We start from the raw sequence: 114,783 nt of genomic DNA, 5'->3' as shown, positions 1-114,783 counted from the left end.
ATGGCCAACGGAAAGTTCCAGGGCGTCACGAAGACGCACGGTCCGACCGGCTTCGGCACGGTGAGGATGCGATATCCACCAGCGGGAGCGGTGTTGTAGCGCCCCTCGACGCGCACCGCCTCCTCGGCGAACCAACGGAAGAACTCGGCGCCGTAGGCCACCTCTCCCCGAGCCTCGGCGAGCGGCTTGCCCATCTCGAGCGTTATCAGCCGGGCGACCTCCTCGGATCGCTCGGTCAGTGCCCGGTACGTCGCGGTCAACAATTCTGACCGTTTTCGCGGCGGGGTCGCCGCCCACTCCGTCATCGCCTCGCCGGCCGCGTCCAGAGCGATGAGCCCGTCGACGACGTCGGCGTCCGCCACCTCGGCGATGGTCTTGCCTGTGGCCGGATCCTCGACGACGAAGGTGGCTCCGCCGGCGGCGTCGCGCCAGGCGTCGCCGATCCGGAGCCGCCGGTGCTCGGGGGCCAGGACGTTCATCGGGTCACTCATTGCGTCGCCTCCTGTGATGTTCCTGGTGCTATCCGGCGTGACTACCGCCCGGCCTCGGACAGCGCCAGCCCGGTGCCCGCGTCGAACAGGTGCGCGCGGTCCAGGTCGACCGTGACGAGCAGCCGCTCGCCCGGCGTACCGGTGACGGTGGCTCGTGCCTTGACCTTGAGGATCTCCGTCCCCACTCGGACGTCGACCACCGTCCGGTCACCGAGCGGCTCAAGGCCGTAGAGCTCACCTGACAACGACGCGTCCCCCCGCTGCTCGACGGACAGGTCCTCCGCGCGCAGGCCCAGCAGCAGCGGACGACCGTCCTCGGCCGTGGTCCAGCGGGGCCGCGGCAGCGTCCAGCCTTCCGCCCCGACCAGACGATCTCCCTCGGCGTGGCAGGGGAGCAGGCTGATCGGCGGGCTCCCCACGAATCCCGCGACCCACTGATTGGCCGGACGCTCGTACACCTCGGTCGGCGTTCCGACCTGTTGCACCTTCCCCTCCTTGAGTACCGCGACCTGGTCGGCCATGGACAGGGCCTCGACCTGGTCGTTGGTCACGTAGACGAAGGTCGCTCCGAGGCTCCGGTGGATGCGGGCGAGCTCGGTGCGCATCTCGACGCGGAGCTTGAGATCGAGGTTCGTCAGCGGCTCGTCCATGAGAAACGCGCGAGGGCGGCGTACCAGCGCCCGGGCCAGGGCGACGCGCTGCATCTCGCCGCCCGACAACTGCGCCGGACGGCGCCGCAGCAGACGTTCGATGTGCAGCAGGCCCGAGATCCGCTCGACGGCGGTGGCGATCTCGCTCGCCGAACAGCGGCGTGCCCGCAGCGGGGAAGCGATGTTCTCGTACGCCGTGTGTCGCGGGTAGAGGGCGTAGTTCTGGAAGACCATGGCCAGGTCGCGTGCGGCCGGGGTGTCACCGGTCGCGTCCCTCCCGTCCAGATGCACCGACCCGGCGTCCAGCTTCTCCAGGCCGGCGATCGCTCGCAGGGTCGTCGTCTTGCCTGCCCCGGAGGGGCCGAGCACGACGAAGAACGATCCGTCGGGCACGTCCAGCGTCACCCCGTCCAGGGCCTGGACCTTGCCGAAGGACTTGCGCAGCCCGTGCACTGCCACGGTTCCCATCAGGCCACCAGCTCTTCCGTGCTCACGTCGTAGACCGCCGGGGTCCCGCCGATGTGCCGCAGCCCGACCGGCGCGTCAGCGGCGAAACGGACAGTCGGTGGCATCCGAACCCGTACGTCGTGCCGGCCGCCGTGGTCGACCACGTAGATGATCTCGTCGCCGAGCCACTCCGCCGAGACCAAGCGGGCCGGAACCGAACGTTTCGCCCCTGGTTCTGTGACTTCCAGCGCCTCCGGCCGGACGCCCGCGACCAGGCGACGGTCGCGCGGCAGGCCTGGCGGTGGCGTGAAGACCAGTCCGTCCTTGCTGCGCAGCTTCCCGTCGGCCACCTCCACCTCGATCAGGTTCATCGGCGGGGAGCCGATGAACGCGGCGCAGAAGAGACTCGCCGGACGGTCGTAGACCTCCAGCGGCGTGCCGATCTGCTCGACGCGGCCCTTGTTGAGAATGGCGATTCTGTGACCGAGCGACATGGCCTCGACCTGGTCGTGGGTGACGTAGACCATCGTCGTCCCCAGCTCCCCCTGCAGGTGCTTGATCTCCGTGCGCATGTCCGCTCTCAGCTCCGCGTCCAGATTGGTGAGAGGTTCGTCCATGAGGAATGCGCGCGGCCGTCGCACCAGGGCGCGGGCAAGCGCGACGCGCTGCTGCTCCCCGCCGGACAGCCGGCGCGGCCGCCGGTCCAGGAGCGGGCCGAGCCGCATCAGCCGGGCGGCCTCGTCGACCCGTTCGCGTACCTCCGCCTTGGGCAGTCCCTCGGCCCGCAGGGGAAACGCCAGGTTGTCGCGGGTTCTCAGATGCGGGTAGAGAGCGTAGAACTGGAACACCATGGCGATGTCGCGCTCGGCGGGCGGCAGGTCGTTGACCAGCGTGTCGCCGATGCGGATGTCGCCCGTCGTCTGCCTCTCCAGGCCGGCTATGGCCCGCAGCGTGGTCGTCTTGCCGCAGCCCGAAGGACCGAGCATCACGAACAGCTCGCCGTCGCGGATGGACAGGTCCACGTGATCGACCGCGACCGTCCCGTCCGGGTAGCGCTTGTGCAGGGCTGTCACCTCGATGCCCGCCATCAGCGTCGCACCGCCCCGAGCGTCACACCGGCGACGAGGTGCTTGCGCACCAGGTAGGCGAAGACGAGCACCGGCAGGGCGAACACCACGGAGGCGGCGGCCACCAGACCCCAGTCCACGGTGGTTCCGCCGATGAGGCCGGCGATGGCGGGTGGGGCCGTCCGCACGCTGTCGCTGGAGGTGAGGAAGATGGCGAACACGAACTCGTTCCACGAGAAGATGAGGGCGAAGACCGCCGTCGCGGCGATGCCGGGCAGGAGCAGGGGAAGGGTGAATCGCCAGAACGCCTGCAATCGGGTGTAGCCGTCGAGCATGGCGGCATCCTCGTACTCCGCGGGCACCTCGTCGACGAACCCCTTCATCATCCAGATCGTGAACGGGACGTTGAACGCGGCGTAGATGAGGATCAGGCCGAGCTTGGTGTCGATGAGCCCGACTTGGCGGTACATGAGGAAGATCGGGATCACGACCACCACGGGCGGCATGAAGCGGGTGGACAGGATGAAGAACAGCTGGTCCTTCTTGGCCTTCACGGCGAAGCGTGAGTAGGCCCAGGCCGCCGGGACCCCCAGCACGGTGGCCAGCGCCGTGGAGGCCCCGGCGACCACGACGGAGTTGAGGAACGCGACGGACAAGGTCGAGCGACCGCCGCCGGAGGCGACGAACACGTCCTTGAAATGGTCCAGGGTGACCTGGAAGTCGAAGAACTTGGCCGGGATGGCGTAGACGTCCCGGTTCTCCTTGATGGACGTCTCGATCATCCACAGCACCGGGAAGAGCATCACGACGGCCAGCACGGTCAGCAGCGCGACCTCCAGCACGGAGCGGCCCCGGCCGCCGAAGCGGCGCGCGAGGGGCGTGCGATCCCGGGCAGGACGCGTGGACACGGCCTCGTCGACGGAGACTGCCATCAGTCCTCCTTGAGCTTGTTCAAGTAGCGCAGGTAGAGCTGCGTGAGGACGATGACGACGAGGACCATCAGGATCCCGTACGCCGAGGCGGTTCCGGTGTTGAAGCCCAGGAACGCGACCTTGTAGACGTGGAACGACAACGTCTCGGTGGAGACCCCCGGACCTCCGCTGGTGAGGATGTAGACGAGGTCGAACAGCCGGAAGGCCTCGATGGCCCTGAACAGCACGGCGATGAGGAGCAGCGGCCACACCAGCGGAAGAGTGATGGTGCGGAACCGGAACCACTCGGACGCCCGATCGATCGAGGCGGCCTCGTACAAGTACTTGGGAACCGCGGTGAGGCCCGCGAGTGCGATGAGCATGATGAACGGCGTCCACTGCCAGGTGTCGACCAGGATCAGGGAGATCAGTGCCGTTCGCTGCCCGGTGAGCCACTCCACCTGCCCCAGGCCGAGCGAGCCGAGCATGCTGTTGATCACGCCGAACTGGGCGTCGAGCATGAATCGCCAGAACAGCCCGACCACGACCGGCGACAGCATCATCGGAACCAGGAACAGCGTGGTCAGCAGTCCCCGCCCGTGCGTGCGCCGTGAGATCAGGTAGGCGATGGCGAAACCGAGCACGGTCTGCAGGGTGACCGCGCCGACCACGTAGATCAACGTCGTCAAGGCCCTCAGGTGGACCTGCTCCGAAGCCAGGATGGCGGTGTAGTTGCCGAACCCGACGAAATCGGCCGGCCCCCCGCGGGTGGCCGAGTAGTCGGTGAAAGACAGGTACAACGCCCACAGCAACGGGAACACCGACATGGCGAGCAACAGCAGCAGCGCGGGCGAGGTGAAAGCCACAGCGAGCCCGCGGTCGCTCAGGCGGCGGGACCGGCCCGGTGCAGGCGGCGTCGCGGACGCCACCTGCCCGGGCTGGTCGCTCGTCAGGGGGGCGGAGTCACTCACAGTCCGCCGCCGCCCTTGCTGTCACTGGAGTCGAGCACGCTCTGCTGCTCCTTGGCGATGTCGTCGAGCGCCTCCTTCGGCGTCTTCGCACCGTTGAGAGCCGCGTTCACGTTGGTGTTCTCGATGTCGACGAGGCGCGCGTACTCGGGCACATTCCACATGTCCCGCATCCGTGGCACCGAGTCGGTGTACACCTGGTTGAACGGCGCGGCGTTGAGGAACTCGGGTGACTCCAGGGCGTCCGTACGCGATGGCACGCCACCGGCCGCGGCCCACTTCTTCTGGATGTCAGCCTGCTCGAACCACTTCATGAAGTTCAGGGCCTCCGCCTGGTTCGCCTCGGGGGAATAGGCCGACACGTGCATCCCCATGCCGCCGAGAGGCACCAGGTTCGTCTTCTGACTCGGCAGGGCGGCGAAACCCAGCTTGTCGAGAATCTCCTCCCGCGTGGTGCCGAGCGTCGACTGCTTCGGGTCGAGCAGGCCGCCGCTCGCGGCGATCCAGTTGAACGCGATGCATGCCTTGCCCTGGGCGACCGCCGCGTTCACCTCGTCGATGAACCAGTTGCCGGAGCCCTTGGCGGTCAGCGGCTTCATCTTGTTGACCAGGACGTCCATCGCCTCCTGGCCCGCGGCGTCGTTGAGGACTCCGTCGATCTTGCGCGTCTTGGGGTTCCAGAGGTTGCCGCCGTAAACGCCGTTGACCGTGTTGTAGGTGACGGCCGCGGCGTCGGAGCCGTTGGCCTGGTGGAAAGCCAGCCCGCTGACGCCGGGGTTGTCCGCCTGGCACTTCCCGGCGACTGAGATCATCTCGTCCCAGGTCTGCGGTGGCTTGTCGCCGATCAGGTCCTTACGGTAGATCATCGTCCAGGTGTCGCCGAGCAGCGGCAGTCCGTACAGGCTGGCGTTCTCGTCGCGCTTCCCGGTCTCCGCCTGGGGGAACTGGCCGTAGGCCGCCAGGAGGTACGGGTTGTAGGCCTCGACGTCGATGTTCTGCCGGACGAAGTCGGTGATGTCCAGGATGTTGCCGTTCGTCACGGCCTCGCCGATGTGTTGCGAGTCCAGGATCGGGATGTCGAAGTCGGTCTTGTGCGCGGCGAACTGGGTGAACATCGCGTCGTGCCAGTTCGCGTTCGGCACGGTCTTGACCTTGACGGTCACGTTCGGCCGCTCCTTGGCGTACTCCGCGTTCGCGAAGTCTTCCAGCGCGTGGGCGGGGGGCCAGTCGAACCAGATGAAGCTGAGGGTCAGCGGATCCTTGGTGAGCTCCGGGATGGTCGCCGGCGCCTTGGGGGCGCTGTCGTTCTGGCCGCCGCCGCAAGCCGCCACGGTCGTGGCCAGTAACATGGCCGCCGTCGCAAGCCCCACCTTTCGGCCGGGAACGGACAGTCGTCCTCTTCGCTTGGGATACCGCATCTTCTTGCCTGCTTTCTGGGCGGGGACTTCGGGAGCCTTGCTGCGTGCTTCGCCGACCGGTTGCTGGGTTGTTCAGGCGTGTCACCGGCTGTCGCAGGGGCTGACCCGCAGGCCGGCGTCACGCGTACGCCGCGACGTGATGGGACTTCGAGCAGGCGAGAAGTCCTTCGGCCCTTGTGCGGCCCGGCGGCGAACCGAGCAGGACGTCGAGCATGCTCATGGAAGCTCCAACTGATCGAAGCGGAGCGATGGCGGACGGTTCCCCGATGAGTGACGGATGGCTGACATCCGTCACCTTTCCTATACGATCCGGTGGGGAGCGTCAACATCCCGCAGTATGGCGACCGATGTCAACATGGTCCCGAAGACGCAAGAAAGGACCTCACGTCACGATGGACGACGAAGCGGTGATCGCTGGGCGCCATGAGGCCATGCCGGGCGGAACGCCGCCGGGAAGATCTCGCGGCCGGCTTGCCGACGAGGTGTACGACGCGCTGCTCGGACAGATGATGTCGCTACGGATAGAGCCCGACTCCCGCGTCACGATCGACGTCCTGGCACGGGAGCTGGGGGTCTCACAGACGCCGATCCGAGACGCTCTGAACCGCATGGAGGCAGAGGGCCTGGTCGTGCGTGTGCCCCATGCCGGCTATCGCATTCCTCCCCAGATCACCCGTCACCGATTCGAGGACATGCTGGAGGTCCGCCTGCTCCTCGAGCCGGCAGCGGCGCGCAGATCCGCCGAACGCGCGTCCCCGCAGCAGGTGGCCGACATGCGACGCATGCTTGAGGACATGGCGGAGCTGGAGGGGGGCAAGGGCCCCATGGCCTACGGCGCCTTCGGGCTGCGCGACGCCGCTCTTCACGATCTCGTCGCCTCGAGCGCGGAGAACCAGGTCATCCGCGAAACGCTCGCTCGCCTGCACACGCACGTGCACCTGTTCCGGCTTCACCGCGACGCCCAGGTCACTCACTTGGCCATGGCCGAGCATGAAGAAGTCGTGGCCGCGATCGCCGCGCGTGACCCCGACGCCGCCGCCTACGCCATGCGTCGGCACATCCTGCGGTCCGGCGAGCGGTTCCAGCGACTGTTCGACGAGGCGGAGGCCGCGGAAGGAATGGCGGAAGAGGCTTGACGGGCGGGCTGCGCCGGGGAATGCTAACTCAAATCCGATCGGATCGGATCCACCTCACCCGCCCCGGATGCGAGGAGAAGCAGGTGCCCAGAGCGCTGCTGCTGACCGGCGACGCCGCCGAGGAGCTCGACACCATGTATCCCTACTATCGTGTGCAGGAGGGCGGCTGGGACGTTGATGTCTCGTCACGGACGATGCGTGACGTTCAGCTGGTCATCCACGAGTTCGACCCCAACTCCGACGCCTACGTGGAGAAGAACGGCCGGAAGTTGCCGGTCGACGTGCCCTGGGCCGAGGTCGACGTCGAGCGCTATGACGCCCTCATCATCCCTGGGGGACGCGCCCCCGAGTGGATCCGGGTCGACGCCGACGTCAGGCGCATCACCGAGCACTTCTTCGCGCGCAACCTCCCGATCGCGCTGGTGTGCCACGGCGCGCAGGTGCCGGCCGTGTACGGGCTGCTGAAGGGTCGCAAGACGGCGTGCTTCCCTCCCATCACCGGTGACATGGAGAACGCGGGCGCGACGGTCATCGACGCTCCCGACGTCGTGGACGGCAACCTCGTCTCCTGCCGGGGGTGGCCCGACATGCCGCAATTCGGCAGGGCGATGATGGAGGTCTTCTCGAAGTCCCTCAACTCCGCATCGGCATGAGCGCGCCTGGCCTGTCCCGGTGACGGCACCGCGGACCGTCACCGTCGACGGCTCCCCCATCCACGTCCTGGAGAGCGGCACCGGGCCCGCGGTGCTGATGCTGCACGGCTCCGGACCCGGTACGACCGGATCCGGAGCCTGGGCGTCAACGGCACAGGCACTGGGCACGTCCTGGCGCCTGGTGGCTCCTGACCAGGCAGGGTTCGGCCACACACCGATCCCGGCGGGCTCCAGGGGCGGGCTCCGGCTGTGGACGGAGCAGGCCGCGGGCCTGATGGATGCTCTCGGTGTCGAGCACTACGCCGTGGTGGGCCACTCCATGGGCGGTGCCGTGGCGCTGTCGTTGGCCGCCGCGCGTCCCCAGCAGGTCACCCATGTCGTGGCGGTCTCGACGATGGGCGCCCCCGGGGCGCCGCTGTCCGCCGAGCTCGACGCGATCTGGGCCGCCCCCGCCGGCCCGCCCGGGGCACGGGACATGTTGAGTCGCCTCGTCCTCGACCAAGCGCTCGTGACCGAGTCGGCCGTCGCTGCCCGTGCGGCCGCGATGCGAGCGGGGGCGGCCGCATTCGCGTCGTTGTTCCCTCCCCCCAGGGCACGCTGGGCCGACGACCTCGCCCTCTCGGAGCGAACGCTGGCAGGGATCCGCGCGCCCGTGCTGCTCGTCCACGGCGCCGAGGACCGAGTCACCCCGCTCGGGACGGCAGCCCTGCCCCTGCTCGAACACCTGGCCGATGTCCGTCTGCACGTGCTCGGCCGGTGCGGGCACGTGCCGGCGCTCGAACACCCGCACGACTTCAGGCAACTCCTGTCGTGCTTCCTCGGCCGGGAACAAGGTCCCTGATTGCTGCGACAGGTCCGCAGCCCGTACTCAGGTGCCGTTGTCGCTGTCGAGCACCTCCGTCACGCGGGCGCGAACGCCGGCCGGCAACGGTCCGCCCCGCAAGGGGTAGAGCACATCGCCTGCCCGCCACCGCCGCATCCGAAGCCGTGGCGAAGGTCCCGCGGATGACCCGTCCCGGCGTCACGAAGGAGATCCGCGGGCCCGTGGAACCCCGCCCACCCGGCGCGACAGCCGGGCAGCCACGCTGACCACAGCAGGGCAATCGACCTCCGGCCGAAGACCTCAGCCGACCAACTCAAGGTCGAGAAAGAACGAGGCTAGGCGATCCGCAGAGCGACCGAGGCTGCGTACTCCCGTCTGATTGGTCTGGTCTGAGTCAGATCGTCTTTCGGCTGCCGACACGCGTCACTCCTTGACATCGCCCGAGCTTCCTATTGAAGGGATGGAAAATCACCAACGATCGGGGTGATCAGCCATCCCATTCGCGATGAACCGCTCGGCGCTGTCCGACACGGTCCAGGCGGACCTCGCAGGATGGGGTAGGCCAGGACGCGGTCGCGGAAGTCGTCGAAGCGGGCGTCGTCCCGCCATACGGGCAGCCGGAACAGGCCGGCCAGCGGGACGATCGCCGCTGCGGACAAGCAGCCCCACACGATGCGCACCGGAATCTCCTCGGGGACTGTCTATCGCACCGATGGCAGGGCCGTCACCGGGCGCGGCACCAGAGGTGCCGCGCCCAGACGGTCAGCCGGCGGCTACGGCGGTCAGTTCGTCCAGGACCAGGGTGCCGGTGTAGCGGGCGTCAGGGTTGATCTCGTTGAAGAAGATGCGGCGCAGGCTCACCGGGTAAGCCATGGTGTCCGGCAGGTCGTAGGTGATCTGCTGCCACCCGGGTTCGGTGATGAAGGCGGGTTCGATCGTGTGCAGGGTGCCGTTGCGGTCGACGACCTCCAGGCGGGTCCGCTGGTCGTGGCCTTCGGACTTCACCCACAGCTTGAACGCCGTCGGCCGGCCGGCCACCGGGAGGAGGTTGGCGGACGGCCAGATGCCGACGCCGCGCGTCGCGGTGCTCTGGGTGAAGTCGTAGTCCAGCTTCAGCCCGTTCCCGACGTGACCGTCAGGGGTGGAGGAGGCGGTACCGGTGGCGCGCAGGCTCCAGAAGTTCCAGTTCGAGGTGTCATCGAAGGTGTCCACGACGTCCTGGGACGTCCCGACGCCGACGACCAGCTCGGTCCGCACGCCGCCTGCGGACACCGTGACGACGTGCTCGCCCTCGGCGGCCCGCGCGGTGACGGTGAACGCGCCGGTGCCGGTCGCGGTCACGTCCAGCGCCGCCTTGTCGTAGGTGAGGTGGACGTCGGCGGGGTCGATGGGGGCCGCGTACCCGGCGGAGTCCGAGCCGTTGACCTCGAAGGTTCCCTGGGCGCCCTTGTTCAGCAGGTTGATGCGGCGGGTGTCGGTCTCCAGGCGGGCCAACCGGCCCAGCACGGTGAGGCCGATGTCTCCAGCGGCCTTGCCGTGCTCGGCCGTCACGGTCGTCTCACCGGACGACAGCGCGCGGAAGACGCCGTCGCGGTCAACCCGGCCGATCCGGCTCTTCTTGACCCGCCACTGCGGCTTGATCTTGCGCGGCACGCCGGCGGGACCGTACGTCTCGTCGTACGCGGCCGCCGTCAGCCGGCGGGTCAGTCCGGGGAAGACCCGCTCGGTACGCCACGACGCGGCGGCCTCAGGCCCGGGGAACCGGTCGCGTTCCGTCGCCGTGCTCACCCAGAAGCCCTTGGCCTTGCCGCTGCCCTTGGGCAGGAACATGGCCAGCCCGGTCGGCACGGGACGGGTGCCCGCCGCGTCGGACGGCCGGTTGACGAGGTCGGCCTGCTTCTGACCGGGTTCGCGCACGACGAGCGTCGTCGAGCCGCCGCCGTCGAGGTTGAGCGCGCTGTGGGCGCCCAGATCGACCATCATCTCGGCCAGCTCGTTCAGCCCGATGCCGCGGGAGAACTCGGGCTGCCGGCCGTCCACTGCGACCAGCCACATCTTGGTCCCGTCGGCGGAGAATCCGACGGCGGTCCTGGGCTCCGGCGTGTTGTTCTCGGGCGGAAGCTCGAGCGGCTCGCCGTCCGCGACGATGAGCTGACGTCCGCTCACGGCCGCCTTGACCTTCATGTCGCCGGGAGCCCGTAGGGCATAGTCCACGGAGACCGGGTCGCCGACCCGCAGCGAGGACAGCGCGTCGGCACCGGCCTCGCGTCCCACCAGCACGAACGCGCCTTCGGCGATCGCGCCCTCGCGGGGAACGTCCACCACCTCGGCCACGACGCCGTCGCGCACGACCACCTCGATGGTCCGCGCGACGCCCCTGACCGGATGGCAGCGGCAGTACGTGCCCCAGACCGGGGTGAACATCCCGATCTGGTCCTTGAGCAGCTCGGCCTTATTGAGCGCGTCCAGCGGGACGGTCCTGCCGGGCAGCTTGACGGTGCCCTCGAAGACGATCTCGCCGATGGCGCCGACCTGGTCCTCGGAGAACATCACCGCGGTCTGGTTCGTCTGGGTCGCCTTGGTGTTGGGCAGCGGCGACTGCAGCAGCTCGCCGTCCTGGACGGCCACGCCCCAAGGCGCGCCGGAGGCGGCGATGTCGAAGTAGTCGGCGTTCGTCGCCGCGATGGCGCCCGCTTCGCGCGCCATGTCGAGCAGCGGCCGCCGCGCGGCGACCTGGCCGGGGAACAGCCGCCCGATCTGCACGCCGGCCTTGAGGTCGGCGGACATCTGGTACGTCTGCAGCCAGCCGGGCTCCCCGGTGGCGCCGTCGGGCCCGTACAGCTCGACCGTGCTCAGCTCGACGCCAGGAGCGACCGGCCGGGTCTCGCGGTAGGTCTCGGTGCGGCCGTCGAGGACGCCCACGACGGCGGGCGCGGCGGCGGGCGACGGCGTCCCCGCGTACACCGGCCCGGTCAGGACCAGGGCGAGAGCCGCCGATAACAGGGCAGAGGGGACTTTCCATCGCATCAAACCGTGACGGGACATGACCATCCTCCTCAAACAGCGATACCGGTCGCGCGCCGGAGCATGTACGCGGTCACCGGCGCGAACTCGGCGGGCGTGAAGTTGTCCTCGATCGGCAGGACGTGCTCGTGCCGTCCCCTGGCGCGCGCCAGGAACAGGGCGATGTCGTTGGCGTCGGCGATCGACAGCGTGTGCAGGCCGGCCGCGATCGCCGCGCCCGCCATGCCGTGGTCGGCGATGACGAGATCGATCCGCACACCGCCGGCGGCCACCGCGGCGATCACGGCCTCCATGTGGTCGGGCCGGTGGGTGTGCAGGATCGCCTCGTCGTGGAAGGCGCACGCGACCCCGCCGAAGAACCGGATCCCCGTCTCGCCGGCGGCGTGGGCCCCGACGGCGCGGTCGAGCCGGTGGTCGTCGAGGACGCGGACGATCTGGTTGCCCGCGTTCCGTAGCGCGCGCGCCAGGTCGGCGTAGTGGTCGAGCAGCCCGGTCGGGTGCCCGGTCGCCAGCAGCACCGTGCCGCCGCCGTCCCGCAGGAAGGGGGCGAGGGCGTCGGCGTGCGCCCTGATGCCGGCCAGCGTGTGCTCGGGCGCGATGTACCCGAGCTCGGGGTCGCCGTCCGTGATGCGGTCGCCGATGCCGGCTTCGACGGCGGTCACGACCTCGTCGATGGACGCGGTACCCCAGTCCTCCAGGCCGAAGGTGTTGTCGGGGTCTCCTTTGAGCATCTTGTGCGCGTACGCCAGTGACTGCCGGCGGACGGTCCTGATGCCGCCGGACAGGCTCCGCTCGACGAGCAGGTCGCGCAGGTCCGCAGCTTCGTGTGCGATGCCCATGCGGTCAGCTCGCCGCGACCGCTACGACGGGCCGGGCGGCGGCTGCCGGTGGGCGCCACGCGCCCTCGACCCTGGGGAACGCCCGCGCCGCTCCCTCACCGATGCTCAGCCGGACGTTCGCCCCCGGCGACCAGCCGCTCTGGGCGGAGTGCACGAGCACCACCGAGCCGCCGGCCTCGACGTAGGTGCGGACGACCGGGCCGAGGAACTGCACGTCGCGGACGACGCCGCGCAGCACCCCCGCACCGGGTGCGTCCTCCTCACTGAGCGACACGTCCTCAGGGCGTACGGACACATCGACGGGCGAGCCGGGCGAGACGGAGGACGACGTGCTCGCGGGCGTCGCGCGGAGCACCGCTCCGGCGACGTTCACCTCCCACGACTCGTCCGACCCGCCGGCGTACTCCCCCGCCAGCCAGTTCGTGATGCCGACGAAGTCGGCGACGTACCCGTTGGACGGGGCCAGGTAGATCTCGTGCCCGCTGCCGAGCTGTTCGAGCGAGCCGTCCTTCATGACGGCGATCCGGTCGCCCAGGGCCAGCGCCTCCTCCTGGTCGTGGGTGACGTAGACGATCGTCGTCCCGGTGTCGCGCTGGATCTCGCGCAGTTGGGTGCGCAGCTGGATGCGGGTCTTCGCGTCGAGGTTGGACAGCGGCTCGTCCATGAGCAGCACCGACGGCCGGATCGCCAGCGACCGGGCGACGGCGACGCGCTGCTGCTGCCCGCCCGAGAGCTCGTTCGGCCGCCGGCCGCCGAGTCCCGTGAGGCCGACCAGGTCGAGCGCCTCCTCGGTACGGCGGGCCCGCTCGTCCTTGGCCAGTTTCTGCGCCTTCAGCCCGAACTCGATGTTCTCCGCGACGGTGAGGTGCGGGAAGATCGCGTAGTCCTGGAACACCATGGACGTCGGCCGCGCGTCGGGGCCGTACCCTGACACGTCCACGCCGTCGATGAGCACGCTCCCGCTGTCCGGCTGGATGAACCCGGCGATCATCCGCAACGTGGTGCTCTTGCCGCACCCGCTGGAGCCGAGGAGGCAGAGGAACTCGCCGCGGCCGACGACGAGGTCGAGGTCGCGTACGGCCGGCACCCCGTCGAACGACTTGCACAACGACTTCAGTTCGATCATGGAATCTCCATCAGCAGGTGTCACAGGTCGTAGAGCCGCAGCCGGGAGCCGAGGGCGAGCTTCGCGACGGCGAGCCCGGCGAAGCTGACCACCATCAGGCCGGCCGCGACGCCGGTCGCGGCGCCCCACTGACCGAACTCGGCGAGGTTGACGATGGTGGGCGCGCCCAGGCCGATGCCCGGCGAGGTCAGGAAGATCACGGCACTCAGCGTGTTGATCGCGTGGAGGAACCCGAACACGAGCGACGTGGTGAACGCGCCGCCCAGCAGGGGGAACATGATCTGGACGATGACCCGGGCGCGCGAGGCGCCGAGGTCGGTGGCGGCCTCGTCGATCGACGGGCTGATCTGGTTGATGGTGGTCACCGCGGTGCGGTAGCCGACCGGGATGGCCCGCACGACCATGACCAGCACCAGGATCAGCGCGGTGCCGGTCAGGGCGATCGGCGGCTCGTTGAACGTGAGCAGCCACGAGATCCCGATCATCGTCCCGGGGATCGCCGACGGCAGCACCGCGAGCCCGTCCATCACGCCCCGGCCGAAGACCCGCGTGCGGTGCACGACGTACGCGGCGACCAGCGTGCTGATCGTCGTGATGATCGCCGCCGTGGCGGAGAACAGCGCGGAGTTGCGGATGTCGTCACCGCGCAGGAGTGCCGTCTGCCAGTGGTCCAGCGTGAGGCTCCAGTCCGCGCCCCACGCCCGGGTGAACGAGCCGACCAGGATGCTCCCGTAGATGAGGATCATCAGGACGCTGACCAGGCCGAGGACGGTGAGGAGCCCGCGCCGCACCGCCGCGGGCAGCGGCGCGGCCGGCAGGCTCCCGGTCTTGCCCGACACGGTGACCGCGGAGCGCCGCGCGAGGACGCGGCGCTGGATCAGGAAGAGGATCAGCGTCGGTACGAACAGCAGCACGCACAGCACCGCCGCCATCCCGAAGTCCTGCCGGCCCACCGCCTGCACGTACGCCTCGACCGAGAGCACCTGGTACCCGGCACCGATGAGGACGGGGTTGCCGAAGTCGGTGATGACGAACATGCCGACGAGCAGCAGCGCGTTCAGGATCGCGGGGAACGCCAGCGGCAGCGTGACCCGGCGGAAGGTCTGGAACCACGTCCAGCCGAGATCCCGGCTGGCCCACTCCAGGGTGGAGCCGATGTTCTTCAGCGTCGGCAGCAGGGTCAGCGTGGCCATGGGGAAGAAGGCAAGCGTCTGGACGAGCCAGAGCCCGCCGAGGCCGAGGAGGCTGATGTCCAGGCCGAGCAGCTCGTGCGTGACCAGACCGCGCCGCCCGAACAGCAGCAGCACCGCCAGGCCGACGACGAACGGCGGCGAGATCAGCGGGAGCAGGGCCATCACCCGCAGCACGGCCCGGCCCCTGATGTCGGGCCGGCTGAGGGCGTAGGCGAACAGGAAGCCGACCACGGTGGCGCTCAGCGTCGAGGCCACGCCGATGACGACGGTGTTCTTCGCGGCCGTCGCCACGCGCGGCTCGGCGAGCCTGCTCCAGGCCTCGCCGTCGGGCTCGAACAGCATGGCGACCGTCGGCACGAGGACGAGCAGGAGGAGCAGGCCGGCGACGTAGGCGACGAGCGTGCCCACCGTGATCCGATCGGCCAGCAGGCGTCTGCGGCTGTGCCGCTGCCAGTCCGGCCGGGACCCGGGGGCCCGCTCGGTCCGCTCTTCCGGTACGACGGTCTGCTGGGTCGTCGAGGGCACCGGCATCAGACCCCGTACCGCTTGGCGAACTCCTTGGACACCGCGTCGCGCATCTCGCCCGCGCGCACCGGGTCGTAGTCCACCAGGTCGAGCTCGGCGAGACCCTGCGCGCCGTCGGGCAGGTCCACGTCGCTCCGCACGGGGTAGGAGTGGACGAGGTCGACGATCATCTGGGACGCCTTCTCACCCTGGAGCCACTGGACGAACTTCTCGCCGCCCTGAGGGTTCGGCGACCCCTGGACGAGCGCGTTGCCGGAGATGACGACGCCGGTCGGCTTGGGGTAGACGAGCTCGATGGGGAACCCGGCCCCGCGCACGTTGAGCAGGTCATGAGCGAAGGAGACGCCGGCGGCGTACTCGCCGGTGGCGACCAGCTGCGACGGCGCTCCCCCGCTGTCGGTGTACTGGCCGATCAGCTTGTGGAACTCGTCGAGGAACTTCCACGCACCCGCCTCGTCGCCGTTGCGGAAGATCTGCGTCGCCACGAACGTGTACCCGGTGCCGGACAGCGTCGGGTTCGGCATGACGAGCTGGCCCTTCAGGTCGGGGCGCAGCAGCTCGTCCCACGTCGTCGGGAGCGGGGCGCCGCCGGTCTCCTCCTTCCACCGGTCGGCGTTGACGCCGACGGTCATCAGGATGAGTTCGTTGGCGTGCCAGTAGCCCTCGGGGTCGACGAACCGCTTGTCGATGCCCTCGACCGTGGGCTTGAACGACCGGATCAGCTTCTCCTTGGCGAGCGGTCCGGCGTCCCCGCTGGCCAGGCCGATCACGTCGGCCGCGGGGCGGCCGGCCTCGGCCTTCAGCCGCGCCAGGAGCTCGCCGGCGCTCTGCCGCAGCACCTCGACCTCGATGCCCGACTCGGCCTTGAACGCCTCGGCCAGCCGCCGGGCGGGTTCCTCGGGCATCGGCGTGTACCAGGTCACCGTGCCGCCGGACGCGGATGCGGCGTCGTCGCCGCCGTCGGATCCGCAGGCCGACCCGAGCATGAGGAGTGTGAGAGAGAGCGCGCCTGCGGCGACTCGTAACAGGGACTTGTGCATGAGTGACCGCCTTCGGATCGATGCGCCCGCAGGAAGGGACGCAAGGTCACGATGCACAAAATGGTGTTATCGGTGACGCGAGATGTCAATATCTCTTGTAGACCAATTGACGGGTCGTCATCCCAAAGACGTCGCCTTGTGGGTCACTCCGCGAGGGTGTCCGAGGTCCTCCTCCAGGGTCGACGTGAGGTCCAGCTCCGATGTGATCATGTAGCGGTCGCCGCGGAACAACGTCTGGGTGAACTCGATCGGAACGCCGTCGGACGTGCGGGTCGCGGTCCTGAAGAGGAACGCGGGAGAGTACGGCGGCGCGTCCAGCACGGCCGACTCCTCCTGGCTGAGCACCGTCGGCTCGATGGTCTGCGTGCCCGCCGCCACCTTCAGGCCGTAGCGGTCGGAGAGCAACTGGTAGAGGGACTTCTCCTCCAGCTCCTCGGCGGGCAGGCCGGGCACCAGCGCGTCGGGGAGCGTCGTGGTGGCGAGCGCGATCGGGTCGCCGTCGGCCAGCCGCAGCCGGCGAATCGTCACGATCATGTCGGACGGCGCGATCTGCAGCCGCCAGCTCATGCGGACGCCGGCGTCGGAGCGCTCCACGCCGACGACGCGGGTGGAGGGCGTGATGCCGCGCCGGCGCAGCCCCATCGAGAACGACGACGCCGTCGGCGACTGGGTGATCGTGGGCCGCGCGACGTAGGTGCCGCTGCCCTGCTTGCGGATGAGATGACCGTCCCTGACCAGGTCGTCGACGGCGCGCCGCACCGTGAGCCGGGAGACGCCGCAGTCCTCTTCAAGCACTCGCTCGGGCGGGATCGGATCTCCCACGTTGAGGTCTTCGAGCAGGCTCATGATCCGCTCGCGGACCATGTTGTGCTTGCGCCCGCGACGAGCGTCCGCGTCGCTCACGTCCACCCCCTCCAACCCCTTCAAGGCGACACCCGCACTTCTCCCGCATGTTACGCCACAGCCATGGATTGGTATTGACGACTTGTATACCAACTCTTACAGTCACCGAAGAATCATGACCTTCCGGTGAACCAGGGCGGGGCGCGACGACGCCACCGCCACTCCTCCGTCCCACGGCTGGCCGCGACCGTCAGGCCGGGTCCGATCATCGTCGCATCAGGGCCGACGCATGACCACCCTGCCCAGACCCGCGCCTTCCCCCGACCGGCCTCAACCCTGAACAGCATCGTTCCGACAAGGGAGCACCGATGGGCAACCACATGGTCAATCGACGTCATCTCTTCGGGCTCGCGGGCGCCGGCGGCGCCGCCCTCGCGGTCCCCGGCCTGTTAGCGACGCCGGCGCACGCCGCCGCCCCGCAGCCGCCCGCCGCGTGGCCCACCGAGTTCGTCGAGGTGACGCCCAGCGTCGAGGGCGACATCGCCTGGTACGACGTCTCGCACTGGGGCGTCGAGGGCAAGGGCTGGTCCGACACGGCGGCCTACTACGACCGGCTCCCGGCCAAGGCCGAAGGCGTCGTGACCCCCGAGGTCTGGGTGCGCAGCCGCAACTCCTCGGGGCTTCTGACCCGGTTCGTCACCGACTCGACCATCTTCCGGGCCCGCTACCGGCTCAGCCTTGCCACCGTCGCGATGTACCACATGCCGGCCATCGGCCACAGCGGCGTGGACCTGTACGCGCGCACCCCCGCAGGACAAGACGCCTGGCTCGCCAACACGCACCCGGCGGCGCAGAACGTCGACCAGCAGATGGGCATCGCGGTCGACCCAGGAGAGCGCCTCTACACCGCCTACCTGCCGCTGTACAACAGCCCGCAGCGGCTGGAGATCGGCGTCCAGGCCGGCGCCAAGTTCCTCGGGGCCGCACCGCGCACCACCCCGCCCGCCGTCTTCTACGGCAGCTCGATCATGCAGGGCGGCGTGGCGTCCAGGCCCGGCATGTCCATCACCGCGCTCCTGGGCCGCCGCTTCGACGTCCCCACCGTCAACCTGGGCTTCTCCGGCAACGCGCGGATGGAGCCCGAGATCGCCGAGCTGCTCACCGAGCTCGACGCGTCCGTCTACGTGGTCGACAGCTCCCCCAACATGAACCCGCAGCAGATCGCGGAACGCGCCGAACCCTTCGTCCGCATCCTGCGCGCGGCCCGCCCTGACACGCCCATCGTGCTCGTCGAGGACCGCCGGTACGGGGACGGCCAGTTCGTCGAGTTCCGCCGCACCCGCAACGCCCAGAACGCGGCCGCCCTGCGCACGGCCTACACGAACCTGCGCCGCTCCGGCGTCAGAGGTCTCTCCTACCTCTCGGCCGACAAGCTCCCCGGACCTGAGGAGCTGGTGGACGGCTCGCACCCGAGCGACCTCGGCATGGCGACGTACGCCGACGCGTACGAGAAGGTCCTGCGCCCGATCCTGAAGAGACGAGGCGACTGACCGCCGCTCTGCACTGCCCCGGGGCTCGCGGCACGTCCCGGGGCACGGCCCGGACTGGAGCACATGATGGACGTGATCATCGCAGGCGGCGGGCCCACCGGCCTGATGCATCGCTCGGACGGCCTGGACCAGTACCAGGTGTAGAGGTTCTCCGCCGACGTGTACTCCTCGTCCAGCATTCACGTCATCGAAAAGCTCTGGGCCAGTGCGTGGTGCCCGCACCGGCCAGCCGATCCCACGGCCGAGGACTGGGTCGCCGCCCACGCCTTGGCCCTCCTGGTTGCAGGCGGGAACGCCGAGGGCAATACCCGCTGCGGCGATGAGAGTGCCCCGATCGAGGGCGATGGTGCGGACGAGCCGCGAACAGGGGAACCGACCCGCATGCGGCACCGTCTCGTAACGCATCGCGGGGTTCGGTCAAGTACAAGGTGTAAGCACCGTTGGACGAAGGGAACCCAGCTCTTGCGGCTCGACCAGGAGGGACCGGCGGACCCGTTAGCTCGGACGCAGGGTTTCGAAGCCTTCTACCTGCGACATTTCGACGTGATGACACGGTTCGTCGCACGCCGGGTGGCCGACCCGCACACGGTGGCCGATCTGACGGCGGAGATATTCCTTGCGGCGTTGCACTCCCGGCACACCTACCGGCCAGGACAGGGCAGCGAGACCGGATGGCTGTACGGAGTGGCGCGTAACGTGCTGTCGGTCCAACGACGCCGCAGCGAGCGCGAGGCCCGTGCCGTCGAACGGGTCGTCGCGCGCCGGCTGCTGGACGGCGACGACATCGCCGACCTGACCGACCGCATCGACGCCGAAGAGCCCGCCCGGCGTGCCTTGTCGGCCATGGCCGACCTGCCAGAAGGGGAACGGGCGCTGCTCGAGCTCGTGGTCATCGACCAGCTGACAGTGGCAGAGGCGGCCCAGGCCCTGGGCATCAGGGTCGGCACGGCCAGAGTCCGGCTGCATCGCGCCCGGCGGACTCTACGGAAGGTACCCGGCGTAGCGGCGGCTCTCGTGACGGAAGGACTGTGATGACGGTGTCGTTCAGGGACAAGCTGCTCGCGGAACTGCGCGCGGAGGCCGCCACGGTCCCGTGGGAACCGCGGCCGGCGCGCCGACCCGCACGCCATCTGGTGGCTGCGGTGGGGTTGGCCGCAGCGGTGGCCGCAGCGGTGGCGATCGTCATACCGCTGATGTCGCAAACGCCGGCGTTCGCCGTGGTCAAGAACCCCGACGGTACGGTCACCGTGCGGATCAACGAGTTCGTCAGGCCCAAGGAGTTGGAGAAAAGGCTGAGGGAGGAGGGCGTGCGAGCGGTGATCGATTACGTCCCTTACGGACAGACCTGCCGAGAGCCGCGAGGGGAGATCGTGCCCCAGCCGGAAAGGATGCCGCTGAGACGAGCGGAGGACTCGATGGACTTCTGGATCGACCCGAAGGATTTCGGGCCGGACGAGACGCTCGTCGTCCAGATGCACTCCGCCAACGACGACCCGGCCAAGAGCAATGGAGGCAACGTCGGAGTCATCCGTGGACCGGTCGCACCGTGCGAGCTCGTTCCGGTCAGGTTCAGCGGCGTAGAACGAGAGTGACCCAGCCCAGGGCACCTGCCCTAGGCACCGGGTAGTGGCGGCCAGCGGGTGTCACACAGGGACTTGCTCTGTTACTAGCAGTAGTTGCCGGTCATGGCGCCATTGGTGGGCACGTTGATCCTGGCCGGACCCTCGACGGAGTCCGGGCCGGTGCATCCGAGCGCGAGCAGGGCGCTGCCCGCGACCAGCCGGGTGATGGGTGTCATGATGACCTCCTGAGGTGGCGGGCCGGCCATGACACGCTCGTTACCACCTACGGCGCCGTACCGCGGGCTCACCTGCGCGACAACGTGTTGCGCGTCGTCCTCAACCCCGCCATCCGGGACGCACTCGGCCTCCCTCCAGGAAACGTGGCCGGTTCCCGCACAGGCTACGGCGAGGTAGGTCAGGGTCGGCGGGCAGGGACAGGGCCGACCAGGACGGCCACCGCTACGAGCCGGCCCGGACCGTCGACGGTGGCTGTTCACCGGAAACCGTCGGACGCCGACGCTGCAGGAGCGGCGGCACACGCACAGCGACTCGCACCGTCCCTGGACCTCGGAGGGCTCAGCCTGCCAGCGAGCACCGCCGGAAAACCGTTTGATCTTGCCTTCGCGTTTCCGTACGTTCCTTACGGCCCGTCGTCGTGAGGACAGAGGACGCACCGCGTGACCCCGCCTGCTCTTTAACCTGACACTTTTCTTCGCTCACCTTCAAGCCGACCCTCCCGTCGGCTCTGCCGGGCTGCCCGTGCGCGCCCGGTCATACGGCGTTCGAGGCCGCGCGCAATCGGCCTTGTGTCAGGTCTAGAGAGATCATGTCTTCACAACCTCATACTGTGCTGCCCTGGATCGTTCGTCGGGTCAGGCTGCCTCTGCTGTCCTTGCGGTGCGTGGACTGCCGGTCGGAGTCGGCCACCACCGGCGAGGGCAGGTTCCGTGTCAACGCCAACCGCAAACTGCTGGACGTGTGGCTGCTGGTCCGCTGCGTGTCCTGCGACCGGACGAGCAAGCTCACCGTGCACGAGCGAATGCCGGTCAGGTCCTTCGATCCGGTCGAGCTCGAGGGCTACTACGCCAACGACCCGAAGCTGGTGGCGGCCAGGCTGCTGGATCCGCTGCTGGCCCGCCGCAACCGCTTCACCCTGGATTGGACAGGGGCCTGGCGGCTGGACACCCCGTCGGCGTGGCTCGACGGGCCGTGGCCGTTCCAAGCGCAGGTCGTGTTCGAGGACTCGGTGCCAGTGCGCCCGGACAACCTCATCGCGCAGGGGCTCGGCCTCAGCAGGAACGAGGTGCTGCGCAGGGTCAAGTGCGACCTTCCGCTGCGCCGTCCAACGACTGCCGGATTCACCTTCACGGTGATGGCCTGGGACTACCGGGAAGGCAGCCGCGGCGCGTGACCGGACCTTCCGGCTCGTCCCCGCCCACCGCTCATCGGATAAGTCCGTCGCGTACGGCTTGCGTTCACTCACCCGGATATCTCAGCACGGCCACGCCCACCAGGTGGGCATGCCGATACGGACGCACTTGGTTGTTGCGTCCGAGGTGGGGCGGTGAAACGTCGGGTCGAGGTGGCGACGAGGAGTCCGAGTGCGGCGTAGGCTGCGCCGAGCAGGCTGGCGGCCGGCCATCCCATGGCGCTGTAGGCCCAGGTGGTGGTGATCGCACCGAGCGCGGAGCCGAGGGAGTAGAAGGCCATGTAGGCGCCGATGACGCTGCTGCTCTGGTCGGGGCGGGCGGTGGTGAGCAGGTGCTGGCTGCTGACGTGAACGGCTTGCACGGCGAAGTCCAGGACGATGACGCCGACGATCAACAGCCACAGCGATGACCGAGCTTGACCGATCAGCAGCCATGAGGCTGCGAGCAGGACCAGCGACCAGCCGGTGACCGAGGGCGCCAGGCCCCGGTCGGCCCATCGGCCGGCCCGGGCCGCGCTCAGCGCCCCGGTGAGACCGGCGAGTCCGAACAATCCGATCTCGGTAGTGCCGAAGTGCCACGGCTCGTCGCCGAGCGGGAGCGCCAGTCCGCTCCACAGCGTGCCGAAGGAGGCGAACAGGAAGAACGCGACCAGTCCCCGGCTGAGGAAGAGCCGATCGCCGACGACCAGACGACCCAGCGATGACAGCAGCTGCCCGTACCGGGCTCGGGGGCGGCGGATGTCGGCCTCAAGGGTGAATCGGGCGGCGAGCGCGAGCATCGCGCAAAGCCCGGCGATGACGAGGTAGACCGTGCGCCAGTCGGTCAGCTCGCCCAGTGTGCCTGCGACCACCCGTACTCCGAGTATCCCGATGACCACGCCCGAGGTGACCGCTCCGATGTTGCGGCCGCGCTCGCCGGTCGGTGAGACGGTGGCGACGTAGGCCACCGTGATCTGGACGACCACGGCGAACAGTCCGGCCAGGGCCAGGCCCGCGATCGCGATGCCACCGCTGGGCGCGGCGGAGGCCACCCCCGCACCTGCTGCTGTGAGCAGCAGGTGCACCGTGATGAGTCTGCGGCGGTCGAACAGGTCACCGAGCGGGACCAGCAGCACCAGCCCTGCGAGATAGCCGATCTGGCCGGCGGCGACCAGCCACCCCAGTGCTCCTTCCCCCAGCCCGAGGTCCTCGCCCGCGGCCTCGAGGACCGGCTGGATGCCGTAGATGGTCGACACCGCCGCCGCGCACACCAGCGCGAGCACGGTCCGCTGCCTTCCGGCCAATCCTGACGGCACGTCACCCTCCAATAGGTTTCGAAATGCAACCTATCTAAGGTAAGGGCATAATGGTTGCAGATTGCAACTCATCACGGAGGAGTCAGTGGACGTCACGCTCGCCGCAGGAGGCGCTTGGACCGACCCGGCCTGCCCGGTCGCGCGGACCGTCGACCTGATAGGCGACCGGTGGAGCCTACTGATCATCCGCGACGCGATGGACGGGGCGACGACCTACACCGAGTTCCATCAGCGACTGGGGATCGCCCGCAACATCCTCGCCGACCGGCTCCGCAAACTCGTCGAGCACGGCATCCTCGACAAGAGCGCCGCCGCCTACGGCAGGCGGCACACATACCGGCTCACCGAAGCGGGGCAGGACCTCTTCACGGCCGTCGTCGCCCTGCGTCAATGGGGCGAGCGCCACGCCTTCGCCCCGGACGAGCCACACTCCGTTCTGGTCGACGACCGAGGGCGGGAGCTTCCCGAACTCCACCCGCTCGACCAAGACGGCGCGCCGCTCTCCGCCGAGGCGTCGCACGTCCGGAAAACCGCCTGAGCCCGGCCGCGCCAGAACCCGTCCCATCGGGCTCTGCAATCGATGTCCCTCCCAGGGCCGAGTCTGCGGCCGGCTCACTGCCTGCGGCTGCGAAGCGTCGTTCCGGGCCTGCTCAAGAACCGTCGCCTCGCGGCCGAAGACAGGTCCTCGAAGCCCTCACGATCCCAACGCCTTCCCGCTCAACCGCGACCGAGGACACGGCCATCACCGGCAGCGACGATCACTTGCCGGGAACGACTCGGTGGTTCCGCGCGTTCGGGCGCGTCGCAAGGGTGGTGATGAAGGTGGCGATCTCGACGGGGTTCTCTTCGGCCATGAAGTGACCGGACGCGGTCGGCTGGTAGGTCAGGTCCGGCGCCCAGGCCCGCCACAGTGATGCGGCGTCGAAGCCGAGCCGGGAGCCCCAGTCCTGAGAGATGACGCCGACCGGCATCGCGAGCTGCGCACCACGCTCACGGTCGGCTCGATCCATCTCGAGATCGATGCTCGCGGTGGCCCGGTAGTCGGCCACGATGGAGTCGACCGCGGCGACCGAGCTGTCGATGTAGTGGGCGCGCTCCTCATGGGTGAAAGTCGTGCCGCTGGGGTCCCAGGCGTCCAGGAAGGAGCCGAAGAACTCCGGGGCGACCGCACGGATCATCTTCTCGGGAAGCCCGACGGGCTGAGCCATCAGGTACAGGTGCCAGGCGACCTTGGCGTCGACTCCCTGGAGAACGGCCCAGGTGTCGAGGGTGGGCAGGACGTCGAGGATTCCCAGGTAGTCCACGACGGCGGGGTGGTCCAAGCCTGCGCGGACGGCGACCAGCGCGCCGCGGTCGTGCCCGACGAGCCCGAAGTGGTCCACGCCGAGGGCGGACGCGACCGTCACGATGTCCTGAGCCATCGTGCGCTTGGAGTACGTGGCGGGGTCACTCCCGTCCGGCTTGTCGCTGTCGCCGTATCCGCGCAGGTCAGGGACGATGACCCGGTGGTCGGCGGCGAGCCTCGCCGCGACGTGGCGCCACATGTAGTGGGTCTGCGGGAACCCGTGCAGGAGGACCACGGCCGGCCCGCTCCCGCCGACGGCGACGTTGAGGTTGACGCCGTCGGCGCCGGGGATGGTCCGGTAGTCGAAGCCGCTGATCGTCAGTCGGGTGGTCATGCGTTCTCCTTCGCGTCAGGCGCGGCGGTCTCATGGGCGGTGAGGGCTGGGCGGCCGGAGAAGATCCCGGCGGGCAGGGGGGCACGCCCGGACGATGCCTTCAGGGCTGGGATGACGACGGTGTCGACGAGTGCGGACAGGTACTCCTCGTCGACCGCGAGGCCGTTGACCCGTCGCAGCAGGAGGGCGGCACCGACCACCTCCTCGAAGGCGAAAGGGTCCGCGCCGTCGGGCAGCTCGCCGCGTGCGATCGCGGTGTCGATGACCCGTCGAGGCAACCGGGCTCCTGTTGGGCCGACGGCGTTCTCGATGGCCTCGCACAGGCCCGGGTCCTCCAGACCCGCCTGCAGAAGCAGCATCGCGGTCTGACTGTCCGCGGCGCGCATGGTCTGGTCCAGCCGCCGGCACAGGCTCAGCACGTCCCCGCGCAGGGTGCCCGTGTCGATCGGCTCACCGGCCTCGCGCTCTGCGGGCCCTGCCTTGACCGCGGCGATCACCATCTCCCGCTTGGACCCCCATCGTCGGTACAGGCTCGCCTTGGATGTCTGGCACCGCCGGGCGACCTCCTCGAAGGACACCCCCTGGTAACCGGACTCCCCCAGCACCTCCAGGACGACAGCGGTGATCCGCTGATCCAGAGCCGCGTCACGGGGACGGCCGCGCGCCGCCCCCTCACCGTTATCTCGATACGTCACGTACCGTATCGTAATACATGTACAGCGGATGACTGCGCGTTCGCTGATACCGAAGGCACGGACAGGCTTGTCAGGCCGTGGCGTGACCTTCGGCGAAGGCCGTGGCGAAGGCGTCGTCGCCGAGTGCGGATCGCGCCGTGGCCGTGATGCGGTCGACGTCCCCGTGCTCCTCGGGTGGCAGGGGTGCGCCCGCGGACCGGCGCAGGGCGGCGGCTTCGCCGAGGAGTCGTGCCGCTTCCGCATGGGCGCCCGTCAGGGCCGCCGTGCCGGCCAAGCCTTCGAGGGCGAGCGCGATCGCCCTGGGGTCGCCGGTGTCCTGTGCGACGGCGAGGGCCTCCCTGTGGAGTTCCTCCGCCGCGGCGGCGTCTCCTCTCTGCTCGGCGGTGAAGCCGAGCTCGGCCAGCCCGAGCGCGATGCCCGGCGCGTACCGCACCTCGCGTTCCCAGGCGAGGACGTCGCGCATGTGGGCCTCGGCGTCGTCGAGGCGGCCCGCTCGGCGGGCGGTAAGGGCCAGGCCGGTGCGGGCGAAGGTCTCGCCTGTGCGGTAACCGTGCTCGGCGGCGAGGGTCCTGGCTCGCTCGTGGCGCCGGTCGGACTCGGCGTGGTCGCCGGCCAGCAGGGCGATCCGGCCGAGCCCGGACTGGAGCAGCGAGACCTGCAGCCACAGCCCGAGTTCCTCGGCCAGCCGGAGTCCGGTGCGGCCGAGATCGGCGGACCTGCGATGGTCTCCCTTGATCTCCGCGAGCCTGCCGAGCAGGTCGATGGCCCTTACCTGCCCCCACCGGTCCCCCAGCTCTTCGAATATCGCCAGGCTCTCGTTCCCGGCTCGTTCGAGCGTGCCGAGGTCGCTGCGGACGAGTGCGTGGTTGGCCACGGTGGCCAGCGCCGCGGCGGTGCCCCAGCGGTCGCCGAGCCGCTGGAGCACGGGGAGCGCCCGGTTGACCAGGTCCTGGCTGAGTGCCAGGTCGCCGGCTCCGAGCAGCACGTCGCTGAGAAACCACTCCGCTCTGGCGCGTTCGCCGGGGTCGGCGATGGTCTCCGCGGGCGTACGGAAGTCCGTCGTACGCTCGCCCAGCAGATCCAGCCCGGTCTGCCAGGCCTCGGCCCGTGCTCTCGTCGCGGCGGGGGCCGCCCCCCGGATGGCCAGCGCCATCGTGAACGCGCGCCGTCCCTCGCCGATCCTCCCGCGCAGGAACCAGTACCAGGCCAGCGCGTTGACCAGGCGCAGGGCCAGACCGGCGTCCTGCCGCCGGACGGCCTCCTCCAGCGCCGCGCGCAGGTTGCCGTGTTCCGCGTCCAGGCGCCGAAGCCAGCGCCGCTGGTCAGGGCCATGCAGCCGCGGCTCCGCGCGCTCGGCCAGCTCGGTGTGGAAGATCAGGTGCCGGAGGCGGATCCGTTCGGTCTCACCGGCCTCCTCCAGACGGTCCAGCGCGTAGGCCGCGACCGATTCCAGCAGCCGGTAGCGGCTGCTGCCCGCTCCACCGACCCTGACCACCATCGAACGGTCGACGAGGCGGGCCAGCAGGTCGAGGACGTCCTCCGGCGCCACGTCGCCGCCGTCCGCGCAGATCTCCTCGGCCGCCTCCAGCGCGCAGCCCTCCGTGTGTACGGCGAGGCGCCGCAGGACAAGGCGTTCCGGCTCGGACAGCAGCTCCCAGCTCCAGTCGATCATCGCGCGCAGGGTCCGCTGCCGCGCCGGGGCGCCGCGGTGTCCGGAGGAGAGCAGCCGGAACCGGTCGTCGAGCCGTTCGGCCAGGTCGTGGACGTCCAGTGCGCGCAGGCGGGTGGCCGCCAGCTCCAGGGCCAGCGGGACGCCGTCCAGCCGGCGGCAGATCGCCGCGACCACCCGGGCGTTGGTGTGGTCGATCACGAACCCGGGAACGGCGGCCGCCGCGCGCGCCTCGAACAACCGGACGGCGCTGAACCTGCGGAGGGTCGCCACCCCGGTCTCGGCCGGGGAGAGGGGCGCCTCCAGCGGCGGGACCGGCCAGACGGACTCCCCGGCGAGCCCCAGGGGCTCCTGACTGGTGGCGAGGATCCGCACCTCCGGCGCGGCCCGCAGCAGCCGCTCGCTCAACGCGGCGACCTCGTCGATCACGTGCTCGCAGTTGTCCAGGACGAGCAGTGTCCGGCGGGTACGCAACGCGTCGGCGAGCCGTTCCGCCGGATCCGAGGGAGCGCCGGAACGCGGCATGCCGGGGGCGGTGTCGTCGCGGATGTCGAGCACGGCGATGACCTTCTCCACGAGCCGATCGGTCCCGGGCGCCCCGGCCGTCCTGTCGAGGCCGGCCAGTTCGACGAGCCACACGCCGTCAGGGTGATCCGCGGCGACGCCCGCGGCGGTCTCCAAAGCCATCCGCGTCTTGCCGACACCGCCCGGGCCGGTGAGCGTGACCAGCCTGGCCGACTTCAGCAGCGCCTGGACCTGGGCCATCGCCTCCTCACGCCCGACCAGCTCGCTGATCTGCGCGGGCAGGTTCGTCCGCGGCGCCGCCTCTGGCGCGGTGGCCAGGGCAGGGTCCTGCTCGAGGATCCGGCGGTGGAGTCCGGCGATCTCCGGCCCTGGGTCCAGGCCCAGTTCCTCACGCAGCCGCGTCAGCAGGTCGGCGTAGGTCTCCAGGGCGTCGCTCTGCCGGCCGGTGCCGTACAGGGCGCGCATGTACGCGGCGCGGAGGCGTTCGCGCAGCGGATGGCGTTCGACCAGGTCGCCCAGTTCGCCCGCCAGGGCGCCCAGCTCACCGATCTCCAGCCGCGCCTCCGCCCGTTCCTCCAGGGCGGTGAGCCGCTGCTCTTCCAGGAGCGCCATCGGCAACCGCGCGAACTCCTCGTCGGCGAAGTCGGCGTAGGCCGGCCCGCGCCACAGCTCCAGCGCCTCGGTCAGCAGGCCCGCCCGTGAACGCGGGCTGGGCGCCTCGCGCGCCCGCGCCAGCAGCCCGGTGAACCGCATCGCGTCGACGGCCTCCGCATCGATCCGAAGCCGGTACCCCACGGTCTCCTCGAAGGACACCAGGTTCCTGGCGCCCGGCTCGGCCTCGTCCAGGGCGCGGCGCAGCTGCGAGACCTTGACCTGGAGTGCCCCGGACGGATTGCGCGGCGGCGCGTCACCCCACAGGTCGTCGATCAGCCGGTCCACCGGCACCGGCCGCCCCTCATGCCCGAGGAGCACGGCCAGCAGCGCGCGGACCTTCGCCCCGCGCACCACCACCGGGGCGCCGTCCGCCGTCCATACCCCCAGCGGCCCGAGCACCCCGAATCGCATGTCGTCACACTATCTGGCGCTTTCCCCGGCCCCGCTTACCGCGGCCCGCCACCGGCGGGAAGCGCGCGGTAAGAGCCGGAAAAGCGCCGGTCGCCATGCTCGTCCCACCGAGCCGCACAGGAAGTTTCGAAGGGAGAGAGCGATGACCGCGACCGCACCGCTGAACGTCGCCATCATCACCGGCAGCATCCGGGACCGCCGGTTCGGTCCCACGGTGGCCGAATGGTTCGCCGGGGAGGCCGGGCGGCGCCCCGCCCTCCGTCTCGACCTCATCGACCTCGCCGATGTCGCCCTGCCCGCCGTACTCGCCGCTGACGACACGGGGCCTTCCGAGGCGCCAGAACCGGTACGGAAGCTCGGAGCACGGCTGGACCGGGCCGACGCGTTCGTGATCGTCACGCCGGAGTACAACCGCAGCTTCCCCGCCTCGCTCAAGACGGCCATCGACTGGTACGTCGACGAATGGCAGGCCAAACCGGTCGGCTTCGTCTCCTACGGCGGAGCCTCCGGAGGTCTGCGCGCCGTCGAGCACCTCAGGCAGGTCTTCGCCGAGCTCCACGCCGTCACCGTCCGCAACACGGTCAGCTTCCACTCCTGCCGGGACAAGTTCGACGACCGCGGCCGCCCGATCGACGAGGTCGGCTGCCGCGCGGCGGCGGAGAGCCTGATCGACCAGCTGACCTGGTGGGCCCGCACCCTGTGTGACGCCCGTGCGGAACGCCCCTACGTGGCGTGACAGACGCCTTGCCCCGAACCTTCTGAGGAGATCGCGATGCCATCGCCACAAGGAATGACCACCAGCGCCAGGTCGCGCTGGATCCTCGCTCTGCTGGCCTTCTCCAGCCTGATCACTTCGCTCGACTTCACCATCGTGTACGTGGCGCTGCCCGACATCGCCCGCGAGGTCGGGCTGTCCGGTCACGCCGTCCAATGGGTGGTCAGCGCCTACGCCATCTTCTTCGGCGGCTTCCTGCTGCTGGGCGGCCGCTCGTCCGACCTGCTCGGCCGCCGCCGCATGTTCGTCCTGGGCATGCTCCTGTTCGGCGGTGCCTCGCTCCTGGGTGGCCTGGCGACCTCACCCGCGACACTGATCGCGGCGCGGGCGCTCCAGGGAATCGGCGGCGCCTTCCTGTTCCCGGCCACGCTCTCGCTGGTCACCACCAGGTTCACCGAAGGCCGCGAGCGCGTACGCGCCCTGGCCGTGTGGGCCATGGCAGGCGCGGGCGGGCTGAGCCTGGGCGCCCTGCTCGGCGGTGTGCTGACCCACGCGTTCGGCTGGGAGGCGGTGTTCCTGGTGAACGTGCCGCTGGTCGTGGCGGGCACCGTGGGCGCGTTCGCCCTGCTCGACGTGGACGGCCCGCGCCAACGGGGGCGCGGCTTCGACATCCCGGGCGCCCTGACCGGAACGGCCGGGCTGACCCTGCTCGTCTTCGCCATCGCCCAGGGCCCGGAGATCGGCTGGAACACGACCTCCGTCCTCGCCTCCGCCGTCCTCGCCGTGGCGCTGCTGACCGCGTTCGTCGTCATCGAGGCCCGCACCAGGCACCCGCTGATGCCGCTGCGGCTGTTCGCCAACCCCAACCTCCGCGCCGGCCTGCTGGTGATCCTCACCTTCGGCATCACCATGCAGAACCTGGTCTACTTCCTCACCCTGTACGTCCAGGACGTGCTCGGCTATTCGGCACTGCAGGCAGGGCTGGTCTTCCTGGGCCTCTCCGTGGTGATCGGCATCGCCAACTTCGTCGCGGAACGACTGATCAACCGCATCGGCGCCCGCGCCACCTTGATCATCGCCCTGCTGCTCGGCTCCGCCGGCGGCGCGCTGATGGCCGCGGGCATGCGCGCCGACGGCTCGTACTGGACGATCCTCGCCGGCCTGGTCGTGTACGGCATGGGCATGGGAACGATCTACCCGACCATGTTCGGCGTCTCGGGCACCGGCGTGGCCGACAACGACCAGGGCGCCGCAGGGGGCATGGCCAACACCGCCCTCCAGGTCGGCACCGGCGTGGGCCTGGCCATCCTGGTCAGCGTCTCCGCCTCCGGGCTCACCGGGCTGACCGGCGAGGCGCTGCGCGCCGCCACCTCCGACGGCCTGCGCGACGCGGTCTACCTCGCGGCCGCACTCACCCTCGCAGGCATCCTCGCCGCCCTGACCATCGCCCGCCACACCACCCCATCACCGACCTTGGCCGAACCACCGAACGTACCCAACGCTTCGACACGAAAGGCGTCATCATGACGACGACCAGGAACCCGACCGCCGCGACCAGCCAGGTCACCGTACTGGGGCTCGGTGAGATGGGGTCGGCGATCGCCAGGACATTCGTCGGCCGCGGCTATCGCACGACGGTCTGGAACCGGACCTCGAGCAGGAGCACCCCGTTGGTGGAGAGCGGCGCCTCGGCCGCCGCCACGGCCACCGAGGCGGTGGCGGCGAGCCCGCTCGTCATCGTCTGCCTGCTCGACAACACGGCGGTCGAGGAGGTGCTGGCGTCCGTGGAGCCGGCGGTCGCGGGCAAGGTGCTGGTGAACGTGACCAGTGGCTCCGCAGGCCAGGCTCGGGCCAACGAGCGCTGGGCGCGTGAACACGGCGCGGAGTACATCGACGGCAAGATCATGGGGGATCCGCCATACGTGGGAACCCCCGACGTCATGTTTCCCTTCAGCGGTTCCCGTGGGGCCTTCGACGCTCACGAGCCGACGCTGCGGGAACTGGGCGCCATCGCCTACCACGGTGAGGACGCCGGTCTGGCAGCCGTGGAGTTCATGGCCCAGGTCGCGGTGGGCTACGAACTGCTCATCGGCTATCTGCACGTGCTCCGCCTGGTCCAGGCGGAAGGGGTCGACGTGGTGGAGTTCACCGAGCGCGTCGCCGGTTCTGTGGCCATGTACCCGTCGTTGCTGACCTCGATGGGCAAGGCCGTCCAGAGCGGCGAGTACGCACCGGATCTCGGTCCGCTCAACGTCCAGGCGGCGCTGATGGACGACCTGATCAACCACCGCGAATCCCTCGGCGTGGAAGCCGTCCGGATGAAGGAGGTCAAGGAACTGATGGACCGCAGGATCGCCGGCGGCCACGGCGACCAAGGCTTCTCCAGCCTGTTCGAGCTGCTGGGCCGGCCCAGCCGAGCCTAGACCGCGTACCCATCACACGTGGGCGTAGCTCTGGCGTGGCGGGTCTGTGGATCGCCAGACTCGCCGGGTTCGAGCTACGCCCAAGCACGATGCTGGACCCGGTTTGGTGGACACCTCCTCTGGGGATCCCTGGTTTCCGAATAAAGAAGTCTGCTGTGCGGAACAACCATCCACCAGAGTGTGACGGTCCGTCCGGGTGGGTGACGGCCGAGGTCACGGTCCAGACAGCGAGAAGGCCGGCCCCTGACCTGCTGCGATGTGGTGGGCGATACTGGCCCTCCCCTTTGGGGGACTGTGGAGAGACCGGCAGTCTCGGACACCCGCCGCGATGATCAGCGTGAAATGCTCACTGACCCGATCCGGCTTCAGCTCTGAGCCGTCTTCCCAGGTGAAGGCTTCTGCGAGCGAAGGACTGAGGTCAGGGTCGCGTGTCCGAGTGGAGGGCTCGGGCGCACAGGGTGAGCGTTTCCGCGAGTGTCGTGCGGTCCGGGTCGTCGATCTCGGCGAGCATGACGGCTTCGATGCTGTCGAGGGAGCGGTCGCATCGCCGGAGGGTGCTCAGGCCCTTCGGGGTGAGGCGGGTGCGCAGAGCGCGGCCGCCGTCGGGATGCGGGTCGCGGCGGATCAGGCCGCGTTGTTCGAGATCGCGGATGACCAGGTTCATCGCCTGCGGGGTGACGAAGGCGATGCGGGCCAGGTCGGCCGAGGACGGGGCGTCGCGCAGGCGCAGCTCGCTGAGCGCCATGTATCCGGTGGTCGTCATGCCGTGCCGGGCGAGCGCATCGTCCAGGCAGGCGCGGATGCGGCGTTCCAGCCGGAACACGAGGTAGCTCACACGGGGCGGCGGCGCGTCCGCGGGGACACCCGGATCGGTCACCAGGAGACGATATCGCGCCCCTGTCAGTACGGGCCCCGATGTAAGTTTCTCACCCCGTTATCAAGGTCCTTGATAGCAAGTTACTTGATAACCATGGGAAACGGCTCTGCGCCAGGTGAACCGGCGGGGACGCCCAGCGGGCGTGCATTGACGGTGGATCGTGGCCCTTCTATTTTCCAGCGAACCGACGTCATTACGCGGCGGACCGATCCGCGGCGCGCCGCGGACATGGAGAGGAGGAGCGCGAATGAGACGCTTGACCACGGTGCTGGCTGGTGCCTGCGCCGCGGCGCTCTTTGCCGTCATGACCGTGGTACTCGGATCGCCGGCCGTCGCCGCCGCCCTGGTGGAGGTGACCAGTTTCGGCAGCAACCCGGGCAACATGCGGATGCACGTCTATGTGCCGGACTCGCGCCCGGCCTCGCCGGCGATCGTGGTGGCGATGCACGGCTGCGGCGGGTCCGGTCCCGGCTTCTACCAGGGCAGCGAGTTCGCCTCGCTGGCGGATCGCCATGGCTTTATCGTCATCTACCCGACCGCCACCCAGTCGGCGGGGTTCGGCAACTGCTTCGACACCTGGTCGGACGCGGCCAAGCGGCGCGGCGGCGGCAGCGACCCGGTCTCGATCCTCTCGATGATCGACTATGTCGAGCGGACCCACCAGGGAGACCCGAACCGGGTCTACGCCACGGGAAGCTCGTCCGGCGGCATGATGACCCAGCACATGCTCGCCGTCTACCCGGACGTGTTCAAGGCAGGGGCCTCCTTCATGGGTGTGCCCTTCAACTGCTTCGCCGGCGCCTCCGACTACCCGCCGGGAAGCAGCAGGTGCACCGGCGGGAGCATGGACCGAACCCCCCAGCAGTGGGGTGACGCGGTCCGCCAGGCGTACCCGGGATATTCCGGCCCCCGCCCGCGCATGCAGCTGTGGCACGGCACCAGCGACACCCTCGTGCCCTACTCGCTGCTGCGGGAGTCGATCGAGCAGTGGACCAACGTGTTCGGGCTGAGCCAGACCCCGACCAGCACCGACACCCCTCAGGCGAACTGGACCCGCAGCCGGTACGCCGATCCGTCCGGCACCGTGCAGGTGGAGGCGTACAGCATCCAGGGCGCCGGGCACGCTCTACCGCAGAGCGGCATGGCCCGCTACGCCGTCGAGTTCTTCGGCTTGACCACCAGCCAGACCGACACCACGCCGCCGACCACGCCAGGCACCCCGGTCGCGTCCAACGTGACCGCCACCAGTGCAACGCTGACCTGGACCGCGTCCACCGACCAGGGCGGCTCCGGCCTGGCCGGCTACAACGTCTACCGGGAGCAGGGCGCCACCGACCCGCAGCTCGGCCAGTCCACCACCACGTCGATCACCCTGACCGGGCTGAGCGCCAACACCCAGTACCAGGTGTACGTACGGGCGCGCGACGGCGCGGGCAACCTGTCGGGCAACTCCGCGACGGTCACCTTCACCACGACCTCCACCGGAGACGACACCACTCCACCCACCGCCCCCGCCGGGCTCACCGCCTCGGGCACCACCGCAACCGGCACCAGCCTGACCTGGACGGCCTCCAGCGACGACACCGGTGTGACCGGCTATGAGATCCTGCGCGCTCCCGGCGCGACGGGCGGCACATTCACCCAGGCCGGCACCTCGGCCACGACCTCGTTCACCGACACGGGCCTGACCGCAGGCACCCCCTACCGCTACCAGGTCCGGGCGCGCGATGCCGCCGGCAACGTCTCACCGGTCTCCAACACCGTCCAGATCACCACTCAGGGAGGCACGACCGGTGCCTGCTCGGCCACCCCGACCGTGCAGTCCCAGTGGGGGAACGGGTATGTGATCCAGCCGCTGACCATCACCAACACCAGCACCTCGACGATCACCGGCTGGACGGTCACCTTCACCCTGCCGGCCGGGCACACCCTGACCGGCTCGTGGAACGGCACCGTCACCACCAGCGGCCAGACCGTCACGGTCAGAAGTGTCAGCCACAACGGCACGCTCGCGCCGGGAGCCGGCACCACCAGCTTCGGCTTCCAAGCGAGCAGGCCCAACGGCGACACCGCCCTGCCGTCCGGCTACACCTGCGCCTGACCGTCAGCGCGGTTCCCTGATCACGGCCCCGTCAGGTGGGACCGGGCCGTGATCAAGGGATCCGCGCCGGCGGCGGCGGAAGCACCGCACGACCTCTCGGAACGCGCCGAACCGGCCACATCAGGAGATCTCGACGTAGTCCAGTTCGGCCGCGAACGGTCCGTCGTCGTGCTGGAATCGCAGCGTGTTCCATTTGTGGTCCAGCTTCAGCTTGACCGGCGCGTCCGACCAGGACGTCCAGGTGGGACTACCCGGATAATGCAGGACGACCTTGTACGAGCCATTCACCGTCAGATACTGACGCGCGTTGCCATCGGCGGCGCTGTACCGCACGTTCACCGTATAGGTGTCGGCCCTGGGCGCGTACACCTTGATTTCGACCCAGCTGTCCGGGTGGTTCAAATAGCCCATAGAAGCTTTGTTCGACGCGCCGTCGATATTGTAAAGGCGCCTGGCGTTGTTGTAAGTGCCGTCCTCGGCCTCGTAACGGACCGGCCTCTCTGATACGACGGCCAGGACGATCAGGGTGGTCACCACGACGGCCGGCACGGCCGCGATCAGCAGGATCGTACGAGGTCGCGGGCCACGGGCGTGGGCGGGCTCCGGTGTCCCCGAGATGGACGCGTCGTCGGCGGCGGGCCGGCTTCGCAGTTGCGCGCGCAACCCCAGCATCGAGACGACCAGCCCGGCCGCGCCCGTGAACATCCCGATCACGCTGGCCCGTCGATTCAGCCCCTCCAGCACATCCCCTGGCAGACGGAACGGGTCGACAAGGAACCAGACCAGAAGCGAGACCACCAGCACCACGATCGCGGTGTTCCGCACCGCCCGCCATACCCACGTACCCGGCGCTCGCTTCTGCCCTCTCGCCGCATTCGACATGGCTCCAGGGTGGCACCTTGATCGCCTCAGACGAAGGCCGGTAGGGGAATTATGACGATCTCGGAATCTTCGTCGTTCGTGAGGCGTGTCCCGCCGTGCGCCGTCAGTATTGATCTGACTTTCGGTGGATTGGCGTGCAACGGATATACGCGAGGAAGGGAGGAGCCGATGCTGACCGAATCCCTGGTGGCGTTGGCCGCCAGCGGTGGGGCGGCTCTGGTGGGAGCCATGGCCACCGATGCCTGGCAGGCGACCCGCAGCGGTGTGGCCCGGCTGTTCAGCCGCCAGGGGCCCGAGCGTCAGGCGGCCGTCGAAGCTCAGCTCGACGGCAACGTCGTCCTGGTGGAGCGGGCAGGCGATCCCGGCCAGGCGCGGCAGAAGCTGGTGCCGGTCTGGGAGATGGCGCTGGCCCAGTTGCTGGAGGAGCACCCCGAGGTCGAGGCCGAGCTGCGAGAGCTCGTCGCGCGCGTACGTGAGGCTCTGCCCGACGCGCAGCGGGTGCAGCACCAGTACAACATCGCCCGCGACAACTCCCGGCAGTTCTCCGTGATGGACGGCGACATCAACTACTACGCCTCCCCCGCGCAGCCGGACCGCGGCGCCGACAGCCCCATGTGACCGGCATGGACGGCATGTTCGGCCAGCTGGGGCGTACCGTTCACCAGGAGGTACGGGTCGAGAGCGGCTTCGCCTACGGGGTGATCGGCGCGGATCTGCACGTCTTCGGCGACGGCAGACCTCTGTACCTGCTCAAGGAGACGAGCGGACGGGCGCAGCTGAGGGTCGCGCTGGACGCTCTCGGGCTCCCGGCCCAGCCGAGCCAGCTCCTCAACGCCCGCCACGCCGTGGTGGACTTCACCGGCCGCGACGGCGAAGTCGAGGAGCTGACCACGTGGCGCGACAGCGGTGACAGCCACGCGGTCCGCTGGCTGCACGCCCCCGGCGGCCAGGGCAAGACCCGCCTCGCCGCCCACCTCGCCGCGGCGGCGGCCGGCGACGGCTGGAAGGTGATCGTCGCCGAGCACGCGCCGGCCCAGGTGGTCAACGCCGAGGACCAGACCGGCCACGACCTGCGCCTCGGGACCGCCCGCGGGATCCTCATGCTGGTCGACTACGCCGACCGCTGGCCCCTGGCCCACCTGACGTGGCTGTTCAGCAACAAGATCCTCGACCAGGACGTACCGGTACGAGTGCTGCTCCTCGCCCGCAACGAGCACATCTGGCCCGCCCTGCGCCATGCCCTCACCCAGGCCGGCTGGCCACCCGGGGCCTGCGCCGCCCGGTCCTTGGGCCCCCTGCCGAGCACGAGGGACGCCCGCCGCGACATGTTCAGGGCCGCCCGCGACTGCTTCGCCCGCTGCTACGGGCTGACGCGGGCATCGGTGATCGGCGTGCCGGACTGGCTGGAACGTGAGGAGTTCGGCCTCACCCTGGCGGTGCACATGGCCGCGCTGGTCGCCGTCGACCGCCACGTCCGTGCCACGCCCCGGCCCGCGCCCGGTGAGAGCATGCTGGCACTGACCGCCTACCTGCTGGGGCGCGAGAGCCATCACTGGCACACGCTGCACGGCACCGCCGATCCCCTGACGGGCGCGCGCACCACGTTCGGCACCGACCCGATCCGGATGCGACGGGCCGTGTTCACCGCCGTGCTCACCGGTCCCCTGGGCTTCCGGGACGCCATGGCGGCGCTGGACGCCGTCGGCGTCGGCGGTGACACCGACCGGGTGCTCACCGACCACACCTTCTGCTACCCGCCCGCCGATCCCCGTACGGTGCTGGAGCCCCTCTACCCCGACCGGCTCGCCGAGGACTTCCTGGCCCTGTGCCTGCCCGGCCACGACCTGCCCGAGCACCAGCCGGAGGCGTGGGCGGCCACCGCCCCCGAGACGCTGCTCGCCTCACCGTCCGGCGACGGGACGCTGCCGCCGTACGCCGCGCGGACGATCACGTTCCTCACCGCGGCGTGCGAACGCTGGCCCCATCTGATCCCCACGCTGGAAACGCTGGAGCGTCTCCTCCCCGAGGACCCGGACGACGCGGCCGGCGACCTCGCCGTCGCGGCGGCCGACCTCACCGAGCGCCTCGCCGGGCACCGGCTGCCGACGCTCACCGATCCCGCCGCCCGCGCGGAGCTGTACGACGTCCTGGGCCGGTGGCTCTACCAGGCCCACCAGGAGGAGAAGGCGGCCGCCGCGCTGACCGAGGCCACCCGGCTGTACCGGCCGCTGGCCGCCGCCGATCCCCGGACGTTCGAGCCCAAACTCGCCGCGGCGGCGTTCTACCTCGCCATGGACCTGGCACTCGGGGGCGCCATACCTCAGCCGGACGACCTGGCGGCGGTGGCCTACTTCTCCGCCGGCGGTGACGCGCTGCGGCCCGGCATGGCCCGCCCGGACGAGGCGCTGGCGGCGTTCCGCGAGGCCGTCGAGATCTTCCGCCGGCTCGCCCGCGACGATCCCGCCGAACACCAGGAACGCCTGGCCGCCGTGATCTGTGTGGCCGCGCTCTGCGGACCGTACCTGGGAGCGCCGGAGGAGTCGCTGGCCCTCGCGCGCGAGGGCGTCGACCTCGTCCGCCGGCTGGCGCGCGACCAGGAGAACCTGGGCAAGGACTACTCGGACGACGTCGCGGCGGCGCTGATGGCCCTCGCGGGCAACCTGGTGGCCTCGGAGCCGGAGCAGGCCGCGGCGCTCGCCCACGAGGCCATGGAGATCCTGCGCCGGCTCGCCCGCGACAACCCCGCCGAGCCCGCCCACGAGGACAGCCTCTACGGAATGCTGGCCTTCCAGACCGCGGTGCTGCTGCGGCTGGGCCGCGCCGAACCGGCCGTCGCCGTGCTCGACGAGGCCGTACGGATCCGTCGCCGCCTCGACCGGCGGAAGGATTCGGACGGCCGCGACGCCTGGCAGGACACGTTCGCCGGGGCGCTCGGCCTGGTGTGGGTGCAAGGGACCGAGGACGACGTGGAGACCGGCCTGGAAACGGCCGCGCGGGTGCTCCGCCACCAGGCGCGGGCCAACCCCACCGCCGACGGGGTGGCGCTCTATCACACCTTCCTCTCGCTCGACCTCCTGCTGCGCCGGCTGGAACGATGGGACCTCGTCCTGGCCGGGCAGCGCGACGCCATCGACTTCCTCGGGCACTGGGACGACGCGACCGATCTCCTCGGCATGCTGGCCGCCCACGGCACCGTCCTCGCGATGCTGGGGCGATGGGACGAGACCCTGGACGTGATCGGCGCGATCGCCCGGGAACTCCTGCGGGAGGGCACCGCCGCCGAGCTGGAGTACGCCATTCACGGAGGGCTGACGGCGATGACCACGGGCAGCGTGGGCCAGTCGCCGGACGAGCAGCCCGCCGGCGCCTACGAGCGCGAGTCGCGGGACGAGAACGTCGCCATGCTGAACCAGATAGCGGCGGCCTACCGGCGGCGTTCCCACGGCGACGCCCAGGAGCGCGACCAAGGCCTGGCCGTCACGCTCAAGACGCTGGCCGAAGCACTGTGGATCAAGGACGAACCGTGGGAGTCCCTGGCCGCCGGCGACGAGGCCGTCCAGATCCGCCGCCGGCTGGCCCGCGGCGGTTCCGCCGAGCACCGAGGTCACCTCGCGCTCGCTCTGAAACGCCACGCCCACAGGCTGGGACGTGTCGGACGCCACGAAGAGGCTGCCGCCGCGGCGGGAGAGGCCGCCCACCTCTACGACCTCCTCGCCCGGGACGACCCCGGCTCGGACCGGCTCACCCTCGCCGCGACCCTGCACCTCCTGGCGTCCAACCTGCAGTGGTCCAGCCCGGCCGAGGCTCTGGAACCTGCGCGACGGGCCACCGGGATCCTGGAGCGGCTCGCCCGCGACGAACCCGCCACGCACGAACCCAACCTCGTGATCATGCTGGACACGCTCGCCGAGATCCTCGACCGCCTGGGCCGCGGAGAAGAGGCACGCACCACGGTCAGCCAGGCGGCCGGAATACGCGCACGTACCCGGACCTGAGACACGCGTCGATGGGATTCAGGCGCGTCGGAGGCGTTCGAGGCGGGGCAGCTCCCCGGGGCGCACGTGGGCGGTGCCGCACCCTCCCAGGATTCCCACCCGAGCCGGTGCGGCACCGTGCCTGCCGAAAGTCCGCGCCGCTTCCGGAAACGCCGTCACCACAGGTAGATCTCGTGGACCAGGCCGTCCGGCTCCTCCCGATAGGTGATCGGGGACCCGGTCTGCCTGGCCTGCGTGGCCAGCGTCAGCAGCGCCGTGAACGCCCCGTCGCCGCCGTTGTAGATCTTCTTCCAGACGCCCTGCACCAGGATCCAGGCGTTGCGGGTCTGGGCGATCGACCAGGTGGCGGTGACGGTGGCGCCGGAGATCCACCCACCGGCTCCGCCATTCTCCGCGACGGTCTCCTCGGGCGCTTCCGGGGAGACGGTCAGCGTCGGCCGCATCTCGCCATCGGGTAGCTGCGCGAACCGGGCGACCATCTCGTCACCGGCCGGCTTGGCGGAGCCCTGGCCATCGGCGGCCACCGGCCGGACGGACGGCGGGATCAGCACCGGCCGGGAAACGGTGATCTCGTCGTACTCCTTCGTCGTCATCTCTCCCCCTACCACGCGTAGATCTGCTGGACGGTTCCGCCGTCCTCGTACAGGCCGACGGGCGTGCCGAGCGCCTTGGAGGCCGCCAGTTCGAGCAGCATCGCCTCGCCGGTGGTCGCGTCGGCGCCGTCGAGCTTGAGCCAGCCGCGGACGCTGCCGTAGGCCCACACGTTGCCGTCGGCCTCGTTGCTCCACAGGCCCAGGATCCGCTGGTCGGGCAGCCAGCCGCGCAGTGTCACCCCGGAGACGGAGCAGGTCTGGTAGGTCTCGATACGGCACTGGCCGTAGGCGATCTTGAAGAAGCCCTGGTCGCCCCAGTGACGACCCCAGCTGTTCTTGGCGATCCAGCATCCGGCGGCATCGTCGTACCCGACCAGGCTGACGCAGTGACCGCCGGCGTACGCGCCGGTGACGTGCCGATAGACGCCGCCGCCGTAGCTGAAGAAGTCCTGGTAGACGTCCAGGCACGCGGAGACGGCGCCGTAGGCGGCGATGTGCTCCTTCATGGCCGCGGCGTCGCCGCTGATGTCCTGGAACCGCGCGACCTTCGCCATGCGGTTGGGCCAGTCGGCGTTCAGCCGGGAGCAGTCCTGGTCCCCGGCCACGTAGGGGAAGTAGTCGTCGAACGTGACCCCCGCGTCGCGGCAGTAGGGCAGGGCCTGCGCCGGCCACCAGCCCGCCGCGCAACTCGCTCCATCCTGGCCGCCGTGGCAGTAGAACAGGTGGGCCTCGGAGAGGTCCACTGTGAGGCCCGGCGTCCGGTTGGTGAAGCGGGCGACGTGCTCCATCGTCGAGATCACCGCGAAGGCGACGCACGACCCGCAGTCCCCCTGGTCCTTGACCGGTGTGGTGTAGTCGGCACCGCCGTGGTCGCGCAGGTCGAAGGCGGCCGGGGCCCCCACCGACTCCGCGCCGGCCGCGTGGGCCGCCGCGGTCCGCTCGTCGAGGTCGTCGTCGAGCTCGGCGACGCTCACGCCCGGGGTCGGCGGAACCCCGAGGCGCAGGACCCTGCTCTCTTCGGTGAGCCCCGTCATGGACGTGTACGCCATGCTCCATGGCTGCTCGGCCTGTTCCAGCTCCGTCTGGAGCCGGCCCAGGTCGAGCGGACTGTTCACTGGCATGTCCCCTCCTAGGTCACGTGGCTCCAAGCGTCGCCGTGCCGGACCCCTGGCGCCCCGGGGGACGGCCTAGGGGCTTCCCCAGTCCCGCCGAAGGCCGTGCGGGTGCGGCATGGCGATGCGCCAGGCGACGAACCCGGCCGCGGCGAGCCCGGCGAGGGCCAGAAGGCTACTGGTGAGGAACGGGTCGATGCCGTCCAAGGCGGGAGCGAACCCGATGCCGACGTACACGGTGACCCCGGTAGCACCGCCCAGCTGGTCGGCGGCTCGTTGGACGCCGGAGGCGATGCCGGCGTCGTCTTCGGTCACGCCGGTCACCGCCACGTACTGCAGTCCGACGATCCCGAAACCTATCCCGGCGGCGACGAGCATCATGGCCGGAATCATCGCCGGACCGGTGGCCCCGAGACGGGAGACCAGCGCGATGGCGGCCATGGCCAGCATGGTGCAGCCGATCCCGGCCAGGACGCAGACGCGGGCGCCCCACCGTCCGAACAGCCGGGGAATCAGCAGCGAGGCCGCGATCAGGGACACCGCCAAGGGCAGCATCGTCAGGCCGGCCTGGAGCGGGCCGGCGCCCAGCCGATCCTGCAGGTAGTAGGTGAACAGCAGGAACGAGGTGGACAGCGCCGCGCTCAGCAGAGCGGTGGCGAGGTTGGCGAGGACGCGCGGCCGGTTGCGGAAGAACCGCGGCGGCACGAGCGGTCTCCGTGCGCGGCGCTCGACCCTGACGAACAGCGCCCCGGCCACCACCGCGCCGGCCAGCGCCACCGGCGGCAGCCACGGCAGCGTGCCGTCCGCCCCTCCTGCCTCGACGACCCCGAAGGTGAACAGCAGCGGAGCCGCGACCAGCAGGAGCGCACCGGGGAGGTCCAGCGGAGCGCGCTCGGCAGCCCGTCCGCCCGGCACGAGGAGGACGACCGTGGCGAGCACGACCAGGATGAAGGGTACGGACACCAGGAAGATCCACCGCCAGCCGAGCAGCTCGGTGATGATCCCCGAGGCCACGAACCCGAGGACGAGGCCACAGCTCGCGACGGCCGCCCACACGCTCAGCGCCCGCGACCTGCGCGGTCCCTCGGGGAACATGAGCACGACCACCGCCATCGACGCCGGAAGCGCGATCGCTTCACCGGCGCCCTGCAGCAGCCGGGCTGTCACCAGCAGGGCGAAGGACGGCGCGAGCCCGGCCAGCACGGACGCGGCGCCGAAGAGCGTCGTGCCGAGCAGGAGGATGCGGCGCCTGCCGAGCACGTCGCCCAGCCGGCCGCCGAGCATCAGCAGCCCGCCGCCGGTGATGGTGTAGCCGACCACGACCCAGGTCAGCGCGTGATCGTCGACGCCGAAGTCGGCGCCGATCGAGGGCAGCGCGACATTGACCACGGTCATGTCAAGCGCGATGAAGAACTGCAGCGTGGCCATGCCGCACAGCACCAGCCACGCACGCACCGGGGACGATCCGTCCCGGAGCGAAAGGAGAATGCCTGAAAGCATCGAGTGCTCCGTTGCCCAGAGGAGGTTCCGGGCAGCACGAACGTGCCGCTCCGGTTGGACCACGAAGCGACAGGACGTTCAGCGGATGGTGAGAAGAACGCCCCGCCGCTAGCGGAGCGTCCTTGTCACCGCGGCACAGACGGCCGCGCACGAAGCGCCAGACATGTCACCGATGCTAGCGGAGCCGACGGCAGATTGATCACTCTGCCGGACCTGGCAGCCGCCCCGGCACCGCACCCTGTGTCCCGTCGGTCCCACGATGCCTTGATCGGGGATGGCGATCGAGCCCTCAGCGGAAGCGCCAGTAGCCGCTCGCCGGCTCTTCGCTGGTCGTGCACTTGGCCACGGACCTCACGGTGTTGGGGCGCCTCCACTGTCCGTACCGGGTCGTGTAGTTGCTGGAGCCGATCCTGTAGCACCTGACCACGGCCTGGAACTCCCCGTCCCCCTTGCCGCAGAACACTTCGTAGGTGAACGTCGTGTACGTGTCGGAACAGTTGGAGGGAGCCGCGTGTGCGGCCCCCGCCGACGCGACCACTGTGCCCGCCGCCAGCAATGCGCCGACCGCGGCCACCTGCAGCGTCTTCGTCACCTTTTTCATTGCACTCCTCACAGGGTCTTATCACCGTGACAGGACTCGGCTGGAACGCCGTTGATCTACGGCACAGCGTAGGCAGGAGGGGCTATCCATCCGCTTGTCGGCGGCTATTACCCGCTTGCGGCACCTCGGCAGTGTGCCTACGCTCGCCATCAGCGATCAGGGGGGCCGCAGGTGCTGTTCGGCATTCTTGGACCGGTTGAGATCATCACGGACAGCGGGCCGGTATCCGCCGCCCGGCCCAGGCACCGGGCTTTCCTGGCGTATCTGTTGCTGCACGCCAACCGGGTGGTGACGCCCGATCAGGTGATCGAGGCCATCTGGGGCGGCGCGGAGCCTGCGTCCGCGCGGACGCAGGTCCACGTGGCGATCTCGGGACTGCGCAAGGCGCTGCGTGAGCGCGGGCTGGACGACGTCATCGTCACCTGCCCCGGCGGCTACCGCCTGGAGCTGGCGTACGGTGCGCTGGACGCCGACGTCTTCGCCGGCCGCGTCAAGGCGGGCCGCAGGCTGCTCGAACGCGGCGCGCACGAGGAGGCGGCCCGCGAGTTGGACGCGGCCGCCGCGCTGTGGCGAGGGCAGGCGCTGGCGGACATCACCGCGGCGTACGCGGACGCGGCCCGCCACCGGCTGCATGAGCAGCGGCTGAGCGCTCTGGAGTCGCTCGCTGATGCCCGGCTGGCGCTCGGCGATCACGACGCGCTGATCCCCAAGCTGAGCGGCCTCGTCGAGGCACACCCGCTGCGCGAGCCGATGGTGTGCCGGCTGATGCTGGCGCAGTACCGTGCGGGGCTTCGCTCTCAGGCGCTGGAGACCGCCAGGCGGATGCGCGGTCTGCTCGCCGAGGAGGAAGGGCTCGACCCTGGAGAGGCGTTCGTCCGGCTTGAGCAGGCCATCCTCACCGCGGACCAATCCCTGAGCCTCGCTCCGGCGACCTGGGTGCGGCCCGCCCAGCTCCCCTATGACGTCCACCGCTTCACGGGAAGGGCCCGGGAGCTGGAGACGCTGACCGCGATGGCGTGCGCGGCCGACCCGCCTCCCGCGGTGCTGGTGGTCGGCACGGCCGGGGTGGGCAAGAGCGCGCTGGCTGTGCACTGGGCGCACGGACATCGCGACCGGTTTCCCGACGGGCAGCTCTACGTGAACCTGCGCGGCTTCGATCCCGGCCGTGATCCCTTGGAACCCCTTGAGGTGCTGCACAGGTTCCTGCGCTCTGTCGGAGTGGACGCGGTCCCCGACGAGGTGGACGAGGCGGCGGCGCTGCTGCGCTCGCGGCTCTCCCGGCAACGTGTGCTGATCCTGCTGGACAACGCCCGCGACGCCGAACAGATCCGGCCGCTGCTTCCCGGTTCGGCGAGCTGCGTCGTCCTGGTGACCAGCCGTAACCAGTTGCGCGGCCTGATCGCCAACGAAGGAGCGCGGCTGCTGCGGCTCGATCCGCTCACGGCGATCGAGGCGGACGAGCTGCTGCGCGGGGCCGTCACGAGCTCGACGGCCGACGACGAGCGGGCCATCCGCGAGCTGGCGCGGCGGTGCGCGTATCTGCCGCTGGCCCTGCGGCTGGCCGCGGCGCAGCTCATCTGCCGTCCTCGTCTGACGATCGTGGAGTACACCAGGCGCCTCTCGACCGATGACGCGCTGGAGGTGCTCGACATCCAGGGTGGCCTGAAGGGGCCGGTCGACTCCGCGTTCGAGCTGTCCTACCGCGCGCTCGGGGACGTCGCGCGGCGGTTGTTCCGGCTGTTGAGCCTGGCTCCCGGCCAGGACTTCGCGCCGGAGGCGGCCGCGGCGCTGCTCGGCGTCACCCTCGCCGGGGCACGGCGTCCCCTGGAGGAGCTGTCCACGGCGCACATGATCGATGAGCATCGGGCGGGCCGGTACACGATGCACGATCTGCTGCGCAGCTATGCCATCCGGATGCTGGCCAGTGACGAACCGGACGAAGGACGGGCCGAGGCGGCCCTGCGGCTGGTCGACTTCTACGCCGACGCGGTCTTCGCCGCCTATCCCCTGTTGCAGCCGCGCCGGCCTCCGGGCGAGCGTCAGCTGACACACCCGCCGGTGGAGCGGCTGCGGTTCGCCGATCGGGCCGAGGCCCTGGCCTGGCACGACGCGGAGCGCGAGAGCTTCGTGGGCGTCGTCGAGCTCGCCGCCCGGCACGGCCGCCATCACCGCGCCTGGCGGCTCACCTCCGACCTGCTGGCGTACTTCATCATCCGGCGACGCTGGCGGGAGTGGTCGGCGGCACTGCAGATCGGCCACGCGTCCGCGACGCGGTGCGGCGACCTGGAGGGCATGACGTACATGAGCAACTCGTCGGGCATCGTCTGCAAGCAGACCGGGCGCTACGCCGAGGCCGTCGAGCACTACCGGCGGGCGATCGACCTGGCGACCGCGGCGGGCAGTGACCGCATGGTCGGCTCGGCCCACGCCAACCTCGGCGGGCTGTACATCACCCAGGGCCGTCCCGAGGAAGGGATGCGGCATCTGCGGATCGCGCTGGCCGTACCCGAGTACGGACAGGTGCCGCAGTACGCCGCGGCGGGACACGTCAACCTGGGCTGTGCCCTCATCGAGATGGGCAGCCTGCCGGAGGCGGACGAGGCGCTGCGGCGGGCGCTCGGGTACGCGATCGCTTGCGATGACGTGCAACAGATCTGCTTCTCCCTGCACAACCTCACCGAGATCGCGTTACGCAGAGGAGACCGGGAGGCGGCCAGGCGGCACGCCGAGACCCAGTTGACCCACGCCGAGGAGCTCGGCGACCCGCTGCGCACGGCGGCGGCACTCGACCTGCTGGCCTCCACCGTGCTCCTGGAGGACCTGCCGGCCGCCCGGGCGCACTGGCGGGCGGCGCTGGCGATCTATCACGACCTCGGCCATCGTCAGAGCGCGGTGCTCAGCGAGTGGCTGGCCACGGTAGACGAGGATCTGGACGATCTCGCCCGCGCCAACGAGGAGTACCGCCGCCGTTGCCGCAGGCTCGTCTGAGCCGCGGAACGCCGAGCCCGGGTCGACCGCGCGGAGCCTCCGTCATCGGATGATCTTCGGGCCCGAGCCGGTGGAGGCGCGGACGATGAGTTCCGGCCGGAAGATCAGCTCCTGGTGGTGGGACGGCGCCCCGGCGACCAGCTCCAGGAGCGTGTCGACCGCGGCCGCGGCGATGACCTGTACCGGCTGGCGCACCGTGGTCAGCGGCGGGTCGGTGTAGGGGATGAGCACCGAGTCGTCGTATCCGACCACGGACACCGCGCCGGGGACGTCCAGCCCTCTGTCGCGGCACGCCCTGATGGCGCCGATCGCCATGAGGTCGCTCGCGCAGACGATCCCGGTGCAGCCGCGATCCAGGAGCTGGGCCGCCGCGGCCTGCCCGCCCTCCACGGAGAAGAGGGAGTGGGCGATCAGCGCGCCGGCGTCCTCGCCGGGGCACAGGTCGGCCATGGCCTGCCGGTAGCCGTCGATCTTCCTGATCACGGGGACGAACCTGGCCTGGCCCACGGCCAGCCCGATCCGCTCGTGTCCGAGGGCGTGCAGGTGCTGAACCGCGAGCCGGGCGGCGAGGCGGTCGTCGGTGGACAGGAACGGAGCTTCGACGTCCGCGGCGTACCCGTTCAGCAGGACCATCGGCACCTTCTGCGTCACCAGCCGGATGTAGCGGTCGGCGCGCGCGGTGGTGTCCGCGTGCAGCCCCGACACGAAGATCATGGCGCTGACCCCGCATTCGAGCAGCAGCTCGGTGAACTCGTCCTCGGGCGCGCCGCCGGGCAGCTGTGTGCACAGGACGGGCGTGTAGCCGTGCTGGGTGAGCGCCTTCTCGATCGCCTGGCCGAAGGCCGGAAAGATCGGGTTGTCCAGCTCGGGTGTCACCACGCCCACCAGGCCGCGGCTGCGTTGCCTGATGCGCGGTGGCCTCTCGTAACCGATGAGGTCGAGCGCGGTCAGCACGGAGTGCCGGGTCGGCTTCGAGACTCCCGGCCGGCCGTTCAGCACCCGGCTGACCGTCGCCTCGCTCACCCCCGCGAGCGCGGCGATGTCGGTCAGCCGGGGCATCCCGTTCGCGGGCATCCCTACCACAGGGGCCGCCCCCACCAGGCGGCCGAGTCGGGCGGGAGCGTACCGCCTGCCAGGGGCGCGCTGGCCAGCAGCAGGTCGCCCGAGACCGGCAGCTCCACCTTGTGGTCGTTGAGGTTGACCGCGCAGGTGAAGCCGTCGCCGCGGGTGAAGACGAGCGTCCCGTACGGCGAGTCGAGCCAGGTGAGCGCGCCGTCGCCGAGCTCGGGGCGTGCGCGGCGCAGCCGCAGCGCCTGCCGGTACAGCTCCAGCGTCGAGCCGGGGTCGTCCCGCTGCGCTTCCACGCTCAGCTCCGCCCACGTGCCGGGAATCGGGAGCCACGGGTCGTTCCAGCCGGTCTCGCGGGTCCAGGGAATGGGCACCCGGCAGCCGTCGCGGCCGCTGTCGGGGTCGCGCAGCCGCTGCGGGTCCCGCAGGACCTCTTCCGGCAGGTCGAGCACCTCGGGCAGGCCCAGCTCCTCGCCCTGGTAGACGTACGCGGAGCCGGGCAGGGCGAGCGTCAGCAGCGCGGCGGCGCGGGCCCTGGCCAGGCTGCCGTAGCGGGTGACGGGCCGCTTGACGTCATGGTTGGACAGCACCCAGGTGGACGGCGCGCCGACCGAGCCTGCCGTGGCCAGCGACTCGTCGATGACCTCGCGCAGCGCCCCGGCCTGCCACGGGGTGTTGAGGAAGTGGAAGTTGAACGCCTGGTGCAGCTCGTCCGACCGGACGTAGCGGGCCAGCCGTTCGGCCGTGGGCGCCCACGCCTCGGCCACGCCGATGCGCTCCCCCGGGTACGAGTCGAGGACGCGCCGCCACGACCGGTGGATCTCGTGCACGCCGTCCTGGTCGAAGTACGGCACCACGTCGGCGCCGATCATGCGGACCTGGCCGGTCCGGCCGACGTCGGGCAGCGCGGGCGCCTTGACCATGCCGTGCGCGACGTCCACCCGGAACCCGTCCACGCCCAGGTCGAGCCAGAAGCGCAGCACGCCGGCGAACTCGGCGTGCACCTCCGGGTGCTCCCAGTTCAGGTCGGGCTGCTCGGGGGCGAACAGGTGCAGATACCACTGGCCGTCGGCCACCCTGGTCCAGGCGGGACCGCCGAAGATGGATTCCCAGTCGTTCGGCGGCAGCTCGCCGTGTGCGCCGCGGCCGTCGCGGAAGATGTAGCGCTCCCGATCCGGACCGCCCTTGAGGGCACGGGCGAACCATGGGTGCCGGTCGGAGGTGTGGTTGGGCACCACGTCGACGATGACGCGCAGGCCGAGGGCATGCGCGTCGGCGATCATCGCCCGCGCGTCGGCGAGCGTGCCGAACAGCGGGTCCACGTCGCGGTAGTCGGCGACGTCGTAGCCGAAGTCGGCCATCGGCGAGGGGTAGAACGGCGTCAGCCAGACGGCGTCCACGCCCAGTTCCGCCAGGTAGGGCAGGCGACGGCGCACGCCCGGCAGGTCGCCGACGCCGTCGGCGTTCCCGTCGGCGAAGCTGCGCACGTAGACCTGGTAGATCACCGCGTCCCGCCACCAGCGGGTGGCGGTCACCGGCTGCGCGGCGCCCTCGGCGAGTTCGGTCATCTGTTTCCCCGATCAGTCAGAGTCGGAAGGCCGGTGCGACGAGGCCGGCTCACGACTTCGTCGCGCCGCTGGTCAGCCCGGCGACCAGATGGCGCTGGACGACGAGGAAGACCGCCGCGGCGGGCACCGCGATCAGCACGGCGGAGGCGGTGAGCAGTCCCCAGTCGGACCAGTGCTGGCCGACGAACTGCTGCAGGCCCACGGCGAGCGTGCGCTTCTCCTCCTGGGACATGAACACGGTGGCGTACGCGACCTCGCCCCATGCGGTCATGAAGCAGTAGAACGCGGTGACGGCCAGGCTGGGCCGGGCCAGCGGCAGCACCACCCGCCAGAACGCGCCGAAGGGCGTGAGCCCGTCGATCAGCCCGGCCTGGTCGATCTCGCGCGGGATGGAGTCGAAGTAGCTCTTCATCATCCAGGCGCAGAACGGCACCGCGATCGTCATGTAGGCGATGATCAGCCCGGGGATCTGGTTCAGCAGTCCGAGCGCGGCCATCAGGTTGTACAGCGGGACGATGAGGATGGCGACGGGGAACATCTGGGTGATCAGCAGCATCCACATGATCCCGCGCCGGCCGGGGAAGGCATGGCGGCTGAGCGCGTACCCGGTGGTCGAGGCGAGGAAGACGCCGAGGACGGTGGTGAGGCCCGCCGCCAGCACCGAGTTCACCAGCCACGTCAGGAACTCGGTCTCGCCGAGCACCCGCGCGTAGTTGGTCAGCGACGGCTGGTTGAAGATCTCCAGCTCGGCGGACAGCCATCCGTCGCGGGGCTTCAGCGACGTCAGCACCAGCCAGACGACGGGGAACAGCGAGACGGCACAGGCCGCGACGAGGGTCACGTGCAGCAGCACCGACGCGGCCGGGCTGCGCCTGGCGGCGCCCGGCGCGACCGGGCGGGTGTTCGCGGTCACCAGACCTCCCCTTGTCTGCGCAGCGCGCGGCGGTAAACGGTGGCGAGTACGACGAGCAGGGCCAGGATGATCACGCCCCAGGCCGCCGAGCCGGAGTAGTTGCGCACCCCGGTGAACGCCTCCCTGAAGGCGTAGGTGACGAGGATCTCCGTCTCGCTGCCGGGGCCGCCCCGCGTTATCAGGAAGATCACGGGGAACATGTTGAACGTCCAGATGGTGCCCAGCAGCACGACCGTCGCCGAGACCGACCGGAGCATGGGCAGCGTGATGTGACGGAAGCGCTGGAAGGGTGTCGCGCCGTCGACCGCGGCGGCCTCGTACAGCTCGGACGGGATCGACTGCAGACCGCCCAGCAAAGCCACCATCATGAACGGCACGCCGACCCAGACGTTGACCGCGATCACCGCGAGCTTGGCCGTGACCGGGTCGTCCAGCCAGCCGACCGCGCCGAGCCCGGCCGCCCTGAGCATCGCGTTGATCACGCCGAAGTCGCTGTTGAACAGGTAGCGCCAGATGAAGGCGGCCACGAACCCGGGGATCGCCCACGGCAGGATCAGCAGCACCCGGTAGAGCGAGCGGAACCGCAGCCGGCGATGCAGCAGCATGGCCAGGCCCAGGCCGATGCCGTAGTGCAGGACGACGCAGGACACCGTCCAGATCGCCGTCCAGGTGAGCTTCTCCCAGAACAGGCCGCTGGAGAGGATCCCGACGTAGTTGTCCAGGCCGACGAACTCGTAGGTGGCCGGGATGACGTTGACGCCGATCGTCCGGCCGACGTTGGCCTCCGTGGCGTCCGTCAGGGACAGGTAGACGCCGCGCAGCAGCGGCCAGCCGATCAGCACGGTGACGACGATCATCACCGGGGCGACCATCGCCCAGGCGTACCAGTGCCGGGACAGGGCCCGCCGCAGCGGGCCTTGGTCGCGGCCGGCCCGGCGGCGGCCGCGGTCGGCGCTGTCCCTGGTCGTGCTCCTCGCACGTCCAGTCGAAACGGCCACGGTCAGCTCCAGGCCTTCATGATCGTCTGGAACTTCTCCTCGGCCTTGGTCAGCGTCTCCTCGGGCGTGGCGCCGCCGACCAGTTCCTGGTAGCTCTCCAGCAGCGGCTGGAAGAGCTGGCCGCCTTCGGGGATCCACGGGCGCGGCACCGCGGTCTCCATGATCGGCTTGAAGATCGACACGTCGGTGTTGGCCTTCACCCTCGGGTCCTCGAAGCTGGAGGTGCGGGCGGGCAGCAGGCCCAGTTCGGCGGAGACGGTGGCGAGCGAGGAGGACGAGCTCATGAAGCGCAGGAACTCGTACGACGCCTCGATGTTCTTGGATCCGGCGTAGATCGCGAGGTTCCAGCCACCCGTGGGCGCGCCCGCCTTGGCGGAGCCTGCGGGCACCGGGGCGATGCCGAGGTTCTCCTTGTCCGCGAACTCCTTGCCCTGGTAGACCTCCGACAGCGACCAGGGGCCGTTGTAGATCATCGCGGTCTTGCCGTCCTTGAGCGCGGTCATCGCGTTGGCGTAGCTGTCCTGCAGCGCGGGCTTGGCCGCCGCACCCGAGGTGATGAGGTCCTGCAGGGTGGCCATGGCCTTGACGTTCTGCGGGGAGTTGACGACGACCTGCTTGTTCCGCACGTCGAGGAGGTCGCCGCCCTCGCCGTAGATGAAGGGCAGCAGGAAGTAACCGTCCACGTTGAGCGCCAGGCCGTTGGCGCCGGTCTTGGACTTGACGTCCAGGGCCGCCTGCTTGAGCTCGGGTACGGTCGCGGGCGGCTTGTCGTGGCCGGCCTCCTTCAGCAGCCGCTTGTTGTACAGCAGGGCGAGCGTGTCGGTCACCTGCGGGACCGCCCACGTCTTGCCGTTGTACTTGGTGCTGCTCAGCGGGCCGGGGAGGTAGTCGGCCTCGTCGTCGACGGCGCGGGTGCCGTCGAGCGGCTGGAGGTAGCCGAGTTCGGCGAACTGGGACGTCCAGGCGACCTCGGAGCGGATCACGTCGGGGGCGCCGGTGCCGGCCTGGGCCGCTGTCTGGAACTGGTTCTGCGCCTGGTCGGAGGGGACGTTGACGTACTTGATCTTGATTTTGGGGTACTTGGCCTCGAACTCCTTGATCAGCTTCTGGAATGTCGGGCCCTCGCTGTCCGGGCGGACGGTGTCCCACCACGTGACCTCGCCGCTGATCTGGCTCGGGTCGGCGGGGGCCGAGCCGGTCGGCGCGGCGGAGGATGTGCTGCCGCCGCCGCCGCACGCGCCGACCGCGAGCGCGAGCGCCGCGACCATCGTCACGGCCGAAAGGGCTTGCCGCATCTCTGTCTCCTCGTAGGAAGCCGAAGGGGGACACGCCGCGGGAGACCTCGCCCGCCGGGGTCCTCGGAAGTGAGGTGGACGTTACGCGCCTGCAAGCTCGATTGAAAGACATTGCAAAGAACGATCACTTTTTCGTTATCTTTGCAAGGAGGCAGCCAGCCGTCACTCTGGGTGACGACACCTGGACAGCAGGTCTCCTGATCCGAGCACCTGCCGGAGGAGGGTCTGCCGCGGGAGTCAGGAGGTGGGGACGACGGGCGTGCGGATGGGGGCCGTCGAGCGGCGGACGACCAGCTCGGGGCGGTGCAGCAGCTCGCCGCGGGGCGCGGGCACGCCGCCGATCTCGTCGAGCAGGCTGCTCACCGCGTTCAGCGCCATCTCGCGCACCGGCTGCCGGATCGTCGTGAGCGGCGGGTCGAGGTAGGCCGTCATCGGCGTGTCGTCGAAGCCGACCACCGACACTTCCTCCGGCACGCTCAGGCCCAGGTTGCGGGCGCCCCTGATCGCGCCGATGGCCATGATGTCGCTGCCGCAGCAGATGGCCGTGCAGCCGCGCTCGAGCAGTTGCTGGGCCGCGGACTGGCCGCCCTCCACGGTGTAGAGCGTGTTGACGACCAGGTCGGAGACGTCGGTGACGCCGGCGTAGTTGGCCATGGCACGGCGGTAGCCCTCCGTCTTACGCATGGTGGGCACGAAACGCTCCTGGCCGATCGCCAGGCCGATGCGCCGGTGACCGAGGGAGACCAGGTGGGCGACGGCCATGTCGAGCGCGGCGACGTCGTCGTTGGAGATGAAGTGAGCCTGGATGTCGGGGCGGTAGCCGTTGATCAGCACCATGGGCAGGCCCAGCTCGGTCAGATGCACGTAACGCGCGGCGTTGGAGCGGGAGTCGGCGTGCAGCCCGTTGACGAAGATGATGCCCGCGACACCGCGCTCCAGCAGCAGAGCGGTGTAGTCGTCCTCGGTGACGCCGCCCGGCGTCTGCGTGCACAGCACGGCGGTGTAGCCGGACAGCACCAGGGCGCTCTCGATGACCTGCGCGAACGCCGGAAAGATCGGATTGCTGAGCTCGGGGAGGATCAGGCCGATCAGGCCGGTGTGGATCTGCCGGAGCTTGGCCGGGCGCTCGTAGCCGAGCACGTCGAGCGCGGTGAGGACGGCTTGCCTGGTGCCGGGCGCCACGCCCGGCTTGTCGTTGAGCACCCGGCTCACGGTGGCCTCACTCACGCCCGCTTGGGCGGCGATGTCGGCGAGGCGCATGGTCATGGCAGCCAATTTACCGTTCTCCGTCTCCTCCCAGGACCGGGGCTGCGGGAGCTTCGGCCAGCAATGTGTTGCAAGCTCTTGCAGACACTTCGCCGTAGTGGTGGGTCACTCTTGAAAAGTCTGCAAACTATTGCAAGGTCCTTGGCCGCCGAGTAACTTCCAGGCAACACCGAGGAAACCCGAACGCGGAGGTTCTGATGGTGCCTCTCCCCCATGGGCGTGCCAGAGCACCGCCGGGCCCACCGGTCCGCCACAAAGCAGCCCTCAAAGCAAGACGGGCCGGGTGTTGGCCCACCCAGCCCGTTGACGGGAACCCCATCCTCACGTTTCTGGAGATCCCCGCATGAAACTCTACAAAGCAATCGTCGCCACCGCATTAGCGGCGGCGAGCAGCATCGCCGTGCCCGTACTGGGCCAAGCCCCCGCCCATGCCGCCTCCGGCGTCGGCGTCATCGCCAACCTGTGGAGCTGGAACTGGAACTCGGTGGCCAGGGAGTGCACGGAGGTGCTGGGCCCGGCCGGGTACGGCGCGGTGCAGGTCTCACCGCCGCACGACTCGATGACCAAGGGCGGCACGGTCTGGTGGGACATCTACCAGCCCGCCCGCTACGAGCTGACCAGCAAGTTCGGTGACGAGGCCGCGTTCAGGCGCATGGTCGCCGCCTGCAACGGCGCCGGCGTGAAGGTCCAGGTGGACGCGGTCATCAACCACATGACCGGCCAGGGCGCCACCAGCTACGGCGGCTACGGCTTCAGCAAGTACAACTACCCGGGGCTCTACTCCTCCCAGGACTTCCACCAGCCCACCTGCCAGATCAACCAGGGCGACTACCGCAACGACGCCTGGCGCGTCCAGAACTGCGAGCTGGTGAGCCTGTCGGATCTGAACACCGGGTCCGAGTACGTCCGAGGCAAGATCGCGGACTACCTGAACAAGCTGACCTCGCTCGGCGTGTCCGGCTTCCGCATCGACGCCGCCAAGCACATCCACCCCGGTGACCTGTCCGCGATCAAGTCCAGGCTCGTCGGATCGCCCTACATCCACCAGGAGGTCATCCAAGGCGACCAGGAGGCCGTCCAGCCGAGCCACTACACCGGCGTCGGCGACGTCGACGAGTTCGTGTACGGCCGCAAGCTGCGGGAACAGTTCACCGGCCAGATCAAGAACCTGCGGACCTTCGGCGAGAGCTGGGGTCTGTCGGTGCCCGGAGACAAGGCCGTGGTGTTCGTCGACAACCACGACACCGAGCGGGGCGGCTCCACGCTCACCTACAAGAACGGCGACACGTACAAGCTGGCCAACCTCTTCATGCTGGCCTGGCCGTTCGGCACTCCCCAGGTGTACGCCTCGTACACCTGGAACAACAGCGAGGCCGGGCCGCCCTCGGCCAACGGCGGCCACGCCACCGACGTCAACTGCTCCAACGGCCAGTGGACCTGTTTCAACCGGCAGGTCGCCGGCATGGTGGGCTTCCACAACGCCGTCAAGGGCACCGGCGTCGCCAACTGGACCGACAACGGGAACAACCTGATCGCCTTCAGCCGCGGCGACAAGGGCTGGGTCGCCATCAACAACGAGGGCGGTTCCATCACCCGGACCTTCACCACCGGCCTGCCCGCCGGGACGTATCCGAACGTGGCGGGCGGCGGCACGGTGACGGTCGACTCCGGCGGCAGGGCGACGGTCACCGTGCCCGGCAAGAGCGCGGTCGCCGTCCACACCGGCTCGGCCCCTCAGCCGGGTGAAAAGGAAGCCACCGTCTACTACAAGACGAGCTGGTCCACGGCCAACATCCACTACAGCGTCAACGGCACCTGGACCACCGCCCCAGGCGTACCCATGGAAACAGCCTGCGCGGGCTGGAAGAAGAAGACCATCAACCTCGCCAACGCCACCACCCTCAAGGCCGCGTTCAACAACGGCGCCGGAACCTGGGACAACAACAACGGCAACGACTACACCCTCGCCACCGGCACCTCCACCGTCAAGGACGGCGTCGTGACCCCCAACGCCGCCGACCCCTGCGGAAGCTGATTCCCCCGCCTGTTCCGCGAAGGGTGTGGCGGGGGCTCCAGACGAGGCTGCCCCCGCCACACCAGGGTCTGACCCGGTCAGAAGGCCGACGCGCCGACCGGCCGTCAGGTCACTCGACCATGATCTGATGGAGGGCCTTGGCCGCCCAGTAGGTGACCTCGCCGAGGTCCGGCGGCGTGTCCTCGAACGTGAACGTGCCGTCCTTCTGTGTCGTCACGCCGGCGATCGGCTCTTTCGTCCCGTGGACCAGGCGCCGGGTCACCGCGAGCGGCTTGAGCCCGAGCGCCTTGCCGTCGGTACGGGTGAGCCGCCCCTCGACGGTGACCGGCGAGCAGGACGTCGAGCCGGAGCGGGCGCGAGCCGACGGCGGCTGAACCGGCGGCATCTGTTCGGCCGGAAGTGAGCGTACTGTCACCTTTCGGATGCATGAAGTGATGACCCCGTCTTGGGATTCCTGTGACGGGAGCATCACTTTCTGTGCACTCTGGCGGAATGCAACTACTGGTGTGGTTCGCCATCGTCATGGCCGTCGTCTACCTGGGGTCCTGCTACTTCCACCCCTATATGAAGTGTCCGCGCTGCAATCGCTCAAAAGAGTCGCATTCGACCACTTTCAAGGGGGCTTTCGGTAAATGCCGGGCGTGCGGCGGGGCCGGGCATTCGGTGAGGTTCGGGGCGAAAATCCTCGGCCGGAAGTGACTGTTCCGGAGTCCGGCCAACATCGTCTCCAATCCGCGGCGGTGGCGGGCCTCGCCTGCCACCGTTCCGCCGCGGAGTCCGGGATCGCGGCTACCGGGGAGGGTCGGGCGCCAGGCTCCCGTCGGGGGCGATGTGATCGAAGATCTGGCGGATCAGGGTGACCACATGGGGGTCCTCCACCGCGTACAGCGTCCGGCGGCCGTCCCGGCGTGCGGTGATGAGGCCGGCCAGGCGGAGCTTGGCCAGGTGCTGGGAGACCGTGGCGATGCCGATGCCCACGTGCGTGGCCAGCGTGCTGACGTCGTAGGAGCCGTGGGTGATCAGCCACATCAGGTGCAGCCGGACCGGGCTGGCCATCAGGGCGAACGTCTCGGCCGCCGCCCTCAGCTGCGCGGGGGTCGGGTGCTCGGCGCCGGGTGAACCCGGTGTGGAGGTCGGCATGGCCTCTCCATTGTCCCGCGCCGACGGCCTGCCTCCACGTTTCGATACTTGCGCGATTTCCGAAACGTATGGAAGAGTGAAGCCGCTCCGAAGGGGAGTAGCCCGCGACGCCCGCACGTCGACACGCTGAGAACCTCGCGTTCTCCGGCGGCGGGGACCGGTCACCGGCCGGTGGGCGAGACCTTCGGCCACGCAGTCATGCCTGGCCGAGTCTCCCCGTGGGTCCCGGCCGGGTCGTCCACCGCCCGGGAAGGACTCCTCCACTTGGCTCCCACCAAGCCGCCCCCGCCGTCGAACTGCGGCACGGACAGCACCATGAAGACCTCGACGTCGCGGCTGCCGGCCGACGCCCGCTCCCCCAAGGCGAGCAGTTGGTGACCGACCCGGCCCTCCCCCTGGCGCGGGCACGGGCCTTCGCCGACGACCCCCTGAGAAACGGAGACGTCTTCGTGCTGTCCGACCTTCTGTCCTACGGCGTACGGATCCTGCCCGGACTGCTGCTGATCGGCGCGTGCTTCGCGCTGGCGCGCGCCGAGCGGGACCCGCTCCTGCGCATCATGACCCTCGTCCTCGGCTTCGTGCTGATCAGGGATGCGATGACACCGCTCGGGTTCTGGCGGCTCGGCGTCGCGGGAGGGGCGCCCTGGCTGCGCTTCACCGACGAGGCGGGCATCCTGCTGCTGTTCGCCGTGGGTACGGTGGTGCTGACCGCCGCCGTGCTGACCCTGGATGGCGAGCTGCGCTCGCTGGTGCGGTGGGGCCGGTTCACCCCGGCCGCGCTCGCGCTGGGGATCGGCGGCGGCGTCCTGGCCGCCGCTCCGGTGCTGCTGCTGTCCTTGGCGACACCGCCGGCGGATCGGGGCGGCGCGGTCGCGGTCACGCTGCTGCCGGTGCTGCTGCTGTTCAGCCTGGCGGGCAACCTCGCCGAGGAGGTGCTGTTCCGCGGGTTCCTGCAGGGCCGGCTGGAGCAGCACACCGACGGCGTCCGGGCGGCGCTGCTGTCGGCCCTGCTGTTCGCCGCCTGCCACGTCTTCCTGGCCTCGACCGTAACCGACGTCGGCTGGCCGCTGCTGGCCTTCACCCTGTACGAGGGGCTGATCTGCGCCTTCCTGCGGCTGCGGTCAGGCGTGACCGCAGCCGCCCTCGCCCACGGAACCGGGATCTTCCTGCTGGCCGGCGCGCTGGTCTGAGCCTCAGGGCGCGCAGTCGGGGACGGTGTCCCGCAAGCCCAGCCGGCCCTCGTAGATGGCCACCTTGTGGGTTATCAGCTTGAGTGACTCGTCGAGTTCGTGGAGCTGGGCGAGCACCCGTTCCCGATGTCCGCGCAGCACCTCCAGCCGTTCCGCCTCGTTGCCCTGGCCCGCTCTGACGAGCTCGGTGTAGCGCCGGATGTCGGTCAGGGGCATGCCGGAGGCCCGCAGCCGGACGCACACGCCCAGCCAGTCGACGTCACCCTCGTCGTAGACCCGGTGGCCCGCGGTTCCCCGCCGTACCGGCTGGGCCAGCAGCCCCTCTCGCTCGTAGAACCGGAGGGTGTGCACGCTGAGCCCGGTGCGTTCGGCGACCTGGCCGATGCTCAAACCCGACATGCGGCCAGTTTGACCTAGAGTCGGCTCTAGCTTCTACGGTTCCGACGTATGAGATATCGCATCCTCGGCGGCACCGGCATAGAGGTCAGCACCCACTGCCTCGGCACCATGATGTTCGGCTCGGCCGGCAACCCCGACCACGATGACAGCATCCGCATCATCCACGCCGCCCTCGACCAGGGGATCAACTTTATCGACACCGCCGACATGTACTCGGCGGGCGAGTCCGAGGAGATCGTGGGCAAGGCGCTGCAGGGCCGGCGGGACGACGTGGTGCTGTCGACCAAGGTGCACTTCCCGATGGGGGAAGGGCCCAACCGGAGCGGCAACTCGCGGCGCTGGATCATGCGCGCGGTCGAGGCGAGTCTCAAGCGGCTGCGCACCGACTGGATCGACCTGTACCAGATCCACCGCCCCGACCACCGGACCGACATCGAGGAGACCCTCTCCGCGCTGACCGATCTCGTACGGCAGGGCAAGATCCGCGCCTTCGGCAGCTCGGCCTTCCCGGCGCACGAGACGGTCGAGGCCTACCATGTGGCCCGGCAGCGCGGCCTGTACCGGTTCCGCACCGAGCAGCCGCCGTACAACATCCTGGCCCGCGGCATCGAGGGCGACGTCCTGCCCACGGCGCAGCGGCTCGGTATGGGCGTGCTCACCTACAGCCCGCTGGGCTGGGGGTTCCTGACCGGCCGTTACCGCAAGGGACAGGTCGACCTGTCGCAGGGCCGCGCGGCGCGCGCGCCGGAACGGTTCGACCCGTCCATCCCGGTCAACGCGGCCAAGCTGGAGGTCGTCGAGGAGCTGGTGAAACTGGCGGACGAGCTCGGCCGCACCCTGCCGGAGCTGGCCGTCGCCTTCGTCGTGTCACACCCGGCGGTCACCTCGGTCATCCTCGGCCCGCGCACGATGGAGCAACTGGAGGGCTTGCTGAAGGGCGCCTCGCTGGTGCTCGACGACACCGTGCTCGACCGGATCGACGAGCTCGTGCCGCCCGGCACCGACGTCTACCCTCCTGTCGCTCTCTGGAGTCCCGCGCCCCTGACCGACCCCGCGCTGCGCCGCCGTCCGCCCGGCGACCGCTCCGCGAGCTGACCCGGAAACGCGACGACGGCCCGGGCTGCCCCTGCGTCGTCTACAGCGGCGACGGTTTGTCGAGGAGGCCGTCGAAGGTGAGCGGGCGGTGCGGGTGCCGGCAGGGGTTGCCGTCGCTGAGCCAGACGGTCCGCTCGTCCAGGTCCATGATCACGGACGTGACGGTCGCCCACCGCTCGTCCGCGCCCGCTCGTACGTCCGGGTGGGAGCAGACGGAGTACGGATAGTCGGCGTGGTCGCTGAGGGCTTCGCGCAGCGAGCCGACGGTGGCCGGCCGGTCGGCCGCGGAGATGGCGGCCTGGACGCGCTGGAGGCGCACCAGGCTGTCGGCCATCGCGTAGAGGGAGACGTCGGTCACCTCCCGGAGCGGGGACAGGAAGTGGTTGGTGTGGACGAGGGCGCCGTCGGCCGGCAGCAGGGGATACACCTGACTGTGGTCGCCGGGGGCGGTCTCCAGGTTGATCGCGGTGCCGTCCCGGTGGGCCAGCAGGTAGTTGGCGGAGGAGGAACGCCAGTGGCGCTGGACCACGTTGGCCGCGTCGGTCAGCGTGTGGCAGTCGGCCAGCGCGCGCAGCACCACGTGGTACGGCAGGCCCGGCTCGCCGCGGTCGGCCGAGGTGACCAGCGCGTTGGTGGCGATGGCGAGCCCTGAGGAGTTCATGCTCGTCTTGGCCAGCAGCCCGGCCTCCACGACGGTGACGTAGTTGGGGGCGTCGTCCTGCTCCACCTCCAGGACGACCACCGTGTCGAAGCCGTGCACGAGCCAGTCCCAGTTCTGCCCGGCCAGGGTGTGGCGGCCGGCCGTACGGCTGGGCAGGAGCGCGAAGGAGCTGCACTCGCGGGCGTGCGCGGCCCGCAGCGACGCGGCCTGGCGGGCGGTGGCGGCCCACATCACCTCGGTGCGCGCGTTCATGGTGAGGACGTCGGCGAAGGAGAGCCGGGCGCCGTCGGCGATGCCGCGCATCTCCTCCACGTACGCGGGGAACACCGCCGCGATCGCGGCCTCCAGCGGCGCGGCGGCCGCGACCGCCTGCTCCCAGCTCAGGCCCGCCGCCCGCGCGAAGGCCGTCTCGTAGCCGGCTCTGCTGCGGTGGACGCGGTCGCGGGCGGCGTCTCCGTAGAGGCGGCCGCGCTCGTACGGGCCGCCGCTCACCCGGATGCGGGGGTATCGCGGTGTTTCGGGCATCTTGCGCTCCATGCTTCGGGCTCTGTCGGTGAGGTGGGTCAGGGCTTCGGGGGCGCGCCCGTCACCCAGCGGCCGGCGATCATCGTGGCGTTCGGCGTGGTCGCCGCGAGCTCGGCCGGGCGCAGGTCGCTCAGGTCCGTGGTGAAGTGGACCAGGTCGGCGTACTTGCCGGGGGTGATCGAACCGACGACCCCGTCCAGACCCAGGGCCTCGGCGGCGAGCAGCGTGTGCATCCGCAGCGCGTCGCCGAAGCCGAGCCGCTCGTCGGCGCCGATCACGGTGCCCGACTCCGTCTGCCGTCCCATGGCCGAGGCGATGGTCCGGATGGGCCGGTAGTTGGAGACGAAGGCGTCGCTGGACAGCACGGTCAGGATCTGCCGGTCCAGCTCCGAGCGCAGGGGCTGCAGCCGGTGCGTGCGGTCGCCGAGGGTGGCCAGCAGTTCGTCGCCGCTCTCGGTGAGGAAGTTCGGCTGGTTGACCGGGATGACGCCCAGGTCGGCGATGCGTCCGAGCTGTTCCGGGGTCGGCCCGCCGCAGTGCTCGACGCGGTGCCGGCCGGTGCCGCGGCCGGCCTCGATGGCCTGGAGGGCGTACTCGATGCCCAGGTCGCCCTGGGCGTGGATGCCGACCTGCCAGCCCCTGGCCATCGCGTCGGCCACCAGCTCGCGCAGTTGCCCGGGCTGCCAGAACAGCTGTCCCCGGGTCAGCGCGTCGTTCGAGTAGCCGCCGCTGAACAGGGCGGTGCCGCTGGTGAGCGCGCCGTCGGAGTAGAACTTCATGGCGCCGATGCGGAACCAGTCGTCGCCGATCCCGCTGGACAGCCCCGCCTCGCTCAGCGCCGGGAGGTTGCTCGACAACGGCATGGCCACGACGCGCACCCCGAGCCGGCCGGCGCGCCGCGCCCGCAGGTACGTGCTCATCTCGCGCCTGGTCACCTGCGGATCGCAGACGGTCGTGATGCCGGCCGCCTGGTAGGCGCGGACGCCCACTTCCAGCGCGTGGTCGAGGTCCTCCGGGGTGGCGTCGAAGTGGAAGTTGGGGCCGTGGCAGGCGATGTCGACGGCCCGGGGGAAGACGAGATCGAGGGCGGCGTCGACGCAGTAGCCGCGGGCGCGCCCCGTCTCGTCCCTGTCGAAGTAGCCTCCCGTGGGATCGGTCCCGGTCGCGCCGCCGGCCATCGCGAGGGCGACCGAGTTGACCACCGCGCTGTGCCCGGACTTGTGGAAGACGATCACGGGGTGGTTCGGGCTGACCGCGTCCAGGTCCGCGGCCGTGGGCAGGCGGCCCTCCGGATACTTGGCGACGTCCATGCCGGAGCCGCGCACCCACGTCCCGGCCGGCTGGGCGAGGGCCGCCTCCCCCACCGCGCGGGCCAGGTCCGCGATGGAACGGACCGCCGGGTAGCCGGCGTCCACCCCGGACATGGTCTCCCCGGTGGCGAGCAGGTGGTTGTGCGGGTCGACGAAGCCCGGGGTCAGGCAGCCGCCGCCCAGGTCGACGACCTCGTACGAGGCGCCGGGCAGCGCCGCGCGCACCGCCTCCAGCGTGCCGACCGCCGCGATGCGCGAGCCGCGGACGGCCACCGTGTCGGCGGTCCCTGCCGCCACCTCCGGCGACACCACCGAGGCGCCGGTCAGCAGCACCGTCTCGTCATCCATCAGGTCACCTCCTGGTCGAGCAGATGGGCGGCCAGTTCGCCCATCGTGGGGAGCCACACCTCGCCGAGCCCCTCCGCGGTCTCGATCAGCCGCGTCAGCAGCGCCACCCGGGACGGCCGGCCCACGAGCTGCGGGTGGAGCACCATGGTCGTCACGCCGCCGAGCGCGTGGATGGCCCGCAGCTCGTCGGTCCAGATGCGGGCGATCTGGTCGTTGGCGAGGAACTGCCGGTAGTTCGGCGGGCTGTTGGCGAACAGCAGATGGGGGCCGTCGTCGAGAGCCCAGTGCGTCGGTATCTCGGCGACCGGGCCGTGCTCGCCGCGCACGACGTACGGGCGGACGGCGTCCATGAAGTTGGACGAGAACGTGCAGCCGATCTCGGCGAGGACGTCGCGGGTGTGCTCGGTGACGTCGTACAGCGGCGCCCGGTAGCCGCGCACGGGCGTGCCGCTCACCTGCTCCAGCGTGTCCTTCACGGTACGCAGCAGCGCCGCCTCGGCCGGGCGGGAGCGGTCCGGCAGCGGGTTGTGGTCGGTGCCGTGCATGGCGATCTCGTGCCCCTCGGCGACGATCTTCCCGATCGCCCCCGGCGCGTCCGCCGCGACGTCGGAGGGCACGAAGAACGTGGTGCGGATCCCGTGCTCGGCGAGCAGCCCGAGCACGAGGTCGAGCCCCTGGCCGAGGTCGTAGTCGCCCGAGGACAGCACCGCCGGCCGGGCGGCGTTCCCCGGGTCCTTGGAGGTCCACATGGTGTGGGCGTCCAGGTCGAAGGTCAGGCACAGCGCGCTGCGCTGGCCGGGCGGGTACGCGGGCGAGCTCCGCTCGGTCATGACTCTCCAGAGAGGTACTGGCGTGCGGAATCGCACAGGATGTCCACGAGCGCTTCCAGCTCGGCGAGCCGGACGTGCTCGTCGTCGGTGCCCATCGTGGCCGGGTCGGGCCCGATCACGCAGGCGGGCACGCCCGCGTGGCGCCACAGCCGGGCGTCGGTGCAGCCGATCCCGGTGGAGGGGACGGGCCGGTGGCCGGTGCGCCGGGTGACGGCCTCGGTCACGGCGGTGACGATGTCCGCGTCCTCGCCGGTGGAGTTGGCCGGTCCCCGGCCGAGGACCTCGACCCGGCCGCCTGCCTCGCGCGCCAGCTCCTCGACGCGGCCGAGCAGGTCCTGCGGGTCGACCGTCTCGGGCACGCGCAGGTCGACGCTGAGCCGGCAGTCGGCCGGGCGCATGTTGACCGCCAGGCCGCCGCGGACGGTGCCCAGGTTGAGCGAGACCTCCCGGACGATGCGGGCGGCGCCGTCGCCCAGCAGCCGGTCCATCGCCTCGTCGCGGGCGGCCGGCGGCGGGTGCGCGGCCGCGAGCCCGCGGTTGACCTCGGCGACGAGGCCGGCCAGCCGCCGGGCGAATCCGGCGGCGCGCAGGATCGCGCCCTCCCCGGCGCCGGGGTACGCGGCGTGCATGCTCTGGCCGGGCACGTGAACCATGAGCCAGAGGTAGCCGCGTTCGGCCACCCGCACCAGGCCGAGAGACGACGGCTCGGTGCTGACCAGCGCGTCGCCGAGCAGGTCGGGCCGGCGCCTGAGCAGGCCGCGCGCGCCCAGCGGGCCGAAGGTCTCCTCGTCGCACACCAGGACCAGGGAGAGCCGTCCCGGCAGGTCGCCGGCGCTCCCCCGCAGCCGGCGGGCGGCCACGAGGAACGCCGCGACCCCGCCTTTCATGTCGACCGCTCCCCTGCCGTGCACCCGGTCGGCGACCCGCCGGGGGCGGGACGGCGGGCCGGAGGCGGGGAACGTGTCGAGGTGCCCGTTCCACACCAGGTGCCGGCCGTCCCGGCCGGTGGGCCCGAGCACGTCCACGACGATGTTGCGACGGCGCGCGGCCGGCCGGTCCAGCCGGTGCGGCAGGCCGGCGCGGTCGCAGTACGCGGTCACGACCCCGGCGACGTCGCGCACGTCGCCGGGCGGGTTCGGGCTGGGCGCGGCCAGCAGGTCGAGGACGAGCGTGCCGAGCTCGTCCCGGAGGGCCGCGCCCGCCGCCGTCGGCGGTGCGGTCATCGGGCCGCGCTGATGTCGACGCCCAGGTGGTCGAGCACGAAGTCCCGCCACGGCCTGCGGTACGGGGAAGCGTAGATCCGGGCCCGCATGGCGGCCGGGGGCGTGGCGTTGACGTTCTCGAACAGGGCGACGCGCATGGCGTTCGCGCCGCAGGTCAGGTCCCAGACGAAGTTGAACACCCGGTTCTTGGCCTCGGCGCTGACGCCCGTGCCGGGGAGGAACTCCGTGAGCATCTCCCCGACCGAGCCGTCGGCGAACTGCCGCTCCGAGAAGCGGCTGATCAGGCCCTGGCCGGAGATCTCCCGCAGCAGCTGCAGCATCCGCGGGTAGTTCTCGACGGAGTGCAGGCGCCCCGCGGTGACGTACCGCTCGGCCGGGACCAGGACGCCGTTGGCGTAGGCGGCGGTGTCCTCGGCGGCGAGCACGTGGGCGCGCAGCCCGGTGGCGTAGGCGCTGATCTCCGAGACGGCGTCGCGCACCTGCGGGATGTTCTCCGTGCCCAGCACCTCGACGATCGCCTGGGCGGCGCCCGCGAGGATCTCGGACTTGTAGGACAGCCGGGCCAGGATGTGCCAGAGCGCGAGGGCGCCCAGCTCGTGGTACAGGCCCAGCATCTCCTCGTTGCGGAAGGAGAACACGTGCTCACTGGGCACGAAGACCCGGTCGAAGACGAGCAGGGAGTCGGGCTCCTCGCCGCGCACGTCCAGCGGGTGCTCGTCGGTGGTGCCCGGCATGATCACCGGTTCCCTGGCCACCATCGTGAGGCCGGGCGCGTTGAGCGGCACGTAGCAGAACAGGTTCGCGTCGGGGTCGGCGCCCGGGGTCAGCAGCGTGACGACGGTGCCGACGTGGGAGTGGACGGCCCCGGAGGCGCACGGCTTGGCCCCGTACAGGACCAGCCCGTCCTTGCGCTCCTCGACGCAGCGGAGCCGGCCGGGCTTCTGCGCGGTCGGCACCGACCGGTCCGACTGGACGTCGGCCACGATGTCGGCGCTCATCGCGTTGTTGGCCCGGCCCCAGTCGATGAACGCGTCGATGTTGCGCGCCCACTCCTCGCTGCTGGGGGCGATGCGGTCGGCGACCGAGAGCAGGCCCAGCGCGTTGAACGAGCCGTAGTCCGGCGGCCGCCCGAACACCCCGAAGGTGTGGTAGGTGGACAGCCGGGCCAGCTCGCGCCGGGCGACCAGGTCGTCCTTGGTCCGGGGCACCTGCCAGGCGCGGCTGGCGGGCTTCCCGGTCCCCTCGTCCTGGTACGTGGCGATCTCGGCCGTCCCCGGCCGGTGCTGCATGTCGTAGAGGGCGGCGACGGTGTCCACGGCGTCCCTGAACTGCGGGTGCGTGGTGACGTCGGACACCCGTGAGCCGTCGGAGGCCAGCACGACGCGGCCGTCGCGCAGGCTCGCCCGGTACTCGTCACCGGTCTTGAGCATGGTCATCAACCTTCGATGGGGTCGTCGGGGAGACGGTAGAAGTCACGGTCGAAGTAGAGGAGCGGCGGGAGGGCGGCGTCGCCCTCGCGGACCCGCTCCACCCGGGCGAAGAGCACGTCGTGGTCGCCCACGGTCACGACCTGCGAGATGGCGCAGTCGAAGTGGGCGAGCGCGCCGTGCACCGACGGCGCCGGCGGGACGGCGGCGCCGTCGTGCGGATCCCAGCGCCGGTTCGGCGCCGGGTGGGGGATGCCGGTCTCCCCCAGTCCCTCGGCCTCCGGGGAGAAGGACTCCAGGAACTTGGGGGCGCCGGGCGCGGCGGCCGCGCGGGCGACGTGGACCTGGTCGGCCGACAGCACCGAGACGCCCACGCGGCCGTGCAGCCGCGCGGCCCGCATGACCGCCGTGTGCGAGAACAGGCAGATCGACACGATCGGCGGGTCGAGGGTCACCGACGAGAAGCTCGACGCGGTGACGCCCCACGGGCGGCCGGACACGAACGAGGTCACGACCACGACGGTGGCGGGAACCCGCCGCAGCACGCTGCGGACGGAGTCGCGGAGACCCGTTTCTGCAGTGTGACTGAAACTCATGCAGTGATACTACAGATCGCGTATCCTGAGCGCAATGTCCCCGGCCACCGCAGCGCGGCCGGGACCGGAAGCAGTGCTCTCCCTGAACGGAAAGAACGGAATGGAAACCAACCGCCCCGTCGGGCCGGTGTCCGGCACCGAGGTCCCGCGCTACGCCGGGCCCGCCACCTTCGCCCGCCTGCCCCGTACCGACCAGGTCGGCAAGGCCGACCTCGCCGTCATCGGCGCGCCGTTCGACAGCGGCGTCAGCTACCGTCCGGGGGCGCGGTTCGGCCCCTCCCACATCCGTCAGTCCTCCCGGCTGCTGCGGCCCTACAACCCGGCTTTGGACCGTTCCCCGTTCGGGATCGTGCAGGTCGCCGACGCCGGTGACATGGTCATCAACCCGTTCGACATCACGGACGCCGTCGGGCAGATCCAGGAGCAGGCCGGGGCGCTGACCGGCGCCGGCACGCGGCTGGTGACCCTCGGCGGTGACCACACGGTCGCGCTGCCGCTGCTGCGCGACCTGCACCGCCACCACGGCGAGCTGGCGGTGCTGCACTTCGACGCGCATCTGGACACCTGGGACACCTACTTCGGCGCGCCGGTCACCCACGGCACGCCGTTCCGGCGGGCGTCCGAGGAAGGGCTGCTGGACCCCGAGGGCTGCCTGCACGTCGGCATCCGGGGGTCCGTGTACGCCAAGGAGGACCTCACCGACGACGCCCGGCTCGGGTTCCAGCAGCTGACCAGCCGCCAGTTCGCCCACGAGCGGCTCGACACGCTGATCGAGGTCATGCTGCGGCGGCTCGGCGACCGTCCGGTCTACGTCTCGGTGGACATCGACGTGCTCGATCCGGCGCACGCGCCCGGGACCGGGACCCCGGAGGCCGGCGGCCTGTCCAGCCGGGAGCTGCTGGAGCTGCTGCGCGCCCTCGACGGGCGCAACGTGGTGGGCGCGGACGTCGTCGAGGTGGCGCCGGCCTACGACCACGCGGAGCTGACCGGCGTCGCGGCCAGCCATGTCACGTACGAGCTGCTGACCGTGATGGCCGGCGGCGGCCACGTCAGCGACACCACTCCGGCCCGCTGACCTCGACGTCGTGGCCGGCGTACACGGGTGCGCCGGCCACGAACGTGGCCGCGACCGGCGCGCCGAGCCGGGCTTCGAGCCCTTCCGGCCGCCGGGGGTCGGCGTCGAGCACCGCGAAGTCCGCCGGGGCGCCCGGCCGCAGCGTGCCGGCCGGGCCGGACCCGGGGCGCACCGACGCCGACCCCCGCGTGTACAGGCGCAGCGCCTGTACCGGAGTGAGTCGCTCCTGTTCACCGAGCACCTCCCCCTCCCTGGACCGTCGCGTCACGCAGCTCCACATGCCCTGCCAGGGGTCGGGGCCCGCGCACGGGTAGTCCGACGAACCGCCCACCGGGACACCGGCGTCGACGAGCGTCCGGTGCCGGATGAGCCGTCCCATTCCGACTCGCCCGTAGGTGTCCGCGAGCCGCTCTCCGTGCTCATGGACGTACGAGCCGAACGGCACGACGCCCCAGCCCTGGCGCTTGATCACCGGCACCTGGTCGTCGCGGACGACGCTGCCGTGCTCGATCCGCCCGCGCAGCCCGGTCCGCTCCGACGCGCGCACCAGCACGTCGATCGCCGCGTCGCCGTTGGCGTGCACGGCGAGGAGCAGGCCGAGGGAGTCGGCCAGCCGCAGCTCCCGCGCGACGTCGCCGGCGGTGCGCAGCTGTTGCGGGTCACCGTCCGGCACGGGCTCGCTCAGCAGGCACGTCCCGCCGTTGAGCGCGCCGTCCACGAACGACTTCAGCCCGATCAGGCGCAGCCGGGGCCCGCCGCGCTCGGCCAGCCGGCGTGCCAGGTCCGGATCGCCGACGGGCGCCAGCGCCGAGTAGCACGGCGAGGCGCCTTCGGCCTGGATCCGTTCGAGCAGGTCCCATCCGGTCTCGCCGCACAGCGCCTCGGTCAGCGCCGTGACGCCGCGGCTCAGGTAGTCCCGCTGGATCCGTCGCAGCGCCGCGAGGCGGTCCTCGAAACCGGCCAGGGCGACCCGGCCGGGGTGGCGGGCGAGGGCCGGCTCCATGATGTCGAACATCGCCTGCTCGAAGACGCGGCCGGTGGCCAGACCGTCGGCCCCGGTCTCCACCCAGCCGTTCGCCGGCACCGCCGCCTCGATCACCGCGCCGGTGTCGTCGGCGAAGCCCATGCGGGCCAGGCCGGCCGTGTTGGCGTAGCCCCGGTGGCCGTTGGCGTGCACCACGACCAGCGGGTCCGCCGGGCACAAGCGGTCGAGCAGCTGCCGGTCCACCGCGGCGCCGCCGCACCGCTCCTCCAGCCAGCCCACGAGTTTCACCCAGCCGTTGCTGCGTCCCGCCCGGCCCACCGCGGCGGCAACCCGAAGTGGATCGCGCTGGTCCCGTGGTGACAGGCTGACGTGGCACAGCTCGTCGGCGGCGATCGTGGGATGGCAGTGCGCGTCCTCCAGGCCGGGGATGACCCAGCGGCGGCCCAGGTCGACCACGTCGGCGTCCGGCCACGCGCCGGACAGCTCGCCGAACGGGCCGACCGCCGCGACCCTGCCGCCCGCCACGGCGAGCGCGTCCGCGGGGCGGCCCGCCCAGCCGGCCTCCGGCAGGACGGCGCGAGCCCGGAACAGGCTTACCCGCCCGTCGGTATCAGCCATGCGTTGCTCGCAGAGAACCGCAGGCCGACCGTGTCCCCCACCCCGGGGATCCCGGTCATCTCACCGCCGGTCCGCACGGTCACGTCGCGGCCGGTCTCCGTCGTGACGATCACCCGCTGCTCGGAGCCCAGGTAGACGACCTCGCGCACGGTGGCCCGGCAGGCCGCTTCCGCGTCGTCGGCGGGGAGGACCTTGACGTCCTCCGGCCGGAACATCACGCAGTGCTCGTCCCCGGACGGGGCTTGCTTGCCGCCCGGCCAGTCCGGCAGCGGGATCCGGCACTCCGGGGTCGCCAGGGCGGTGGCGCCGTCCTGCTCGACGAGCTTGCCCTTGATCAGGTTGCTGTCGCCGAGGAACTCCGCGACGAACCGCGTCGCGGGCCGGCGGTAGAGCTCGTCGGGCGTGCCGACCTGCTCGATCCGGCCCTGGTCGAAGACGACCACGCGGTCCGAGAGCGCCATCGCCTCCTCCTGGTCATGGGTGACGAACAGGAACGTGATCCCGACCTCGCGGTGGACGCGCTTGATCTCCAGCTGGAGCCGCTGGCGCAGCTTCTTGTCGAGGGCGCTCAGGGGCTCGTCCATCAGCAGGATCGGCGGGTCGAAGACGAGCGCCCTGGTCAGGGCGACGCGCTGCTGCTGGCCGCCGGACAGCTCCCGGGGACGGCGCTTCTCGAAGCCGGTGAGGTTCACCATCTCCAGGGCCGCGCGCACCCGCTCGCGGATCTGGTCCTTCGGGTATTTCCGTTCGACCAGCGGGAACGCGACGTTGTCCCAGACGGACATGTGCGGGAACAACGCGTAGTTCTGGAAGACCATGCCGAGGTTGCGCTGGTGCGGGGGCAGGTCGGCGATGTTCCGGCCGTGCAGGACGATCTCCCCCGCCGTCGGCGAGATGAAGCCGGCGATCATGTTCAGGGTCGTGGTCTTGCCCGAACCGCTGGGACCGAGGAAGGTCACGAACTCGCCGCGGCGGATCTGGAGATCGACGCCGCTGACGGCCGCCGTGTCGGTGCCGGGGTACTGCTTGGAGACACCGCGCAGCTCCAGGGCCAGGTCGGTGTCCACTGCAACGGTCATCGCTTTGACCTTCCGTCGGAGCTGCTGGAGAAGAGGAACTTCGTCGAGACGAGGATGAGCACGGTGCTGACCAGAAGGATCAGGGTCGAGGCCGCGGCGATGGTCGGGTTGATGTCCCGCGTCACGCTGGAGTACATCTCGACCGGGAGCGTCCGCAGGCCGGGGCTGACGATGAAGAGCGAGACGACCACCTCGTCGAACGAGGTGACGAACGCGAACAGCCCGCCGGCCAGCATGCCCGGGGCGATCAGCGGCAGCGTCACGCGCAGGAACACCCGGTGCGGGCGGGCGCCCAGCACCTGGGCGGCGCGCTCCAGCTGGCCGTCCACCACCCGCAGCGCGCTGCCCACCGTGATCATCACGTACGGGACCGCGAGGACGCAGTGCGCGGCCACGAAGCCGGGCACCGTGCCGATCAGCCCCCAGCGCAGGAACATCGCGTAGACCCCGATGCCCAGCACCACGATCGGGACGACCAGCGGGGCGATCCCCACCATCTCCAGCAGTCCGCGGCCCCGGAACCGCCCGCGGACCACGGCGAACGCGCCGAGCGTCCCGATCACCACGGAGATGACCATCACCAGGACGGCGATCAGGAGGGACGACCGGAGCGCGTCGATCCAGACCGGGTTCTGGAAGAACTCCTGGTACCAGCGGAGCGAGTAGCCGGACGGCGGGAAGGTCAGCGTGCGCTCGGAGGCGAAGCTCATCGGGATGACGACGAGCGGCGGCGCCGTCATCCAGATGGCCACGATGGCGGCCATGAGGTAGAGCCAGCGCGGCCGGCTCCTGGTCTCCGTGCTGGTCATTTCTTGTCCACCGTTCCGCCGAAGGCCTGCTGGACGTTGACGACCCGGCTCATGAGGCCGACGAAGACGAGGGTCAGCACGGCGAGCACCACGGCCATGGCGCCGCCGCTGGCCCAGTCGAGCCGCTCGGTGACCTGCCGGACGATCAACTGGGACATCATCGAGTTCTGCGGCGAGCCGAGGATCACCGGCGTGATGTAGAAGCCGAGCGCGAGGATGAAGACGAGGACGCTGCCGGCGAACAGCCCCGGCAGGCTCTGCGGGAAGTACACCCGCCAGAAGGCCCGGAAGGGCGTCGCCCCCATCGACTGGGCGGCCAGCAGGTCGGAACGCTCGATCTTCTGGAGGTTGTTGTAGAGCGGCAGCACCATGAAGGGCAGCAGGATCTGCGCCATGCCGATGACCACGCCCGTGGTGTTGCGGATCAGGTCCACCTGCCCGAGCCCGATCGCGGCCAGGACCGCCTTGAACGGTCCGGTGTCCTGCAGGAGCACCAGCCACGCGTACGTGCGCACCATGAGGCTGGTCCAGAACGGCAGCAGCACCAGCACGAGCAGCGCCCGGCGCAGCCGCGGGCCGGCCAGGGTCATGAGGTACGCGTACGGATACGCGAACAGGAGGCACGCCACGGTGCAGATGACCGCGACGAAGAACGTGCGGAACAGGATCGTGCGGTAGGCGGGCGTGCCGAGGAAGTCCCCGTAGCTCTGCAACGTCAGCGCGCCGTCCGCGTCGAGGAACGAGCGCCGGACCAGTTCGAGGACCGGGATGGCGAAGAATGCGACGAGCAGGACGAGCAGGGGGATCGCCAGGTGGATCCCCCGTAGTCGCCGGGCCGTCTGCTGGGCGAGCTTCAGCATGCCGTGGTTCCCGCTCCTGTCGTGCTTCGGTCGGCCATGGGACATCGGATGGGCCGATGACGCGGGTGCCGCCTCCGGACGGCGCCCGCGTGCATCGAGGTGGTGGTGGACGCTCCGGTCAGCCGGACGCCCACTTCGTCCAGTCGGCGCTCACCTTGTCGAAGTTGTCCGCCCACCACTGCTGGTCCATGTAGCGGCCCTGCTCACCCTGGCCGTTCTCGGTCGGGGAGAACTTCCGCGCGGTCTCGTCGAGCTCCGGCTTGGCGTCGGAGTTGACGACCCCGTAGGTGTACTTCTCGACGAACGCCTTCTGGCCGGCGGCCGACGTCATCTCGTTGATCAGGCTGACGCCCTGGTCGATGTTCTTCGAGCCCTTCACGATCGCGAGGGAGTCGACGAGCATCAGGTTGTCCTTCCACACCGGCTCGTACGTGGCGCCCGCGCGGACGGCGTCGAGCGCGCGGCCGCTCCAGGCGATCGACATCACGACCTCCTGGCTCTGCAGCTGCTGCACCTGCTGCGCGCCGGTGTCGTAGAAGGCGATGTCGCCGCGGATCGCGTCGAGCTTCTTCATCGCCCTGGCCGTGTCGAGGGGGTACAGGCCGTCGAGGGCGACGCCGTCGGCGAGCAGCGCGGCTTCCAGCGCGCCGCCGGGGGCGTAGTTCCACACGCCGCGCTTGCCCGGATACTTCGCCGTGTCGAAGAAGTCCGCCCACGAGGTCGGCGGGTTGTCACCGAACTTCGCGGAGTCGTACACCAGGACGTAGGACAGGATGTCGAACGGGATGCCGCAGTCGGTGACCGCCTCGGCGGGCAGCTTGGACGTGTCGACCTTGTCCTTGATCTTCTCCAGCATGGTGCCGCACTGCGAGATCGCCCAGAAGGGCTCCAGCGTGATCACGTCCCACTGGGTGTTGCCGGAGTCCACCTGCGCCTTCAGTTTGGCGTAGTCCGTCGGACCGTCCGAGAGGGTGCGGACGCCGTTCTTCTCACCCCACGGCTTGACGATGAGGCTCTCCTGCGTCTCCTGGTAGCCACCGCCCCAGGACACGAAGGTGAGCTGCTTGTCGCCGCCACCTGCGCTTGAACCGTCTCCTCCGCCGCCGCACGCTGCCAGGAGCAGCGCCAGCACCGACGTGGCGGCTGCCACCGTGACGGGCCTTCTCGACCAACCCATGATTCTTCCTACTGTTCGTTTGGCGATGGAACGATCCAGGGGCGCGCGGTCACGCGTCCCTGGGACGTTGAGGGGTGGAACGCCGCTCAGGCGGGGACGGGTCCCGGGATGGAGAAACGGAACTCGCAGGTCGCGTCACCGCGCGACATCAACTCGCCCCACTTCACCTCGATGTCCTCGCGGTAGGCCTTGAACTGGGAGACGTGGAACTCGTAGTCGTAGACCTCCCCGTACCGGAGGCCGTCGAGGTCGTGCCAGGGCTGGACGAACGGGCAGAAGGTGCAGTCCTGCGACCATTCGACGGGGGTCAGGGTGCCCTCGTCGCGGTACTGCCAGACGTCCTCGTTGCCGCCGGAGTCGTACAGCTCCATCATGTTCACCAGGTCGAGGGTGAGACCCTTGCTCAGGTGGTCCAGGCGCATGGCGGCGCCGCGCTCGGCGCCGAAGGCGCGCACGGCCTCGCGGAACATCAGGTCACCGTCGGCGCCGAAGGCCTGCTCGGCCTCGCGGCCGAGGTACACGAGCAGCGCGCCGCGGTTCTCGGTGGTCGCCCTGAGCAGGGCGAGGCCATCCTCGCCGGTCAGCGGGACGCCGGGGAGCGTCCCCTCACCCGAGGGCGGCGCCTGTCCCGCCTCCAGGACGAGCGAGTCGCCCTGCCATCCGGCCTCGACGTCGTCCGGCAGGTCGGCGGCGCGCATGAGGGCCGACACCAGCGCCCGGTAGTGGATCAGCGCGAACGCCGGCACCCCGGAGGCCCGGTAGTGCAGGAGCTCCGGCGTGCCGTGCAGCTCCAGCCGGAGCCCTGCCTCGCCGACGCGCAGCTCACCCCACTTCTCGGCGTTGACGGACAGCAGTTCGGCCGTCCCCCAGGCCCGCACGATGCCCGGCAGGCCGTCGCCGCCGCGGCCGGCGGCGGCCTCCGCGCGCCAGTCGTAGTAGCCGCGCAGGGCGCGCTCGACGGTGGCGAGACCGGCCTCCTGCCGCGCCCTGGTGTACGCGAGCCCGGCGTGCCGGATGATCCGTGCCTCGTGCGTCATGGTCGTGACCAGGGGCGTCATCAGGTCACTTGATTCATGGGACATTTCGTACCTCCTGTCGGACACTGCTCCGGCAGACGTCGACGATCGGCGGATGGGGGGGCAGGGACCGCTCGGTGGCACTGGTTTGCCCTAGAGCGTGACTGCAAGAGGCTGCAGTGGTGCTGCAGAGTGGGTACAAACATAGGTAGCGATGTCGGAAAAGGTCAACCAAAACCTTGGCGAACGTCTGAGCCTTTTACCTGAGCGCAACAAAGCGCCCCTGACCCGCTCAGGCCGCGGGGTCCTCCGGCGACCGCCGGGATCTCAGGGCGAGATAGAAGTCGACCTTGTCCGCCATCCGGCGCAGGTCGCGCCCCGTGACCTGCTCGATCGTCACCAGGCGGTACCGCAACGTGTTGACGTGGATCCCGAGGGCCTCGGCGCTCGCCTGGTAGGCGCCGTTGCGGTCGAGGAACTCCCTGAGCGTCGCCACCAGCTGGGACCCGTGCCGGGAGTCGTACTCCACCAGCGGGCCCAGCACCAGGTCCTCGAACCCGCCGACGATCTCCTCGTCCAGCGCGAGCAGGACCTCGTGGGTGCCGAGGCGCTCGTACCTGGCGACCCGCTCGCGCCCGGCGCCGGTGGCGGCGAGCCGGGCGGCGCGCCGGGCCGCGGTCACGGCGCGCGGCAGGTCGGACTCCCCGTCGCGGGCCAGCGTCCAGCCGGCGTGGACCTCCCGGCCGAGCTGGCGTTCCACACATTTCAGCAGGCACGCCACGGTCTGGTCGCCGACCGCCGCGCCCGGCCGCAGGATCAGGACGCTTTCGCGTACGTCCGGGATGACCTCGACCTCGTCGGCCCCGCAGTCCCGCGCCGCCGGGGGCACGGCGTCGAGCAGGCTGTCCGCGACCGGTCCTGGGACGGCGGGGTAGGCGAGCACCGCCACGGCCGGAGCGGGACCCGCCAGCGGCGGGCCTGCCGGGCGGCCGCTCTCGGCCAGGGCGAGCTGCTCGCGCCGGCGTGACGCGGCGTGGCCGCGCCGCTCCCGCACCCGGACCAGCTCGCCGCGCAGGTAGGGCAGCGCGTTGTCCAGCACGCGGCGCTCGGCCGCCGTCATGGCGGCGACGGGCCGCGCGTAGCCGAGGAAGCACCGGGCCGGCGCGACCTCGTCCACCCGCATGACGGTGACCGCCGTCGAGTCGGCGAGCGTGGCCTGGACGGGGAAGGCGACGGCCTGGCTGCCTCGCTGGCAGGTCACCGCGGCGGCGCCGGGCGGCGCGGCCGGGCTCGCCCAGACCACCTCGGGGCCGTCCGCCACCCAGACGTCGCCCGCGAGCTGCGCCGCGAGGACGCGGACCAGCTCGGGCATGCCCCCGCCGGAGACCGCGGCGGCCAGCGCCTCGTGGTGCCGCACCAGCCGGCGCAGGTCGTGGCGCTCGGCGTTCGCGGCGGCGTGGAAGGCGCGCGCGACCTCGATGAACGGCACCTCGTGCGGCACCCGGACCAGCGGGAGGCCGATGGACCTGCACGCGTCCAGCACGTCGGCGGGGACGTCCGCGCCGGGGGCCTCGACGCCGTAGCCGAGGGCCGCGGCGCCCGAGCGGTGGAGCGCCCGGACGAAGCGCTCGGCGTCGCCCTCGGCCTGCCGCCACAGCCCGATCGTCAGGATCAGCTCGCCGCCGCCGAGGTAGCCGCTCGGGTCGGCCATGTCCGTGGAGTGCACCCAGCTCACGGGGACCGGCCGGCTGGGGCGCAGCACGAACCGCAGGCCGAGGTCCTCCGTGGTCACGAGTTCGTGCAGGTACACGCCGGTACTGTAGCAATCTCCAGGTTCCTGCCCCGGCGTCCGGAGGATCCGACGATTGCCGACCTGCGCGCCGGTTCGGGAAGACTGCAGCATGGCCGTCAACGACATGCCGGTGCGGCTGCTGCGCTGCGAACGGATCCGCACCATGGCTCCGACCGGCGCTCCCCAGGTGGTGGACGCGCTCGCGGTCGCCGGTGACCGCGTCGTCGCCGCCGGGCCCCTGGCTGGGCTGCGCGAGCGGTTCCCCGAGGCGCCGGAGACCGACCTGGGCGGCGGCTGCGCGCTGCCGGGGTTCGTCGACGCGCACCTGCACCTGACGATGGCGGCGCGCGACTCCGTCGGCGCCGACGTCTCCGCGGACGTGACCCCGTCCGCGGATCGGCTGGCGGAGCGCCTGCGGGCCGCCGCCGCGACACTGCCGGCGGGTGCGTGGCTGCGAGCCGGCCGGTACGACCACGTACGGACCACCGGCGGGCGGGTCGTCGACCGGCACGACCTGGACCGTTGGGTGCCCGACCGGCCGGTCCTCGTCACCCATGTGGGCGCCCACTGGGGCGTGGTCAACTCCGCGGCGCTGGCCGCCGCCGGGCTCACCGACGATTCCCCCGATCCGCGCGGCGGCTCGCTCGGCCGGGACGGGGCCGGCCGGTTGACCGGGGTGCTGTACGAGCAGGCGCTGTTCGACCTGGCCTACCCGTCCCTTGCTCGCCGCCCGCCCGTGATCCCGCCGCCGGGCGAGGACGAGCTGCTCGCCGGGCTGGACGCCGCTTCGGCCAGGTTCCTGTCGGCGGGGATCACCTCGATCGGGGACGCCATGGTCGGCCCGGACGAGCTGCGGCTGCTGCAGACCGCCCGGGCCCGCGACCGGCTCCGGCAGCGGGTCACCGCCCTGGTGACGTACCCGCACGCGGACCACCTGATCGCCGCCGGGATCCAGGACGGGTTCGGGGACGACTGGCTGCGCCTGGGCGGCATCAAGGCGTTCGTCGACGGCGCGGTGGCCGGGCTCACCTGCTGGCTGTCGGAGCCGTTCCGCGGCACGGACGACCACGGCATGCCGGTGGTGACCCCGGAGGAGCTGACGGACCTCGCGGTGCGCGTGCACTCCGCCGGGCTGCGCCTGGCCGTGCACGCCAACGGCGACCGCGCCATCGCGCTCCTGCTGGACGCGGTCGAGCACGCCCGCGGGCGGCGGCCGGACATCACGACCCGCCATCGCATCGAGCACTGCTCCGTCGTCGACGAGGCGATCGTGGCGCGGATCGCGGCGCTGGACCTGATCCCTGTCCCGTTCGCCGGCTACGTCACCTTCCATGGCGACGCGCTCGTGGACGCCTACGGCGAGGAACGTCTCGGGCGGATGTTCGCCCACCGCCGCATGCTGGACGCCGGCATCACCGTCGCCGGGTCGTCCGACTACCCGTGCGGGCCGTACGAGCCGCTGTTCGGCGTGAAGAGCTGCGTCACCCGGCGCACCCGCGCGGGCCGCGTGCTCGGCGCTCACCAGCGCATCAGCACGGGCGAGGCGCTCGCCCTGTTCGGCACCGGCGCCGCGGCCGCCGCCGGGGAGGAGGGGCACAAGGGCCGGCTCGCCCCCGGTTACCTCGCCGACCTGGTCGTCCTGGCCGCGGACCCGTTCGAGGTCCCGCCCGACGAGCTGGACCAGATACCCGTCACGCAGACCTGGGTCGGAGGCGTCCCGGCGTGGACCTCCTGAACCTGCTGGAAACCCGTCCCACCTCACCGATGGCGAGTCCCGATATGCCTTCTCCCACTCCCGTCCTGCGCTTCCTCGACGCCGGTCCCGGCGGCACGGCCGCGGCGACCCTCGCCGGGCAGGGCGTCCGCCCTGAAGAACTGCTCGCCGTCGAGGTGTTCTACGACCACGCGCGGCTCAGCGCCGAGCAGGCACGGGAGTCGGTGCGGGAGCTGAACCCTGACGGCGACCTTCCGGTGTCGGCGATCCCGGCCTCCGTCGGGGTGCTCGGCGGGGACCTGACCCGGGTGCAGGCCACGGCCCTGCCCTCCGGCGTGGCCGCTGCCCGCGAGGCGGGCGGACGGTACGCGGCCGGCGGCCCGGCGGTCGCGACCCGGCTGATCACGGCGCCGGAGGCCGGGGACATCGTCGAGCAGTCCCACGCCATCCTGCGGACCATCCAGGACCTCCTCTCCGAGCAGGATCTGGGCACCGACGACGTGGTGAAGTTCAACATCTTCTACCGGGGCGAGGGGACCCAGGAGGACTGGGCCGTCGCCGCGCGCGTCCGCGCCGGGTACTTCACCGAACCCGGGCCTGCGACGACGGGGATCCCGGTGCCCCGGTTCGACGAGCCCGGCGTGCTGATCGCCATGCAGGTGCTGGCGCTGCGGGGCGCCCGTCCGGCCCGCCGGCACTCCTGGCCGGAGGGTCACTGGGACTGGCCGTTCCATCTGCCGTACAAGCACGGGAACCGCTCGGGCGGCCTGGCCTTCGTCGGCGGGCAGGTGCCCCTCGACGAGCGGGCCCGCTCACTGGACGTCGGCGACTTCCCCGCGCAGGTGCGCCGGTCGCTCGACTACATCGCGCGGGTGCTGGACGAACTCGACGTGCCCCGGTCCGCGGTCCGGCGGCTCACCGCCTTCGTGGCCGCCGACGCCGGCAGCGGGCCGGGCAAGCTGGCCGCTCTCCAGGCCGAGGTCGGCGCGTTCTTCGGCGACTCCTCCCCCGCTCTCGTGCCGGTGCCCCTCCCGGTGCTCGCCTACCCCGGCATGGACGTCGAGATCGAGGTGCAGGCCCTGGTCGGCTGAGACGGCGGCGCCGCTCAGAACGCCGGAGGGGTCATGGAGATGATCAGCCGCGTGTCGTCCTCCAGCCCCCGGAACTGGTGGGGCAGGCGGGCGACATAGGAGAGCGAGTCGCCCTCGCTCAGCGTCAGCTCCTCGGCGCCGACCTTGATGACGGCCGACCCGCGCCTGACGATCAGGCATTCCTCGCCCGCGTGGGACAGGGCGTGGTTGAACCTGCCCGTCTCCGCGCTCAGGTGCATCTCGATCATCTGCAGGTTGCGCAGCTGCCCTGACGAGAGCAGCTCGTAGGACACCCCGCCGCTGTCGGGCGGGCGGATGACGTTGCGGGAGCCCTCCCGGATCAGGGCCGGCCGGTCGGCCGGGGAACCGAACAGGTCGAACATCGCGATGTTGAGGACCTGGGTGATGCTGTGCAGCGTGGCCAGCGACGGGGTCACCTTCCCGCGCTCGACCTGGCTGAGCAGGCTCGGGCTGATCCCGCACTCCGCGGACACCACGTCCAGGGACAGGTTCCTGGACGCTCTGGCCTCGCGCAGGCGCCGGCCTATCTCCGCGACGTCCAGTGGCTCCGCAATCTCGTTTGACATCCGTATCTCCTCCAGACGGGCCGTCGGCGAAGGGGGCGGCCCGAGCGCGACAACCGCAAGGATACCGGTCCTTACAGTGCGACTGCAGGGTCTGCAGTACATCGGTCCTTCGCACCTGCCCGGCAAGAGCGACCCGGCAGCGCGCAACCCGTGATCACGAGAAGAGGATATTCGGCGGAAGGCTCGCCCGCGGCCATCTCGGCACCCGCCCGCCACCGGAGTACGGACTCCGCGAGACGGGCTTGACACACGTCTTTTGTGTCGTGAATACTAGTTCCTAAATCGAGGGGGAGTACCCGACGATCGACGCATCGCCGTCAGGACGGACCCGGTGGATCCGGGGCCCGGTGGTGCGGTCGCCCGCCGAGGCGACCTGGGGAGACCGTCGACCAGCCGACGCCGCCCGCGCGCGGGCGGCCGGGTCGAGGGGGTCCTCTATGTCCGTCGCCTGGTGGGCGTGGGTCGCGGTGATGCTGGTGGTCGCGGCGATGCTGGCCGTCGATCTGTTCCTGCACCGCGACAACCACGTCATCGGCTTTCGCGAGGCTGCCGTCTGGTCCGGCGTCTGGATCGCCGCCGGCGTGCTGTTCGGGGCGATCCTGTGGTGGTGGCAGGGCGGGGAGGTGGCGGGCACCTACTTCGCCGGCTACCTGATCGAGAAGGCGCTGTCGATCGACAACGTGTTCGTCTTCGCGCTGATCTTCACCGCCTTCGCGGTTCCCGCCACGCTCCAGCACAAGGTGCTGTTCTGGGGGGTCATCGGAGCGCTGGCCTTCCGGCTCGCGTTCATCTTCGTCGGCGTGGAACTGCTGGAGACGTTCTTCTGGACCGCGTACGTGTTCGGCGCGTTCCTTGTCTACACCGGCTACAAGATGGCCTTCCGGCACGGCGAGCAGACCCCGCCCGACCGCAACCCGGTGGTGCGCCTGGTGCGCCGGGTGATCCCCACCGACCCCCGCTACCACGGTGGCCGCTTCTTCGTCCGCACCGGTGGCCGGCGGGTGGCCACGCTGCTGCTCGTGGTGCTCATCGCCGTCGAGGCGACCGACCTGGTCTTCGCGATCGACTCCGTCGCCGCGATCCTGGCGATCACCACCAGCACCTTCATCGTCTGGACCGCCAACGCGTTCGCGATTCTCGGGCTGCGCAGCCTGTACTTCTGCCTGGCCGGGCTGCTCCGCCGGTTCGTCCACCTGCACTACGGCCTGGCCGTGCTGCTGGCCTTCGCCGGCGTCAAGCTGATCCTCTCGGAGACCCCGGTCGGCAAACTGCCGATCCCGCTGACGCTGGGCGTCATCGTCGTCGCCATCGCCGTCTCGATCGTCTGGAGTTTGATCGCCACCCGCGCCTCCGGCGCCGCCACCGACGGCCGGATGGCACGGGAGGGGTGAGCCGCTCTCCCCACCTGACTCGCGATTCATCACTTTCGATTCATGACAACGAAATCGTGCTCGTAAAATGGTGGACGTGCCGGACTGGACCTTCCTGACCAACCACGCCCACGTGCTGTTGTGCATCGCCCGCGACCCCGGCGTGCGCATCCGCGATGTGGCCGCCCGCGTCCAGATCACCGAGCGCGCCGCGCAACGCATCCTGGCCGACCTCACCGCCGCGGGATACCTCACCGCCAGCCGGGAAGGGCGCCGCAACCGCTACCGGCTCAACCCCACCCTGCCGCTGCGGCACCCTCTCGAACAGGACCATCAGATCGGCGAGATCCTCGCGGTGTTCCAACCTGCTCTCCCTTACACCGTCCCCTCCAGGAGCGAGGCGACGTCGACCGGCGCCGGCCGAGAAGGCGTGACGGCAGCCGTTCCGGAAGAGCTCGCCCGAGGTGGCTGACCAGGTCGGCCAGGATGGCGACGCGGGGTTCCGCCTGCGGGGAGCAGCGGGAGGATCAGACGGCCCGCCACCTCGTGCACTGGTTGTTCGTCCCCGAAGGCCGCCAGCAGAACCTGACGTCGGTGGGGTTGGACCTCAGGGTGTGGGGGTAACACACGCCGCTGTAAATGGGCGCGTCATATCGGATGAGGGTGCCGCCGCTGTACCGCACCGTGCCCCAGACGTCCGAATCGGGCCAGCTTCCGAGCACCCGGCAGACGTTCAGCCTCGTGTGGTTGGAGTTGATCTCCGCGAAGCCCCAGTCGTTCCCCACTCTGAACGAGTGCGCCTCCGCGGGCGCGGTCATGGCCAGGGCCGTCGCGGCCGCGGCGATGGCTACTTGCCCGACCCGCAGGATCTTCGTACGCATGGTTGTCCCCTTCTTCCGACTGCGCGGCTTCTGGTGGCCCGAGAACGGGCTCACTGAAGCCTCGCCTCCAGGAAGGGACAGGACGAGGGCAGCGACAGGACATTCCGCCAGGATCAGCGTCACGTACCGGGCGGGAGCACGGTCACGGGCGGGTACGCGTACGCGCCGTCGAGGACCGGCCGGCGGGGCAGGTAGAGACGCAGGATCAGGTTGAACCGACCGGCCGGGACCGGCAGCCAGTTGCTCTCGGAGCCCGCCGGCGGTTCGTGGCACAGGTGCAGGTCGAGCGAGCCGTCCGCGCCGGTGACGAGGCCCGGGTCGTCACCGTTGATGGAGTAGCGGCCGGACTCGTTGGGGACGAGGAACATGTCCGGGCCGTACGCGGTCAGGGACCAGAAGGCGTCGACCGGGGGCAGGCCGCCCCCGGGGAAGCGGATGCGGTAGCGCTTGGAGCCGTCCAGGGGCAGGCCGTCCGCGCTGGTCGAGGTCCGCGGGTAGATCGCCTCCTCCGCCGGGACGGGGCCCCAGAAGTATCTGGCGACCATCGCCCGTTCGCGGAGCCCGCCGCGGGTGTCCTGCGTGCCGAGGCCGAGGTTGGTGGTCCAGCCGTTGACGGTGCGGGGGGCGGTGGCGGGTGGCTCCAGCTCGCGCATGCCCGCCGCGACGGCCGCGGCGAGGACCGCTCTGCCGGACTCGTCCAGTTCGGCGCCGGGGCGCCGGCCGGCGGCGACGCCGAGGGCCGCCACGGCGTCGAGCGCCCGGCGCTGCTCGGCGGTGACGGGCGGGTTGGCCGGCAGCGCGGCGCAGAGCTCGTCGAAGAAGCCGATGCCGTCGCGTCCGGTGTCGTGCGCGCGGCCGGCGGGGGGCGGCAGGGTCGTGCCTCCGGCGGTTCCGGCGAGGGCGCGCAGCTCGATCCTGGCGGCGAGGGCGCCGGCCTCGGCGGCGTCGGCGGCGTCGAGGGCGCGGATCCGGCAGAGGAGGAAGGCGTGACCGGTGGGGCACGGTATCGGTTCGAGGCCGTCGGGGATCGGGCCGGAGTGGCCGGGGGGAAGGATGGCCCAGGAGCCGCCCCGGCCGCCGGTGGTCCGCGTCCCGAGCAGCCCGAAGCCGCCCATCCAGGCGTCGAGGAGCTGCACGCTGTGGTAGCGGTCGCGGATGTCGGGGAGGGTCAGCGTCAGAGGGCCCGCCCGCAGGTCCAGGACGGCGAGCGCGTAGACGGTGTCCAGGTTCGGCGCGACGATGGCCCGGCTGCCGGGGCCCGACAGCCGCCGTGAGGCCCACATGGTGTTGACGCCCAGCCGCTGCGCCATGCCCTGCATGATGCGCGCGGTGGCCACCAGGGGGAAGCCGGCGAGGAAGGCGTTCTTGGCCGCCGTGACGCGGGGATCCGCGACCTCGGGGACCGGTGCCGCGTCGTCGTGCCAGACGGGTGAGCTCATGTCGGTCCTCCAGGGCCGGTGCGTCGTGCGGGGTGCGGGACCACCCGTGCTTCGGGGATCACCACGTCGTCGGTGAGCAGCCATCGGAACAGCACCCAGCCGCGCGGGTGACCGGCGGTGTCGAGCCAGTTGGGCTCGCCCGGGTCGGCGTGGGCGACGACGACGCGCAGGGTCCCGTCGGGCGCGAGCGTGGCGCTGCGGGCGTTGAGCGCGGTGGTGCGGCTGCGATGGTCGAGCGACTGGCCCCACCGGTTGGCGAGATGGACGCCCCAGTAGCGGCATCGCGGCGGCCGGGCCTCGACGACCAGGGCCTGGTCCGGTTCGAGGGAGTACCAGCAGATGACATAGCCGGCGTCGGGTGTCCCGTACAGGCCGTGGCCCCGGTGTTCGACGAACCGGTTGGGCGTGGCCTCGGCCTGCTCGGCGCGCTGCCGTGCCACGCGCGTCGCGGCCGTGACGAACGCGGCGGCGGACCGGGTGGAGGCGACGAAGCGGGCGTCGTCGAACACCGGATCCGGCCCCGGATCGTCGAGCGCCTCGATCGTGAACCGCGCGGGCCTGTCGCGGGCGCGGTCGAGGAAGTACTGGCGGGCGATGACCGTGTGCGCTCCCGGCGCGAGCGGGATCCAGGTGCCCGGCCGCGCCTCCGGGGAGAGCGTGATCTCGAACGAGCCGTCGGGGCCGAAGGCGATCCGCTCGTCGTTGAGGTTGGTCACGCGGGTCGGCCGGCCGTCGCCGGTGCTCGCGCCGTAGACGCAGAAGGCGAGGTACGGCACGGTGCCGCGGTCTCCTCGGATGCGGTACGAGCGCCGGCTGGAGATGAGCGCGATGTCGTACTCGGTGTCGGGGTTGTCGAAGAACAGCTTGCGCACCGGAGTGACGCCCGGCAGGAACAGCGGGCGGCCCGAGTCGCGGGTGCCGGCCCGGTCGACCTGGTCGGCCAGGACGTGGAGCACATAGCGGAAGCCTTCCGCGACGTCGACGCCCGCGTCCGGCCCGGCCAGGCCGGCCACGGTCTCCCCCGCCTCGTCCAGCGCGCGCACGAACCGCCTCCAGGCCTCCAGGGCGTCCGCCATGCGTTCGATCTCCTCCATCAGTAATGGATCTCATTAATATCTGCCGGAGGATAGTATGGCGAAGTGTCCAGATCAAGTACCCGTGACGCCCTGCTCCGGCAGGGCGCGCTGCTGTTCGCCCGGCACGGGGTCGCCGACGTGACCACCCGTCAGCTGCACGAGGCCATCGGGGCGCGTAACGAGTCGGCGCTGCATTACCACTTCGGCGGCAAGGACGGCCTGGTGGAGGCCATCCTGCGCGGGCATCTGGAGGCCGTCGAGGCGCGCCGCGCGCCGCTGGTCGCCGCCGTCGCCGCCGACGACCTGACCGCGGATCCGCGGGCCCTGGTCCACGCGCTCGCCGCCCCCATGGACGAGGACCTCGGCACCGAGCTGGGCCGGGCCCACCTGCGCATCGTGGCCAGGCTGAGCTATCCCTCGCTCGCCTACCGGCGGCCGTTCCGGATCGTGGACGCGCCGGCGGGGCTCGCGGTCGTGCGATGGCTGCACGCGACGCTCGAACCGCTCCCCCGCCCCCTCCGGCTGGAGCGGCTCGCCATGCTGCGGTCCCAGCTCATCAGCCTGTTCGGCCTGCGCGCCCAGCTCCTCGACGAGTCGGCTCCCGGCGAGCCGCCGGTGACGGGGGAGCTGTTCTTCGGCAATCTGCTCGACATGCTCGTCGCCGGACTGACCGCCCCGGCCTCGGCGGAGACGCTCGCGGCGATCCCCGCGGAATAGTTAAGGGTCACCATTAGACGGCCGGAGCATAGAGGGCAGACGGCGACCCGGTCAAGCATTCGGCGTCCGCCGAAGAAGAAAATTTAATTGTTGCCATTAACTTCTCTGTCGCGCACAATCAGGTGGCATTCGTCGGACTCCCCGAGGAGGTCGCCCATGGACGCCGTAGCTCGCGCCGGGACCGCCCTGACAGCAGCGCTGCTGACGTGTCTGGCCGTGCTGATCCCCGGCACCCCGCCCGCGCGGGCGGACACCGGGCCGATCCTGTTCGTGCACGGCTACGGCGGCAACGGCAGCCGCTGGAGCACCATGATCGACCGCTTCGAGGCGGACGGGTGGCCCGCCGACCGGCTGTTCACCATCGACTACGACAGCACCAAGTCCAACGTCGACATCGCCGCCGACATCCGGGCCAGGGTCGACGCCATCCGATCTTCCACGGGCGCGGCGAAGGTGACGATCGTCGCGATGTCGATGGGCTCGCTGAACAGCCGCCACTACCTCAAGTTCCTCGGCGGCACGGCGGCCGTCAGCACCTGGGTCTCCCTGGCGGGCCCCAACCACGGCACGACCGCGACCCGCCTCTGCTCGGAGGAGCGGCTCACCTGCCAGGAGATGCGGATCGGCTCGCCGTTCCTGACCGAGCTCAACAGCGGTGACGAGACCCCGGGCGACATCGCGTACGGCACGTTCTGGTCCGACTGCGACACGGTGGTCAACCCCGACTCGAGCGTGTCCCTCGCCGGGGCCGTCAACACGTACGCCGGATGCCTGTCGCACGCCGCGTTCCTGACCGACGCCTCCGTCTACGCGAAGGTGCGCGACTTTGTGTCCTGACCGGCCGGTGTGTCATGCGTGACGACGTCCGCCCCGTGCCGCGGCGCCGCTGGGGGGCGCCTCCTCCCGGCGGCATCCGCGCCGGTGACCCGGCCCCCTACGGCTGGGCGCCGCTCGTCATCCTGTTCCTGGTCGGCCTGGTGGACCGGGTCGAGGCCGGCCTGCTCAGCGGCCTCCTCCCGCTGATCCAGGCCGAGTGGGGCATCGGCGACACCGTCGCCGGAGCGATCCCGACCGGCTCGGCGATCGCGGCGGCGGCGGTCGCCATCCCCGCCGGATACCTCGCCGACCGTTTCAGCCGGACCCGCGTCATCACCGTCATGGTCTTCCTCTGGGCCGTGGCCACCACGGGCAGCGGCCTCGCCCCGGGATTCGCCGTCTTCTTCCTTACCCGCATGGCCCTGGCCGCGGCCGAGCACGTCGACAACCCGGCGACCGGCAGCCTGCTGGCCGACTACTACCCGCCGATCAGCCGGGCCAGGGCGTTCGGCTGGACGCGGATGTCGGCGCACCTGGGCGGGATCGGCACGGTGCTGGGCGCGGTGCTGGGGCAGGCGTTCGGCTGGCGGGCGGCGTTCCTGCTGATGGCGATCCCCGGCCTGCTGACCGCCCTGATCTGCCTGCGGCTCCGCGAGCCGGCCCGCGGCCTCCTCGACCAGGTCACCGCCGGGGCCGCCGCACCCCGCGCGGACGGCGCCGGGTCGCGCCGGGCGACGCCGCCGCGGCTCGGGCGGCAGGTGCGGGACGTGCTCGCCGTACGCACGCTGGTCATCGTCACCGTCGGCCTGGCCACGCTGGGCATGGGCGTCGCCGGGCTCTTCTACTGGATGCCCACGCTGATCGGCCGCACCTTCGCCCTGTCCCCCGGGCAGGCCGGAGCGCTGGGCGGCCTGGTCACCGTCATCGGAGTGGTCACCGGCACCCTCGTCGGGGCGTGGCTGGGCCGCCGCGCGCACGTCACCCGCAAGGGCGGGCGGCTGCTCGTCGGCGGCTGCGGCGTCGTCGCCGGCGCGGTCGTCATGGCCGTCGCGCTGCTCGCCGCCCCCCGCGCCCTGATGCCGTTCGCCCTGCTGACGGCCGCCGCGGTCATCCTGATGTCGATGGCCACCCCCAACCTGACCGCGTCACTCGCCGACGTGATCGGAGCCTCCTCCCGAGGCATCGCCTTCGCCCTCGCCCAGCTCGTCGCCGGGGCCGCCGTCGCCGTCGGACCGCTGATCGTGGGCATCCTCTCCGACCGGACCGGCTCCCTCACCAGCGCCCTGCTCGTCATGACCCTGCCCGTACTGGCCGGAGGGCTGCTCACCGTGACGGCGCGCGGCCCGTACGAACGCGACGCCGCCCGCGTCCTGACCTCCGCCCACGACACGCCACCGACCAGCGGGGCCTGACGAGGAGCACGGACGCGGGCCGGCTGCCGTCGCGGCCTGCTCCGAACGATGGGGTGTCGATCCGGCGCCGGTTGGCGAGATCGTCTGATTCGTCTGCAAGGGGCGGCAGGCCCCATGAACGAGTCGCCGGCGTCAGAGAGGGCTTGTCCCCGGTGCGACACCCAAGAAGGTGGCAGGCTGTGACCATGCGAACGCGCGGAGCGAAATACTTCAACACCACCGGCCCCTGCGACCCGCGGCTCCACTACATGCTGCCCCCCATACCCCGGCTTCCCGAAGCGCGGACGCTCATCGAGATGGACCGCTACTTCGTCCTGCACGCCCCCCGGCAGACCGGGAAAACCACCGTCCTGGACGCTCTGGCCTCCGGCCTGACCGCCGAAGGCGGCACCGCCGCCCTCATGTTCTCCTGCGAACGCGCCAAGGCGGCGGGCGACGACTACGGCGCCGCCGAGTCGCTTCTGCTGGATTCCCTCCGCGAGTCCGCCGAGCTGTCGGGCTGGCCGAAGAAGCTGCTACCGCCACCTTCCCGGCCGCGGGTCACGCCCGGTAGCCGGTTCGGTGCGGCGCTGCGGGAGTGGTGCCGACGCTGCCCGCGCCGGGTCGTGCTGTTCCTCGACGAGATCGACGCCTTGCAGGGTAACAGCCTGGTCAGCGTCCTCGGCCAGCTCCGCGACGGGCACAACAAGCGATCGAAAGGCTATCCGTTCCCCGCGTCGGTGGTGCTGTGCGGGTTGCGCGACCTGCGTGACTACAAGGTAGCCGCCGGCGGCGCCCCTGAGCGGTTCAATGCGGCCAGCCCGTTCAACATCCTCGCCGACTCACTGCGCCTGGGCGACTTCACCGCCGACGACATCGCCGAACTGTACGACCAACACACCCAGGCGACCGGCCAGGGGTTCACCAAGGACGCGGTGGACCGCGCCTTCGAGCTCACCCAGGGACAACCCTGGCTGGTCAACGCCCTCGCCTACGAGATCACCTTCCAGATGAGAGTGACCGGCACCATCACCTGCGAGCGAATCGAGGAGGCCAAGGAGCGGCTCATCCGCAAGCGCGCCACCCATCTGGACTCCCTGGCGGCTCGGCTGTACGAGCCCCGGGTCAAGCGGGTGATGGAGCCGATCGTGGCCGGCGGCCCCTACACCGACCGCGGCAACTCCGAGGACCTGTCCTACGCCCGCGATCTGGGCCTGATCACCCAGCAACCTCCGCCCCAGGTGGCCAACCCGATCTACCGGGAGGTCATCCTGCGCGTGCTGGGCGACCTCACGGAGCAGAACGTCCACGCCGATCCGCACAGCTTCGTGCTCCCCGACGGCCGGTTCGACCTGCCGCGCCTGCTGGAGGAGTTCGTCGTGTTCTGGCGCGAGCACGGCGAAGTCCTCATCCAGCAGGAGGGCTACCACGAGGCGGCGTGCCAGATCATCCTCATGGCCTTCCTGCACCGCCTCGTCAACGGCGGCGGCCACCTCGACCGCGAATACGCCGCCGGCCGCAAACGCATGGACGTCTACATCCGCTGGCCGTACACCGGCCCCGGCGGCGAACGGCTGACGCAGCGCGAGGCCATGGAACTGAAGGTGTGGCGACCCGGCGCGGACGACCCAGAGCCTGCGGGCCTGGCCCAGCTCGACCGCTACCTCGACCGCCTGACCCTCACCACCGGCGTCCTGGTCATCTTCGACCGCCGCCCCCAAGCCCCGCCCTGGAAGGAGCGCGGCAGCTTCCACCAGGCGACCACACCGTCCGGCCGCCAGGTCACTCTCCTGCGGGTGTGAGGGTGTCCCGGGGCGGTGAACGTTCTGTCATGCAGCCCCGACGGAGGCCGGGGACGACTACGGCGCGTCCCCGGCATGCTCATCCGACGCGGTCACCACGGTCATGAACCAGTCGAGCGCCGCGACGACCACGTCGGACACGGCGACGTTCGCCAACTGGGTGTTCTTGATGGGGGGATACAGCTCCAGCTTGGCGACGGGTATGTCCACGCCGGGTGCGTCGTTGAGCCGCTGACGGAGTTCCTCACGCAGCGCGGGGTCGTCGAACGGCTTGCGCTTGCGCAGCAGCCCGAAGGGGATCTCGGCGCTCTTGGCATAGAAGCGGATGGCGTACAGGCTCTGTCCGCCGACCTTGATGACCGGCGCACAGGAGGCACTCGCGGAAGTGCCGTACTGGAGGTCGCCACCTCGTGAGCGCCAGTGCTCCAGCAGCCGCTGTACCGCGCCGGCCGCCTGCGGGCCGCTCGCCTCATTGAGCTGACGCAAGAAGCGCTGTTCCAGGGACGTCAGCGTTTCTGGCGCCAAGGACCCATCGTCCGCGGCCTCGGATTCGGCGAGATCCGCGGCGATGGGCAGACCCAGGAGCTCGGCGATGTCGCGAGCGGTGATGTGCTGATCCGCGGAGGCGCGTCCCGCACCGTCGAAACTGATGCCTTCCGTACGCAGCACCTCGTGGACGTCCCGATCCTCGTCGGGATCGGTCCAGCGGAAGTTCTCCGAGACCTGCCCGGACCTGCTGAGGACCCGGTGCGCGTTGAGCACGGGGACGCTTGCCAGATGGACGCCGACAGGCACCGGATGCGAGCCGATCAGCTCGGCGAGATCTGAGTAGGAGGTCCAGGTGGCAGCCGGCAGGACTGCCAGGGCGCTGTGCAGCAGTGTCCAGTCGCGGGAGGCCGCGCTCCCGCGGCCGGACTCCTCCGGGCCTGGCCATATGGCGATCGCACGGTCCGCGAGCCGGTCGGCGCGGGTCAGGATCTCCGCCTTGCCCCAGCGTTCACAGGCGGCGATCTCCTGGTTCATGACCAGGCCGCTCTGCCCCAGCTGCTTGCGCTTGGCGGCGAAGGAGTTGTTGCTCAGCTCCGAGTTGTAGCCGCTGAGCGTGAGATTGCCCAGGGTGTGCACGAGCTGCCGGTGCAGGAGGTCGGCGTCGTCTCCCTCGTGGGAGAGCTCGCCCAGCCAGTCGGTGGTCATGGACTGCGGCAGGACGTGCTCGATGGTGATGCGCTTGTCGGCCAGGTCCACCCGCTCCTTGCTGCCCAGCGACTCCTCGATACGCCGCAGAATCAGCTTCTGCTGAACCGTACGCCCTTGCCAGTAGAAGGCGCGGCTGCGAATCTCCTCCCGCAGCTGCTCATCCGAAGGCCAGTACAGCCTGGCCGGTGACAGCGCGACACGCACCGCGTGCGGCACTTCCTCCTCGGCGCCCAGTTGCACGGCGAGCCGTTGGAAGATGCGGTTGAGGTTGCCCGTGGCGACCCCGGCGATCAGGCGGCGCACGAGGAAGCTCTCGACGTAGGCCAGCGCCTCGCCCACCTCCTCATCGCCGATGTGGTCGTCCTCCCGCAACTCGAGCAGGCGCATCACCAGCGGGTAGGCCGTGGACGCCTGCCATTCCTTGAGGAAGCGCAGCCGCCCCGCGAACGGGAAATCCTCCGGGGGGAAGAGGATCTGTTTGAGATGCCGCGCGCGACGGTGCAGATCCCGGACGTACGACTCGATTCGCCTCTCATCCCCGGACAGTGCCAGAAGCAACTGCTGATGCCCCCGGTAGACGGCGTTGTATTGGGCTTCGCCACCCTCCCGCAGGACCAGCACCAGGTACATCAATTGTTCCATGGCCTTGGCGTCCAACTGGTCCTGGATCGGCTTCCAGTATTCGTCGTGGACATGCTGGCCGCGGGTGGGCAGGCACATGAAGACATAGTTGCGAATCAGGTCCACCTGGCTGAGCCGCATGCCCGTGTTGTTGATCGACTCAAAGATACGGAACGCGTTGTCGTCCTTCTCCACCAGGATCTGCACGAGATTGAGCCGATCCAGCAGCACCGATTCCACCCGCGCGATGTCATGCGGGTCGGCCGGGTCGTCGAACTCCTTCAACATGCTGCGGAAGAACTGGTAGGTGTTGCCGATCAGACTGTCGGACTTTCCTTCGGAAGTGCCGTCCACACACGCTTTGAACGCCGCTCGGTCCCCCTGCGTGGGCAGGAGCCGGTAACGCAGTTCGCCTTGCTGGAACTTGTTGATCAGGTGGAGCTCGTTGATCCGCTCGCGAGCGGTGGGCTCCTCGGCGATCAGATGATCTCTGATGGCGCAGAGCGCGAGCATCAGGGTGGTGAGACGCTGCTGGCCGTCCACGATGATCCACTGAGAGCGGCTCGGCGCCAGCTCCGGGCCAGGCGCGAGGACGACCGATCCCATGAAGTGGCTCGGGGCATCCTGCCGCTGCTCGGCCAGCACGTCGACCTGGGCGGTGATATCGGCCCACAGCTGAGTGAGCTGTGGGCGTTCCCAGGTGTATTGGCGCTGATAAAGAGGGACCAGTAATTGTTGGTCGCCCTGAATGAGCTTGCGAAGGGTGGTTTCGTTCGCTTTCATGCCGCCCCGTTCATGGCGCGAGCCAACTGCATCTTCACAAGCACGCTAAGTTACAACGGCCCGCCGGACAGCCGCAAGGTCCGTAACGACGATGTCCGCAGGGCAGTACACGGCTCATCTCGGTGTGCTCGACCGCTGATTAGTGACCGCTCGGACGTTGCTCGTACGCGAAACGGATAGCCGAGAACGCATGGTTACTAACGTGTACGCCCTACAAAACGGCACACAAGCATTCACGAATACGACAGCAGCAAAAATCCCGCCCACATCGAGACAAATCGATGCTTGGCAGCCGCGATGGAACCATCCGGATCTGGCGGCTCACGTCCGGGACCCGACCAGGGCGAGCGTCCTCGGTCCGGCGACGCTCGCCGGTGCGGACGGGTGAGGCGCCGAGGAAAGGGCTCCCGCGTCTAGCCCCGGCCGAGGACGCAGAACTCGTTGCCCTCCGGGTCGGCCAGGACCTTCCACGGGACGTCGCCCTGGCCGACGTCGGCGGCGGTGGCGCCCAGAGTTTTGAGCCGGGCCACCTCCGCCTCCTGGTCTTCGACGGGGTGCGGCAGCAGGTCGAGGTGGATGCGGTTACGCCCGGTCTTCGCGCCGGGCGTACGGAGGAACTCCAGATACGGGCCGACGCCCTTGGCGGAGCGCAGCCGCGCGTGGTCGTCGGTCACCTCGTGCAGGGTCCAGTCCAGCGCCTCGTCCCAGAAGCGAGCCATGGCGCGCGGGTCCTCGCAGTCGACCACCACCGCGGCGATCGGCCCGGTGTCCCGGTAGATCTCCCGGGGCTCCAGCACGCAGAACACGTTGCCCTCCGGGTCGGCCAGGACTGTCCACGGGACGTCGCCCTGACCCACGTCGGCGGGCGTCGCGCCGAGCTCCTGCAGGCGCGCGACCAGCTCGGCCTGGTGGGCGGCGGAGGTGGTGGCGAGGTCGAGGTGTACGCGGTACTTCACCGTCTCGGGGTCCGGGACGGTGACGAGGTCGACGTAGAAGGCGTCGGGGTCCGGCCAGGCGAAGCCCTCGGGTTCGAGGTTGGTCACGCCGGGCGCCTCGCTGGAGACGTTCCAGCCGAGCGCCTCGGCCCAGAACCGGCCGAGCGCCGAGTCGTCCCGGGCCTTGAAGTTCACCTGGATGAGTCGCAGCGCCATGCCGCCGATCATAGTGGGGCGTCGTGAGCCGGCCACTGGAAGCGTGGTGCCGGTGGTCAACGCGGCCCTCGGTCCCACACCCGCTCCAGGAAGCCGGCGACGAGCGGGGCGATCTCCGGCAGGCGGTCCTCAAGGGCGAAGTGGCCGGTGTCGAGGACGTGGAGTTCCGCGCCGGGCAGGTCGCGCAGGTAGGCGCGGGCGCCGGGCTCGGGGAAGAACGGGTCGTTCGCGCCCCAGGCGATGAGGGTGGGCGGGGTGTGCGTGCGCAGCCACTCCTGCCAGGCGGGGTACCGCTCGACGTTGGTGTGGTAGTCGAAGGCGAGCGCGACCTGGGCCTCCTTGCGGCCGGGCAGGTCGAGGAAGTGCTGGTCGAGGGTCCAGCCGTCGGGGGCGACGAGTTCGGGGTCGGCGACGCCGGTCTCGTACTGGCCGCGGGTGCCGGGCAGGGTGAGCAGGTCGCGGACGGTGTCCTCGGCGCCGGGCCGGTCAGGGCGCAGCGCGATGAAGTCGCGGGCTCCGGCGGACAGGCCCTCCTCGTAGACGTTGCCGTTCTGCACGACGAGGCCCGCGATCCACTCCGGGTGCCGCTCGGCGAGCCGGAAGCCGACGGGTGCGCCGAAGTCGAAGACGTACATCACGAAGCGGGTCAGGCCGAGCTTCCGGACGAAGCCCTCGGTGATGTCGGCGAGCCGGTCGAAGGAGTAGGTGAAGCCGGCCGGGGCCTCGGTGTGCCCGAAGCCGGGGTAGTCGGGGGCGATCAGCCGGTAACGGGCGCCCAGCACGTCGATGAGGCGGCGGAACTGGTGCGAGGCCGACGGGAAGCCGTGCAGGAGCAGCAGGACGGGCGCGTCGGCCCGCTCGGGCAGTGACTCGCGGCAGAAGACGCGGACGCCGTCGACGTCGAGGTGGCGGTGGACGGTGCGGGCGAGCGCGGGGAAGGTCATGGCTAATGCCTTTCATCGCAGAAGACACATTAGTTATAGCGATCAGCGATCTAACGTGTCAAAGCACGGATGTAGCATTAGGGCATGAGTGAGCTCGGCCCCCTGACCGGTGAACCCCTCGCCCTGGACCTGGTCAACACCCGCCCGGCCACCGGCGACCTGCTGACCACGCCCGGCGACCTGCGCGTCTGGCTGGGCCTGCAGGCCGACCGGTTCGCCGAGGCGCGGGAGCTCCTCGCCGCCGAGTTCACCGCCGCCGACCTGGCCGCCGTACGCGAACTCCGCGAGCACATCGCGCGCGCCCTGGAGCACGTGCGTGCCGGGACCCGGCCACCGGCCACCGATCTCGAAGCCGTCAACCGGGCTCAGCGTGCCGCGCCCGCCATCAGCGAGCTGACCTGGAACGGCGAGACCGTCACGGCCACCCACCGCCGCACCGGCACCCCCGGCGCGCGCCTGACGACGTGGCTCGCCGAGGGCGCGGCCGGCCTGCTGGCGGACCCGGCGGTCGCCACGGTCCGCCAGTGCGACGCCGCCGACTGCGTCATGCTGTTCCTGCCCGCCCACCCGCGCCGCCGCTGGTGCTCGGCGGCCCGCTGCGGCAACCGCGTCCGCGTCGCCCGCCACTACCGGCGCCGCAAGCACACGTGAGCCTGCCGGCGCCCATGGGAGAACCACGGGCCACCGGCAGGCTCGTCAGCTGTCGCTCAGCCGGGCGGTATCCGGCCGTCCTTGGCGACGGGGACGCCGAGCTGGACCGCGGCGGTGAGCGTCGCCCTCTCCTCGGGAAGGCGGGCGAGCACCGGGTTGAGGTGCCGCAGGGTCAGGTCGACGGGCGCCATCTCACGCGCCGTGATGTCGTACTTCTCCAGGTCGATCCATCTGACGAGATCCATGACCTCGGGCGGGATGTTGTCGCCGCCCTTGTACACCGGCACGCAGAGCTGGCGCGAGTAGCCCACCCGTACGTCGGCCGGCGGGATCTTGCCGACGAGCACGGGGTTGAGCTGCCGGAGCGCCAGCGGCCTGTTCATCGGGACGTTCGGGGTGGCGCCGTAGCAGAGGAGGTCGATGTGCCTGACGACCCGGAGCACCTCCGCCGGTGGCAGCACGCCGTTCTTGGCGACCGGGACGCACAGCTGCTCCGGCCGGTTCAGCAGGACCTGCTTGCGGGGCAGGTCACTCAGGACGCGGTTGAGATGGCTGAGCACGAGCGACTTGTCCATCGAGGACCCGGTGACCCGGTAACACGACAGGTCGACGTACCGGACGAAGTCGAGCACGCCGTCCGGCGGGATCACGTCGTTCTTGGCGACCGGGACGCAGAGCTGGTCGCGCGCGCCGAGGGAGACCTGCTCGATGGGCAGGCCGACGAGCACCGGGTTGATGTGCCGCAGCGCCAGCCCGACGGCCGGCGGTTGGTAGGGGCTGGTCTTGAAGCACTCGAGGTCGAGGTTCGAGACCAGCTGCGCGGGGGTGGGCAGCGCCAGGGCGCCGGCGGGCGGGGCGACGAGGAAGACCATCGCGATGAGTCCGACGGTCGCCGATAAGAGGCGCCGCACCGTGCCCGTGCGGCGCCGATCGCGGGTGGCCGATCCGTCCATGCTTCTCCTCGGGGTACGGGGACAGGCCTGACACCCTCGACTATCCGTTGGGCCCGGAGACTCGACAACCTCCATGACCGGTCTTTGCCAGCCGTGTTGCCACGCTCGGCGGTCTTCAGCCGGTGCGCAGGATCCGGAAGCGATCGGGTTCGGCGGGGTCTCGGTCGGCGACCTGGATCGGGGGCCAGGCCCACTGCCAGACGCTGATGCCCGGGGTGCGGGAGAACCGGATCTCCCCGCGGGTGCCTTCGACCGCGACGCTGGACCAGGATCCGCCCGTGCGCAGCACCTCGGCGAGGACGGTGACCGTGTCGTAGCCCTCGAAGGCGACGAAGGAGGGCGCCTCGGCCAGCCGTTCACGCAGGGCCGTCCCGACGCGCGCGCCGAGTGGGCCGAGGCGTTCGGGCAGGTAGCGCAGGAACGGGATCGCGGCGCCATCGCCGCCCAGCGACGCGGCCCAGCCGGCGAACTCCGGCTGCCCGGCCGGAGCGCCGATCATGATCTCGGCGAGGCGCCGGTCGCGGCGGACGGCCTTGACGATCGACACCGCGGGCTCCGGGGAACCGGCGAGAAGAAGGAGGGCTGTCGCACCACTGCCGGCGAGTTCGTCGCACACGGCCGCGCGCGCGTCGAGCTCGACGACGGTGCCTCCGTGCTCGGCGAGGTGGTCCCGCAGGATGCGGGTCCCGGAGGCCCAGTAGACACTCGGCTCGGCCGCCACGGCGACGCGGCGGTGGCCCCCGCTGAGGAGGAAGTCCGCGTAGATGCGCCAGCCGCGGGACTGCGCCGGGGCCAGGCGCGCGACCCGGTCCGTCGGCTGCTCGGTGAGCGCGTCGAGAACCGCTGACGAGCAGAGGTACGGCACGCCGAGTGCGTCGGCCTGGGCGGCGGCGGCGCGGGCGACGACGCTGTGGTACTCCCCCGCCACGGCGGCCACGCCCAGGCGGGCCAGCTCTTCCACGGCCGCCTCCGCCCTGTGGGGATCAGCGGCGGTGTCTCGTACCAGCAGTTCGAGCGGCCTTCCCGCGATCCCGCCGGCGTCGTTGACCTCGCGGGCGGCCAGTTCGAGTCCGGCGAGCAGGTGCCGGCCCGCCTCGGTCCAGCCGGGCCGGGTCAGCGGGGCGAGCACGCCGATCCGGACGGGTGATCCGTCAGTCCGCTCCGATGGCTCATGCATACGTCGGCGTCTCCCGAGTCCGGTCGCGCTCTGACCTGATCGCAGAGCGACGCGCCGAGAGTAACCGAGCCGGGAACGGCCGGCTCAAGGCACCCCGGTATGACCTGTCCAGGGCGGACGACGCTGATCCGTCAAGGGACGGGATGCCTCGCGGAACGCGGTGCGCTCCATGCCGACGAAATGGCGAGGAACGCGGGTTCCCATCACTGAATGTGAGCATTCCGTTATGAATATGCGAGAATCCCGTGATTATAGCCACGATGGGCGCTGCATGATAGGGCCGATTTCGGGTTTACATATAGGACGTCAGTTCGTAGCATTTCGCTCATGGGAGCGCTCCCAAACACTGATGCGGCGATGAGACCACGACTACGCGACGACGTCCGGTTCGTCGAATGCCCCGACGGGGCCTACGTGCACAGTGACTACGGTGCGTGCACGCTACGCGGACGGCACGCGTACGCCTGGCTCGGCAGGCTGGCGCCCGCGCTGACCGGCCGGCACACCCTGGACGAGCTCACGTCGAACCTCTCCGCCGACAAGCAGGCCATGGTCGAGAGCCTCGTGGGCCGGCTCGCCGAACACCGGTTCGTGGTGGATGACCGGCAGGCGCGCCCACACGGACTGACCGACGCGGAGCTGCGGGCGTACGCGGAAGAGATCGCCTTCATCGGCTACGCCCTGGATTCGCCGGAGGCGCGATTCGAGCGGATCCGCAGCGCCCGCCTGGTGCTGGCCGGGGCGGGCCCGCTGCTGGAGGCGCTGGTGGAGGCGTGTGTCGGTTCAGGGTGGCGGTACGTCGCCGTGATCTGTCCCGAGGCCACGGCGGCCGGCCGGGCGGCCGAGGCCGTCCGGCGCGATCCCCGCCAGGAGATCCGGACGCTCTCTCCCGCCGGCGACGCGCTCGTCCGGGCCGTCACCGGGGACGCCGACGTCGTGCTCCAGGTCAGCGCGGACCTCGACGACCTGGTGGCGACGGCCCGTCTGGCCGAGGCGGGCGACGTCGTGCTGGGCCAGGCTCTCGCCGGTCCTGCGGAGGTCTGGCTCAGCAGGGTGGGACGGCCCTCGGTGACCGCCGCGGAGTCCGGTTGGCACCGGCTGGCCGCGCTGCCCGCCGCGGCCCCGGCGTCGTCGAACGAGGACTGGCTGACAGGACCGGTGCCGAAGGTCGTCGCCGCCATGCTGGCGCTCGCCTGCTTCTCCCAGGTGACCGGGCTCGACCCGGACCGGGAGCGCCTGCTCACCCGGGTCGACCTGCGCAATCTCGACACGCTCCCGCACCGGTTCCTGGCCCGTCAACGTGCGGGCACCCGTCCTGGCGGAGGCCCGGAGGCGATCCGGGACCGGGCCGCGGTGCTGGCGACGGCCACGCCGATCGAGGCGGAGAGCCTGCTCGGCCGCACCCCCGAGCTGGTCGACTCGCGCCTGGGCCTCCTCGGCATGCTGGACGAGCAGGCGCTGGCCCAGTCCCCGCTGGCGGTGTGCGGGGCGACCGTCTCGGACCCGTTCGGGGCGCTGCCCGGCTGGGCGCCGCCTCCGCAGGTGTTCGGCTGGGGACCGGACCAGCGGACGGCCCGGCTCCGCTGCCTGCTCGCCGCACTCGCCACGTACGGTCTGCTCACCGTCGACCCGAGTGCCGACCCGGAAGCGACGATATGGGGCATGGAACTGCCGGAGGGCCGGCCTCTTCCCGTGCCCGTATCCGATCTCCGGCTCACCGGTTTCGGCACGCCGTGCCCTCCGGTGGGCACCGGTGCCGGGCTGAGCTGGCCGGAGGCGCTGGCCGCCGGTCTGCGAGCCCGATGCGAGCACCTGCTGGCGGGCACTCTGGAGGCGGACGGGAGGGGCGCGCCGGTGGGTCCCACGGAAGATCCGGTCGCGGAGGCGTTGCTGCGCCAGCTCGTCCTGGCTGGTGAAACGCCGGAGGTGAGCGATCACACGGCCGTTCTCGGCGTGCCCGCGATCTCCCTCACCGTCCCCGGCCAGGACCCGATCGTGTCCGTCGCCGCCACCGCCCCGGCGGCGCTGCGCGACGGCCTGGAGCGGCTGCTGCTCCGCTGGCAGTCGCGGACCGCCGGGCAGCCCGCGTACGCCGAGGCCCGTCCCTTCTGGCCGCCGGACGGCGACCCCTCCGAGGCCGTACGGAGGATGGCCCGGGGACTGCGCCGCCTGGGAAAGGTGCCGGTGGCGGTGCCACTCGACGGCGACCCCGAGGCCGCCCGGCTGCTCCCCTTCGTCACCCACGTCGCGCTGCTCGATGACTGAGGCCGCCGTCACCGCGTACGCGGACCCGGTGACCGTTCTGGGTGAGGGCCGCCTGTACGCGGCCATCCGCGCGGCCCTCGCCTCGGCCACCGGTCCCGTGATCGTGGTCGCGAGCGACGCCGACGACGCGCGGCCGTACCCGGGAGTGGCGCGACGCGCGGCCGAAAGCGGCGCGTCGTGGCTGCCGGTGCGCGTGGAGGCGGGCTGGGCGCTGGTGGGCCCGGCCGCGCGCCCGCCCCTGCCCGGCTGCCCGACCTGTGTGGAACGGAGACGCGCGGGCAACCGGCCGGACGCGGTGGCTCGCGACCGGCTGCGCGCCCGGTGGGGCGCGGACCTCGGGTCCCGGCCCAGCGCGCTGCTCACACCGCTCGTCACGCGCGCCGTCGCCGCGCTGGTCGCCGACGAGGTGCGCCGGCTGCGGCGTGACCCCGGTTCCGCGCGGACCGCCGGCGCGCTGCTGAAGGTCCGCCTGCCGAACGCCGAAGTACGCCACCACCCGTTCCTTCCCGACCCGTTCTGCCCCGACTGCGGCGTGCGGCCCGACGACGGACCGCACGCGGCTCGGTACGTCCCCCGTCCCGCGCCCAAGCCGGACCCCGCGACCTTCCGGGTCAGCGGCATCGGCCACCGGGCGGCGGAGTGGGAACAGCGGTTCGTCGACCCGGAGACCGGCACCGTGCAGGCTCTGGTCGCGCAGGAGCGCGGCGGCGGCCCGCTCGCGGTGGCGCGGCTCAGCCCGGCTCGCACCGAGCACGAGAGCCACCACGGCTACGGCCGCAGCGGCGACTTCGCGTCCGCGCGGGCCACCGCCGTCGCCGAGGCGCTGGAACGGATCGCCGGCATCGCCCCGCGCGGCCGGCGGACCGTCGTGCGCGCCGCCTACGACGACATCGCCGGCGACGCGCTCGACCCGCGCACGCTGGGCCTCTACCCGGACGACTGGTACGACCGGCCCGGCTTCCTGTTCACCCGCTTCCGTCCGGATCGGCCCACCTCGTGGGTGTGGGCGTACTCGTTCGCACGGGACGCGCCGGTGCTGGTGCCGGAGAGCTACGCCTTCTTCGGCCCCCGCCCGGCGGACGACCTCGGATTCGCCTACGAGTGCTCCAACGGCTGTGCCCTGGGCGGCCACCCGGCCGAGGCGATCCTGTACGGCCTGCTGGAGGTGGCCGAGCGGGACGCGGCCCTGGCCACCTGGTATGCCCGGATGCCCATTCCGCGGGTGGACCTCGGCTCGGCCTCCGACCGCCGCATCCCGATGCTCGCCCAGCGGGTACGCGACCGGCTCGGCTACGACGTGCACGCGTTCGCCGCGCTGATGGAGCAGCGGGTGCCGGTGTTCTGGGTGATGGCCGTCGACGCGCTGGACCGGCCGGACCGGCCGCGCGTGCTGTGCGGCTCCGCCTCCCACCTGGTGCCGCAGCGGGCGCTCCGCCGGGCGCTGGAGGACCTGGGCCCGATGCTGGCAGGCCACATCGACCGCTACGACCCGGCGTCGTCGGCCCGGCTGGCGGCCGACCCCGAGGAGGTGCGGCTGCTGGAGCACCATCCCCTGGCCTACGCCCACCCGGACGCGTTCGACCGGCTGGGCTTCCTGCCGCTGGACGGGCCCACGCTGACCGTCGCCGAGGTGACGGCCCGTGCGGGGTGGCCCGCGCACGACGACCTCCGCGCGGACGTGGCCGAGCTGGCGGGACGCTTCCTGGCCGGCGGCCTCGACGTGATCGCCGTCGACATCACCTCGCCCGAGGCGAAGGCGTGCGGCGTGTCCGCCGCGAAGGTGATCGTGCCGGGTACGGCGCCCATGACGTTCGGTCACCGCTACCGGCGCGTCCACGGCCTGCCGCGGTTGCTGAGCCTGCCGCGGCTCCTCGGTCACCGGGACCGCGACCTGGGGTCCGAAGAGCTGAATCCCTATCCTCATCCGTTCCCCTGACCCCGGTCACCACCGGCACGACGAAGGAAGCGAGGCGAACCCGTATGCACCCGACCACGGCGGCGAGCGAGGCCGGCGCGGCCACCCGCCGCTACCTGGCCGCGATGCGGAACCGGGGCCCGCTGTCCATCGACTGGGGCGGCGCGCCGACCAGGCACAAGCGCTACCCGGACGCCGTACGGACGCGGCTCCCCTGGGAGTCCGGCGACGGCTCGGCCCTCGGCCGGATCGGCGAGCTGCTGCGGGACCTGCTCGGCATGACCAGGCTCGTCTGGTGCCATCAGCTCGACGACGGCGGCGAACCCGCGGGGCGGCCGCCCATGCTCCTCACCGGCCGGCCGGCGCCGTCGGGCGGAGGGTTGTACGCGATCGAGGCGTACGTGGCCGCGGGCGAGCCGCGCCCGCCCGGCCTGCCGGCCGCCCTGTACCACTACGACCCGGTGCACCACGTGCTGGAGCGCGTGCGCGGCGGCGACCACACCGGGGCACTGGCCGGCCTGCTCGCGGACGGTCCGGCGGCGGACGTGGCGATCGTCCTGTCCGCCGTGTTCTGGCGGTCGATGTTCAAGTACGGCGACTTCGGCTACCGCCTCATCTGCCAGGAGACCGGCGTGCTCGTCGCCCAGGCGCTGGCCGCCGGCGGGCGGCTGGGGCTGCCGTGCCGGGCCTGGCTGCGGTTCCCGGACGGTGAGGTGGACCGGCTCCTCGGGCTCGACGGCGCCCGGGAGGCCGCGCTGGCCGTGCTCACGCTGACCCTGCCACCCGGCGGTGCGGGGCGCCCGGACGCCTCCCCGTCCGCCCACGAGCTGATCGAGCGCCCGGTGGCCGGCGAGAGCACGCCGCTGCCCAAGCCCATGCCTGACGGCCTCGCCGCGGCCCTGCACCGAGCCTGCTCCGCCGCCTCCCCCACGGGCTCGCCGGAGCCGGCGGAGGCGCTGCGGCCACGGCCGCCGGCGCGGGCGGGCCGGGCCTTCCCGGCTCCTGAGCCCGCGACCGGGATCCGCGCCGGCCCAGGAGCGTCTCGCCGCACGTCCCCGCTGGCCGGCTACCGGCCGGCGCCCCTCAGGGGCGCGGCCCTCGGCGCCGTGCTGGCCGCGGCGGGCGAGGGCTACCCGGCCGACCTGCCGGGCGCCGAGAGCGGGCCTGCCGTGACCGCGCTGTGCCTGCTGGCCTTGCGGGTGGAGGGCCTGCCGCGGGGCGCCTACTGGTACGACCCGGCCCGGCGGACGCTCCACGAGCTGGCCGGCGCCGAGCGGGTGGACGAGGTGGCCACGGGGCGGCTGCTGGCCAACACCCGGGTGGCGCTGCGCGGGGCCGCCGCCGCGCTGGTCCCCGCGGGCGACCCGGTCGCGGGCGCGCGCCTGTTCGGGGACCGCTGGTATCGCATGCAACAGATGGAGGCGGGCCTGGTCGTCCAGCGGGCCACGCTGGCCGCCACCGCGCTGGGCCTGGCCGCGCGCATCCACTCCGACGGCGCCAACGAGACCACCGACGAGGTGCTCGGCCTCGCCGGAACCCCCTTGCGGAGCCTGTCCTTCCTGCTGCTGGGCACTCCCCCGACCGGCGGGCCCCTGGTGGCCCGCCCCATGCCGGCCGTTGTGCACGAGGAGGTGATGCCCCGCTCCGACGAGAGCCTGACCCGTACAGATCACCTTTGATCGGAATCAGAAGGAGAAGCACATGTCCGCTGAGAACCTCAAGCTCGACCTGCGCGGCCTGGACGTCGACTCCATTGAGGTCGTGTCGGCCGACTCCCTCGTGGTGGAGGGCCACGGCGCCATCGAGACCGGCGCCTCCTCCGCCTTGGGCTACTGCTCGTCCTACCTGACGGCCACCAGCTGCTGGGCTCCGGAGGCGTGACGCCGGAGGCGTCGGCCCGCCGGTGACCCCCGGGTCACCGGTATGACGAGCAGGGCCGAGGGCGCCCGTGCCGTGGGCGCCCTCGGCCCCTGGCGAACCCTCACGAGGAGCGCGTTCGATTGACCGATGTGACGCACACCGTCCCCGTCACCGGGGACGGCGACCTGGCAAGGCTCGCTGATCCCGATTATGCCGTCTCGCCCGTCCTCGCTGTCCGCGTCGCGGCGCTGCCGGTGGCCGGGCTGGACCGGATGCGCTGCACCCGGACGTGGCGGCTGGTGGACGAGCTGGTGAACGTCTCCGCCTGGTTGCGGCGGGAGGGCGCGGACCTGTCCGATCCGCTGCACGACGTGATCGGCGGCACCGCGCCCGGTCCGGCCCGGTCCGGGCTGGTGGCGCTACGGCGCGCGGTGTTCTCCGGACGCCGCCTGAGCGGCGGGGCCGCGACCGCCGACGCGCTGGCGGCCCTCCCCGCCGACCTGACCGCCCGCGTCGGCGCGTGGACCGCCCTGCGGCGCCGCGCGGACGAGTTGCGCGCGGCGCTGCCCGCCGCCCTGGCAGAGGAGTCGCGGGAGAAGACGGCGCTGCTCCGCGAGGCGGTGTCCGACGCCGGTTTCCGGCACGGCCTGGCCCAGGGCAGCCCGGTGCTGGCCGGACGCCTCGACGCCTGGCTCGCCGGCCCCGCCGACCGCCGGCCGGAACGGCAGGAGCTGCTGCGGCTGGCCCGCTATCTCGCCCGGGCGACCGTCAAGACCAGCCCGTACGCCACGTTCACGCTCAGCGGCCTGGGCCGGTGGGAGGCGGACGGCCCCGCGCCGGCGACCGGTGGCGAACCCGCCTGGCACCTGGTGGTCGAGCTGGATCGGGCGGTCCTGCGCCCGCTGTGGGCGGCGCTCACCCGGCATCGGCGCGTACGGGAGCGCGCCCGGCTCCGCGTCAACCCGACCGCGGCCGACGACGGCGACCGGATCTGGTTCCTCGGAGCCGGTCACGGCGAGCCGCTGTCCGCGGTGCCGTCGAGCCCGGCGGTGCGGGAGGCCCTCGACTGGGTGCGCGGGCACCCCTGCCCCACCCTGGCCGCCGCCCCCGGGATCGAGCCGCTGGCCGACGCGGGGCTGCTGGAGTTCGTCGCGCCGTACGACGAGCAAGGCCACGACCCGGTGGGCCGGCTGGCGTCGTGGCTGGCGGAGGACGGCCCGGCGCCGTACACGCGAGCTGTCGGCCGGGTCGCTGCCGCCCTGCGCGACGGCGTCACCAGGCCCGGCGACGAGAAGGCGTCCGCGGTCGTACGGGAAGCGCTGCGGGAAGTGCTGCCGCCGGGACCGTCGCTGCCGGACAAGAACCTGCTCTGGCACAGCGCCGTCATTCCCGGCGTCGCGGGACGGCTGAGCGCGCCGGCCTGGCGCGACGTGTGCGACGACCTCGACGCGCTGCGCGGGCTGCTCGGCCTGTTCGACCCCGACCTGCCCGTCAAGATCGCCGCCGCCGCGTTCTTCCTGGACCGGCACGGCCCCGGCGGCCGGATCCCCGCACTGACGTTCTACCGCGAGATACACCAGGAGGCGCCGGGCGGGAGCGGAGCGCTGCTGCGCGGCATGCTGCGCGACCCGGTGGCGGGCACGCGTGAGGTGCCGGACGCCGAGCCGCCGCCCGGCTTGGTACAGCTCACCGGACTGCGGCGGAGCTTCTGGGAACAGACCGGCGCGCGGGAGCCGGGGCCGGTGGTCGACCTCACGGCCGCCCGCCTGGCCGAGATGGCCGGCGACTGGCCGAGTTTCGTCCGGCCCCCCGGGTCGATCTGCTGCTACCTGCAGGCCGTGCCGGGACCGGGCGCCCTGCGCGCGGTCGTCAACTCCATCTCCGCCGGGTACGGGCGCGGCCTGTCGCGGCTGCACCGGCTGGTCGTCCTCGCCGGCGGTGAGGCGCCGCCCGCCGGCGAACTCCGCGCCGCGCAGGGCGACGTCCTGGTGGCCGAGTGCCGCGGACTCGTCGGCGGCGGCCTCAACGCCCGTCCGGCCGCGGCCGACCTCGCCCTCGACCACCCCTTCACCGCCCCGGACGCGCACCTCCCGCGCGTCTCGCCGGCGGAGCTCACCGTCGGCTACGACCCCGGATGCGACAGGCTGACCCTGTTCGACGGCGCGGGCCGCCCGGTCCGGCCGGTCCACCTGGGCATGACCGCCCAGTACTGGCTGCCGCCGTGGTTGCAGTTCCTGGTGCGGACGTTCGGGGAGCCGTCCACGGCGATGGTGCCCGGCTGGGTGTTCCGCACCCGGAGCGAGGTGCCGGGCGAGGGCGAGGTGGAACGGTGGCCGCGGATGGACCTCGGGCGGGTGACGTTCGCCCGGGCGGTGTGGCGGCTCCGGGCAGGCACCTTCCCGGTGCCGGCCAAGGGCGAGGGCGAGGCCTCGTACCTGCCCAGGCTCGCCGAGTGGCTGGCGCTGCACGAGGTGCCCCGCCGGTTCTTCGCCCGGGTGGTGGACCTGCGGGACGGCCTGCTGGTGGGGCTGCTGAGCAAGGACCGCAAGCCGATGTACGTGGACGTCACCGACATGCTGCTGCTGAACGGGTTCCTGCGCGCGCTGCGCGACCCCGGCGCGCTGCTGGTGATCGAGGAGGCCCTGCCCGATCCCTCCCAAGCGCCCCGCTACGGCACCGGCCGCCGGGTCACCGAGTACGTCCTCCAGCTCTCCGCGCGGCCGGGCCGATGACGGACGCCGACAGCCGCTGGATCGGCGCGCACCTGTTCCATTCCGGCGACCTCGACCCGCTGATCAACGACGTGGTGGACCCGGTGACGCGGGAACTGGCAGCGGACGGCACCGTGCGCCGCGCGTTCTTCCTGCGCTACTGGGAGGGCGGTCAGCACGTGCGGCTGCGGCTGGAGGTGCCGGACCCGGCGCGGGCGTCGCGCGTCCATGACCTGGTGCGCGAGCGGGCGGCGGCGCACTTCGCCGCCCACCCGTCGCCGCCGGTCGACGCGGCGGCCTACCGCGCGTTCGCGGCCGCCATGGCCGCGGGCGAGCGGCGCACGTCCTACGACGAGCGGCTGCGTCCCGCCGGCTCGGTGGCGTTCATCGGCTACCGGCCGGAATACGAGGCGTACGGGGACGCCGCCTGCGTCGCCGCCGCCGAACGGCACTTCGCGGAGTCGAGCCGGCTCGCCCTGGACGTGCTGCGCGCCGGTACCGAAATGGCCCGGCGCGCGGCGATCGGGCTGGCCGCGCTCACCGTCGCAGCCGCCGCGTGCGAGCCGGACCTGCCCGCCGCCGCCCACCGCCTCGCCACCGCCGCCCGCCAGGCGCGAGAGATGGGCGGGGAGTCCGTGAGCGAGGAGGATTGGCGGCGCCGCGAAGGCGCCCTCCTCGCCCAGACGCGCAGGCTGTGGGACGCGCCCGGCTCCGGCGGCGACCTGCTGGCCTCGTGGGCGGCGTCGATGCGCGCGCTCCGCGACGACCTCGGCGCCCTGCACGCCGCCGGCCGGTGCGCGCCGCGGGACTCGGGCTCGCCGCACGCGCTGCTCGCCCTGGCCGCGCCGCTGGAGCGGCGCACGGTGTCGCTGATCCTGATGCGCTGCGTCCACCTGTTCCACAACCGGCTGGGGCTGCGTGCCGGGACCGAGCGCCACGTGTCGTACCTGGCGGTCCGTGCCCTCGCCGGACTCGCCGACTCCCGGAGGTGACCCCCTTGACCGCGTCCGACGCTCCCACCTGGCACTGCGTGCACGTCTACTACCACGCGGCGGACAAGGACGGCCTGCTGCTGGATGCCGTGCGGCCGCTGTTCGACGGCCTTCGCGGTCAGATCGAGGCGGCGTACGTGCTGCGCCACTGGCGGCAGGGCCCGCACCTGCGGATCAACGTCAAGGCGGCGCCGGCCGTCTGGGAGGGGGTCGTGCGCCCGCGGGTGGACGAGGTCATCGGAGCCTACCTGCGCGAACACCCCTCGACGGCCGCGCTCGACCCGGCCGCGAGCCTGGCCAGGCACCGCCTGCTCGCCATGCGGGAGCAGGAGCACGGGCCGCTCACGCCGTGGCCGCCGGACAACTCCATCCACGACGCGCCGTACGACTCCCGCCGGCACGTGCTCGGCAGCGACGAGGCGGTGGGCCTGCTCACCGCGTTCTACACCGATGCCACCCCGCTGCTGTTCGGCATGCTGGAGCACGTGCGTGCCGGCCGTGACAGCAGGACCGGGCTCGCGCTGAGCCTCATGCTGACCGTCGCGCACACTTCGCAGCACATCACGCGGAGCTACCTGTCGTACCGGATGCACGCGGAGGGCTTCATCACGTGGGCGGCCGACCCCGAAGGCGTCCGCGCCGCTTTCGAGCAGGGCTTCCGGGAACGGCGGGCCGCGCTCACCGAGCGGGTGCGGGACGTCGTCGCCGCCCTGGACGACCCCGCCGCGCCGCCCGTGGCGTTCGTACGCGAGTGGGCGGCGCTGCTGGAGGACTACCGGCGACGGGCCGGAACGCTGCTGGACAGCGGCCGGCTGGTCCAGCCGACGTTCGAGCCGGGCGAGGCGCTCCGGGCGAGGCCCGGTGACCCGCCCGCTCCCCACCACGAGCCGAACGAGCTGCAACGCCTGATCTACGAGAACCCGGCCTACCACGCGGCGGTCTTCACCGACCCGCGCTTCCTGCGCTACCGGGTGCTGCTCAACTACACGTACCTGCACCTGACCCGGCTCGGGCTCACGCCGCTCGACCGGTTCAGGGCCTGCCACCTGCTGGCCGACGCGGTGGAGGACGTCTACGGCCTGTCGGGGCTGGACGCCCTGCGCCGGTTCGCCGGGGCGGGTGAGCCCACGGAACCGTCACGCTGACGAGCACAGGCCGGTCGGGGGCGCCCGCCCGACGGCGCAGCCCGGCACCTCCTCGTCCGGGGTGCCGGGCTCGATGGACACGCCGGACTCAGAGCTTGACGAATCCCGACGGCTCGCCCTCCGGCGCACGGTGAGGCGGCGGTCTCACCCCCCGATCGCGGGCATGCTCTCGGGAGCGGTCTCCGCCGCCGGGACCGGAGTCGCGAGCAGCTCCACCAGGTGGTCCGCGATCGCGGAGATGGTGGGCTGCTGCCACAGCAGGGTCGCGGGGAGACGGCGGCCGAAGCGCTTCTCCAGGCGCCGCCTGACCATGACGGTCATCACCGAGTCCAGCCCCTGCTCGACGAGGGGACGCCGGATCGCCAGGTCCTCGGGGGCCGTCCTCATCACGGCCGCGATCTCCGCGCGGATCTCGGGCAGGACGCGCTCGCGCAGGTCCTCGGGCGCCAGTCCGGCGAACGACTCCGCCGGTCCCCGGAGATCCTCGTCGGCCGGGGCGGGCGCGTCGATCACCGGATAGCGGAGTCCCGTGAGGTGTCCCACCACCCGGCCGTCCACGTCGGCCAGGAGCGCCCGGACGGTGTCGTCGGCGGCCGGGTCCACGGCCGCGTGGACGATCACCGTCGAGGGCGGCGTGCCGGTCAGCACCACCTCGTCGATGTGCACGACCATGCGCAGCACCGGGTCGCCGGGGAACACGCAGGGCGCCACGGACATCACCGCGTCCAGCGCCGGCGCCCAGCTTCCCGGCTCCCCGGTGCGTACCGTCGCCCGCAGCGCACCGTCTCCGGCCAGCAGCGTCCCGATCGTCCAGCCGAAGCCCGTCGAGGGCACGCCGACGGCGGCCAGCCGCCGGTGCACGAACCCGGGGTCGATCGGGGTGAGAGCGCCGGCGTCCGGCAGCACGTCGGGTTTCACCTGGCCGGGGGCGGCCACGTCGGCGGTGACGTGCACCAGCCAGGCGGGTTCGGGCTCGCCAGGCCCGGCCGGCGTGCGGGCCGCGAGCCGTACCGCCGGCGGCTCGTGCACGACCTGGACCTGCCTGCGCTCCGCGGTCATCAGCGGATGCGTCATCTCCACGTCGGTGAGCGTGACGTCCTCGTCCTCGGCTGCGTGCAGGAACGTGTTGACCAGCACGGCGGCGGGCACGATCTCGACCCCGTTGAGCGCGTGGCTGCCGGGGTAGGGCCGGTTGGCGTCCTCCAGGCTGGTCCGCCACATCCGGGTCCGGCTGCCCGCGAGGCTGGTCGCGGCGCCGAGCAGGGTGTGGGAGTGCACGTCGTGCCCGCGGTTGCCGTCGTCGGCGTACGCCTCGCGCCAGTGGCGGCGGTGCTGCCAGGCGTACGGCGGCAGGTCGGCCAGGCCGCCGGCAGGCTGCAGCCGGCTCCAGTCCACGTCGACGCCGTGACAGTGGGCAGTGCCCACCGCGACGAGGAAGGTCGCCGCCTCCGGCTGGTTGCGGCGCAGTGACGTGCCGACGAACACGTCCTCGAACCCGTTCTCCGAGAGCGTCTCGGTGACGGAGTGCGCGACCACGGGGTGAGGCGAGATCTCCAGGAACACGCGGTAGCCGTCCTGCGCCGCGGCCGTCGTCGCCGCGGCCAGCCGCACGGGGTCGCGGAGGTTCGCCGCCCAGTACGCGCCGTCCAGGATCGGCGTCGACCGGGGGTCCGCCAGCGCGGTCGTGTACATGGGGATGCGGGGCGCCCCGAACGAGAGATCGGCCGTGGCGGCGGCCAGTTCGACGGCCAGGGGCTCCATGTGCGGGCTGTGGAAGGCGACGTCCGACGCCACCCGCCGCACCACGATGCCCTCGGCCGGCCACTCGTTCACCACCTCCTCGACGGCGGCGACGTCGCCGGACAGCACGGTGGAGCCGGGCGCCGACGCGATCGCGGCCACCAGGTCGGTCCGGCCGGCCAGCCGATGGGCCGCCTCCTCGAAGGACAGGCCGACCATCACCATGGCGCCCTTGCCCTCGGCCCGGCGCAGCAGGCGGGAGCGGCGGCAGATCAGGCGGGCGCCGTCGGCGACGGACATCGCGCCGGCCGTCACCGCCGCCGCGATCTCGCCGACGGAGTGGCCGATGACGGCCTCCGGCGCGACCCCGTACGCGTTCCAGAGCCTGGCGAGGCCCAGCTGCATCACGAAGATCATGGTCTGGACGCGGTCGATGGTGTCGAGTTCGCCGTCGGCCAGGACCTGCCGGGGTGAGAAGCCGATCTCCTCGGCGAAGATCGGCTCCACCTCGTCGACGAGGGACGCGAACTCCGGCACGGCGAGCAGCTCCCGCCCCATCCCGCGCCACTGGCAGCCCTGCCCGGAGAAGACCCAGAGCGGCCCGGGACCGGGCTCGGGCAGCACGTCCCCGGTGAGTACGGCCTCGGCCGGCACGTCCTCCGCGAGCCTGCGCAGGCCGGCCGCCAGCTCGTCCGCGCCCGCCCCGACCACGACGGCGCGGCGGGCCAGGTGGGTGCGCCGGAGCGCCAGCGTGTGGCCCGCCGACGCCAGGTCGAGCCCGCTGTCCAGGTGATCGGCGAGCTTGCCCGCGTACTGCCGCAGCGCCTGCTCCGACGCGGCCGACAGGGGGAACAGCCGCTCCCCCGTCACCTCGTCCCCGGGCGCCTCCTGGGCGGGAGGCGCCTGCTCCAGCACGATGTGCGCGACCGTGCCGCCGTAGCCGAAGCTGGAGACGCCCGCCCGGCGCGGGTGGTCGCGCTCCGGCCAGGCCGATCGCCCGGTCACCACGCGCAGGCCCGAGTCCTCCCATGGGATGGCCTCGTTCAGGGTGGTCAGCACGCTCGGGGGGATCTCACCGCGGTCGAGGGCGAGGACCGCCTTGATGACGCCGGCGATGCCGGCGGCGCCTTCGAGATGACCGATGTTGGACTTGACCGAGCCGATGAGGCACGGGTCGCCGGGGGGCCGCGGCGTGCCGTACACGGAGGAGAGCGCCCCCGCCTCCAGCGGGTCGCCGAGCCGGGTCCCGGTGCCGTGGGCCTCGATATAGTCGACGGTGGACGGCGCGACGCCCGCCTGCCGGCAGGCCTTGATCATCACGTGTTCCTGGGCCTCGCCGCACGGCGCCATGATGCCGTTGGTGTGCCCGTCCTGGTTCACCGCGCTGCCGATGACGAGCGCGAGGATCCGGTCGCCGTCGCGCTGGGCGTCGGACAGCCGCTTGAGCACGACCACGCCGCAGCCCTCGCCGCGTCCGTAGCCGTCGGCCGACGCGTCGAACGACTTGGACCGCCCGTCGGGGGCCAGCGCTCCGGCGGTGCCGAGCGTGAGGGTCTGGCCCGGGGTGACCAGCAGGTTGACGCCGCCGGCGAGGGCGACGTCGCTCTCGCCGAGCCGCAGGCTCTGCGCGGCCAGGTGGAGCGCGACCAGCGACGCCGAGCAGGCGGTGTCGACCGCCATGCTGGGCCCGCGCAGGTCGAGCGAGTAGGAGATGCGGTTGGCGACGGCGCAGGTGGCGGCGCCGATGCCGGTCCACGCCTCGATCTGGGGCAGGTCCTCCAGCAGACGGCCGCCGTAGTCGGCGGTGCAGACGCCGACGAACACCCCGGCGTCGGTGCCGGCCAGCCGGTGCGGCGGCAGGCCGGCGTGCTCCAGGGCCTCCCACGCGGTCTCCATCAGGATCCGCTGCTGGGGGTCCATCAGCTCGGCCTCGCGGGGCGACAGGCCGAAGAACTCCGCGTCGAAGCCCTCGATGTCGCTCAGGAAACTGCCGTGGCGCACGGCGTCGCGCAGCGCGGCGGCGTCTTCCGGACTCCGGTTCTCATACCGGCGCCAGCGTTCGGCCGGCAGCGGCCCGGTCGTGTTCCGGCCGGAGCACAGCAGGTCCCAGAACTCGTCCGGTGAGCGGGCGTCGCCGGGAAGGCGGCAGCCGATCCCGACCACCGCCACTGGTTCCACCCGCGGACTGTCGACCATCTGCGTTGGTTTCCCTTCGGTTCATACCCATGGAGGAGTGTCGATGATCTTGATGACGGCGCCGGAGACGGTCACTCCAGGCCCGGTGCCGAGCATCAGCATGTGGTCGCCGGGGCGCAGCTGCCCGGTCGTCAGCAGGTGGTCGAGGGAGAGGATCTGGTCGCTGGCCCCGCAGTGGCCGATCGTGCGGCCGTAGTCCCAGGTCGAGCGGGACATCGGCAGGTCGAGCATGGCCATGCAGCGCTGTTCGACGATCTCTTCGGAGTAGTTCATGAACGCCACCCGGGCGAGATCGCGGGCCTCGATCCCGCTCTCGGCCAGCGCGCGCTCGACGATCTCCATCAACGCCCGCTGGATCTTGAACAGCGCCGAGGTGGCCTCGCCCTTGGGCATGACCTGGTGCCGGAACTGCTCGTTCCTGGTCGCGAAGCTCATCCGGCGCCCGACCGTGACGCCCGGCGGGAACAGGGGTTCGCTGCCCCGGTGCAGCTCCTCGGCCTCGGCCACCGTCGTCGTGCAGACCGACGTCAGCCGCGCGAAGCCCGTCTCCTTGGTGAGCACGAGCGCGCTGGCCGCGTCGCCGCCGATGTAGCCGGGGCCCATCCGCCACCGGTCCATCAGCGGGGTGCCGTAGTTGTCGGCGGCTACCAGCAGGGCGGCCTGCCGGCCGGGGGCGGCGTCCAGGTGGCCGGCCGCGAGTTCCAGGGCGATGAACATCCCGTTGCAGCCCTGCCGGACCTCGGTGGCCAGGACGTCCCCGCCGACGAGGTGACGCTGCAGGTAGGAGTGCGGGGGCCAGCCGTCCGGCCCCTGGTGCCAGGTCGAGGCGTACAGGAGGAGGTCCAGATCGGCCTGCGCCCGCCCGCTGCGCTTGAGCGCGCTCCGCGCCGCGTGCAGGGCCATCTCCGGGGCCGGCACGTCACCGGCCACCGCCGCCCCGGCCAGGTTGTGCAGCTCGGCCTCCTCGGCTGGATACCAGCCTTTGGCGACGGCTTTCGCGACGCTGACGACGGTCCGGGGCACGAAGGCTCCCACTCCGCTGATGTACGTGTCCGCCAACTTCATGACTCTGCCCTCGTCCCGGCTAGACGGATTCGAGCTCTCGGACCATCGCCACGATGGTCACGACGTCCCGGAAGTTGTCGGGGTCGAGCTTCGCCGCGGGGATCGCGACGCCGAGGTCCCTGCGCAGGAAGTTCAGCAGCCGCGCCGTACGCAGGGAGTCCAGGAGGCCCGACACGAGGAGCGGGGTCGTCTCGTCGACCTTGATGTCGTCGCCGTCCAGGACGAGGTTCTCCTGGACGAAGACGACCAGTCTCTGCGTGAGCTCGGTCATGCGCGTGCCCCTTGCGTGACGGGAGAGGTGGACAGGACCCTGAACGCCGCCGCGGCGACGGACGTCCCGGAGCCGAACCCGACCATGAGCAGGTGGTCGCCGGCCACCAGCCCGCCGGTCGCGATCAGGTGCTCGAAGGCGATGAACTGGTCCACCGCGCCGCAGTGGCCCACGCGCCTGCCGTAGTCCCAGGTCGTCTGGTCCTCGTCGATGCCCAGCCAGGACATCTGCCCGTCCAGGTCCTCGCGGCGGCCGTGCGGGAAGGCGACCCGCGTGATGTCGGAGAGCCCGATCCCGGCCTCGTCCAGGGTCTGTTCGACCTGCTGCATCATCGTCTTCTGGATCGTCAGGTGGATCCCGGTCCCCTGCGCCTTGAGCAGCCGCTGGCGGAACTCCTCGTGGCGGTCACCGAAGCTCAGCCCCCTGCCGACGGTGGCGTCCGGGGGGAACAGGGGGTAGGCGCCGTCGTTGACCGCGTCGGCCTCGGGTATCACCGTGGCGTTCACCGACAGGAGCTCGGCCATGCCGTACTCCTTGCCGAGAACGAGCGCGGCCGCGGCGTCGCCGATCAGCGCCCCGGGCGTCATCCGCCAGCGGTCCACCAGCGGGGTGCCGTGGTTGTCCGAGGAGACGACCATGGCGGTCCGCCGGTCCTCGCCGGCCCGCAGGTAGCTCGCCGCCAGCTCCAGCGAGCTGATCATCCCCACGCAGCCGCTCCGGATCTCGAACGCCGGAACGTTCCCGCCGAGGAGGTGCTTCTGCAGGTAGTGCTGAGGTTGCCAGCCGTTCGGGCCCTGGTGCCAGACCGACGGGTAGAGCAGGAGGTCGAGCTCGCGCGGGGAGGACTCACCCCAGCGGTCGTACGCGTCCAGGACCGCGAGCCGCGCCATCTCGGGCGCGGGCATGTCGCCGGCCACCGCCGTGCCGATCTGCTGAAATCGCTCGGCCTCCTCCTCCGGATACCAGCCCTCGCGAACCGCCTGCTCGACGCTCACACTGTCAGGCACATAAACGCCGAGGCTCCTGACGAACATGTTGGATGTACGCACACGTCCCCTAACTCGTCGACGATCCCGGGCAACGGTCCTCGGGCAGCGTGAGGCGGCTCATCCGATTTATTTCGGGCCCGGGATATCAATCGGCTCCCGACCGGCGGGTGAATACAACGGAATGGTCCGGCGAGCCGTCAGCAAGGATAGGGGCCGATCCTCGGATAAGGCAATATGTCCGCGAGCGATCCGGCCCGCGACATTCCGTAATCGAGATCCGACGGAACGTGTCGCATTTCGGAAATGCTTCTTTCCGCTTCACGCCGCCATTTCCGCGAATGTGACGGCCGCGAATCCGGCGCCGGACCCGGCGCTATTCACGCTCGGGCCCGGCGCGCGTCGTCTCAGGCGGGCACCTTCGTGCAGACGATGTCGTTGAGTTTGAACTGGGCCGGAACGGGGTTCGTCCCGGTGGCGGTCGCCGAGAAGCCGAAGCTCTGGCTGGAGCCGGGGCCGATGTAGGAGTTGTGGCCGGCGTCGCGGGCGGTCACCTGGGCGCCGGTCTGGGTCACCGTGGCGTTCCAGGCGTTCGTGATCTGCTGGTTGCCCGACCAGGCCCACGTCACGGTCCAGTCGTCGACGGGGGTCGTGCCGGTGTTCCTGATGGTCACGGTGCCGTTGAAGGCGCCGTTCCAGGCGCCGGTGGCGTAGGCGACCTCACAGGAGGTGCCCAGCTTGAGCCCGCCGCGCAGGAAGGTCGCGAAGTTGGCCCAGGTGGGGTTCAGCGTGCCGGTGCCCACGGTCTCGGAGCAGTCGGTGGTGGTGTAGACGGTCTGGTTGCCGTACTGGGCGGGGTCCATGATCTGGGACATCATGTGGTCCGCGGCGGGCACCGAGACGAAGGTGGCGTCGCCGCACTGAGCCTTGATCCTGTTGTAGAGCAGGACGCTCTGCCCGTGCGGCACCAGGAAGTCGGCCTGGCCGTGCAGGAACATCAGCGGCGGGTCGTTGGCGTCGACGTAGGTCATCGGGTTGGCCTGGGCCACCTTGGCCGGGCAGGTCTGGATCGGGCAGCCGACCAGGAGGGATTCCGGGGAGGCCGGGGAGTCGTGGTCGAGCCCGCCGGTCGGCAGGTTCTGCGCGTTCATCTGCAGGAAGTCGGTCGGGCTGTAGAAGGCGAGTCCCACCTGCACGGCGCTGGAGACGCCGGTCGTGCCGACGGTGCCCTCCAGCGCCGCCACCCCGCCGGACAGGGTGGCCATCTCCGTCAGCCAGCCGCCCGAGGAGTCGCCCATGATCGCGAAGCGGTTCGGGTCGATCTGGTATGTCGCGGCGTTCGCACGCAGCCAGCGGATGGCCGCCTTGATGTCGTGCACCTGGGCCGGGAAGATCGCCTGTGCGCTGTTCCGGACGCTGACGCCGGCCACGGCGAAGCCCAGGGGGTTGAAGATCGCCGCGATCGCGTCCGTGCCGGCCTTGCCGTCGTCGCTCGTCCACGCCGAGCCGGTGTGCCAGATCAGCAGCGGCCGGGGCGTGATGCCGGTGGACGGCAGGTAGAGGTCCAG

94 protein-coding genes (2 of these 94 running past the window's edge) are annotated in these 114,783 nt (G+C 71.2%); 35 read left to right on the top strand and 59 right to left on the bottom strand.

Features of this window, described 5'->3' with window-relative positions:
• The 6 genes in view from AB0K05_RS35465 to AB0K05_RS35440 are tightly spaced (at most 41 nt apart) and all read right to left on the bottom strand, a layout consistent with a single transcriptional unit that may run on beyond the window.
• On the bottom strand, positions 1 to 491 hold the 5' portion of the coding sequence (locus AB0K05_RS35465; protein WP_364235111.1) for an NAD-dependent succinate-semialdehyde dehydrogenase. 970 nt of this gene lie to the left of the window's left edge; the window shows 491 of its 1,461 coding nt (coding positions 1–491); the start codon lies at positions 489 to 491; its stop codon lies beyond the left edge, outside the window.
• A 41-nt stretch (positions 492 to 532) separates the two neighbouring features.
• Positions 533 to 1,609, bottom strand: a complete 1,077-nt coding sequence (locus AB0K05_RS35460) for an ABC transporter ATP-binding protein (RefSeq protein WP_271279977.1) — start codon at positions 1,607 to 1,609, stop codon at positions 533 to 535.
• Positions 1,609 to 2,676: an ATP-binding cassette domain-containing protein gene (locus AB0K05_RS35455; RefSeq protein WP_364235108.1), complete on the bottom strand. Its 1,068-nt coding sequence runs from the start codon at positions 2,674 to 2,676 to the stop codon at positions 1,609 to 1,611. Before AB0K05_RS35455 ends, AB0K05_RS35460 begins: the two co-directional genes overlap by 1 nt.
• On the bottom strand, positions 2,676 to 3,587 hold the full coding sequence (locus AB0K05_RS35450; RefSeq protein ID WP_271279976.1) for a carbohydrate ABC transporter permease: 912 nt from the start codon (positions 3,585 to 3,587) through the stop codon (positions 2,676 to 2,678). The genes AB0K05_RS35455 and AB0K05_RS35450 overlap by 1 nt, the downstream gene beginning before the upstream one ends.
• A complete protein-coding gene (locus tag AB0K05_RS35445) occupies positions 3,587 to 4,537 on the bottom strand; it encodes a sugar ABC transporter permease (protein WP_148032969.1) in 951 nt (316 codons plus the stop codon). The genes AB0K05_RS35450 and AB0K05_RS35445 overlap by 1 nt, the downstream gene beginning before the upstream one ends.
• On the bottom strand, positions 4,534 to 5,883 hold the full coding sequence (locus AB0K05_RS35440; RefSeq protein WP_271279974.1) for an extracellular solute-binding protein: 1,350 nt from the start codon (positions 5,881 to 5,883) through the stop codon (positions 4,534 to 4,536). The genes AB0K05_RS35445 and AB0K05_RS35440 overlap by 4 nt, the downstream gene beginning before the upstream one ends.
• 461 nt (positions 5,884 to 6,344) lie before the next feature.
• On the opposite strand from AB0K05_RS35440, the gene AB0K05_RS35435 reads away from it, so the two are divergent.
• The 3 genes from AB0K05_RS35435 to AB0K05_RS35425 all read left to right on the top strand — a co-directional run bounded on the left by AB0K05_RS35435 (position 6,345) and on the right by AB0K05_RS35425 (position 8,582).
• Positions 6,345 to 7,088 carry a GntR family transcriptional regulator gene (locus AB0K05_RS35435; RefSeq protein WP_148032971.1) on the top strand — a complete coding sequence of 248 codons (744 nt, stop codon included), beginning with the start codon at positions 6,345 to 6,347 and terminating at the stop codon, positions 7,086 to 7,088.
• An 83-nt stretch (positions 7,089 to 7,171) separates the two neighbouring features.
• On the top strand, positions 7,172 to 7,741 hold the full coding sequence (locus AB0K05_RS35430) for a DJ-1/PfpI family protein (protein ID WP_148032972.1): 570 nt from the start codon (positions 7,172 to 7,174) through the stop codon (positions 7,739 to 7,741).
• Positions 7,742 to 7,760: 19 nt separating this feature from the next.
• Entirely contained in the window at positions 7,761 to 8,582 is an 822-nt protein-coding gene (locus tag AB0K05_RS35425; RefSeq protein WP_364235102.1) for an alpha/beta hydrolase, read from the top strand.
• A 744-nt stretch (positions 8,583 to 9,326) separates the two neighbouring features.
• Here the strand turns inward: AB0K05_RS35425 and AB0K05_RS35420 are convergent.
• The 6 genes from AB0K05_RS35420 to AB0K05_RS35395 form a co-directional block, all read right to left on the bottom strand.
• The gene (locus AB0K05_RS35420; RefSeq protein WP_364235100.1) at positions 9,327 to 11,591 is read right to left on the bottom strand and encodes a phosphodiester glycosidase family protein; all 2,265 of its coding nucleotides are present in this window, start codon (positions 11,589 to 11,591) and stop codon (positions 9,327 to 9,329) included.
• 29 nt (positions 11,592 to 11,620) lie between these two features.
• Positions 11,621 to 12,427 (bottom strand): phosphatase, encoded by an 807-nt coding sequence (locus AB0K05_RS35415; protein ID WP_219550449.1) that lies wholly within the window; start codon positions 12,425 to 12,427, stop codon positions 11,621 to 11,623.
• A 4-nt stretch (positions 12,428 to 12,431) separates the two neighbouring features.
• Complete coding sequence (locus tag AB0K05_RS35410; RefSeq protein WP_364235097.1) at positions 12,432 to 13,553, bottom strand: ABC transporter ATP-binding protein; 1,122 nt, start codon at positions 13,551 to 13,553, stop codon at positions 12,432 to 12,434.
• A 20-nt stretch (positions 13,554 to 13,573) separates the two neighbouring features.
• Entirely contained in the window at positions 13,574 to 15,277 is a 1,704-nt protein-coding gene (locus AB0K05_RS35405) for an iron ABC transporter permease (RefSeq protein ID WP_364235095.1), read from the bottom strand.
• Positions 15,277 to 16,311: an ABC transporter substrate-binding protein gene (locus AB0K05_RS35400; protein WP_364235093.1), complete on the bottom strand. Its 1,035-nt coding sequence runs from the start codon at positions 16,309 to 16,311 to the stop codon at positions 15,277 to 15,279. The genes AB0K05_RS35405 and AB0K05_RS35400 overlap by 1 nt, the downstream gene beginning before the upstream one ends.
• A gap of 117 nt (positions 16,312 to 16,428) precedes the next feature.
• Positions 16,429 to 17,214, bottom strand: coding sequence for a GntR family transcriptional regulator (locus AB0K05_RS35395; protein WP_364235090.1), 786 nt, complete (start codon positions 17,212 to 17,214; stop codon positions 16,429 to 16,431).
• A 308-nt stretch (positions 17,215 to 17,522) separates the two neighbouring features.
• Between AB0K05_RS35395 and AB0K05_RS35390 the strand changes: the two genes are divergently transcribed.
• From AB0K05_RS35390 to AB0K05_RS35380, 3 genes are all read left to right on the top strand, one after another.
• The gene (locus AB0K05_RS35390; RefSeq protein ID WP_364235088.1) at positions 17,523 to 18,704 is read left to right on the top strand and encodes an SGNH/GDSL hydrolase family protein; all 1,182 of its coding nucleotides are present in this window, start codon (positions 17,523 to 17,525) and stop codon (positions 18,702 to 18,704) included.
• A 462-nt stretch (positions 18,705 to 19,166) separates the two neighbouring features.
• Positions 19,167 to 19,736, top strand: coding sequence for an RNA polymerase sigma factor (locus AB0K05_RS35385; RefSeq protein WP_246641131.1), 570 nt, complete (start codon positions 19,167 to 19,169; stop codon positions 19,734 to 19,736).
• Positions 19,736 to 20,296, top strand: a complete 561-nt coding sequence (locus AB0K05_RS35380) for a hypothetical protein (RefSeq protein ID WP_364235085.1) — start codon at positions 19,736 to 19,738, stop codon at positions 20,294 to 20,296. The genes AB0K05_RS35385 and AB0K05_RS35380 overlap by 1 nt, the downstream gene beginning before the upstream one ends.
• A gap of 74 nt (positions 20,297 to 20,370) precedes the next feature.
• Here AB0K05_RS35380 and AB0K05_RS35375 read toward each other — a convergent pair whose 3' ends face one another.
• Positions 20,371 to 20,502: a hypothetical protein gene (locus AB0K05_RS35375; RefSeq protein ID WP_364235083.1), complete on the bottom strand. Its 132-nt coding sequence runs from the start codon at positions 20,500 to 20,502 to the stop codon at positions 20,371 to 20,373.
• 665 nt (positions 20,503 to 21,167) lie between these two features.
• Between AB0K05_RS35375 and AB0K05_RS35370 the strand changes: the two genes are divergently transcribed.
• Positions 21,168 to 21,677 carry a DUF1062 domain-containing protein gene (locus AB0K05_RS35370; RefSeq protein WP_364235080.1) on the top strand — a complete coding sequence of 170 codons (510 nt, stop codon included), beginning with the start codon at positions 21,168 to 21,170 and terminating at the stop codon, positions 21,675 to 21,677.
• Positions 21,678 to 21,745: 68 nt separating this feature from the next.
• On the opposite strand, the gene AB0K05_RS35365 is transcribed toward AB0K05_RS35370, so the two are convergent.
• Positions 21,746 to 22,990 carry an MFS transporter gene (locus AB0K05_RS35365; protein WP_364235077.1) on the bottom strand — a complete coding sequence of 415 codons (1,245 nt, stop codon included), beginning with the start codon at positions 22,988 to 22,990 and terminating at the stop codon, positions 21,746 to 21,748.
• Between the two features lie 85 nt (positions 22,991 to 23,075).
• Here AB0K05_RS35365 and AB0K05_RS35360 point away from each other — a divergent pair, with 85 nt between their 5' ends.
• Complete coding sequence (locus AB0K05_RS35360) at positions 23,076 to 23,528, top strand: helix-turn-helix domain-containing protein (RefSeq protein WP_148034776.1); 453 nt, start codon at positions 23,076 to 23,078, stop codon at positions 23,526 to 23,528.
• 220 nt (positions 23,529 to 23,748) lie between these two features.
• Here the strand turns inward: AB0K05_RS35360 and AB0K05_RS35355 are convergent, their stop codons facing one another.
• The 3 genes from AB0K05_RS35355 to AB0K05_RS35345 form a co-directional block, all read right to left on the bottom strand.
• Positions 23,749 to 24,669 (bottom strand): alpha/beta hydrolase, encoded by a 921-nt coding sequence (locus tag AB0K05_RS35355; RefSeq protein WP_364235074.1) that lies wholly within the window; start codon positions 24,667 to 24,669, stop codon positions 23,749 to 23,751.
• Positions 24,666 to 25,364: a TetR/AcrR family transcriptional regulator gene (locus AB0K05_RS35350; protein ID WP_219550467.1), complete on the bottom strand. Its 699-nt coding sequence runs from the start codon at positions 25,362 to 25,364 to the stop codon at positions 24,666 to 24,668. The genes AB0K05_RS35355 and AB0K05_RS35350 overlap by 4 nt, the downstream gene beginning before the upstream one ends.
• A 70-nt stretch (positions 25,365 to 25,434) precedes the next feature.
• Positions 25,435 to 28,623 (bottom strand): BTAD domain-containing putative transcriptional regulator, encoded by a 3,189-nt coding sequence (locus tag AB0K05_RS35345; RefSeq protein WP_364235071.1) that lies wholly within the window; start codon positions 28,621 to 28,623, stop codon positions 25,435 to 25,437.
• 142 nt (positions 28,624 to 28,765) lie between these two features.
• Here AB0K05_RS35345 and AB0K05_RS35340 point away from each other — a divergent pair, with 142 nt between their 5' ends.
• From AB0K05_RS35340 to AB0K05_RS35330, 3 genes are read left to right on the top strand one after another with little or no spacing between them, the layout of a single operon-like run.
• Complete coding sequence (locus AB0K05_RS35340; RefSeq protein WP_364235068.1) at positions 28,766 to 29,359, top strand: NAD(P)H-dependent oxidoreductase; 594 nt, start codon at positions 28,766 to 28,768, stop codon at positions 29,357 to 29,359.
• 36 nt (positions 29,360 to 29,395) lie between these two features.
• A complete protein-coding gene (locus AB0K05_RS35335; RefSeq protein ID WP_364235066.1) occupies positions 29,396 to 30,865 on the top strand; it encodes an MFS transporter in 1,470 nt (489 codons plus the stop codon).
• Entirely contained in the window at positions 30,862 to 31,761 is a 900-nt protein-coding gene (locus AB0K05_RS35330; RefSeq protein ID WP_364235063.1) for an NAD(P)-binding domain-containing protein, read from the top strand. The genes AB0K05_RS35335 and AB0K05_RS35330 overlap by 4 nt, the downstream gene beginning before the upstream one ends.
• Before the next feature lie 418 nt (positions 31,762 to 32,179).
• Here the strand turns inward: AB0K05_RS35330 and AB0K05_RS35325 are convergent, their stop codons facing one another.
• Positions 32,180 to 32,638, bottom strand: coding sequence for a MarR family transcriptional regulator (locus tag AB0K05_RS35325; RefSeq protein ID WP_261808707.1), 459 nt, complete (start codon positions 32,636 to 32,638; stop codon positions 32,180 to 32,182).
• A gap of 247 nt (positions 32,639 to 32,885) precedes the next feature.
• On the opposite strand from AB0K05_RS35325, the gene AB0K05_RS35320 reads away from it, so the two are divergent.
• Positions 32,886 to 34,739 (top strand): PHB depolymerase family esterase, encoded by a 1,854-nt coding sequence (locus tag AB0K05_RS35320; RefSeq protein WP_364235060.1) that lies wholly within the window; start codon positions 32,886 to 32,888, stop codon positions 34,737 to 34,739.
• Between the two features lie 120 nt (positions 34,740 to 34,859).
• Here AB0K05_RS35320 and AB0K05_RS35315 read toward each other — a convergent pair whose 3' ends face one another.
• Positions 34,860 to 35,621 (bottom strand): hypothetical protein, encoded by a 762-nt coding sequence (locus AB0K05_RS35315; protein WP_364235058.1) that lies wholly within the window; start codon positions 35,619 to 35,621, stop codon positions 34,860 to 34,862.
• 168 nt (positions 35,622 to 35,789) lie between these two features.
• Here AB0K05_RS35315 and AB0K05_RS35310 point away from each other — a divergent pair, with 168 nt between their 5' ends.
• Together AB0K05_RS35310 and AB0K05_RS35305 are read left to right on the top strand one after the other, a co-directional pair.
• On the top strand, positions 35,790 to 36,239 hold the full coding sequence (locus AB0K05_RS35310; RefSeq protein ID WP_364235055.1) for a hypothetical protein: 450 nt from the start codon (positions 35,790 to 35,792) through the stop codon (positions 36,237 to 36,239).
• Between the two features lie 5 nt (positions 36,240 to 36,244).
• On the top strand, positions 36,245 to 39,616 hold the full coding sequence (locus AB0K05_RS35305; RefSeq protein WP_364235053.1) for a hypothetical protein: 3,372 nt from the start codon (positions 36,245 to 36,247) through the stop codon (positions 39,614 to 39,616).
• Positions 39,617 to 39,771: 155 nt separating this feature from the next.
• Here AB0K05_RS35305 and AB0K05_RS35300 read toward each other — a convergent pair whose 3' ends face one another.
• The 4 genes from AB0K05_RS35300 to AB0K05_RS35285 form a co-directional block, all read right to left on the bottom strand.
• On the bottom strand, positions 39,772 to 40,209 hold the full coding sequence (locus AB0K05_RS35300; protein ID WP_364235051.1) for a hypothetical protein: 438 nt from the start codon (positions 40,207 to 40,209) through the stop codon (positions 39,772 to 39,774).
• A gap of 8 nt (positions 40,210 to 40,217) precedes the next feature.
• A complete protein-coding gene (locus AB0K05_RS35295) occupies positions 40,218 to 41,330 on the bottom strand; it encodes a C1 family peptidase (protein WP_364235049.1) in 1,113 nt (370 codons plus the stop codon).
• Between the two features lie 66 nt (positions 41,331 to 41,396).
• Positions 41,397 to 42,776: an MFS transporter gene (locus AB0K05_RS35290; protein WP_364235047.1), complete on the bottom strand. Its 1,380-nt coding sequence runs from the start codon at positions 42,774 to 42,776 to the stop codon at positions 41,397 to 41,399.
• 334 nt (positions 42,777 to 43,110) lie between these two features.
• Positions 43,111 to 43,413 carry a hypothetical protein gene (locus AB0K05_RS35285; RefSeq protein WP_148032998.1) on the bottom strand — a complete coding sequence of 101 codons (303 nt, stop codon included), beginning with the start codon at positions 43,411 to 43,413 and terminating at the stop codon, positions 43,111 to 43,113.
• A gap of 180 nt (positions 43,414 to 43,593) precedes the next feature.
• Here AB0K05_RS35285 and AB0K05_RS35280 point away from each other — a divergent pair, with 180 nt between their 5' ends.
• Positions 43,594 to 46,410 carry a BTAD domain-containing putative transcriptional regulator gene (locus tag AB0K05_RS35280; protein WP_364235044.1) on the top strand — a complete coding sequence of 939 codons (2,817 nt, stop codon included), beginning with the start codon at positions 43,594 to 43,596 and terminating at the stop codon, positions 46,408 to 46,410.
• Between the two features lie 42 nt (positions 46,411 to 46,452).
• On the opposite strand, the gene AB0K05_RS35275 is transcribed toward AB0K05_RS35280, so the two are convergent.
• From AB0K05_RS35275 to AB0K05_RS35250, 6 genes are all read right to left on the bottom strand, one after another.
• Positions 46,453 to 47,484 (bottom strand): LacI family DNA-binding transcriptional regulator, encoded by a 1,032-nt coding sequence (locus AB0K05_RS35275; RefSeq protein WP_364235041.1) that lies wholly within the window; start codon positions 47,482 to 47,484, stop codon positions 46,453 to 46,455.
• Positions 47,485 to 47,486: 2 nt separating this feature from the next.
• A complete protein-coding gene (locus tag AB0K05_RS35270; protein ID WP_364235038.1) occupies positions 47,487 to 49,046 on the bottom strand; it encodes a glycoside hydrolase family 13 protein in 1,560 nt (519 codons plus the stop codon).
• 49 nt (positions 49,047 to 49,095) lie between these two features.
• Positions 49,096 to 49,959, bottom strand: a complete 864-nt coding sequence (locus AB0K05_RS35265; RefSeq protein ID WP_261808710.1) for a carbohydrate ABC transporter permease — start codon at positions 49,957 to 49,959, stop codon at positions 49,096 to 49,098.
• A complete protein-coding gene (locus tag AB0K05_RS35260; RefSeq protein ID WP_148033002.1) occupies positions 49,956 to 50,957 on the bottom strand; it encodes a sugar ABC transporter permease in 1,002 nt (333 codons plus the stop codon). The genes AB0K05_RS35265 and AB0K05_RS35260 overlap by 4 nt, the downstream gene beginning before the upstream one ends.
• Before the next feature lie 2 nt (positions 50,958 to 50,959).
• Positions 50,960 to 52,252, bottom strand: a complete 1,293-nt coding sequence (locus AB0K05_RS35255) for an extracellular solute-binding protein (protein ID WP_364235035.1) — start codon at positions 52,250 to 52,252, stop codon at positions 50,960 to 50,962.
• A 237-nt stretch (positions 52,253 to 52,489) separates the two neighbouring features.
• The gene (locus AB0K05_RS35250; RefSeq protein WP_148033004.1) at positions 52,490 to 53,518 is read right to left on the bottom strand and encodes a LacI family DNA-binding transcriptional regulator; all 1,029 of its coding nucleotides are present in this window, start codon (positions 53,516 to 53,518) and stop codon (positions 52,490 to 52,492) included.
• 343 nt (positions 53,519 to 53,861) lie between these two features.
• Here AB0K05_RS35250 and AB0K05_RS35245 point away from each other — a divergent pair, with 343 nt between their 5' ends.
• Positions 53,862 to 55,553: a carbohydrate binding domain-containing protein gene (locus AB0K05_RS35245; RefSeq protein WP_364235032.1), complete on the top strand. Its 1,692-nt coding sequence runs from the start codon at positions 53,862 to 53,864 to the stop codon at positions 55,551 to 55,553.
• Between the two features lie 109 nt (positions 55,554 to 55,662).
• On the opposite strand, the gene AB0K05_RS35240 is transcribed toward AB0K05_RS35245, so the two are convergent.
• Together AB0K05_RS35240 and AB0K05_RS35235 are read right to left on the bottom strand one after the other, a co-directional pair.
• Positions 55,663 to 55,938: a hypothetical protein gene (locus AB0K05_RS35240; protein WP_364235030.1), complete on the bottom strand. Its 276-nt coding sequence runs from the start codon at positions 55,936 to 55,938 to the stop codon at positions 55,663 to 55,665.
• 404 nt (positions 55,939 to 56,342) lie between these two features.
• A complete protein-coding gene (locus tag AB0K05_RS35235) occupies positions 56,343 to 56,693 on the bottom strand; it encodes a metalloregulator ArsR/SmtB family transcription factor (protein WP_148033006.1) in 351 nt (116 codons plus the stop codon).
• Positions 56,694 to 57,067: 374 nt separating this feature from the next.
• On the opposite strand from AB0K05_RS35235, the gene AB0K05_RS35230 reads away from it, so the two are divergent.
• Positions 57,068 to 57,883: a CPBP family glutamic-type intramembrane protease gene (locus AB0K05_RS35230; protein ID WP_261808711.1), complete on the top strand. Its 816-nt coding sequence runs from the start codon at positions 57,068 to 57,070 to the stop codon at positions 57,881 to 57,883.
• A 3-nt stretch (positions 57,884 to 57,886) separates the two neighbouring features.
• Here the strand turns inward: AB0K05_RS35230 and AB0K05_RS35225 are convergent, their stop codons facing one another.
• On the bottom strand, positions 57,887 to 58,282 hold the full coding sequence (locus tag AB0K05_RS35225) for a MerR family transcriptional regulator (protein WP_148033007.1): 396 nt from the start codon (positions 58,280 to 58,282) through the stop codon (positions 57,887 to 57,889).
• A gap of 48 nt (positions 58,283 to 58,330) precedes the next feature.
• Here AB0K05_RS35225 and AB0K05_RS35220 point away from each other — a divergent pair, with 48 nt between their 5' ends.
• A complete protein-coding gene (locus AB0K05_RS35220; protein WP_364235025.1) occupies positions 58,331 to 59,377 on the top strand; it encodes an aldo/keto reductase in 1,047 nt (348 codons plus the stop codon).
• A gap of 40 nt (positions 59,378 to 59,417) precedes the next feature.
• On the opposite strand, the gene AB0K05_RS35215 is transcribed toward AB0K05_RS35220, so the two are convergent.
• From AB0K05_RS35215 to AB0K05_RS35190, 6 genes are read right to left on the bottom strand one after another with little or no spacing between them, the layout of a single operon-like run.
• The gene (locus AB0K05_RS35215; RefSeq protein WP_364235022.1) at positions 59,418 to 60,563 is read right to left on the bottom strand and encodes a C45 family peptidase; all 1,146 of its coding nucleotides are present in this window, start codon (positions 60,561 to 60,563) and stop codon (positions 59,418 to 59,420) included.
• A 38-nt stretch (positions 60,564 to 60,601) separates the two neighbouring features.
• On the bottom strand, positions 60,602 to 62,221 hold the full coding sequence (locus AB0K05_RS35210; protein WP_364235019.1) for an amidohydrolase: 1,620 nt from the start codon (positions 62,219 to 62,221) through the stop codon (positions 60,602 to 60,604).
• Complete coding sequence (locus AB0K05_RS35205) at positions 62,221 to 63,051, bottom strand: polysaccharide deacetylase family protein (RefSeq protein WP_364235017.1); 831 nt, start codon at positions 63,049 to 63,051, stop codon at positions 62,221 to 62,223. Before AB0K05_RS35205 ends, AB0K05_RS35210 begins: the two co-directional genes overlap by 1 nt.
• Complete coding sequence (locus AB0K05_RS35200) at positions 63,048 to 64,274, bottom strand: M20/M25/M40 family metallo-hydrolase (protein ID WP_364235015.1); 1,227 nt, start codon at positions 64,272 to 64,274, stop codon at positions 63,048 to 63,050. Before AB0K05_RS35200 ends, AB0K05_RS35205 begins: the two co-directional genes overlap by 4 nt.
• Complete coding sequence (locus AB0K05_RS35195) at positions 64,271 to 65,704, bottom strand: 4-hydroxyphenylacetate 3-hydroxylase N-terminal domain-containing protein (RefSeq protein WP_271280514.1); 1,434 nt, start codon at positions 65,702 to 65,704, stop codon at positions 64,271 to 64,273. The genes AB0K05_RS35200 and AB0K05_RS35195 overlap by 4 nt, the downstream gene beginning before the upstream one ends.
• 5 nt (positions 65,705 to 65,709) lie before the next feature.
• Positions 65,710 to 66,297 carry a flavin reductase family protein gene (locus AB0K05_RS35190; RefSeq protein ID WP_271280515.1) on the bottom strand — a complete coding sequence of 196 codons (588 nt, stop codon included), beginning with the start codon at positions 66,295 to 66,297 and terminating at the stop codon, positions 65,710 to 65,712.
• Positions 66,298 to 66,397: 100 nt separating this feature from the next.
• Between AB0K05_RS35190 and speB the strand changes: the two genes are divergently transcribed.
• Entirely contained in the window at positions 66,398 to 67,372 is a 975-nt protein-coding gene (speB, locus tag AB0K05_RS35185; RefSeq protein ID WP_364235011.1) for an agmatinase, read from the top strand.
• Here the strand turns inward: speB and AB0K05_RS35180 are convergent.
• From AB0K05_RS35180 to AB0K05_RS35150, 7 genes are all read right to left on the bottom strand, one after another.
• On the bottom strand, positions 67,347 to 68,975 hold the full coding sequence (locus tag AB0K05_RS35180; RefSeq protein ID WP_364235009.1) for an amidohydrolase family protein: 1,629 nt from the start codon (positions 68,973 to 68,975) through the stop codon (positions 67,347 to 67,349). The genes speB and AB0K05_RS35180 overlap by 26 nt on opposite strands.
• Positions 68,951 to 70,054: an ABC transporter ATP-binding protein gene (locus tag AB0K05_RS35175; RefSeq protein ID WP_148033020.1), complete on the bottom strand. Its 1,104-nt coding sequence runs from the start codon at positions 70,052 to 70,054 to the stop codon at positions 68,951 to 68,953. Before AB0K05_RS35175 ends, AB0K05_RS35180 begins: the two co-directional genes overlap by 25 nt.
• Positions 70,051 to 70,863 (bottom strand): ABC transporter permease, encoded by an 813-nt coding sequence (locus AB0K05_RS35170; RefSeq protein WP_187281280.1) that lies wholly within the window; start codon positions 70,861 to 70,863, stop codon positions 70,051 to 70,053. Before AB0K05_RS35170 ends, AB0K05_RS35175 begins: the two co-directional genes overlap by 4 nt.
• Positions 70,860 to 71,723, bottom strand: coding sequence for an ABC transporter permease (locus AB0K05_RS35165; protein ID WP_148033021.1), 864 nt, complete (start codon positions 71,721 to 71,723; stop codon positions 70,860 to 70,862). Before AB0K05_RS35165 ends, AB0K05_RS35170 begins: the two co-directional genes overlap by 4 nt.
• A 118-nt stretch (positions 71,724 to 71,841) precedes the next feature.
• A complete protein-coding gene (locus AB0K05_RS35160; RefSeq protein ID WP_148033022.1) occupies positions 71,842 to 72,900 on the bottom strand; it encodes an extracellular solute-binding protein in 1,059 nt (352 codons plus the stop codon).
• An 86-nt stretch (positions 72,901 to 72,986) separates the two neighbouring features.
• Entirely contained in the window at positions 72,987 to 73,958 is a 972-nt protein-coding gene (locus AB0K05_RS35155) for an L-2-amino-thiazoline-4-carboxylic acid hydrolase (RefSeq protein ID WP_364235005.1), read from the bottom strand.
• Between the two features lie 250 nt (positions 73,959 to 74,208).
• The gene (locus tag AB0K05_RS35150) at positions 74,209 to 75,726 is read right to left on the bottom strand and encodes a PucR family transcriptional regulator ligand-binding domain-containing protein (RefSeq protein WP_345482833.1); all 1,518 of its coding nucleotides are present in this window, start codon (positions 75,724 to 75,726) and stop codon (positions 74,209 to 74,211) included.
• A 91-nt stretch (positions 75,727 to 75,817) separates the two neighbouring features.
• Between AB0K05_RS35150 and AB0K05_RS35145 the strand changes: the two genes are divergently transcribed.
• On the top strand, positions 75,818 to 77,443 hold the full coding sequence (locus AB0K05_RS35145; RefSeq protein WP_364235002.1) for an amidohydrolase: 1,626 nt from the start codon (positions 75,818 to 75,820) through the stop codon (positions 77,441 to 77,443).
• 44 nt (positions 77,444 to 77,487) lie between these two features.
• Positions 77,488 to 78,513, top strand: a complete 1,026-nt coding sequence (locus tag AB0K05_RS35140; protein ID WP_271280307.1) for a RidA family protein — start codon at positions 77,488 to 77,490, stop codon at positions 78,511 to 78,513.
• Positions 78,514 to 78,527: 14 nt separating this feature from the next.
• Here the strand turns inward: AB0K05_RS35140 and AB0K05_RS35135 are convergent, their stop codons facing one another.
• Entirely contained in the window at positions 78,528 to 79,100 is a 573-nt protein-coding gene (locus AB0K05_RS35135; RefSeq protein WP_187281282.1) for an XRE family transcriptional regulator, read from the bottom strand.
• 437 nt (positions 79,101 to 79,537) lie between these two features.
• On the opposite strand from AB0K05_RS35135, the gene AB0K05_RS35130 reads away from it, so the two are divergent.
• Together AB0K05_RS35130 and AB0K05_RS35125 are read left to right on the top strand one after the other, a co-directional pair.
• Positions 79,538 to 80,491 carry a TerC family protein gene (locus AB0K05_RS35130; protein ID WP_364234999.1) on the top strand — a complete coding sequence of 318 codons (954 nt, stop codon included), beginning with the start codon at positions 79,538 to 79,540 and terminating at the stop codon, positions 80,489 to 80,491.
• Positions 80,492 to 80,558: 67 nt separating this feature from the next.
• Entirely contained in the window at positions 80,559 to 80,942 is a 384-nt protein-coding gene (locus tag AB0K05_RS35125) for a winged helix-turn-helix domain-containing protein (protein WP_271280309.1), read from the top strand.
• Positions 80,943 to 80,997: 55 nt separating this feature from the next.
• Here the strand turns inward: AB0K05_RS35125 and AB0K05_RS35120 are convergent, their stop codons facing one another.
• The 3 genes from AB0K05_RS35120 to AB0K05_RS35110 form a co-directional block, all read right to left on the bottom strand.
• Entirely contained in the window at positions 80,998 to 81,351 is a 354-nt protein-coding gene (locus AB0K05_RS35120) for a hypothetical protein (RefSeq protein ID WP_271280310.1), read from the bottom strand.
• 119 nt (positions 81,352 to 81,470) lie between these two features.
• Entirely contained in the window at positions 81,471 to 82,790 is a 1,320-nt protein-coding gene (locus AB0K05_RS35115) for a DUF1254 domain-containing protein (RefSeq protein WP_364234996.1), read from the bottom strand.
• Entirely contained in the window at positions 82,787 to 83,884 is a 1,098-nt protein-coding gene (locus AB0K05_RS35110; protein WP_271279572.1) for a DUF1214 domain-containing protein, read from the bottom strand. Before AB0K05_RS35110 ends, AB0K05_RS35115 begins: the two co-directional genes overlap by 4 nt.
• 45 nt (positions 83,885 to 83,929) lie before the next feature.
• Here AB0K05_RS35110 and AB0K05_RS35105 point away from each other — a divergent pair, with 45 nt between their 5' ends.
• The 4 genes from AB0K05_RS35105 to AB0K05_RS35090 all read left to right on the top strand — a co-directional run bounded on the left by AB0K05_RS35105 (position 83,930) and on the right by AB0K05_RS35090 (position 88,592).
• The gene (locus AB0K05_RS35105) at positions 83,930 to 84,583 is read left to right on the top strand and encodes a TetR family transcriptional regulator (protein ID WP_364234994.1); all 654 of its coding nucleotides are present in this window, start codon (positions 83,930 to 83,932) and stop codon (positions 84,581 to 84,583) included.
• Between the two features lie 156 nt (positions 84,584 to 84,739).
• Complete coding sequence (locus AB0K05_RS35100) at positions 84,740 to 85,420, top strand: triacylglycerol lipase (RefSeq protein ID WP_271279574.1); 681 nt, start codon at positions 84,740 to 84,742, stop codon at positions 85,418 to 85,420.
• Positions 85,421 to 85,434: 14 nt separating this feature from the next.
• Positions 85,435 to 86,811: an MFS transporter gene (locus AB0K05_RS35095; RefSeq protein ID WP_364234992.1), complete on the top strand. Its 1,377-nt coding sequence runs from the start codon at positions 85,435 to 85,437 to the stop codon at positions 86,809 to 86,811.
• Between the two features lie 185 nt (positions 86,812 to 86,996).
• Complete coding sequence (locus tag AB0K05_RS35090; RefSeq protein ID WP_271279576.1) at positions 86,997 to 88,592, top strand: ATP-binding protein; 1,596 nt, start codon at positions 86,997 to 86,999, stop codon at positions 88,590 to 88,592.
• 57 nt (positions 88,593 to 88,649) lie between these two features.
• Here AB0K05_RS35090 and AB0K05_RS35085 read toward each other — a convergent pair whose 3' ends face one another.
• The 3 genes from AB0K05_RS35085 to AB0K05_RS35075 form a co-directional block, all read right to left on the bottom strand.
• On the bottom strand, positions 88,650 to 91,193 hold the full coding sequence (locus AB0K05_RS35085) for a DUF262 domain-containing protein (RefSeq protein ID WP_364234990.1): 2,544 nt from the start codon (positions 91,191 to 91,193) through the stop codon (positions 88,650 to 88,652).
• 413 nt (positions 91,194 to 91,606) lie between these two features.
• On the bottom strand, positions 91,607 to 92,344 hold the full coding sequence (locus tag AB0K05_RS35080; protein WP_364234987.1) for a VOC family protein: 738 nt from the start codon (positions 92,342 to 92,344) through the stop codon (positions 91,607 to 91,609).
• Between the two features lie 56 nt (positions 92,345 to 92,400).
• Positions 92,401 to 93,288, bottom strand: a complete 888-nt coding sequence (locus tag AB0K05_RS35075; RefSeq protein ID WP_364234985.1) for an alpha/beta hydrolase — start codon at positions 93,286 to 93,288, stop codon at positions 92,401 to 92,403.
• 84 nt (positions 93,289 to 93,372) lie between these two features.
• Between AB0K05_RS35075 and AB0K05_RS35070 the strand changes: the two genes are divergently transcribed.
• Complete coding sequence (locus tag AB0K05_RS35070) at positions 93,373 to 93,939, top strand: ABATE domain-containing protein (protein WP_271279580.1); 567 nt, start codon at positions 93,373 to 93,375, stop codon at positions 93,937 to 93,939.
• 56 nt (positions 93,940 to 93,995) lie between these two features.
• Here AB0K05_RS35070 and AB0K05_RS35065 read toward each other — a convergent pair whose 3' ends face one another.
• Both AB0K05_RS35065 and AB0K05_RS35060 read right to left on the bottom strand, forming a co-directional pair.
• Positions 93,996 to 94,892 carry a hypothetical protein gene (locus tag AB0K05_RS35065; RefSeq protein WP_364234981.1) on the bottom strand — a complete coding sequence of 299 codons (897 nt, stop codon included), beginning with the start codon at positions 94,890 to 94,892 and terminating at the stop codon, positions 93,996 to 93,998.
• 115 nt (positions 94,893 to 95,007) lie between these two features.
• Positions 95,008 to 96,069, bottom strand: coding sequence for an ABC transporter substrate-binding protein (locus AB0K05_RS35060; protein WP_364234978.1), 1,062 nt, complete (start codon positions 96,067 to 96,069; stop codon positions 95,008 to 95,010).
• A gap of 357 nt (positions 96,070 to 96,426) precedes the next feature.
• Between AB0K05_RS35060 and AB0K05_RS35055 the strand changes: the two genes are divergently transcribed.
• The 7 genes from AB0K05_RS35055 to AB0K05_RS35025 all read left to right on the top strand — a co-directional run bounded on the left by AB0K05_RS35055 (position 96,427) and on the right by AB0K05_RS35025 (position 106,957).
• Positions 96,427 to 98,334 carry a hypothetical protein gene (locus tag AB0K05_RS35055; RefSeq protein WP_364234975.1) on the top strand — a complete coding sequence of 636 codons (1,908 nt, stop codon included), beginning with the start codon at positions 96,427 to 96,429 and terminating at the stop codon, positions 98,332 to 98,334.
• Positions 98,327 to 100,270 carry a TOMM precursor leader peptide-binding protein gene (locus AB0K05_RS35050; protein WP_364234972.1) on the top strand — a complete coding sequence of 648 codons (1,944 nt, stop codon included), beginning with the start codon at positions 98,327 to 98,329 and terminating at the stop codon, positions 100,268 to 100,270. The genes AB0K05_RS35055 and AB0K05_RS35050 overlap by 8 nt, the downstream gene beginning before the upstream one ends.
• Before the next feature lie 44 nt (positions 100,271 to 100,314).
• The gene (locus AB0K05_RS35045) at positions 100,315 to 101,928 is read left to right on the top strand and encodes a SagB family peptide dehydrogenase (RefSeq protein ID WP_345482837.1); all 1,614 of its coding nucleotides are present in this window, start codon (positions 100,315 to 100,317) and stop codon (positions 101,926 to 101,928) included.
• A 22-nt stretch (positions 101,929 to 101,950) separates the two neighbouring features.
• Complete coding sequence (locus AB0K05_RS35040) at positions 101,951 to 102,130, top strand: hypothetical protein (RefSeq protein WP_148033045.1); 180 nt, start codon at positions 101,951 to 101,953, stop codon at positions 102,128 to 102,130.
• A 128-nt stretch (positions 102,131 to 102,258) separates the two neighbouring features.
• Complete coding sequence (locus tag AB0K05_RS35035; protein ID WP_364235124.1) at positions 102,259 to 104,841, top strand: lantibiotic dehydratase; 2,583 nt, start codon at positions 102,259 to 102,261, stop codon at positions 104,839 to 104,841.
• A complete protein-coding gene (locus AB0K05_RS35030) occupies positions 104,838 to 105,812 on the top strand; it encodes a lantibiotic dehydratase C-terminal domain-containing protein (RefSeq protein ID WP_364234969.1) in 975 nt (324 codons plus the stop codon). Before AB0K05_RS35035 ends, AB0K05_RS35030 begins: the two co-directional genes overlap by 4 nt.
• Positions 105,813 to 105,817: 5 nt before the next feature.
• On the top strand, positions 105,818 to 106,957 hold the full coding sequence (locus AB0K05_RS35025) for a thiopeptide maturation pyridine synthase (protein WP_271277336.1): 1,140 nt from the start codon (positions 105,818 to 105,820) through the stop codon (positions 106,955 to 106,957).
• Between the two features lie 144 nt (positions 106,958 to 107,101).
• Here the strand turns inward: AB0K05_RS35025 and AB0K05_RS35020 are convergent, their stop codons facing one another.
• The 5 genes from AB0K05_RS35020 to AB0K05_RS35000 form a co-directional block, all read right to left on the bottom strand.
• Complete coding sequence (locus tag AB0K05_RS35020; RefSeq protein ID WP_271277335.1) at positions 107,102 to 110,875, bottom strand: beta-ketoacyl synthase N-terminal-like domain-containing protein; 3,774 nt, start codon at positions 110,873 to 110,875, stop codon at positions 107,102 to 107,104.
• Between the two features lie 39 nt (positions 110,876 to 110,914).
• The gene (locus tag AB0K05_RS35015; RefSeq protein WP_219546225.1) at positions 110,915 to 111,958 is read right to left on the bottom strand and encodes a ketoacyl-ACP synthase III family protein; all 1,044 of its coding nucleotides are present in this window, start codon (positions 111,956 to 111,958) and stop codon (positions 110,915 to 110,917) included.
• 19 nt (positions 111,959 to 111,977) lie between these two features.
• A complete protein-coding gene (locus AB0K05_RS35010) occupies positions 111,978 to 112,229 on the bottom strand; it encodes an acyl carrier protein (protein WP_271277334.1) in 252 nt (83 codons plus the stop codon).
• Positions 112,226 to 113,236, bottom strand: coding sequence for a ketoacyl-ACP synthase III family protein (locus AB0K05_RS35005; RefSeq protein ID WP_271277333.1), 1,011 nt, complete (start codon positions 113,234 to 113,236; stop codon positions 112,226 to 112,228). The genes AB0K05_RS35010 and AB0K05_RS35005 overlap by 4 nt, the downstream gene beginning before the upstream one ends.
• A 386-nt stretch (positions 113,237 to 113,622) precedes the next feature.
• Positions 113,623 to 114,783 carry the 3' portion of a cellulose binding domain-containing protein gene (locus tag AB0K05_RS35000; protein ID WP_187281285.1) on the bottom strand. It continues 162 nt past the right edge of the window, so the window shows 1,161 of its 1,323 coding nt (coding positions 163–1,323); its start codon lies beyond the right edge, outside the window; it ends in the stop codon at positions 113,623 to 113,625.

The organism is Nonomuraea sp. NPDC049486, assembly GCF_040676925.1.
GTDB classification, from domain to species: domain Bacteria; phylum Actinomycetota; class Actinomycetes; order Streptosporangiales; family Streptosporangiaceae; genus Nonomuraea; species Nonomuraea ferruginea.
Note: the sequence above shows the minus strand (reverse complement) of the source record. Positions and strands in the feature narration are given on the sequence as shown.

Bases quoted from the DNA above. Each gene is read 5' to 3' on its own strand.
- AB0K05_RS35460 (WP_271279977.1), bottom strand. From the start codon at position 1,609: ATGGGAACCGTGGCAGTGCACGGGCTGCGCAAGTCCTTCGGCAAGGTC.
- AB0K05_RS35455 (WP_364235108.1), bottom strand. From the start codon at position 2,676: ATGGCGGGCATCGAGGTGACAGCCCTGCACAAGCGCTACCCGGACGGG.
- AB0K05_RS35450 (WP_271279976.1), bottom strand. From the start codon at position 3,587: ATGGCAGTCTCCGTCGACGAGGCCGTGTCCACGCGTCCTGCCCGGGAT.
- AB0K05_RS35440 (WP_271279974.1), bottom strand. From the start codon at position 5,883: ATGTTACTGGCCACGACCGTGGCGGCTTGCGGCGGCGGCCAGAACGAC.
- AB0K05_RS35435 (WP_148032971.1), top strand. From the start codon at position 6,345: ATGGACGACGAAGCGGTGATCGCTGGGCGCCATGAGGCCATGCCGGGC.
- AB0K05_RS35420 (WP_364235100.1), bottom strand. From the start codon at position 11,591: ATGCGATGGAAAGTCCCCTCTGCCCTGTTATCGGCGGCTCTCGCCCTG.
- AB0K05_RS35415 (WP_219550449.1), bottom strand. From the start codon at position 12,427: ATGGGCATCGCACACGAAGCTGCGGACCTGCGCGACCTGCTCGTCGAG.
- AB0K05_RS35410 (WP_364235097.1), bottom strand. From the start codon at position 13,553: ATGATCGAACTGAAGTCGTTGTGCAAGTCGTTCGACGGGGTGCCGGCC.
- AB0K05_RS35405 (WP_364235095.1), bottom strand. From the start codon at position 15,277: ATGCCGGTGCCCTCGACGACCCAGCAGACCGTCGTACCGGAAGAGCGG.
- AB0K05_RS35400 (WP_364235093.1), bottom strand. From the start codon at position 16,311: ATGCACAAGTCCCTGTTACGAGTCGCCGCAGGCGCGCTCTCTCTCACA.
- AB0K05_RS35390 (WP_364235088.1), top strand. From the start codon at position 17,523: ATGGGCAACCACATGGTCAATCGACGTCATCTCTTCGGGCTCGCGGGC.
- AB0K05_RS35380 (WP_364235085.1), top strand. From the start codon at position 19,736: ATGACGGTGTCGTTCAGGGACAAGCTGCTCGCGGAACTGCGCGCGGAG.
- AB0K05_RS35375 (WP_364235083.1), bottom strand. From the start codon at position 20,502: ATGACACCCATCACCCGGCTGGTCGCGGGCAGCGCCCTGCTCGCGCTC.
- AB0K05_RS35355 (WP_364235074.1), bottom strand. From the start codon at position 24,669: ATGACCACCCGACTGACGATCAGCGGCTTCGACTACCGGACCATCCCC.
- AB0K05_RS35345 (WP_364235071.1), bottom strand. From the start codon at position 28,623: ATGCGATTCGGGGTGCTCGGGCCGCTGGGGGTATGGACGGCGGACGGC.
- AB0K05_RS35340 (WP_364235068.1), top strand. From the start codon at position 28,766: ATGACCGCGACCGCACCGCTGAACGTCGCCATCATCACCGGCAGCATC.
- AB0K05_RS35335 (WP_364235066.1), top strand. From the start codon at position 29,396: ATGCCATCGCCACAAGGAATGACCACCAGCGCCAGGTCGCGCTGGATC.
- AB0K05_RS35330 (WP_364235063.1), top strand. From the start codon at position 30,862: ATGACGACGACCAGGAACCCGACCGCCGCGACCAGCCAGGTCACCGTA.
- AB0K05_RS35320 (WP_364235060.1), top strand. From the start codon at position 32,886: ATGAGACGCTTGACCACGGTGCTGGCTGGTGCCTGCGCCGCGGCGCTC.
- AB0K05_RS35315 (WP_364235058.1), bottom strand. From the start codon at position 35,621: ATGTCGAATGCGGCGAGAGGGCAGAAGCGAGCGCCGGGTACGTGGGTA.
- AB0K05_RS35310 (WP_364235055.1), top strand. From the start codon at position 35,790: ATGCTGACCGAATCCCTGGTGGCGTTGGCCGCCAGCGGTGGGGCGGCT.
- AB0K05_RS35305 (WP_364235053.1), top strand. From the start codon at position 36,245: ATGGACGGCATGTTCGGCCAGCTGGGGCGTACCGTTCACCAGGAGGTA.
- AB0K05_RS35300 (WP_364235051.1), bottom strand. From the start codon at position 40,209: ATGACGACGAAGGAGTACGACGAGATCACCGTTTCCCGGCCGGTGCTG.
- AB0K05_RS35295 (WP_364235049.1), bottom strand. From the start codon at position 41,330: ATGCCAGTGAACAGTCCGCTCGACCTGGGCCGGCTCCAGACGGAGCTG.
- AB0K05_RS35275 (WP_364235041.1), bottom strand. From the start codon at position 47,484: ATGCCCGCGAACGGGATGCCCCGGCTGACCGACATCGCCGCGCTCGCG.
- AB0K05_RS35270 (WP_364235038.1), bottom strand. From the start codon at position 49,046: ATGACCGAACTCGCCGAGGGCGCCGCGCAGCCGGTGACCGCCACCCGC.
- AB0K05_RS35255 (WP_364235035.1), bottom strand. From the start codon at position 52,252: ATGCGGCAAGCCCTTTCGGCCGTGACGATGGTCGCGGCGCTCGCGCTC.
- AB0K05_RS35250 (WP_148033004.1), bottom strand. From the start codon at position 53,518: ATGACCATGCGCCTCGCCGACATCGCCGCCCAAGCGGGCGTGAGTGAG.
- AB0K05_RS35245 (WP_364235032.1), top strand. From the start codon at position 53,862: ATGAAACTCTACAAAGCAATCGTCGCCACCGCATTAGCGGCGGCGAGC.
- AB0K05_RS35240 (WP_364235030.1), bottom strand. From the start codon at position 55,938: ATGCCGCCGGTTCAGCCGCCGTCGGCTCGCGCCCGCTCCGGCTCGACG.
- AB0K05_RS35235 (WP_148033006.1), bottom strand. From the start codon at position 56,693: ATGCCGACCTCCACACCGGGTTCACCCGGCGCCGAGCACCCGACCCCC.
- AB0K05_RS35225 (WP_148033007.1), bottom strand. From the start codon at position 58,282: ATGTCGGGTTTGAGCATCGGCCAGGTCGCCGAACGCACCGGGCTCAGC.
- AB0K05_RS35220 (WP_364235025.1), top strand. From the start codon at position 58,331: ATGAGATATCGCATCCTCGGCGGCACCGGCATAGAGGTCAGCACCCAC.
- AB0K05_RS35215 (WP_364235022.1), bottom strand. From the start codon at position 60,563: ATGCCCGAAACACCGCGATACCCCCGCATCCGGGTGAGCGGCGGCCCG.
- AB0K05_RS35210 (WP_364235019.1), bottom strand. From the start codon at position 62,221: ATGGATGACGAGACGGTGCTGCTGACCGGCGCCTCGGTGGTGTCGCCG.
- AB0K05_RS35205 (WP_364235017.1), bottom strand. From the start codon at position 63,051: ATGACCGAGCGGAGCTCGCCCGCGTACCCGCCCGGCCAGCGCAGCGCG.
- AB0K05_RS35200 (WP_364235015.1), bottom strand. From the start codon at position 64,274: ATGACCGCACCGCCGACGGCGGCGGGCGCGGCCCTCCGGGACGAGCTC.
- AB0K05_RS35195 (WP_271280514.1), bottom strand. From the start codon at position 65,704: ATGCTCAAGACCGGTGACGAGTACCGGGCGAGCCTGCGCGACGGCCGC.
- AB0K05_RS35190 (WP_271280515.1), bottom strand. From the start codon at position 66,297: ATGAGTTTCAGTCACACTGCAGAAACGGGTCTCCGCGACTCCGTCCGC.
- speB (WP_364235011.1), top strand. From the start codon at position 66,398: ATGGAAACCAACCGCCCCGTCGGGCCGGTGTCCGGCACCGAGGTCCCG.
- AB0K05_RS35180 (WP_364235009.1), bottom strand. From the start codon at position 68,975: ATGGCTGATACCGACGGGCGGGTAAGCCTGTTCCGGGCTCGCGCCGTC.
- AB0K05_RS35175 (WP_148033020.1), bottom strand. From the start codon at position 70,054: ATGACCGTTGCAGTGGACACCGACCTGGCCCTGGAGCTGCGCGGTGTC.
- AB0K05_RS35170 (WP_187281280.1), bottom strand. From the start codon at position 70,863: ATGACCAGCACGGAGACCAGGAGCCGGCCGCGCTGGCTCTACCTCATG.
- AB0K05_RS35165 (WP_148033021.1), bottom strand. From the start codon at position 71,723: ATGCTGAAGCTCGCCCAGCAGACGGCCCGGCGACTACGGGGGATCCAC.
- AB0K05_RS35160 (WP_148033022.1), bottom strand. From the start codon at position 72,900: ATGGGTTGGTCGAGAAGGCCCGTCACGGTGGCAGCCGCCACGTCGGTG.
- AB0K05_RS35155 (WP_364235005.1), bottom strand. From the start codon at position 73,958: ATGACGCCCCTGGTCACGACCATGACGCACGAGGCACGGATCATCCGG.
- AB0K05_RS35145 (WP_364235002.1), top strand. From the start codon at position 75,818: ATGGCCGTCAACGACATGCCGGTGCGGCTGCTGCGCTGCGAACGGATC.
- AB0K05_RS35140 (WP_271280307.1), top strand. From the start codon at position 77,488: ATGCCTTCTCCCACTCCCGTCCTGCGCTTCCTCGACGCCGGTCCCGGC.
- AB0K05_RS35135 (WP_187281282.1), bottom strand. From the start codon at position 79,100: ATGTCAAACGAGATTGCGGAGCCACTGGACGTCGCGGAGATAGGCCGG.
- AB0K05_RS35130 (WP_364234999.1), top strand. From the start codon at position 79,538: ATGTCCGTCGCCTGGTGGGCGTGGGTCGCGGTGATGCTGGTGGTCGCG.
- AB0K05_RS35125 (WP_271280309.1), top strand. From the start codon at position 80,559: ATGGTGGACGTGCCGGACTGGACCTTCCTGACCAACCACGCCCACGTG.
- AB0K05_RS35120 (WP_271280310.1), bottom strand. From the start codon at position 81,351: ATGCGTACGAAGATCCTGCGGGTCGGGCAAGTAGCCATCGCCGCGGCC.
- AB0K05_RS35115 (WP_364234996.1), bottom strand. From the start codon at position 82,790: ATGAGCTCACCCGTCTGGCACGACGACGCGGCACCGGTCCCCGAGGTC.
- AB0K05_RS35110 (WP_271279572.1), bottom strand. From the start codon at position 83,884: ATGGAGGAGATCGAACGCATGGCGGACGCCCTGGAGGCCTGGAGGCGG.
- AB0K05_RS35100 (WP_271279574.1), top strand. From the start codon at position 84,740: ATGGACGCCGTAGCTCGCGCCGGGACCGCCCTGACAGCAGCGCTGCTG.
- AB0K05_RS35095 (WP_364234992.1), top strand. From the start codon at position 85,435: ATGCGTGACGACGTCCGCCCCGTGCCGCGGCGCCGCTGGGGGGCGCCT.
- AB0K05_RS35090 (WP_271279576.1), top strand. From the start codon at position 86,997: ATGCGAACGCGCGGAGCGAAATACTTCAACACCACCGGCCCCTGCGAC.
- AB0K05_RS35085 (WP_364234990.1), bottom strand. From the start codon at position 91,193: ATGAAAGCGAACGAAACCACCCTTCGCAAGCTCATTCAGGGCGACCAA.
- AB0K05_RS35080 (WP_364234987.1), bottom strand. From the start codon at position 92,344: ATGGCGCTGCGACTCATCCAGGTGAACTTCAAGGCCCGGGACGACTCG.
- AB0K05_RS35075 (WP_364234985.1), bottom strand. From the start codon at position 93,288: ATGACCTTCCCCGCGCTCGCCCGCACCGTCCACCGCCACCTCGACGTC.
- AB0K05_RS35070 (WP_271279580.1), top strand. From the start codon at position 93,373: ATGAGTGAGCTCGGCCCCCTGACCGGTGAACCCCTCGCCCTGGACCTG.
- AB0K05_RS35065 (WP_364234981.1), bottom strand. From the start codon at position 94,892: ATGGACGGATCGGCCACCCGCGATCGGCGCCGCACGGGCACGGTGCGG.
- AB0K05_RS35060 (WP_364234978.1), bottom strand. From the start codon at position 96,069: ATGCATGAGCCATCGGAGCGGACTGACGGATCACCCGTCCGGATCGGC.
- AB0K05_RS35055 (WP_364234975.1), top strand. From the start codon at position 96,427: ATGAGACCACGACTACGCGACGACGTCCGGTTCGTCGAATGCCCCGAC.
- AB0K05_RS35050 (WP_364234972.1), top strand. From the start codon at position 98,327: ATGACTGAGGCCGCCGTCACCGCGTACGCGGACCCGGTGACCGTTCTG.
- AB0K05_RS35045 (WP_345482837.1), top strand. From the start codon at position 100,315: ATGCACCCGACCACGGCGGCGAGCGAGGCCGGCGCGGCCACCCGCCGC.
- AB0K05_RS35040 (WP_148033045.1), top strand. From the start codon at position 101,951: ATGTCCGCTGAGAACCTCAAGCTCGACCTGCGCGGCCTGGACGTCGAC.
- AB0K05_RS35030 (WP_364234969.1), top strand. From the start codon at position 104,838: ATGACGGACGCCGACAGCCGCTGGATCGGCGCGCACCTGTTCCATTCC.
- AB0K05_RS35015 (WP_219546225.1), bottom strand. From the start codon at position 111,958: ATGAAGTTGGCGGACACGTACATCAGCGGAGTGGGAGCCTTCGTGCCC.
- AB0K05_RS35010 (WP_271277334.1), bottom strand. From the start codon at position 112,229: ATGACCGAGCTCACGCAGAGACTGGTCGTCTTCGTCCAGGAGAACCTC.